This is a genomic window from Pseudosporangium ferrugineum (assembly GCF_003002065.1).
GTDB lineage: Bacteria > Actinomycetota > Actinomycetes > Mycobacteriales > Micromonosporaceae > Actinoplanes > Actinoplanes ferrugineus_A.
The window spans coordinates 1-112,818 of record NZ_PVZG01000003.1 but is presented as its reverse complement, the minus strand read 5'-3'; the positions used below and the strand labels follow the sequence as shown (position 1 = coordinate 112,818).

Annotated in this window: 108 protein-coding genes and 1 pseudogene (1 of these 109 only partly in view); 71 read left to right on the top strand and 38 right to left on the bottom strand. The window is 72.3% G+C overall.

Annotation, left to right across the window (positions count from 1 at the left end; all coding sequences use genetic code 11):
- The 3 genes in view from CLV70_RS07865 to cofC are tightly spaced (at most 45 nt apart) and all read right to left on the bottom strand, a layout consistent with a single transcriptional unit that may run on beyond the window.
- Window positions 1-1,883: the 5' portion of an RNA degradosome polyphosphate kinase gene (locus CLV70_RS07865; protein WP_106125733.1), read on the bottom strand. The gene continues 379 nt to the left of window position 1, outside the view; only the first 1,883 of its 2,262 coding nucleotides appear in the window; its start codon is at window positions 1,881-1,883; its stop codon lies off the left edge, out of view.
- 45 nt (window positions 1,884-1,928) lie between these two features.
- A complete protein-coding gene (locus tag CLV70_RS07860) occupies window positions 1,929-2,126 on the bottom strand; it encodes a cold-shock protein (protein ID WP_106125732.1) in 198 nt (65 codons plus the stop codon).
- Window positions 2,127-2,135: 9 nt separating this feature from the next.
- Entirely contained in the window at window positions 2,136-2,807 is a 672-nt protein-coding gene (cofC, locus tag CLV70_RS07855) for a 2-phospho-L-lactate guanylyltransferase (RefSeq protein ID WP_106125731.1), read from the bottom strand.
- A 237-nt stretch (window positions 2,808-3,044) separates the two neighbouring features.
- Between cofC and CLV70_RS07850 the strand changes: the two genes are divergently transcribed.
- The 7 genes from CLV70_RS07850 (at window position 3,045) to CLV70_RS07820 (ending at window position 8,257) form a co-directional block, all read left to right on the top strand.
- Complete coding sequence (locus CLV70_RS07850) at window positions 3,045-3,779, top strand: lysophospholipid acyltransferase family protein (RefSeq protein ID WP_106125730.1); 735 nt, start codon at window positions 3,045-3,047, stop codon at window positions 3,777-3,779.
- A complete protein-coding gene (locus CLV70_RS07845) occupies window positions 3,776-4,771 on the top strand; it encodes an NAD(P)H-dependent glycerol-3-phosphate dehydrogenase (protein ID WP_106125729.1) in 996 nt (331 codons plus the stop codon). Before CLV70_RS07850 ends, CLV70_RS07845 begins: the two co-directional genes overlap by 4 nt.
- Window positions 4,768-5,871, top strand: coding sequence for a cystathionine gamma-lyase (locus CLV70_RS07840; RefSeq protein ID WP_106125728.1), 1,104 nt, complete (start codon window positions 4,768-4,770; stop codon window positions 5,869-5,871). Before CLV70_RS07845 ends, CLV70_RS07840 begins: the two co-directional genes overlap by 4 nt.
- A 16-nt stretch (window positions 5,872-5,887) precedes the next feature.
- The gene (locus CLV70_RS07835) at window positions 5,888-6,247 is read left to right on the top strand and encodes a hypothetical protein (protein WP_106125727.1); all 360 of its coding nucleotides are present in this window, start codon (window positions 5,888-5,890) and stop codon (window positions 6,245-6,247) included.
- A gap of 83 nt (window positions 6,248-6,330) precedes the next feature.
- A complete protein-coding gene (locus tag CLV70_RS07830; RefSeq protein WP_106125726.1) occupies window positions 6,331-6,687 on the top strand; it encodes a GntR family transcriptional regulator in 357 nt (118 codons plus the stop codon).
- Window positions 6,684-7,574, top strand: a complete 891-nt coding sequence (locus CLV70_RS07825) for an ABC transporter ATP-binding protein (RefSeq protein WP_245908096.1) — start codon at window positions 6,684-6,686, stop codon at window positions 7,572-7,574. Before CLV70_RS07830 ends, CLV70_RS07825 begins: the two co-directional genes overlap by 4 nt.
- The gene (locus CLV70_RS07820; RefSeq protein ID WP_106125725.1) at window positions 7,571-8,257 is read left to right on the top strand and encodes a hypothetical protein; all 687 of its coding nucleotides are present in this window, start codon (window positions 7,571-7,573) and stop codon (window positions 8,255-8,257) included. The genes CLV70_RS07825 and CLV70_RS07820 overlap by 4 nt, the downstream gene beginning before the upstream one ends.
- 40 nt (window positions 8,258-8,297) lie before the next feature.
- On the opposite strand, the gene CLV70_RS07815 is transcribed toward CLV70_RS07820, so the two are convergent.
- Window positions 8,298-8,810: a protein-tyrosine phosphatase family protein gene (locus CLV70_RS07815; protein ID WP_211303680.1), complete on the bottom strand. Its 513-nt coding sequence runs from the start codon at window positions 8,808-8,810 to the stop codon at window positions 8,298-8,300.
- Window positions 8,811-8,954: 144 nt separating this feature from the next.
- Here CLV70_RS07815 and CLV70_RS07810 point away from each other — a divergent pair, with 144 nt between their 5' ends.
- Entirely contained in the window at window positions 8,955-10,058 is a 1,104-nt protein-coding gene (locus CLV70_RS07810; RefSeq protein WP_106125724.1) for a D-alanine--D-alanine ligase family protein, read from the top strand.
- A 103-nt stretch (window positions 10,059-10,161) separates the two neighbouring features.
- Here the strand turns inward: CLV70_RS07810 and CLV70_RS07805 are convergent, their stop codons facing one another.
- Window positions 10,162-10,806: a DUF3515 family protein gene (locus CLV70_RS07805; protein WP_106125723.1), complete on the bottom strand. Its 645-nt coding sequence runs from the start codon at window positions 10,804-10,806 to the stop codon at window positions 10,162-10,164.
- A 1-nt stretch (window position 10,807) separates the two neighbouring features.
- Window positions 10,808-11,041 (bottom strand): Lrp/AsnC ligand binding domain-containing protein, encoded by a 234-nt coding sequence (locus CLV70_RS07800; protein WP_071805731.1) that lies wholly within the window; start codon window positions 11,039-11,041, stop codon window positions 10,808-10,810.
- A 162-nt stretch (window positions 11,042-11,203) separates the two neighbouring features.
- Between CLV70_RS07800 and CLV70_RS07795 the strand changes: the two genes are divergently transcribed.
- A complete protein-coding gene (locus tag CLV70_RS07795) occupies window positions 11,204-12,142 on the top strand; it encodes a thiamine-phosphate kinase (protein WP_106126054.1) in 939 nt (312 codons plus the stop codon).
- Window positions 12,143-12,337: 195 nt separating this feature from the next.
- Complete coding sequence (locus tag CLV70_RS07790; protein WP_106125722.1) at window positions 12,338-12,799, top strand: GNAT family N-acetyltransferase; 462 nt, start codon at window positions 12,338-12,340, stop codon at window positions 12,797-12,799.
- A 452-nt stretch (window positions 12,800-13,251) separates the two neighbouring features.
- On the opposite strand, the gene rpmB is transcribed toward CLV70_RS07790, so the two are convergent.
- Window positions 13,252-13,443 carry a 50S ribosomal protein L28 gene (gene rpmB, locus CLV70_RS07785; protein WP_026207002.1) on the bottom strand — a complete coding sequence of 64 codons (192 nt, stop codon included), beginning with the start codon at window positions 13,441-13,443 and terminating at the stop codon, window positions 13,252-13,254.
- A 198-nt stretch (window positions 13,444-13,641) separates the two neighbouring features.
- Between rpmB and CLV70_RS07780 the strand changes: the two genes are divergently transcribed.
- From CLV70_RS07780 to CLV70_RS07770, 3 genes are read left to right on the top strand one after another with little or no spacing between them, the layout of a single operon-like run.
- Window positions 13,642-15,516, top strand: a complete 1,875-nt coding sequence (locus CLV70_RS07780) for a DAK2 domain-containing protein (protein WP_106125721.1) — start codon at window positions 13,642-13,644, stop codon at window positions 15,514-15,516.
- A complete protein-coding gene (gene recG / locus CLV70_RS07775) occupies window positions 15,513-17,717 on the top strand; it encodes an ATP-dependent DNA helicase RecG (RefSeq protein ID WP_106125720.1) in 2,205 nt (734 codons plus the stop codon). Before CLV70_RS07780 ends, recG begins: the two co-directional genes overlap by 4 nt.
- On the top strand, window positions 17,714-18,055 hold the full coding sequence (locus tag CLV70_RS07770; protein WP_106125719.1) for a DUF952 domain-containing protein: 342 nt from the start codon (window positions 17,714-17,716) through the stop codon (window positions 18,053-18,055). Before recG ends, CLV70_RS07770 begins: the two co-directional genes overlap by 4 nt.
- Before the next feature lie 52 nt (window positions 18,056-18,107).
- On the opposite strand, the gene CLV70_RS07765 is transcribed toward CLV70_RS07770, so the two are convergent.
- From CLV70_RS07765 to CLV70_RS07755, 3 genes are all read right to left on the bottom strand, one after another.
- Window positions 18,108-19,709 (bottom strand): cell wall anchor protein, encoded by a 1,602-nt coding sequence (locus tag CLV70_RS07765; protein WP_106125718.1) that lies wholly within the window; start codon window positions 19,707-19,709, stop codon window positions 18,108-18,110.
- Window positions 19,710-19,817: 108 nt separating this feature from the next.
- The gene (locus tag CLV70_RS07760) at window positions 19,818-21,314 is read right to left on the bottom strand and encodes a cell wall anchor protein (protein ID WP_106125717.1); all 1,497 of its coding nucleotides are present in this window, start codon (window positions 21,312-21,314) and stop codon (window positions 19,818-19,820) included.
- 334 nt (window positions 21,315-21,648) lie between these two features.
- Window positions 21,649-22,635 (bottom strand): LPXTG cell wall anchor domain-containing protein, encoded by a 987-nt coding sequence (locus CLV70_RS07755; RefSeq protein WP_106125716.1) that lies wholly within the window; start codon window positions 22,633-22,635, stop codon window positions 21,649-21,651.
- Window positions 22,636-22,990: 355 nt separating this feature from the next.
- On the opposite strand from CLV70_RS07755, the gene rsmD reads away from it, so the two are divergent.
- The 9 genes from rsmD to mutM all read left to right on the top strand — a co-directional run bounded on the left by rsmD (window position 22,991) and on the right by mutM (window position 29,556).
- On the top strand, window positions 22,991-23,566 hold the full coding sequence (gene rsmD / locus CLV70_RS07750; protein ID WP_106125715.1) for a 16S rRNA (guanine(966)-N(2))-methyltransferase RsmD: 576 nt from the start codon (window positions 22,991-22,993) through the stop codon (window positions 23,564-23,566).
- On the top strand, window positions 23,563-24,042 hold the full coding sequence (gene coaD, locus CLV70_RS07745) for a pantetheine-phosphate adenylyltransferase (RefSeq protein WP_106125714.1): 480 nt from the start codon (window positions 23,563-23,565) through the stop codon (window positions 24,040-24,042). The genes rsmD and coaD overlap by 4 nt, the downstream gene beginning before the upstream one ends.
- 91 nt (window positions 24,043-24,133) lie before the next feature.
- Window positions 24,134-24,631 (top strand): ATP synthase subunit B family protein, encoded by a 498-nt coding sequence (locus CLV70_RS07740; RefSeq protein ID WP_106125713.1) that lies wholly within the window; start codon window positions 24,134-24,136, stop codon window positions 24,629-24,631.
- 144 nt (window positions 24,632-24,775) lie between these two features.
- Window positions 24,776-25,384, top strand: a complete 609-nt coding sequence (locus CLV70_RS07735) for a YceD family protein (RefSeq protein ID WP_106125712.1) — start codon at window positions 24,776-24,778, stop codon at window positions 25,382-25,384.
- 5 nt (window positions 25,385-25,389) lie between these two features.
- Complete coding sequence (gene rpmF, locus CLV70_RS07730; protein ID WP_014694262.1) at window positions 25,390-25,563, top strand: 50S ribosomal protein L32; 174 nt, start codon at window positions 25,390-25,392, stop codon at window positions 25,561-25,563.
- Between the two features lie 127 nt (window positions 25,564-25,690).
- Entirely contained in the window at window positions 25,691-26,689 is a 999-nt protein-coding gene (locus tag CLV70_RS07725; protein WP_245908131.1) for a phosphate acyltransferase PlsX, read from the top strand.
- Complete coding sequence (rnc, locus tag CLV70_RS07720) at window positions 26,686-27,507, top strand: ribonuclease III (RefSeq protein WP_245908095.1); 822 nt, start codon at window positions 26,686-26,688, stop codon at window positions 27,505-27,507. Before CLV70_RS07725 ends, rnc begins: the two co-directional genes overlap by 4 nt.
- Complete coding sequence (locus CLV70_RS07715; RefSeq protein ID WP_245908094.1) at window positions 27,504-28,691, top strand: mannosyltransferase family protein; 1,188 nt, start codon at window positions 27,504-27,506, stop codon at window positions 28,689-28,691. The genes rnc and CLV70_RS07715 overlap by 4 nt, the downstream gene beginning before the upstream one ends.
- A 10-nt stretch (window positions 28,692-28,701) precedes the next feature.
- On the top strand, window positions 28,702-29,556 hold the full coding sequence (mutM, locus tag CLV70_RS07710; RefSeq protein WP_106125710.1) for a bifunctional DNA-formamidopyrimidine glycosylase/DNA-(apurinic or apyrimidinic site) lyase: 855 nt from the start codon (window positions 28,702-28,704) through the stop codon (window positions 29,554-29,556).
- Here mutM and CLV70_RS07705 read toward each other — a convergent pair.
- The 4 genes from CLV70_RS07705 to CLV70_RS07690 form a co-directional block, all read right to left on the bottom strand.
- The gene (locus CLV70_RS07705) at window positions 29,510-30,079 is read right to left on the bottom strand and encodes a Spherulin-4 (protein WP_106125709.1); all 570 of its coding nucleotides are present in this window, start codon (window positions 30,077-30,079) and stop codon (window positions 29,510-29,512) included. The genes mutM and CLV70_RS07705 overlap by 47 nt on opposite strands.
- Window positions 30,076-31,245 (bottom strand): hypothetical protein, encoded by a 1,170-nt coding sequence (locus CLV70_RS39620; RefSeq protein ID WP_106125708.1) that lies wholly within the window; start codon window positions 31,243-31,245, stop codon window positions 30,076-30,078. Before CLV70_RS39620 ends, CLV70_RS07705 begins: the two co-directional genes overlap by 4 nt.
- A complete protein-coding gene (locus CLV70_RS07695) occupies window positions 31,242-32,855 on the bottom strand; it encodes a DUF3492 domain-containing protein (protein ID WP_106125707.1) in 1,614 nt (537 codons plus the stop codon). The genes CLV70_RS39620 and CLV70_RS07695 overlap by 4 nt, the downstream gene beginning before the upstream one ends.
- A gap of 132 nt (window positions 32,856-32,987) precedes the next feature.
- Window positions 32,988-33,740, bottom strand: coding sequence for a CAP domain-containing protein (locus tag CLV70_RS07690; RefSeq protein WP_106125706.1), 753 nt, complete (start codon window positions 33,738-33,740; stop codon window positions 32,988-32,990).
- Window positions 33,741-33,965: 225 nt separating this feature from the next.
- Between CLV70_RS07690 and CLV70_RS07685 the strand changes: the two genes are divergently transcribed.
- From CLV70_RS07685 to CLV70_RS07670, 4 genes are all read left to right on the top strand, one after another.
- Window positions 33,966-34,184 (top strand): hypothetical protein, encoded by a 219-nt coding sequence (locus CLV70_RS07685; RefSeq protein ID WP_106125705.1) that lies wholly within the window; start codon window positions 33,966-33,968, stop codon window positions 34,182-34,184.
- A gap of 305 nt (window positions 34,185-34,489) precedes the next feature.
- Window positions 34,490-34,684 carry a hypothetical protein gene (locus tag CLV70_RS07680; RefSeq protein WP_106125704.1) on the top strand — a complete coding sequence of 65 codons (195 nt, stop codon included), beginning with the start codon at window positions 34,490-34,492 and terminating at the stop codon, window positions 34,682-34,684.
- 834 nt (window positions 34,685-35,518) lie between these two features.
- Window positions 35,519-39,100 carry a chromosome segregation protein SMC gene (gene smc / locus CLV70_RS07675; RefSeq protein ID WP_106125703.1) on the top strand — a complete coding sequence of 1,194 codons (3,582 nt, stop codon included), beginning with the start codon at window positions 35,519-35,521 and terminating at the stop codon, window positions 39,098-39,100.
- Between the two features lie 332 nt (window positions 39,101-39,432).
- Window positions 39,433-40,050: an HAD family hydrolase gene (locus tag CLV70_RS07670; RefSeq protein WP_106125702.1), complete on the top strand. Its 618-nt coding sequence runs from the start codon at window positions 39,433-39,435 to the stop codon at window positions 40,048-40,050.
- A 316-nt stretch (window positions 40,051-40,366) separates the two neighbouring features.
- On the opposite strand, the gene CLV70_RS07665 is transcribed toward CLV70_RS07670, so the two are convergent.
- From CLV70_RS07665 to CLV70_RS07655, 4 genes are all read right to left on the bottom strand, one after another.
- Window positions 40,367-40,888: a DinB family protein gene (locus CLV70_RS07665; RefSeq protein WP_425440124.1), complete on the bottom strand. Its 522-nt coding sequence runs from the start codon at window positions 40,886-40,888 to the stop codon at window positions 40,367-40,369.
- 40 nt (window positions 40,889-40,928) lie between these two features.
- Window positions 40,929-41,345: a hypothetical protein gene (locus CLV70_RS07660; protein WP_106125700.1), complete on the bottom strand. Its 417-nt coding sequence runs from the start codon at window positions 41,343-41,345 to the stop codon at window positions 40,929-40,931.
- A complete protein-coding gene (locus tag CLV70_RS39010) occupies window positions 41,342-41,617 on the bottom strand; it encodes a ribbon-helix-helix domain-containing protein (RefSeq protein WP_146163992.1) in 276 nt (91 codons plus the stop codon). Before CLV70_RS39010 ends, CLV70_RS07660 begins: the two co-directional genes overlap by 4 nt.
- 83 nt (window positions 41,618-41,700) lie before the next feature.
- Window positions 41,701-43,377 (bottom strand): alkaline phosphatase D family protein, encoded by a 1,677-nt coding sequence (locus tag CLV70_RS07655; protein WP_106125699.1) that lies wholly within the window; start codon window positions 43,375-43,377, stop codon window positions 41,701-41,703.
- 164 nt (window positions 43,378-43,541) lie between these two features.
- Here CLV70_RS07655 and ftsY point away from each other — a divergent pair, with 164 nt between their 5' ends.
- From ftsY to CLV70_RS07620, 7 genes are all read left to right on the top strand, one after another.
- The gene (ftsY, locus tag CLV70_RS07650; protein WP_106125698.1) at window positions 43,542-44,717 is read left to right on the top strand and encodes a signal recognition particle-docking protein FtsY; all 1,176 of its coding nucleotides are present in this window, start codon (window positions 43,542-43,544) and stop codon (window positions 44,715-44,717) included.
- A 51-nt stretch (window positions 44,718-44,768) separates the two neighbouring features.
- A complete protein-coding gene (locus CLV70_RS07645; RefSeq protein WP_106125697.1) occupies window positions 44,769-45,581 on the top strand; it encodes a phosphotransferase in 813 nt (270 codons plus the stop codon).
- Window positions 45,582-45,864: 283 nt separating this feature from the next.
- The gene (locus CLV70_RS07640; RefSeq protein ID WP_106125696.1) at window positions 45,865-47,253 is read left to right on the top strand and encodes an ammonium transporter; all 1,389 of its coding nucleotides are present in this window, start codon (window positions 45,865-45,867) and stop codon (window positions 47,251-47,253) included.
- Between the two features lie 25 nt (window positions 47,254-47,278).
- Entirely contained in the window at window positions 47,279-47,617 is a 339-nt protein-coding gene (locus tag CLV70_RS07635) for a P-II family nitrogen regulator (RefSeq protein WP_170148593.1), read from the top strand.
- Between the two features lie 5 nt (window positions 47,618-47,622).
- On the top strand, window positions 47,623-49,887 hold the full coding sequence (locus CLV70_RS07630) for a [protein-PII] uridylyltransferase (RefSeq protein ID WP_106125694.1): 2,265 nt from the start codon (window positions 47,623-47,625) through the stop codon (window positions 49,885-49,887).
- Between the two features lie 39 nt (window positions 49,888-49,926).
- The gene (locus CLV70_RS07625; protein WP_106125693.1) at window positions 49,927-52,437 is read left to right on the top strand and encodes a glycosyltransferase; all 2,511 of its coding nucleotides are present in this window, start codon (window positions 49,927-49,929) and stop codon (window positions 52,435-52,437) included.
- A 62-nt stretch (window positions 52,438-52,499) separates the two neighbouring features.
- Entirely contained in the window at window positions 52,500-53,546 is a 1,047-nt protein-coding gene (locus tag CLV70_RS07620; RefSeq protein WP_106125692.1) for an O-methyltransferase, read from the top strand.
- Between the two features lie 67 nt (window positions 53,547-53,613).
- Here CLV70_RS07620 and CLV70_RS07615 read toward each other — a convergent pair whose 3' ends face one another.
- From CLV70_RS07615 to CLV70_RS07600, 4 genes are all read right to left on the bottom strand, one after another.
- Complete coding sequence (locus tag CLV70_RS07615) at window positions 53,614-54,105, bottom strand: CAP domain-containing protein (RefSeq protein WP_170148587.1); 492 nt, start codon at window positions 54,103-54,105, stop codon at window positions 53,614-53,616.
- 230 nt (window positions 54,106-54,335) lie between these two features.
- Window positions 54,336-56,417 (bottom strand): acyltransferase family protein, encoded by a 2,082-nt coding sequence (locus CLV70_RS07610; protein WP_245908093.1) that lies wholly within the window; start codon window positions 56,415-56,417, stop codon window positions 54,336-54,338.
- Window positions 56,414-57,661: a nucleotide sugar dehydrogenase gene (locus tag CLV70_RS07605; protein WP_106125691.1), complete on the bottom strand. Its 1,248-nt coding sequence runs from the start codon at window positions 57,659-57,661 to the stop codon at window positions 56,414-56,416. The genes CLV70_RS07610 and CLV70_RS07605 overlap by 4 nt, the downstream gene beginning before the upstream one ends.
- 28 nt (window positions 57,662-57,689) lie before the next feature.
- Window positions 57,690-59,456 (bottom strand): stealth family protein, encoded by a 1,767-nt coding sequence (locus tag CLV70_RS07600; RefSeq protein ID WP_170148586.1) that lies wholly within the window; start codon window positions 59,454-59,456, stop codon window positions 57,690-57,692.
- 236 nt (window positions 59,457-59,692) lie between these two features.
- On the opposite strand from CLV70_RS07600, the gene CLV70_RS07595 reads away from it, so the two are divergent.
- A complete protein-coding gene (locus CLV70_RS07595; protein WP_245908092.1) occupies window positions 59,693-59,965 on the top strand; it encodes a hypothetical protein in 273 nt (90 codons plus the stop codon).
- 64 nt (window positions 59,966-60,029) lie between these two features.
- Window positions 60,030-61,583, top strand: a complete 1,554-nt coding sequence (gene ffh, locus CLV70_RS07590; RefSeq protein ID WP_106125690.1) for a signal recognition particle protein — start codon at window positions 60,030-60,032, stop codon at window positions 61,581-61,583.
- Window positions 61,584-61,655: 72 nt separating this feature from the next.
- On the opposite strand, the pseudogene CLV70_RS42075 reads toward ffh, so the two are convergent.
- Window positions 61,656-61,847, bottom strand: a pseudogene (locus CLV70_RS42075) (BP74-related protein); the annotation flags it as partial.
- Window positions 61,848-62,308: 461 nt separating this feature from the next.
- On the opposite strand from CLV70_RS42075, the gene CLV70_RS07585 reads away from it, so the two are divergent.
- The 15 genes from CLV70_RS07585 (at window position 62,309) to CLV70_RS07515 (ending at window position 72,925) form a co-directional block, all read left to right on the top strand.
- The gene (locus tag CLV70_RS07585) at window positions 62,309-63,394 is read left to right on the top strand and encodes an amidohydrolase family protein (RefSeq protein ID WP_106125689.1); all 1,086 of its coding nucleotides are present in this window, start codon (window positions 62,309-62,311) and stop codon (window positions 63,392-63,394) included.
- A gap of 11 nt (window positions 63,395-63,405) precedes the next feature.
- Window positions 63,406-64,812, top strand: coding sequence for a proline--tRNA ligase (gene proS / locus CLV70_RS07580; protein WP_106125688.1), 1,407 nt, complete (start codon window positions 63,406-63,408; stop codon window positions 64,810-64,812).
- Window positions 64,809-65,468 (top strand): ribonuclease FAU-1 family protein, encoded by a 660-nt coding sequence (locus CLV70_RS07575; protein ID WP_106126048.1) that lies wholly within the window; start codon window positions 64,809-64,811, stop codon window positions 65,466-65,468. The genes proS and CLV70_RS07575 overlap by 4 nt, the downstream gene beginning before the upstream one ends.
- 61 nt (window positions 65,469-65,529) lie before the next feature.
- Window positions 65,530-66,231, top strand: a complete 702-nt coding sequence (locus CLV70_RS07570; protein WP_106125687.1) for a hypothetical protein — start codon at window positions 65,530-65,532, stop codon at window positions 66,229-66,231.
- Window positions 66,232-66,411: 180 nt separating this feature from the next.
- On the top strand, window positions 66,412-66,930 hold the full coding sequence (rpsP, locus tag CLV70_RS07565) for a 30S ribosomal protein S16 (RefSeq protein WP_106125686.1): 519 nt from the start codon (window positions 66,412-66,414) through the stop codon (window positions 66,928-66,930).
- Window positions 66,908-67,165, top strand: coding sequence for an RNA-binding protein (locus CLV70_RS07560; protein ID WP_014447131.1), 258 nt, complete (start codon window positions 66,908-66,910; stop codon window positions 67,163-67,165). The genes rpsP and CLV70_RS07560 overlap by 23 nt, the downstream gene beginning before the upstream one ends.
- Window positions 67,166-67,181: 16 nt before the next feature.
- On the top strand, window positions 67,182-67,748 hold the full coding sequence (gene rimM, locus CLV70_RS07555; RefSeq protein WP_211303696.1) for a ribosome maturation factor RimM: 567 nt from the start codon (window positions 67,182-67,184) through the stop codon (window positions 67,746-67,748).
- 10 nt (window positions 67,749-67,758) lie between these two features.
- On the top strand, window positions 67,759-68,523 hold the full coding sequence (trmD, locus tag CLV70_RS07550) for a tRNA (guanosine(37)-N1)-methyltransferase TrmD (RefSeq protein WP_106125684.1): 765 nt from the start codon (window positions 67,759-67,761) through the stop codon (window positions 68,521-68,523).
- A 126-nt stretch (window positions 68,524-68,649) separates the two neighbouring features.
- Window positions 68,650-69,009, top strand: a complete 360-nt coding sequence (gene rplS / locus CLV70_RS07545) for a 50S ribosomal protein L19 (protein WP_106125683.1) — start codon at window positions 68,650-68,652, stop codon at window positions 69,007-69,009.
- A 207-nt stretch (window positions 69,010-69,216) separates the two neighbouring features.
- On the top strand, window positions 69,217-70,119 hold the full coding sequence (gene lepB / locus CLV70_RS07540; RefSeq protein ID WP_211303679.1) for a signal peptidase I: 903 nt from the start codon (window positions 69,217-69,219) through the stop codon (window positions 70,117-70,119).
- Window positions 70,116-70,766 carry a signal peptidase I gene (gene lepB, locus CLV70_RS07535; protein WP_106125682.1) on the top strand — a complete coding sequence of 217 codons (651 nt, stop codon included), beginning with the start codon at window positions 70,116-70,118 and terminating at the stop codon, window positions 70,764-70,766. The genes lepB (CLV70_RS07540) and lepB (CLV70_RS07535) overlap by 4 nt, the downstream gene beginning before the upstream one ends.
- Window positions 70,767-70,814: 48 nt before the next feature.
- On the top strand, window positions 70,815-71,276 hold the full coding sequence (locus CLV70_RS07530) for an NUDIX hydrolase (RefSeq protein WP_106126046.1): 462 nt from the start codon (window positions 70,815-70,817) through the stop codon (window positions 71,274-71,276).
- Complete coding sequence (locus CLV70_RS07525) at window positions 71,276-72,109, top strand: ribonuclease HII (RefSeq protein WP_106126045.1); 834 nt, start codon at window positions 71,276-71,278, stop codon at window positions 72,107-72,109. Before CLV70_RS07530 ends, CLV70_RS07525 begins: the two co-directional genes overlap by 1 nt.
- Window positions 72,106-72,429 (top strand): DUF2469 domain-containing protein, encoded by a 324-nt coding sequence (locus tag CLV70_RS07520; protein ID WP_043532656.1) that lies wholly within the window; start codon window positions 72,106-72,108, stop codon window positions 72,427-72,429. The genes CLV70_RS07525 and CLV70_RS07520 overlap by 4 nt, the downstream gene beginning before the upstream one ends.
- A gap of 49 nt (window positions 72,430-72,478) precedes the next feature.
- Complete coding sequence (locus CLV70_RS07515) at window positions 72,479-72,925, top strand: M23 family metallopeptidase (RefSeq protein WP_425440123.1); 447 nt, start codon at window positions 72,479-72,481, stop codon at window positions 72,923-72,925.
- A 314-nt stretch (window positions 72,926-73,239) separates the two neighbouring features.
- Here CLV70_RS07515 and CLV70_RS07510 read toward each other — a convergent pair whose 3' ends face one another.
- The 3 genes from CLV70_RS07510 to CLV70_RS07500 all read right to left on the bottom strand — a co-directional run bounded on the left by CLV70_RS07510 (window position 73,240) and on the right by CLV70_RS07500 (window position 76,361).
- Window positions 73,240-74,109, bottom strand: coding sequence for an AraC family transcriptional regulator (locus tag CLV70_RS07510; protein WP_106125681.1), 870 nt, complete (start codon window positions 74,107-74,109; stop codon window positions 73,240-73,242).
- An 89-nt stretch (window positions 74,110-74,198) separates the two neighbouring features.
- Window positions 74,199-75,386: an aminotransferase class V-fold PLP-dependent enzyme gene (locus CLV70_RS07505; protein WP_106126043.1), complete on the bottom strand. Its 1,188-nt coding sequence runs from the start codon at window positions 75,384-75,386 to the stop codon at window positions 74,199-74,201.
- Window positions 75,387-75,443: 57 nt separating this feature from the next.
- Window positions 75,444-76,361 (bottom strand): tyrosine recombinase XerC, encoded by a 918-nt coding sequence (locus tag CLV70_RS07500; protein ID WP_106125680.1) that lies wholly within the window; start codon window positions 76,359-76,361, stop codon window positions 75,444-75,446.
- 373 nt (window positions 76,362-76,734) lie between these two features.
- Between CLV70_RS07500 and CLV70_RS07495 the strand changes: the two genes are divergently transcribed.
- Both CLV70_RS07495 and CLV70_RS07490 read left to right on the top strand, forming a co-directional pair.
- Entirely contained in the window at window positions 76,735-77,076 is a 342-nt protein-coding gene (locus CLV70_RS07495; RefSeq protein ID WP_211303678.1) for a DUF6636 domain-containing protein, read from the top strand.
- Between the two features lie 138 nt (window positions 77,077-77,214).
- Complete coding sequence (locus tag CLV70_RS07490) at window positions 77,215-77,676, top strand: pyridoxamine 5'-phosphate oxidase family protein (protein ID WP_106125678.1); 462 nt, start codon at window positions 77,215-77,217, stop codon at window positions 77,674-77,676.
- 584 nt (window positions 77,677-78,260) lie between these two features.
- Here the strand turns inward: CLV70_RS07490 and CLV70_RS07485 are convergent.
- Complete coding sequence (locus CLV70_RS07485) at window positions 78,261-78,665, bottom strand: GntR family transcriptional regulator (protein ID WP_106125677.1); 405 nt, start codon at window positions 78,663-78,665, stop codon at window positions 78,261-78,263.
- A gap of 2,682 nt (window positions 78,666-81,347) precedes the next feature.
- Between CLV70_RS07485 and CLV70_RS07475 the strand changes: the two genes are divergently transcribed.
- Window positions 81,348-81,533 (top strand): DNA-binding protein, encoded by a 186-nt coding sequence (locus CLV70_RS07475; protein ID WP_106125676.1) that lies wholly within the window; start codon window positions 81,348-81,350, stop codon window positions 81,531-81,533.
- A 2-nt stretch (window positions 81,534-81,535) separates the two neighbouring features.
- On the opposite strand, the gene CLV70_RS07470 is transcribed toward CLV70_RS07475, so the two are convergent.
- From CLV70_RS07470 to CLV70_RS07460, 3 genes are all read right to left on the bottom strand, one after another.
- Window positions 81,536-82,714 (bottom strand): DNA-processing protein DprA, encoded by a 1,179-nt coding sequence (locus CLV70_RS07470; RefSeq protein WP_106125675.1) that lies wholly within the window; start codon window positions 82,712-82,714, stop codon window positions 81,536-81,538.
- A gap of 105 nt (window positions 82,715-82,819) precedes the next feature.
- Window positions 82,820-84,358: a YifB family Mg chelatase-like AAA ATPase gene (locus tag CLV70_RS07465; protein WP_106125674.1), complete on the bottom strand. Its 1,539-nt coding sequence runs from the start codon at window positions 84,356-84,358 to the stop codon at window positions 82,820-82,822.
- On the bottom strand, window positions 84,359-84,718 hold the full coding sequence (locus CLV70_RS07460) for a YraN family protein (RefSeq protein WP_106125673.1): 360 nt from the start codon (window positions 84,716-84,718) through the stop codon (window positions 84,359-84,361). It lies immediately after the preceding gene.
- Between the two features lie 145 nt (window positions 84,719-84,863).
- Between CLV70_RS07460 and CLV70_RS07455 the strand changes: the two genes are divergently transcribed.
- From CLV70_RS07455 to CLV70_RS07420, 8 genes are all read left to right on the top strand, one after another.
- On the top strand, window positions 84,864-85,586 hold the full coding sequence (locus CLV70_RS07455; protein ID WP_106125672.1) for a hypothetical protein: 723 nt from the start codon (window positions 84,864-84,866) through the stop codon (window positions 85,584-85,586).
- A gap of 269 nt (window positions 85,587-85,855) precedes the next feature.
- Complete coding sequence (rpsB, locus tag CLV70_RS07450; RefSeq protein WP_106125671.1) at window positions 85,856-86,767, top strand: 30S ribosomal protein S2; 912 nt, start codon at window positions 85,856-85,858, stop codon at window positions 86,765-86,767.
- A 76-nt stretch (window positions 86,768-86,843) separates the two neighbouring features.
- Window positions 86,844-87,674, top strand: a complete 831-nt coding sequence (gene tsf, locus CLV70_RS07445; protein WP_106125670.1) for a translation elongation factor Ts — start codon at window positions 86,844-86,846, stop codon at window positions 87,672-87,674.
- 101 nt (window positions 87,675-87,775) lie between these two features.
- Entirely contained in the window at window positions 87,776-88,540 is a 765-nt protein-coding gene (pyrH, locus tag CLV70_RS07440) for a UMP kinase (protein ID WP_106125669.1), read from the top strand.
- A 57-nt stretch (window positions 88,541-88,597) separates the two neighbouring features.
- On the top strand, window positions 88,598-89,155 hold the full coding sequence (gene frr / locus CLV70_RS07435) for a ribosome recycling factor (RefSeq protein WP_106125668.1): 558 nt from the start codon (window positions 88,598-88,600) through the stop codon (window positions 89,153-89,155).
- Entirely contained in the window at window positions 89,155-90,318 is a 1,164-nt protein-coding gene (locus tag CLV70_RS07430) for a phosphatidate cytidylyltransferase (RefSeq protein WP_106125667.1), read from the top strand. Before frr ends, CLV70_RS07430 begins: the two co-directional genes overlap by 1 nt.
- Window positions 90,319-90,352: 34 nt before the next feature.
- Window positions 90,353-91,531, top strand: a complete 1,179-nt coding sequence (gene rlmN / locus CLV70_RS07425; protein ID WP_106125666.1) for a dual-specificity RNA methyltransferase RlmN — start codon at window positions 90,353-90,355, stop codon at window positions 91,529-91,531.
- A gap of 40 nt (window positions 91,532-91,571) precedes the next feature.
- On the top strand, window positions 91,572-92,609 hold the full coding sequence (locus CLV70_RS07420; RefSeq protein WP_106125665.1) for a DivIVA domain-containing protein: 1,038 nt from the start codon (window positions 91,572-91,574) through the stop codon (window positions 92,607-92,609).
- Between the two features lie 67 nt (window positions 92,610-92,676).
- Here the strand turns inward: CLV70_RS07420 and CLV70_RS07415 are convergent, their stop codons facing one another.
- Complete coding sequence (locus CLV70_RS07415) at window positions 92,677-92,904, bottom strand: DUF2631 domain-containing protein (RefSeq protein WP_106125664.1); 228 nt, start codon at window positions 92,902-92,904, stop codon at window positions 92,677-92,679.
- Between the two features lie 133 nt (window positions 92,905-93,037).
- Here CLV70_RS07415 and CLV70_RS07410 point away from each other — a divergent pair, with 133 nt between their 5' ends.
- Entirely contained in the window at window positions 93,038-94,585 is a 1,548-nt protein-coding gene (locus CLV70_RS07410; protein ID WP_106125663.1) for a Rieske 2Fe-2S domain-containing protein, read from the top strand.
- Between the two features lie 114 nt (window positions 94,586-94,699).
- Here the strand turns inward: CLV70_RS07410 and CLV70_RS07405 are convergent, their stop codons facing one another.
- Together CLV70_RS07405 and CLV70_RS07400 are read right to left on the bottom strand one after the other, a co-directional pair.
- On the bottom strand, window positions 94,700-96,331 hold the full coding sequence (locus tag CLV70_RS07405; protein ID WP_106125662.1) for a phytoene desaturase family protein: 1,632 nt from the start codon (window positions 96,329-96,331) through the stop codon (window positions 94,700-94,702).
- An 11-nt stretch (window positions 96,332-96,342) separates the two neighbouring features.
- On the bottom strand, window positions 96,343-97,050 hold the full coding sequence (locus CLV70_RS07400; protein WP_158277728.1) for a TetR/AcrR family transcriptional regulator: 708 nt from the start codon (window positions 97,048-97,050) through the stop codon (window positions 96,343-96,345).
- A 118-nt stretch (window positions 97,051-97,168) separates the two neighbouring features.
- Between CLV70_RS07400 and CLV70_RS07395 the strand changes: the two genes are divergently transcribed.
- On the top strand, window positions 97,169-99,313 hold the full coding sequence (locus CLV70_RS07395) for an MMPL family transporter (protein ID WP_106125660.1): 2,145 nt from the start codon (window positions 97,169-97,171) through the stop codon (window positions 99,311-99,313).
- Here the strand turns inward: CLV70_RS07395 and CLV70_RS07390 are convergent.
- Window positions 99,247-100,227, bottom strand: a complete 981-nt coding sequence (locus tag CLV70_RS07390; RefSeq protein WP_106125659.1) for a YhjD/YihY/BrkB family envelope integrity protein — start codon at window positions 100,225-100,227, stop codon at window positions 99,247-99,249. The genes CLV70_RS07395 and CLV70_RS07390 overlap by 67 nt on opposite strands.
- Window positions 100,228-100,317: 90 nt before the next feature.
- Here CLV70_RS07390 and CLV70_RS07385 point away from each other — a divergent pair, with 90 nt between their 5' ends.
- From CLV70_RS07385 to ispG, 4 genes are read left to right on the top strand one after another with little or no spacing between them, the layout of a single operon-like run.
- A complete protein-coding gene (locus CLV70_RS07385; protein WP_106125658.1) occupies window positions 100,318-100,629 on the top strand; it encodes a hypothetical protein in 312 nt (103 codons plus the stop codon).
- 29 nt (window positions 100,630-100,658) lie between these two features.
- On the top strand, window positions 100,659-101,870 hold the full coding sequence (gene dxr, locus CLV70_RS07380; RefSeq protein ID WP_106125657.1) for a 1-deoxy-D-xylulose-5-phosphate reductoisomerase: 1,212 nt from the start codon (window positions 100,659-100,661) through the stop codon (window positions 101,868-101,870).
- On the top strand, window positions 101,870-103,120 hold the full coding sequence (locus CLV70_RS07375) for a M50 family metallopeptidase (RefSeq protein WP_106125656.1): 1,251 nt from the start codon (window positions 101,870-101,872) through the stop codon (window positions 103,118-103,120). The genes dxr and CLV70_RS07375 overlap by 1 nt, the downstream gene beginning before the upstream one ends.
- A 7-nt stretch (window positions 103,121-103,127) precedes the next feature.
- Complete coding sequence (ispG, locus tag CLV70_RS07370) at window positions 103,128-104,300, top strand: flavodoxin-dependent (E)-4-hydroxy-3-methylbut-2-enyl-diphosphate synthase (protein WP_106125655.1); 1,173 nt, start codon at window positions 103,128-103,130, stop codon at window positions 104,298-104,300.
- A 464-nt stretch (window positions 104,301-104,764) separates the two neighbouring features.
- Here the strand turns inward: ispG and CLV70_RS07365 are convergent, their stop codons facing one another.
- Entirely contained in the window at window positions 104,765-105,358 is a 594-nt protein-coding gene (locus CLV70_RS07365; protein WP_106125654.1) for a PadR family transcriptional regulator, read from the bottom strand.
- Between the two features lie 124 nt (window positions 105,359-105,482).
- Between CLV70_RS07365 and CLV70_RS07360 the strand changes: the two genes are divergently transcribed.
- Entirely contained in the window at window positions 105,483-106,322 is an 840-nt protein-coding gene (locus tag CLV70_RS07360; protein ID WP_106125653.1) for a GNAT family N-acetyltransferase, read from the top strand.
- Between the two features lie 201 nt (window positions 106,323-106,523).
- Here the strand turns inward: CLV70_RS07360 and CLV70_RS07355 are convergent, their stop codons facing one another.
- The gene (locus CLV70_RS07355) at window positions 106,524-107,492 is read right to left on the bottom strand and encodes an LLM class F420-dependent oxidoreductase (protein ID WP_106125652.1); all 969 of its coding nucleotides are present in this window, start codon (window positions 107,490-107,492) and stop codon (window positions 106,524-106,526) included.
- Window positions 107,493-107,675: 183 nt separating this feature from the next.
- Between CLV70_RS07355 and CLV70_RS07350 the strand changes: the two genes are divergently transcribed.
- The 3 genes from CLV70_RS07350 to CLV70_RS07340 are packed head-to-tail and all read left to right on the top strand — an operon-like array spanning window position 107,676 to window position 110,997.
- Window positions 107,676-108,269, top strand: coding sequence for an ABC transporter ATP-binding protein (locus tag CLV70_RS07350; RefSeq protein ID WP_106126042.1), 594 nt, complete (start codon window positions 107,676-107,678; stop codon window positions 108,267-108,269).
- The gene (locus CLV70_RS07345; protein ID WP_106125651.1) at window positions 108,266-110,407 is read left to right on the top strand and encodes a YhgE/Pip domain-containing protein; all 2,142 of its coding nucleotides are present in this window, start codon (window positions 108,266-108,268) and stop codon (window positions 110,405-110,407) included. The genes CLV70_RS07350 and CLV70_RS07345 overlap by 4 nt, the downstream gene beginning before the upstream one ends.
- Before the next feature lie 5 nt (window positions 110,408-110,412).
- A complete protein-coding gene (locus CLV70_RS07340) occupies window positions 110,413-110,997 on the top strand; it encodes a TetR/AcrR family transcriptional regulator (RefSeq protein ID WP_106125650.1) in 585 nt (194 codons plus the stop codon).
- Between the two features lie 298 nt (window positions 110,998-111,295).
- Here CLV70_RS07340 and CLV70_RS07335 read toward each other — a convergent pair whose 3' ends face one another.
- Both CLV70_RS07335 and CLV70_RS07330 read right to left on the bottom strand, forming a co-directional pair.
- Window positions 111,296-111,823, bottom strand: coding sequence for a helix-turn-helix domain-containing protein (locus CLV70_RS07335; RefSeq protein ID WP_106125649.1), 528 nt, complete (start codon window positions 111,821-111,823; stop codon window positions 111,296-111,298).
- Window positions 111,754-112,458 carry a DUF998 domain-containing protein gene (locus CLV70_RS07330; RefSeq protein WP_106125648.1) on the bottom strand — a complete coding sequence of 235 codons (705 nt, stop codon included), beginning with the start codon at window positions 112,456-112,458 and terminating at the stop codon, window positions 111,754-111,756. The genes CLV70_RS07335 and CLV70_RS07330 overlap by 70 nt, the downstream gene beginning before the upstream one ends.
- Window positions 112,459-112,818: the final 360 nt, after the last annotated feature.

Below are 112,818 nucleotides of genomic sequence, written 5' to 3'. Positions count from 1 at the left end.
ACCAGATCCACCTTCACGCCGTCCCGGGAGGCCCGGTAGAGCGCGTCGCACGTCTCCTCGTCGACGAGCGAGTTCACCTTGAACTGGACCAGGGCCTCGCCGCCCGCGCGGGCGATGCGGGCCTGCTCCTCGATCCGCTCGATCAGGCCCCGGCGCACCCCGTGCGGCGCGACGAGCAGGCGGCGGAACGCGGTCTGGCGGCTGTACCCGGTCAGCACGTTGAACAGGTCCGTGACGTCCGCCCCGATCTCCGGGTCGGCCGTGAGCATGCCGAAGTCCTCGTACAGGCGGGCGGTCTTGGGGTGGTAGTTGCCCGTGCCGATGTGGCAGTAGCGCCGGATCTGGTTGCCCTCCTGGCGCACGACGAGGGCGGTCTTGCAGTGCGTCTTGAGGCCGACGAGGCCGTAGACCACGTGGCAGCCGGCCCGCTCCAGGGTGCGCGCCCAGCCGATGTTCGCCACCTCGTCGAAGCGCGCCTTGACCTCGACCAGCACCACCACCTGCTTGCCGGCGGCGGCCGCGTCGACCAGCGCGTCCACGATCGGGGAGTCGCCGCTGGTGCGGTACAGCGTCTGCTTGATGGCCAGCACGTTCGGGTCGGCGGCGGCCTGCTCGATGAAGCGCTGCACGCTCGTCGAGAACGAGTGGTACGGGTGGTGGACCAGGATGTCGCACTCGCGCAGCCGGTTGAAGACGCTGCGCGGCACCTCGCCGTCGGCCAGCTGCGGGTGGGTCGCCGGCACGAACGGGCGGTCCTTGAGATCGTCGCGGTCGACCTCGCCGAAGACCTGCCACAGCGCCGACAGGTCGAGCAGGCCCGGCACCCGCAGCACGTCCTCGTCGTTCATGTCCAGCTCGCGGGCGAGCAGGTCCAGGACGTGGTCGCTGATCGAGGCGGCGACCTCCAGGCGCACCGGCGGGCCGAACCGGCGCTGCGCCAGCTCGCGCTCGAGGGCCTGGAGCAGGTCCTCGTCGCGGTCCTCGTCGACCTCCACCTCGGCATTGCGGGTGACCCGGAACAGGTGCCACTCCAAGATCTTCATCCCGGAGAAGAGCTGATCCAGGTGTACGGCGATGAGCTCCTCGACCGGCAGGAAGCGCACGCCCCGGCTGTCGTTCTGCACCGCCACGAAGCGCTGCACGTTGTTGGGCACCTTGATGCGCGCGAACAGCTCGCCGCTGCTGTCCTCGGGGTCGCGCAGCACCACGGCCAGGTTCAGCGACCGGCTGGAGATGTACGGGAACGGGTGCGCCGGATCCACCGCGAGCGGGGTGAGCACCGGGAAGACCTGCTCGCGGAAGAACGTGCGCAGCCGCTCCCGCTCCGGCGCGTCCAGCTCCGTCCAGCTGACCAGCTCGATGCCCTCGGCCTGCAGCTTGGGCCGGACCTCGTCGCCGAAGCAGGCCGAGTGCCGGGTCACCAGGTCGGCCGCCCGCTCGGTGATCATCTCGAGCTGGTTGCGCAGCGAGCTGCGGTCGCCGCCGCGCATCGGCAGCCCGGCCTTGAGCCGCCGCTTCAGGCCGGCGACCCGGACCATGTAGAACTCGTCGAGGTTGCTGGAGAAGATCGCCAGGAACTTGGCCCGCTCCAGCAGCGGGGTCTCCGGGTCCTCGGCGAGGGCGAGCACCCGCGCGTTGAAGTCGAGCCAGGACAGCTCCCGGTTGAGGAAGCGGTCGTCGGGCAGCTCGTCGGTCTCGTCCGGGTGGTCGGCGGGGCGCGGGGCGGTCATCGTCACGGCAGGCTCCGTCGGCTCGGCGGCGGTCGGCTGGGCTGCATCCGTCCCGGACCCGTTCGCGCGCCGGAGGAACCGGCCGTCGGGCCCGCGCCGGCGAGCTGAGGTCGCGGGCACGGTGGACTCGGGTGTCCGGGGCGGGGTGGTCATCGCTCCATCATTGCCCGTTCCGGGTGAACGGGAAATGAACAAGGCTCATGAGATTCCGGGAAATTGGACCTTGGTCACATGACCATCGGCGCCCGCCTCGACGGTCACCCGCTGACCGAGGCGGAGCAGCCGCAAGCCGGACGCGCGGAACGCCTCGGCGGGGAAGGGCAGCTCGCTGCCGTCGTCGAGCAGCAGCGTGCCGGTGTGGGTCTGAGGATCGAACGTCGCGATCGTGCCCTGCATAGCTGCACGCTACCGGGACGGGCCCGCCGGCACGCGGGTAGAGCCGCATCCGGTCGCCAGCCCGAGGTCGCGCAGCAGCGCGCAGGTGTGCTCCCCGGCGCCCAGGCCGAGGACGGTACGCAGGTCGGCCGGGGTGTCCACGTCCTGCCGCAGGCCGGGCCAGTCCCCGGTCAGCGCGGCGGCGCCCGACGCGGCGTGGGCGGCGGCGGAACCGGGGCCGAAGCGGGGGCCGAGCGGCGTACCCGGGCCGGCGGTCAGCAGCACCGTCCCGGTGCCGGCCGCGTCCGCGACGAAGCCCCGGCCGGCGGGGGCGCTCAGCAGGGCGGCGCCCAGCTCGTGCGGCCGCAGCGCCGGCAGATCCCCGGCGAGAACCGCCCGCCGCCGCCCGGCACCCACGGCGACGTCGGCACCGAAGCTCATCGCCTCGTTCAGCCCGGCCGCCGGCGAATCGGCCACCACCCGCGCACCCAGCCCGCTCGCCGCGGCGGCGGCGGCCGGATCGTCCGTGACGACGACGACCCCGCCGACCTGCTCGCACGCGCCGACGGCGGTGACCGTGTCCCGCACCATGGCCAGGGCGAGCGCCTCGTGCCACGCGTCGGGCACGGCGCCCCGCAGCCGGCTCTTGGCCGCGCTGAGCCGCTTGACGGGAATGACCGCCGTCCAGTCCGCACCTGACACGCCGCCAATCCTGCCACCGGCATCCGCCCCCCGCCCCGCCCGTGCCGCGCCCGCCGCCCGCCACCCCGCGCTGCGCCGACCTCCGTGCCGCGCCAGCCGCCCGAGTCGCGCCGTCGAGAGGGCGCCGTGCGGGTCGTGTCGTGGGGGCCGGGGTGGGCCGGGACGGACCCGGCCTGGCTCCGGCGACCGGGAGCAGGCATGATTTCGTCCCAGGGTGTGGGGGACGGAGGAGGAACCGTGGGGCAGCGCAAGCTGGGGTTCTGGCAGTGGCTGGCGGTGGCCATCGTGCTGCCCGCCCTCAAAGTCTTGACCAAGCGCCGCTGGTACGGCCTCGAGAACCTGCCACCCGGCGGCGGTGTCATCGTCACCCCGAACCACATGTCGCAGTTCGACCCGTTGCTGGTGGCGCACCCGATCTACGCGGCCGGGCGGTGGCCGCGCTTCCTGGCCAAGGCGAGCATCTGGAAGATCCCGTTCGTGGGGTTCATGCTCCGCAAGACCGAGCAGATCCCGGTGGAACGCGGCAGTGTGGAGGCGGTGAAGTCGCTCGACTCGCTCATCGAGGCCATCCGCGAGGGTGGCGTGGTGGTGATCTACCCGGAGGGCACGACGACCCGCGACCCGCAGCTGTGGCCGATGCGCGGCAAGACCGGCGCCGCCCGGCTCGCGCTGGTCACGGGGGCTCCGGTCGTACCCATGGCGACCTGGGGGGCGCAGCAGGTGCACGACGTACGGACCAAGAAGATCTCGCTGAAGCCGCGCCGGCCGGTCAGCGTCAGCATCGGCGAGCCGGTCGACCTGAGCCGCTGGCGGGGCGAGGCGCCGAACCGGGCGGTGCTGGAGCGGATGACCGAGCAGATCCAGCTGGCCACCCGCGACCTGCTCGCCGAGCTGCGCCAGGAGCCGCCGCCCCCGGCGCTGTACGAGGCGCCCGCCCGCCGTACCCCCGGCCCGAGGGAGCAGTCGGCATGACGCGCTCCGCGGTGCTGGGCGCCGGCGCGTGGGGCACGGCGTTCGCCAAGATCCTCGCCGAGGCCGGTTCGCACGTGACCATCTGGGCGCGGCGGGAGTCGGTCGCCGCCACCATCCGCGAGCGCCGGATCAACGAGGGTTCGCTGCCCGGGGTCAAGCTGCCCGAACGGGTCACGGCCACCAGCGACCTGGCCGCCGCCGTCGCGGAGACCGACTTCGTGTTCCTGGCCGTGCCGTCGCAGACGCTGCGCGGCAACCTCGCCGACTGGGCCGGGCACCTGCCGCCCGACGCCACGCTCGTGTCCCTGATGAAGGGCATCGAGCTCGGCACGACCAAGCGGATGAGCCAGGTCATCGTCGAGACCGCGCGGGTGGCGCCGGAGCGGGTGGTGGTCGTCTCGGGCCCCAACCTCGCCCCGGAGATCGCCGCCGAGCAGCCCGCCGCGACCGTGGTGGCCGGCCTCGACGCGGCCCGGGCCCAGCTCGTGCAGCAGGCCATCGCGCTGCCGTACATCCGGCCTTACACCAGCGACGACGTGATCGGCTGCGAGCTCGGCGGCGCGGTGAAGAACGTCATCGCGCTCGCGTACGGCATGGCGACGGCGATGGGCATGGGCGACAACACCAAGGCGTCGCTGATCACCCGGGGCCTCGCGGAGACCGCGCGGCTGGGCGTCGCGCTCGGCGCCGACCCGATGACCTTCGCCGGGCTGGCGGGGCTGGGCGACCTGGTCGCGACGTGTTCGTCGCCGCTGTCGCGCAACCGTACGTTCGGCGAGCACCTGGGCCGCGGCGAGTCGCTGGAGGCGGCGCAGGCCTCGACGAAGCAGACCGCCGAGGGCGTGAAGAGCTGCCTGGCGATCCGCGACCTGGCCCGGGCGCACGGCGTGGAGATGCCGATCACCGAGCAGGTCGAGCGGGTCTGCCACGAGGGCGTCGACCCCCGGGTGGCCGTCAAGCTGCTGATGGGGCGGGAGATGAAGCCCGAGTGACCGGCCGGGGCGACGGCACCCGGGTCGTGCACGCGGGCCTTCCCGCGCCGGTGCCGGGGGAGCCGTTCCTGCCCGGGCCGGTGTTCGCGGCGCCGTACCACCTGGACCCGGTCGAGGGGCCGGGGGAGAACGGGTACGGGCGCCCGGACAATCCGACCCGGCGCGCGCTGGAGTCCGCGATCGGCGAGCTCGAGGGCGGGACGGTGCGCGCCTTCGCCAGCGGGCAGGCCGCCGTCACGGCGCTGCTGCTGTCGGTGCTGCGCTCGGGTGACACCGTGGCGTTGCCGTCCGACGGCTACTTCACCATCCGCGCGTTCGCCGAGGGCACGCTGCGGGGCCTGGGCGTGCGGACCGTGCTCGTGCCGACCGCGGGGCCGTATCCGTCGTTCGAGGGCGTACGCCTGGTCCTGCTGGAGACGCCGGCCAACCCGGGCCTGGACGTGTGCGACGTGCGCGCCGTCTCGGCCGCCGCGCACGCCGCGGGCGCCCTGGTGGCGGTGGACAACACCACGTCGACGCCGCTGGGCCAGCGCCCGCTCGAGCTCGGGGCCGACGTGGTGGTGGCGTCCGGCAGCAAGGCCCTGACCGGGCACTCCGACGTGCTGCTCGGGTACGTGGCCTCCGCCGACGAGGACCTGATCGCCCGCGTGACCACCTGGCGGGCGCAGACCGGTGGCGTGCCCGGCGCCTTCGACTGCTGGCTGGCCCACCGGTCGATGGCCACGCTGGACCTGCGGCTGGCCCGGCAGAACGCCAACGCGGCGGCCGTGGCTGAGCTGCTGGCCGGCCGCGGCGACGTGACCGGCCTGCGCTGGCCGGGCCGGGAGACCGACCCGTCGTACCCGGTCGCGTCCGGCCAGATGCGCCGCATCCCCGGCATCGTGTCGTTCGATCTGGGCAGCGCCGAGCGGGTGGGCCGTTTCCTGACCGCCGCGGAGCTGGTCTTCGCCGCGACGTCGTTCGGTGGCCTGCACACCACGGCCGACCGGCGTGCGCAGTGGGGCGACGACACCGCGCCGGGCTTCGTCCGGCTCTCCTGCGGCATCGAGGACACGGCGGACCTGATCGCGGATCTGGCCGCGGCCCTGGACCGCGCCTGATCTACGGTTCTCTCCCATGGAGTGGAGCAGTTTCAGCGGAGCCGAGGTCACCGCGCTGGCGCAGGGCGAGAGCTTCTTCGCCGCTCCTGACGAACGGGAGTGTCCCGCCTGCGGTCGGCGCAGCGTGCGGGCGTACGTGAATGCTCCGGAGAACGCCCGCCGGCCCACCCTGGTGAGCTACGTCTGGTGTTCGTCCTGTCATCGGTTCGTCGGCACCCGGGCGAAGCATCCCGAGGGCCTGGTCTTCTCCGATCCGCTGGCCACGCTCGACGCCGATCAGCGCCGTGAGCTGGAGCGCAGCCTCGTCGGCTTCCTCGCGCACCTCGACCGCCTGTGGGACGAGGGCGTGCTGCCGCAGACCTTCGCCGCCGCCTGATCCCCGCCGCCCCTTGCTCCCGGGGCCGCCGCGGCTCTATGGTTCGTTACATGAGTAATGAACCGCAGAACTAGGGAGGCTCGGTGTTCGACGAGCGGAGCCCCATCTACGTGCAGATCGCCGACGGCATCAAGAACGACATCCTGAGCGGGGCACTCGAGGAGGACGGGCAGGTCATGTCCACCAATCAGTACGCGGCCTTCTACCGCATCAACCCGGCCACCGCGGCGAAGGGCTTCGCGCAGCTCGTCGACGAGGGCGTCCTCTACAAGAAGCGGGGCATCGGCATGTTCGTCACCCCCGACGCCCGCGCCAAGCTGCGCGACGAGCGGCGCAAGCGGTTCTTCGCCGACGTGGTCGGCCCGATGCTTGAGGAGGCCGCGCGGATCGGCGTCTCGGTCGACGAGATCAGGAAGCACCTCGACGGAGCGACCCGATGATCCCGATGATCTCGGTGCGCGACCTGACCGTCCGGTACGGCGCCACGACCGCCGTCGACGGCCTCACCATGGAGCTGGCCCCCGGCCGGATCTACGGGCTGCTCGGGCGCAACGGGTCCGGGAAGACCAGCCTGCTCAGCGTGCTGGCGGCGTACCGCAGGGCCGACGGCGGCTCGGTGGAGATCGACGGGGTGGACCCGTTCGAGAACGCACGGATCATGCGGGACACCGTCTTCGTCCGCGACACCCTGGACGTGCCCGAAGGCGACCGGGTCGGCAAGGTGCTCGACTTCCACGCCCGGCTGCGGCCACGCTGGGACGCCGGGCTCGCGGAACGCCTGACGGAGGCGTTCGGCCTGGACCGGCGCAAGCGGGTGTCGGCGCTGTCGCGGGGGCAACGGTCGGGCCTCGGCGTGGTCCTCGGGCTCGCCAGCCGCGCCTCGCTCACCCTGCTCGACGAGGTCTACCTGGGCATGGACGCCGCGGCGCGCAGCACGTTCTACCGCGAGCTGCTCGACGACTACCTCGCCCACCCGCGCACGATCATCCTCTCCACCCACCTCATCCAGGAGGTCGCCGACCTCTTCGAGGAGGTCGTGATCATCGACCGCGGGCGGCTGGTCGTCCAGGAGGAGACCGACACCTTCCGGGCGCGCGGCGTCGCCGTGACCGGTCCGGCGGAGGCGGTCGAGACGTTCGTGTCCGGGCGTACGGTGCTGGGCCGGCAGAGCCTCGGCGGCGTCCGCCAGGCGACCCTCTACGGCGGGCTGGGCGACGAGGAGGAACGCAGGGCCGAACAGGCCGGCCTCAGCCTCGCCCCGGTCGGCATCCAGGACCTCTTCGTCCACCTCACCTCGGGCGAGCACACCCCGGAGGCAGTCCGATGAACGCGCACACCGTCCTGCTCACCCTCCTGCGCATGTACCGGCCGATCTTCCTGTGGTTCGGCGCCACCCTGGTGATCGGCGCCGGAATCGCCGACCTGGTGCTCGGCGCCGTCACGGAACCGGCCTTCAGCCTGTGGATGTTCGTGGCCGCCTCGGCGGTCAAATACTGGGTCCTCGTCATCGGCGTCATCCTGGTCAGCACCCACCTGCGCCAGTTCGTGGCGGCCGGGGTGACCCGGCGCGCCCTGGTCACCGGCGGCCTGATCTTCGGCGTCCTGACGTCGCTGGCCGTGGCCGTGCTGGTCCCGCTCGGGCACGGCCTCGAGGACGCGCTCCTCGGCGAGGTCGCCGCCGGCTATCCGGCCTGGTCGCCCCGGCTCGGCCTCGGCGAGTTCGGCCACGTCCTGCCGAGCTGCCTGGCATTCTTCGTCTCCGGCGCCGCGGTGGTCGCGGCCTTCTATCGGTACGGCGCCTGGCGGGGGCTGCCCCTGCTGGTGCCCGCGCTGCTGCCGGCCCTCGTGACGGAGGGACTGCTCGGCCTCGGCGGCAACGGGGAACTGCTCACCCGCTTCCTGCCGTACGCGGCGGCCGTGACCGTGTCGGTGGGGTTGAGCCTGGTCGGAGCGATGCTCTACCGGCGGGTGATGCGGGACGTGACGATCCGGCGCTCGACCACGAGCTGACCGCGCGGTGGCCGGCTCGGTGGGGGTAGGCGGTGGTGGCTCAGTGGGGGTGGGTTGCGGTGGCGAAGCCGCCGTGCTGGAGGGCGAAGTCGTGCAGCCAGCGGCGCTGGGTCTCGTTGTCCGGGACCGGCAGGCCGCGGGCCTCCGCCACCATCGCCAGGGCGCGTTCCGGCTCGACGCCCAGCATGACCAGCGTCACGCCGGCCAGGAGGGTGGAGCGGCCGATGCCCGCGAAGCACTGGGTCACCACGAAGCGGCCCGCGCGGACGTGGGCGGCCAGCCGTACGCCCAGCGCCACCGCGTCGTCCGGCACCCCGCGGTCGGGGACCGGGTGCGGGACGTACCGGATGCCCGCTGCCCGGGCCGCCGCGGGCGCCTCGGTCAGGCCCAGCCGCCGCTGCTCGCCGGGCGTGAGCGCCGACACCAGCACGTCCACGCCGGCGGTCGCCAGGCCGGCCAGATCCGCGGCCAGCCGGTCGCCGCCGCGGGGGTGCGCCATGGTCGCGAGCCGCCCCGGACCGTGCCAGGCGATCACGTGCAGTGCTGGTCTCATCAACTCCGTGTCCCCATCTGCCGTGCCAGCGCCCGCCGTCTTAGGAAAGTGGTCTACGCAGAGTAGGGTCACCCCGGGCATGCCCGCAGCCCGGACCGCGCGGCAGGCAAGCCTAGCGATGTCCGGCAACGAGAGGCCATTGTCATGACGACCCCTCGCAAAACCCGTGTGGCGATCGTGTTCGGCGGGCGCAGCACCGAGCACGCCATCTCCTGCGTGAGCGCGGGCAGCATCCTGGCCGCCCTCGACCCGGGCGAGTACGAGGTGGTGCCCGTCGGCATCACCCGGGACGGCGCCTGGGTGCTGGCCGGCGACGACCCGGGACAGCTCGCCATCGAGGGCAGCCGGCTGCCGGAGGTCACCCTCGAATCGGGCCGGGCCGTCGTGCTGCCCGCCGACCCCACCTCCTCCGGGCTGATGGTCGTCGACCCGGCCGACGGGGTCGCGGTGCTGTCCGGCGTGGACGTCGTCTTCCCGGCCCTGCACGGCGCGTACGGCGAGGACGGGACCATCCAGGGCATGCTGGAGATGGCCGGGATCCCGTACGTGGGGGCCAACGTGTTCGCCTCCGCGGCCGGCATGGACAAGGAGTTCACCAAGAAGCTCGCCGCCGCCGAGGGCATCCCGGTCGGGGCGTACGCGGTGCTCCGGGCCGGCCAGTCGCTCTCCGAGGCGGACAAGGAGCGGCTCGGCCTCCCGGTGTTCGTGAAGCCGTCGCGCGCGGGTTCGTCGTACGGAATCAGCAAGGTCGTCGATTGGTCCGGCCTGGAGGAGGCCGTCGCCAAGGCCCGCGCGATCGACCCGAAGGTGCTGGTCGAGGCGGCCGTCGTGGGGCGCGAGATCGAGTGTGGCGTGCTCGAGGGCGAGGCGGGCGGGGTGCCCGAGGCCTCCCTGCTCGCCGAGATCATGGTCGAGACCGCGGGCGACGAGTTCTACGACTTCGAGGCGAAGTACCTGGGCGACGGCACGCCGTACCAGATCCCCGCGGACCTCAAGCCGGACGTCGCCCGCCAGGTCCAGGAGTACGCCTGCCGCACCTTCACGGCCCTGGACTGCGCCGGACTGGCCCGCGTGGACTTCTTCGTGACCGCCGACGACCAGATCTACCTCAACGAGATCAACACGATGCCGGGCTTCACGCCGACGTCGATGTTCCCGCTGATGTGGGCCGCGACGGGCCTCGACTACCCGAAGATGGTCGACCGCCTGATCCGCACCGCCATCCACCGCGGCACCGGCCTGCACTGACGCGCCTGCCTGCACTGACGCGCCTGCCTGCACTGACGCGCCGGCCCGCGCTGGGGCACCGGCCTGCATCGACGCGGCGGCCCGCGCTGGGGCATCGGGTCGGTCAGGCGCAGCCGGACGGCACGCCCTCGGTGATCGACTTGTCGGTCTCCACGACCACGTCCGAGAACTCGTTCGCCCACTGGGCCGACTGCTCGTACTGCTGCGGCACGGTGACCTGCACCGGCACCTCGCGGTCCATCGTGGTGAAGACGGTGGCGGCGGGCTGCTTGTCGGCGTACCAGCAGACCCGGTTCATGGTCAGCAGCTCGGTGTCCATCGGCACGCAGCCCGACCCGCTCTCGTCGAGCGACTGGCACATCCGCGGCCGGGTCACGCCGCACGCGACCGTGATCGGCGGCTCGCCGTAGGCGGCATTCTGCTCGGGGCCGGCGCTGACCTTGCGGCCCACCAGGTCGCGGACCTGCACCGGCAGCTGCGACGTCACGGCCAGGCACACCTGGGCCGCACGGGCGGGCAGCTTCGGCGCGGCCATCTGCACCGGTGCGCTCGGCACCGCCGCGGGCGGCGTGGCGGCGGCGCTCGGGGCCGGGCCGGCGTCGCCGTCGGGCAGCACCTGGAAGAAGATCACGAGTCCGACGAGGAGGGCCACCGGCACCGCCACGACGGTCGCCCACAGGGCGGCGCTGCGGACCGCCGGGTCCTTCGGGGGCGGCTGCTGCTCGGTCCGGGTCTCCACGTCCACCATGTCAGAGATTTACCACGGAGCAGGTCACGGTCCGCGTGATGCCCGGTACGTACTGGATTTTGCTCACAATCATCCGACCGAGTTCATCGACGCTGTGCCCCTCGGCCAGCACCACCACGTCGTACGGCCCGGTCACCGCGTCGACCCGGACGACTCCCTGAATTTTGTCGATCGCGGCGGCCACGTCACGGGCCTTTCCGACCTCCGTCTGGATGAGGATGTATGCCTGGACCACGATCCGACTCCTATCCGCCGCCGCCGGCGACCCGAACGTGAAACTACAGTACGGAGCGCGGTCCTTGCGCCACGCATCGCTGGCTCCGGCCCGGCGGGCTTCAACATAACGGTGTGGTCCGGCCGGGCGCACCGCGACGGGGAAATCGAGGGAACGGTGGACGTGAGCATCGCGGAGGCGGGGGAGTTCGGGCTGATCGCCCGGATCGTCGCGCGGCTCGGCAGCGGCCCGGCGAGCCTGCTCGGCCCGGGCGACGACGCCGCGCTGGTGGCGGCGCCGGACGGCCGTACGGTGGCATCGACGGACGTCCTGGTCGAGGGCCGGCACTTCCGCCGGGACTGGTCGAGCGCGGCGGACGTGGGTCACCGGGCGGCAGCCGCCAACCTGGCCGACATCGCGGCCATGGGCGCCGGTCCGACGGCGTTGCTGGTCGCTCTGTGCGTACCCCAGGATCTGGACGTGGCCTGGGCCGAGGACCTGGCCGGCGGCCTCTCCGCCGAGGCCGGCCTGGTCGGCGCCGCCGTGGTCGGCGGCGACATGTCGTCGAGCCCGACCCTGACCATCGCGGTCACGGCCCTGGGAGACCTGGGCGGCCGGCCCCCGGTCCTGCGCAGCGGCGCCCAACCGGGCGACATCGTCGCGCTTGCCGGGCGTACGGGCTACGCCGCGGCGGGCTACACCGTGCTGTCCAGAGGCTTCCGTACGCCGAAAGTCCTGGTCGAGGCGTACCGGCGGCCGGCGGTCCCGTACGCGCAGGGCCCCGCGGCGGCCCGGGCCGGCGCGACGTCCCTGATCGACGTCTCGGACGGCCTGCTCCAGGACCTCGGCCACGTCGCCACCGCCAGCGTGGTCGGCATCGACGTGCGCCGCGACGCCTTCGACGTCCCGGACCAGATGCGCGACGCGGCGTCGGCGCTGGGCGTGGACCCGCACCTCTGGCTCCTGGCGGGCGGCGACGATCACGCCCTGGCCGCGACGTTCCCGCCGGGGGCCGCGCTTCCGGAGGGGTGGCGCGAGATCGGGAGCGTGCACGAGGGCACCGGGGTGACGGTCGACCGGAAGCCGTGGCAGGGCGGGGCGGGCTGGGACCACTTCCGCTGAGCCGGCCGGGCCTGCCGTGCGGGCTGGGCCTGCTGTGCCGGGCTGGGCTCGTTATGCGGTCGGTCCTGGTGCGCGGGCTGGGCTTGCTTTCCGGGGCTCGGCTTGCTTGCCGGGCGGGTTCTTTGCGGGTGACGGGGCTCGCCTGGTCGCGGGCTGGGGGATGCCGGTGGCGGGGCGCGGGTTAGCTTTGCTCGCGTGGAGCAGATCACCATTCGCGAATCCCGCTTCGACGACCCGGCGGTGCAGGCCCTCATCGCCCTGACGATGGCCGAACTGAGCGCCCGGTACGGCGGCTCGGGCGACGACACCCCGGTCGCCGCCGCGGACTTCGCCCCGCCCACCGGCGCCTTCCTGGTCGCCGAGGGCCCGGACGGCCGCCTGATCGGCTGCGCGGGCTGGCGCGCGCACGGCAGCGACGCGGAACTCAAGCGCATGTTCACCATCGAAGCGGCCCGGGGTAAAGGGGTGGCCCGCCGGGTGCTGGCGGCCATCGAGGATTCGGCCCGGGAACGCGGCTACAAGCGGGTGATCCTCGAGACGGGAGACAAACAGCCGGAGGCGATCGCGCTGTACGAGAAGTGCGGCTACGAGCGGATCGAGGACTTCGGCTATTACAAGGGGCAGCCGGGAGTCCTCTCCTACGCCCGGGTCCTGTAGCAGCCCACGGCCGCGGTCGCCGGGCTGTGCCGCCCGGCGCTCGCGGTCCGAACCCGCCCCACCGGCCGGTGACAGCGCGGCCGGTTCGTGACAGCGCGGCGGGGCCGATGACAGCGCGGCCGGTTCGTGACAGCGCGGCGGGGCCGATGACAGCGCGGCCGGTTCGTGACAGCGCGGCGGGGCCGGTGACAGCGCGGCCGGGTCAGTATCAGCGCGGCCAGTGTCGGTGCACCGCGGCCGCTCCGACACAGCTCAGCCGGGCGCGGTCGGGCCGACCCGCTCGCCCAGCGGACAGGCGTTCAACCGGCCGGTGGCCACTCAGCCGATCGGTACCACTCAGCGGATCGGTACCACTCAGCCGGGTGGTACACGCGTAGCCGCCGGGTCACGGGGACCCGGCGGCTACGGGAAGTGCTGCGGTCAGCCGGACGCGGAGGCCCGGCGCACCGGTGTCAGGCGCGGACGACCTTGCCGGCCTTGATGCACGAGGTGCAGACCTTGAGCTTCTTGGTGGTGCCGCCACCGGCCGGAGTGCGCACCGACTGGATGTTCGGGTTCCAGCGGCGGTTGGTCCGCCGGTGCGAGTGGGACACGTTGTGGCCGAAGCCCGGTCCCTTGCCACAGACGTCGCACACGCTAGCCACGGGGTACTCCTGGGATTGATACGCCGGGCGGGACTGACCGAGACCCGGCTGCGAACTGAGGGTGCCCCGGACAGACTGCGCCCGGGCAACCTGGCCAGGTTACCCGATGCCCGCCCCGGACAGCGAATCGCCCCGGACGAGGTGGATCCGTCGCCGCGCGGCCCCGCATTTGTCAGAGGTGGTTAGTACGCTTTTCGCGTGCTGAAGACCCTGGACGCTGCCGCGGTACGCCGATGGTGCGGCGCCGGGCTGGCCGCCCTGCGGGCCCACCAGCACGAGATCGACGAGCTGAACGTCTATCCGGTGCCGGACGGTGACACCGGCACCAACCTCGTTCTCACGCTGACGTCGGCGCAGGAGGCCCTCGACGAGGAGCCCGATCCGGTCGGCGGCTCCGATGCCCGGGGCGCCGGGGACGGAGCCGGCGAGGGCGAGGGCGAGGGCGAGGGCGAGGGCGAGGGCGAGGGCGACGGCACCGCGAGCGGCGGGCGCGGCGCAAGCGCTGGGGTCCCGGGGGACGGCGGCGAGCCGTCGCCGAGCCAGCTGGGGCTGGTGATGCGGCGGATGGCTCGTGGGGCGTTGCTCGGGGCGCGGGGAAACTCCGGGGTGATCGTTTCCCAGATTCTGCGGGGCATGGCCGACACGTTCGCCACCGCGGTGGCGGTGCGCGGCGGGGAGTTGGCCAAGGCGTTGCGCCGGGCGAGCGAGGCCGCGTATGCCGCGGTGGCCCGGCCGGTCGAGGGGACCGTGCTGTCGGTGGCGGCGGCCGCCGCGGAGGGCGCGGGGCGGATCAAGTCGGACGACGTGGTGGTGGTGGCCCGGGAGGCTGCCCGGTCGGCCGCGGAGGCGCTGGCCCGTACCCCGCAGCAGTTGCCGATTCTCGCCCGCGCCGGAGTGGTCGACGCCGGCGGCCGGGGCCTGGTGGTGCTGCTCGACGCCCTGGTCGAGGCACTGAGCGACGCCCCGGAGGGCCACGACGCCCCGGAGGGCCACGGCACCCCGGAGGGCCACGGCGCCCCGGAGGAGCGCGACGCCCCGAAAGAGCAGGAGCAGCCGCCCGGCGACTGCGGACCTTCGGGGGCGTATGGATATGAGGTGCAGTATCTGCTCGACGCCGAGCCGCCCGCGGTCGAGACCCTGCGGGGCGTGCTCGACCGGATGGGGGACTCCCTGGTCGTCGTCGGCACCGGTGAGGGGCATCCGCCCACGTGGAACGTGCACGTGCACGTCGGGATGGCGGACGTCGGGGGCGCTCTCGAGGCGGGGGTCGTCGCCGGGCGGCCGTACCGGATCTCGGTGAGCCGGCTCGAGGACCGGGTCCATGAGCATGCACCGCACCTGGTCGAGGGCCTCGGGCAGCCGGATGCCGAGCCGGCGGGGGAGTCCTGGGAGGGCGGCGGCCGGGGCGCCGTTGTCGTCGCCGCCGGGGACGGCCTGACCTCGTTGTTCGCGCGGGAGGGCGCGGTGGTGGTCGGGCGCAACCCGTCGATCGCCGAGATGCTCGCGGCCGTCGAGCAGACCGGGGCGCGGCGGGTGGTGCTGTTGCCCAACGATGCGAACACCCACGCGGTCGCCATGTCCGCCGCGCGGGAGGCCGCCGCCGGGGGTGTGCGGGTGAGCGTGGTGCCGACCCGGTCGCCGGTGCAGGCGCTGGCCGCGCTCGCCGTGCGGGATTCCCAGCGCCGGTTCGACGACGATGTGATCGCGATGGCCGAGGCCGCCGGCGCCTGCCGCTACGGCGAGGTGACCACGGCGGCGCGCGAGGCGCTCACGGTCGCCGGGCGCTGCCATCCGGGCGACCTCCTCGGCCTGGTCGACGGCGAGGTCCACGTCATCGGCCCGGCCCCGAGCCCGCGGGAGAGCGAGGACGCCCTCGCCGACGTCTGCCGGCGCCTGCTCGACCGGCTCCTCGGCGGCGGCGGTGAGCTCGTCACCCTCGTGCTCGGCAACGACGCGCCGCCGGGCCTGGAAGACCTCCTCCGCGCCCACGCCGCACAGACCTGGCCGTTCGTCGAGGTGCAGTGCTACGCCGGCGGCCAGCCCCGGTATCACCTCCTGGTAGGAGTCGAATGAGCGACACGACCACCGCGACGACGACCGCGACCCCGCTGAGCAAGGTGCTCGGGGAGCGGGCCGCCAAGGCGCTGGCCACGCACCTGGAGCTGCACACCGCCGGGGATCTGATCTACCACTTCCCGCGCCGCTACGACGAGCGCGGGGAGCACACCGATCTGCGGCAGCTCCAGGTCGGCGAGCAGGTCACCCTGCTCGCCCAGGTCAAGAGCGCCACGGTACGCCCGATGCGCCAGCGCCGCGGCACCATGCTGGAGATCACCGTCGGGGACGGTTCGGGGGCGACGCTGACCTGCACCTTCTTCAACCAGGCGTGGCGGGAGCGGGAGCTGCGTACCGGGCGGTGGGGGCTGTTCGCCGGGAAGGTCACCGATTTCCGGGGCAAGCGGCAGCTCAACGGGCCCGCGTACCAGCTGCTGCGGGCCGATGCGACGCAGGACGAGGCCGCCGAGGAGATCGAGGAGTTCGCCGGGGCGCTGATCCCCGTGTATCCGGCCGCGGCCGCCGTGCCGACCTGGACGATCGCCCGGTACGTGCGGACCCTGCTGGAGACCTTCGAGCCGCCCGCCGATCCGCTGCCGGGGACGGTGCGCGCGAACCGCAACCTGGTCGGGATCGGGACCGCCCTGCGGGAGATCCACCGGCCGAGCTCCAAGGAGGAGCTGTACAAGGCGAAGTACCGGTTGAAGTGGGACGAGGCTTTCGCCGTACAGCTGACGCTCGTGCAGCGGAAGGCCCGCGCGGCCGCCGCCCCCGGACGGTCCCGGCCACGACGCGACGACGGGATCCTGGCCGCGTTCGACGCGGCCCTGCCCTACGAGCTGACCGAGGGGCAGGCGCGGGTCGGCGAGGAGATCGCCGCGGACCTGGCGCGGGCGCACCCCATGCACCGGTTGCTCCAGGGCGAGGTCGGTTCCGGCAAGACCCTCGTCGCCGTACGCGCGATGCTCCAGGTCGTCGACGCCGGCGGGCAGGCCGCGCTGCTCGCCCCCACCGAGGTGCTCGCCACCCAGCATCATCGCAGCATCAGCGCGCAGCTCGGCGCGCTCGGGCGGGCCGGCGAGCTGGACGGTGATCCGGCCGGCACCCGGCTGACCCTGGTCACCGGGTCGCTCGGCGCGGCCGCCCGGCGGGCCGCGCTGGCGACGGTCGCGGACGGCAGCGCCGGCATCGTCGTGGGCACCCACGCGCTGCTGTACGAGGGGGTCGACTTCCACGATCTGGGGCTGGTGGTCGTCGACGAGCAGCACCGGTTCGGCGTCGAGCAGCGGGACGCGTTGCGCGCCAAGGCCGCCCGGCCGCCGCACGTGCTGGTCATGACGGCCACGCCGATCCCGCGGACGGTCGCGATGACCGTGTACGGCGACCTGGAGACGTCCACGCTCTCCCAGCTGCCGCGGGGCCGGTCGCCGATCGCCTCGCACGTGGTGCCGCCCGAGCGGCCGGCGTTCCTGGAGCGGGCCTGGCAGCGGGTGCGTGAGGAGGTCAAGGCCGGGCATCAGGCGTACGTGGTGTGCCCGCGGATCGGGGACGCGGCCGGTGCGGAGGACGACGGGGAGCCGCCCAGCGACAACGAACCCGCTCGCCGGCCACCGCTGGCCGTCACCGAGGTCACGCCGCTCCTGGAGGAGGGGCCGCTGCGCGGGCTGCGGATCGGGACGCTGCACGGGCGGCTGCCGGCCGACGAGAAGGACGCGGTCATGCGCCGGTTCGCCGCCGGGGAGCTCGACGTGCTGGTGGCGACCACGGTCATCGAGGTCGGCGTGGACGTGCCCAACTCCACCGTCATGATCATCATGGACGCGGACCGGTTCGGCGTCTCCCAGCTGCACCAGCTCCGGGGCCGGGTGGGCCGGGGCTCGGCGCCGGGCATCTGCCTGCTGGTGACCGAGGCGGCGGAGGGCACCCCGGCCCGGGAACGCCTCGACGCCGTCGCGTCCACCACGGACGGCTTCAAGCTGGCCGAGCTCGACCTGGAGCAGCGCCGCGAGGGCGACGTGCTGGGCGCGTCGCAGTCGGGCCGGCACAGCCACCTGCGGCTGCTCTCCCTGCTGCGGGACAGCAAGCTGATCACCGATGCGCGCGCCGAGGCGGCCGAGCTGGTCGGGGACGATCCGACCCTTGCCCGGCACCCGGCGCTCGCGGCCTCGGTCGCCGCCCTGGTGGACGAGGAACGCGCCGAGTACCTGGAGAAGGGATGATCCTGCACTTCTGCCCCCGCGCCGAGTGGGACGCGGCCCGGTCGTCGGGCACCTATCGCGCCGCCTCCCTGGAGACGCAGGGCTTCATCCACTGTTCCACCCCGGAGCAGGTGCACGTGCCGGCGACGCTGCTGGCCCGGGGGCGTACGGATCTCGTGCTGCTGGTGCTGGACGAGGCGCTGCTGCCCGTATCCGTGGTGTGGGAGGACGGTGACCCGCCCGATCCGGGCGGGATGCAGTTTCCGCACCTGTACGCCCCGATCCCGGTGGCGGCCGTGACGGCGGTGCATCCGTGGCCGCCGGAACCCGACGGGACGTTCCGGCCGCCGACGCTGTGACGCGCGAAGGGGGCGAGCCGTCCGGCTCGCCCCCTTCGTCCTAGGTGCTGGGTTACGGGGTGAAGGTCACCCGGCGGCGCCGCGCCACGAAGTAGAGCACGCCACCCGCGACGAGCAGAAGCAGCGCACCACCCGCGATGGCCCCGGCCGCGACGCCGGTGACCGGAAGGCCGCCCTCGTCGCCGTTGTCACCGCCGCCGCCGTTGTCACCGCCGCCGTTGTCGCCACCGCCGTTGTCACCGTCGCCGTTGTCACCGCCGCCGTTGTTGCCGCAGTCGGCCTTCTCGACGGTGGTGACGATCGGGGAGAGGCCGTCGATCGTGACCGTCGCCTCGGTGGCGTCGCGGGCCGGGAAGGTGGCCTTCGCCGACGTGCCGGGCGCGACCGTGATCTGCTTCGCGTCGCCGGCGTACGTCACCGTGGCCCGGGCGGGCGTGACGCCCTCGGGGTTGGTGACGATGACGGTGACCGTGTAGCAGTCGCTCTCGACGACGACGGTCGGCAGCGGGCAGTCCTCGGGCCGCTGCCAGTCGTACGTGACGTCGGCCATCCCGTCCGCGCTGACCGTGATGGTGCCGGCGCCGGCGGGCACCTCGACCGTCTCGCCCTTGCCGGGAGCCACGGTCACGGTCTTGGTGAACTCGCCCGCCTTGACGGTGAAGTCGACGGCGTACTTGCTGATCTTGCCGGTGTTGCTGAGGTTCAGCGTGACGCTGCCGTCGCAGTGGGACACCGGTTCGACCGCCGGGGTCTGGCAGCCCTTGCCGCCGCCGTTGTACCAGCCCTGCGGGCCCGCGGAGCGACCACCGGAGCCGTTCTTGCTGCCCAGCTTCTTGTCGCCGTACCGGGGGCCGTTCTCGGTGATCTCCGGGATGATGTCGTCCTCGCCGCCGAAGAACAGGTCCACCTGGGCGTTGCAACCCGGCAGCCCCGCGGAGAGCGTCACCGAGCGGTTGTCGTTGCTGATGGTCGCGCTCTGGTGCTCGAAGACGTACTGCGGCACCGAGAACTCCGGCTTGGGCGCGTAGTACGTGACCAGGGTGACCGGCTCGTCGCCGCAGAGCTTGAGGCCCTCGTCGACGGTGACGGTCGCCGTCGCCTTGTCCGCGCCGACGGCGAACTGGTGGTGGAACCTCAGGTCGGCGGCCTCGACACAGGGCGTCTCGGCGGGCTTGCACTCGCCGAGCGTCACGGTCGCGGTGTTGTCGGTGTCCTTGTCCCGCTCCCAGATGCCGATGAACGACACCGAGGCGGACGCGGTGCCGCCGGGCAGGGTCTGCGGGAAGACCTGCTTGCCGATGGTGCCGCTGGGCGAGCGGCGCGGGATCAGGAAGCCGTTGGTCAGCCCCGGTACGGGAGCCGGGTCGGTCCGCAGCCGGTCGACCCGGGCGAACGTGTCACCGGTGTTGGTGAGCGTCCACGTGATGAGCCACTCGCCCTTGTCGGGGTTGCAGGTTGCCGAGCCGGTGACGTTGGTCTCCGCTCCGGCAGCCGCCGGAGCGAGAGCGGGGGCGCGCAGTGCCGGTGCGGAGGCGGGCCGTGCGGCTGCGAGGGCCGGGGCTGCCGCCGAGGCGGCGCCGGCCGGGGCAACGAGGGTCACGCCGGCGAGTGCCAGTGCGGCGACCGCGGCGATGCGGTGGAGCAGGGGTCTCAACGGGGCCGCCTTCGCGGGAGGGGAGTGGGCAGGGATCGGGAGCGGGCAGTGCAAGGGCGCGCCGACCGGAAGATCGGCGCGCCCCGGAACAACTTCGTGGTGGTGCGGTTACGCGGTGAAGGTGATCTTGCGACGGCGGGCGATCACGAAGAGCACGCCGCCGGCGATCAGGAGCAGGGCCGCGCCGCCCGCGATGCCGCCGGCGACCGGGCCGGTGACGGGCAGGCTGGGCTCGTCCTTGTCGCCGCCGCCGGTGCCGCCTCCGCCACCGTTCTCGCAGTCGAGCTTCTCGAGGGTGGCCTTGATCGGCTCGACGTCCAGGCCCGGGAACTCGACCGTCGCGTACGTCGCCTTGCCGGCCTTGAAGGTGACCTTTTCGGACTTGCCGGCCGCCACGGTCACGGTCTCGGTCTTGTCGCCGTACGTGATCTTCGCGGTCGCCGGGGTGACGCCCTCGGGGTTCTCGACGGTGATCGCCACGGTGTCGCAGTCGTTCTCGACGATGACGGTGGGCAGCGCGCAGTCCTCGGGAGCGGCCCAGTCGTACGTGACGTTCTCCATGCCCTCGGCGCTGACCGTGATGGTGCCGGCGCCGGCCGGGACGGTGACCGTCTCGCCCTTGCCGGGAGCCACGGTGACGGTCTTGCTGAACTCGCCGGCCTTGACGGTGAAGTCGATGGCGTACTTGCTGATCTTGCCGTTGTTGCTGAGGTTCAGCGTCACCGTGCCGTCGCACTGGGACAGCGGCTCGACGGCCGGGGTCTGGCAGCCCTTGGTGCCGCCGTTGTACCAGCCCTGCGGGCCCTTCGAGCGGCCGCCGAGGCCGTTCTTGCTGCCCAGCTTCTTGTCGCCGTAGCGGGAACCGTTCTCGGTGATCTCCGAGATGATGTCGTCCTCGCCGCCGAAGAACAGGTCGACCTGGGTGTTGCAGTCCGGCACGTCGACGTTCAGCGTGACCGAGCGGTGCTCGTTGTCGATGGTGCCGCTGTCGTGGTCGTACTCGTACTGCGGCACCGCGAACTGCGGCTTGGGCGCGAAGTAGGAGACCAGCGTGACGGGCTCGCCCTCGCACAGCTTGACGCCGTCGTTGAGGGTCACCGTGGCGGTGGAACCGTTGCCGGTCACGCCGAAGGTGTGGTGGAACCCGGCCTGACCGGCCTCGACGCACGGGGTCTCGGCGGGCGCGCAGGGCTTGCTGAGGTCGACCCGGGCCGAGTTCTTCCCGTCCGTGAAGCCGTCCGTGGACCAGAGGGACGCGAAGGAGATGGTGGCTTCCTTGGCGTCGCCGCCGGTGACCTTCTGCGTGAGGACGAGCTCCCCGTTACGGCCGCCCGTCTTGCCCGGAATGACGAAGTTGCCCTCGCCCGCCTTCTCGACGTCGGTGGGGGTCGTCTTGAGGTCGGTGACGGTCGCGTCGGCGGGCCAGTCGTTGGTGAGGGTCCAGGTGACGATCCGCGTGCCGGTCGCGGTGTCGCAGATGGCCTCGCCGCGGACGGTGGAGTCGTGGGCGGCGGCGGGCGACGTGACGACCGCGGCTCCGCCCAGGCCGATGAGGGCGCCGGCGAGGACTGTCGCGGCGCGACGGAGAGGGGAGTTCAACTTCACTCGTACTCCAGGGGGCGTGGAAAAACGGGGGGCACGACCCGGGGAGACGGCGGCGCCCGCCGGTGAAGGGGCGGGTGCCGGGACGACGCCTCCCCAACGTCGTCGAGCCGATAGCGTTTCGTCGGCGCGCCTGACCTTAGCGATTGAGCAGAATCTGGGAAGACGCTCAGGACGGCTTAAGGACCTTGTTGCAGATCCGAGACGATCGTTGAACCGAAAGCGTCGTCATCAATGCGGTGAGTATCGATCGATCCCGCGAAGTATTACCCAAACGAGCGAAGGGCGCGCCGACCGTGATAGCCGGCGCGCCCCTCGATCAGCGCGGAACGCCTGGTCAGGCGGTGAACTTGACCTTGCGGCGGCGGGCCACGAAGAACAGCGCGACGCCCGCGGCGAGCAGGACGCCCGCACCGGCGGCGATGCTGCCGGCGGCGGCGCCCGTCAGCGGCAGGGACGGCTCGTCGCCGCCGCCACCACCGGCGGAGTCACAGTTGGCCGGCTCCTTGTAGGTGATGGTCGCGGCCTCGTCCTCGTAGCCCTTGGGGGTCGCGGTAACCTTCAGGCCCTTGGACGCGGGGAACTCCACAGTGGTGGTCTTGCCGCGCTTGCCGACGACGGTCTTGGCCTCGCCCTTGGTCGGCTTGAAGGTGACGGTGACGTCCTCGTTCCAGTCGGCCGGAACGGTGATGCCCACGGTCAGGCTGTCGCAGTCCTGGTCGTAGACGAACTCCGGCTCCTTGGTCGGGGCCGGCGGCTCGCTGCTCGGGGTGCTGGGCTCCTCGACCGGGGTGCTCGGCTCCTCGACGGGGGTGCTGGGCTCCTCGACCGGAGTGCTCGGCTCCTCCGTGGGGGTGCTGGGCTTCTCGGTCGGCGTCGTCGGAGGCGTCTCCGGCTTGCACTTCTCGGTCGGCTTCTGCACCGGGCGCTCGGCCCCGCGGGTCGCCGTGATCAGCTGGCTGCGCTGCCACTCGGCGGTGACCGAGAGGCTGGCCGACTCGGCCGAGGCCGGGAGGCTCTGCACGCCCTCGAGGGTGCCGTTGCCGGACGTGGGCAGCGACGCCTCGACGGTGATGCCGGTGATGGTGCTGTCGGCCGGGGTCAGCACGACGTTGGTGATCTTGCCGACCAGGTCGCGCTCGCTGTTGGCAACCTTCCAGGTCACCTGCCAGCTGCCGTCCTCGTTCACGCAGGAGGCCGAGCCGGAGACGATCGGGTGGTGGGCGCTGGCGGGCGCGGCGAAGGCCACGACTCCGGCCAGGCCGATGAGCGCGCCGGCGGCGACAGCCGTCGTGCGGCGCAGCGGGGACTTAAGCAGGTTCACGCCTACTCCTGTAATGAGGACCGGGTGTACGGCACAGGAAGGCGGAAGGCGGCCCAGCGCGTGGATGTCGCATCCGCGGAGGGCCCGCGACGACGCCTCCCCGCATCGTCGAGCCGACAGCGTTTCGTCGGCGGCTGCCCGACCATAGCGACTGAGACGAATATGAAGAACACCGTAGGCCGGGCTAACGGGGTTGATACTCATTCGTGATCTTCGCTGTACGCAACGCGTTGATCTCGATGCGTTGCGTTCCCCACCGGGTGTCCGCGGAGGGGAAAAGTTCACTCCGCAGTGGCCGGTGCTTTGTGGTGGCGTAGCGTCACAGCGTGCTACCCGAAGACCCGCGAGGGGCCGTATGACCAGGATCATCGCCGGCGCCCACGGTGGCCGCCGGCTGGCTGCCCCGCCCGGCGCGCTGACCAGGCCGACCGCCGATCGCGTACGGGAGGCGTACTTCAGCGCCCTCGGCACGATGACCGATCTGGACGGGGCCCGCTTCGCCGACCTGTACGCGGGCTCCGGCGCGGTGGGCCTCGAGGCGCTGTCCCGCGGGGCCGCGTACGCGCTGCTCGTCGAGGCCGACGCGAAGGCGGCCCGGGCGATCCGCGACAACATCGTCACGCTGCGCGTCGGCAACTCGGCGCGGCTGGTCACCGGCAAGGTCGCCCAGCTGCTCGCCGGCCCGCCCGAGGGTGGCCCGTACGACGTGGTGTTCGCCGACCCGCCCTACGCGGTGAGCGACGACGAGATCGCCGAGGTCCAGCAGGCGCTCGTGGACAACGGATGGCTCGCCGCCGACGCGGTGGTGACCTTCGAGCGCTCATCCCGTACGGCGGTCCGCGGCGAGCCGTTGAGCTGGGTGGACGGCATCACCGCGGAGCGCAGCCGGCGCTACGGCGAGACCACCCTTTGGTACGGTCGCCGATCATGAGACGAGCGGTCTGTCCCGGTTCCTTCGATCCGGTCACCAACGGTCACCTCGACATCGTCGGGCGGGCCGGCCGGCTCTTCGACGAGGTCATCGTCGGTGTGCTGATCAACCACTCGAAGACCGGCCTGTTCACCATCGACGAGCGGATCGACATGCTCCGGCAGGCGACGGCCGGCTACGGCAACGTCCGGGTCGAGTCGTTCCACGGCCTGCTGGTCGACTTCTGCCGGGCGCAGGGCGCCGCCGTGGTGATCAAGGGCCTGCGGGCGGTCAGCGACTTCGACTACGAATTGCAGATGGCGCAGATGAACATCGGGCTCTCCGGCGTGGAGACACTGTTCATGCCGACGAACCCGCTGTATTCCTTCCTCTCTTCCAGTCTGGTCAAGGACGTGGTCAAGTGGGGCGGGGACGCGTCGTCGTACGTGCCGGACTTCGTCGGGGAACGACTCGTGACGAGGCTGCGGCAAAACTGACGGCGTGGCCTTCGCGGGCTCGTCGCCGGGTTCGGCAGTAACGTGATCGCACCACTCAGCGTGAGTGCGAGCTGACAGGAGTGAGGCGCCGGTGGATCCGCTCGACCGCATCGACGAGATCATCTCCATGGTGGAGCAGGCACGGTCGGTCCCGATGTCGCGGACCAACTTCATGTTCGACCGGGCCGAGATGGTGGCGCTCCTCGACGAGCTGCGTTCCGAACTGCCGGGCGACCTGCGCCGGGCCGTCGCCCTCCTGGAGGAGCGCGACAAGATCATCGATGCCGGCAAGCGGGAGGCCGACCGGATCATCAGCGAGGGCGAGACGGAACACGCCCGCCTGGTGTCGGTGAACGAGATCACCGTCTCGGCCGAGCACGAGGGCGCCCGGATCATCGCCGAGGCCCGCGCCGAGGCCCAGCGCCTGCGCGAGGAGGTCGACGACTACGTCGACACCGCGCTGGCGAACTTCGAGCAGTTCCTCACCCGGGCCCTGTCGTCGATAGAGCGTGGCCGCGACAAGATGCACGCGCTGCGCGAGATCGGCACCTTCCAGGGCGAGGACGCCGAGCGCCCACTGCCCTTCTGACCCGGCCGGGCCGGGACCTGCCCGCACCCGCGGCGGGTTCGCCCGCCCGGTGCGGGACCCGCCCCCGGCCCGGGGGCGATTCGACGCTACGGCCGCTGCTCAGGTAACCTTTCCTGTCGGCCTTCCCAAGGCTGAGGAATCACGATGCCCAAGTCTCCGCAGAGCCACCTCGATCCCAGGCAGCCGCTGGTCGTCGACACGACGAAGCTCCCGCGCCAGCCTGGGGCGACGCGTGCCCTCAAGCGGGTCGTCCCGGCACCGGCGGACCTCGGTCTTGAGCTGATCTCGGTGCCCGAGGGCTCCGACCTCGAGCTCGATCTGAGCATGACGTCGGTCTCCGAGGGCGTGTACGTCAGCGGCAACGTGCGCGGCTCACTCTCGGGTGAGTGCGGGCGCTGCCTCAACGAGATCTCGGAGCCGTTCGACGTTCCCATCGCGGAGCTGTACGCGTACGCGGACAGCACCACGGAGGAGACGACGGACGAGGACGAGGTGGGCCGGATGCAGGGCGACCTGCTGGACCTGGAACCGGCGGTCCGTGACGCGGTGGTGCTCACGTTGCCGACCAACCCGGTCTGCCGGCCCGACTGCCCAGGGTTGTGCCCCGAGTGCGGGGTGCACTTCGACGACCTCCCGGCCGATCACAGCCACGAGGAGATCGACGCGCGCTGGGCCGCCCTGCGCAACCTGTCAAACGCGGAGTCGCCTACGGTGGCTTCGCCGCAAGACCCGCAAAATCGGATCGAGGAGTAGGTACCGTGGCCGTCCCGAAGCGCAAGATGTCGCGCAGCAACACCCGGTCCCGCCGGGCGAACTGGAAGGCGACCGCGGTCTCGACCGTCGCGTGCCCCCAGTGCAAGTCGCCGAAGCTGCCGCACACCGCCTGCTCGGTCTGCGGCACCTACAACGGCCGTCAGGTCCTCGAGGTCTGAGCCTCGAGGAGTGACACGCCCGATCATCGGGCGGGTCGAGCCTGAGCAGCGGCGAACGTCCGGTGCCCCGAACCCGACGCAGTCCGGCCGCGAGGCCGGGGCTGCGCGGGAGCCGGGCACCGCGCGGATCGCCGTCGACCTCCTCGGCGGGGACCAAGCTCCCGCCGTCGTGGTTGACGGCGCTCTGCGCGCCTGCCAGGCCGATCCGACCCTTCAGCTGCTGCTCGTCGGCCCGGTGGAAGCGGCCGACGCGGTTCTGGCCGCCCTGGGCCCGGGCGACCGTACGCGGGTCCGGGCCGTCGCCGCCCCCACCGGCCCGTACGTCGACGAACGCGACGTGAGCAGCGTCGAGTCCGGTGTCCGTACGGCCGTGCTGGCCGTCGCGCAGGGGCTCGCCGACGCCGTCCTGTCCGCCGGCAACACCGGCGCCACGGTCACCTCCGCCGCGCTCGGCCTCGGCCGCTGGCCCGGCGTACGCCGTCCCGCCCTCACCGCCGTGCTGCCCAGCGCCGCCGGCCGGCTCGTCCTGCTCGACGTGGGTTCGTCCGTCGACCCCGACGAAGCCACCCTCGCCATGCATGCCCGCCTCGGGGCCGCGTACGCCTCGACCGTGCACGGGATCGCGGCCCCGCGCGTTGGCCTGCTCACCATCGGCACCGAGCGTGGGAAGGGCGACCGCCTGCGCCGCGCCGCCCCCGCCGTCCTCGCGGGCCTCGAGCTGCCGGGCGCCGGCCGCTACGTCGGCCTCGTCGAGGGCAACGACGTGGTGACCGGCGGCGCCGCCGACGTGATCGTGACCGACGGCTTCACCGGCAACGTCCTGCTCAAGGGCCTCGAAACGGCCTACGCCCTCCTCGGCACCCCCACCCCGGAACCCGCCCGGCAAGACGCCCGGCCAGATGGCCGGCGGGACGCCGGGCATGGGAACGGTGGCGCTGACGAGGCGCGGGCCGCCGTGCTGCTCGGGGTCGGCGGGACCGTGGTCGTCTGTCACGGCGCCGCGTCCGGTGCCGACATCGCCGCGGGCATCGGGCTCGCCGCCTCCCTGCATCGCCGGGCCGCCGTCCCGGCCATAGCCGACTTGATCACGGATCCCGATCCGCAGAGCCCAAGAGGTGGTTCATGAGCAGTAACGACAGGCGGCGGCCGCGGCCCTCGACCGAGCCGCTCGAGGAGGCCTTCGGCGTGCCGCTGGAGCCCGACCTGCTCGAGCGGGCCCTCACGCACCGCTCGTACGCGTACGAGAACGGCGGGCTGCCCACCAACGAGCGCCTGGAGTTCCTGGGCGACTCGGTGCTGGGCGTGGTCATCACCTCGGCGCTGTTCCACAACCACCCCGACCTGCCCGAGGGCCAGCTCGCCAAGCTGCGCGCCAGCGTGGTCAACATGCACGCGCTCGCCGACGTCGCCCGTACGCTCGGCCCGCAGGGTCTCGGCCCGCACCTGCTGCTCGGCAAGGGCGAGGAGACGACCGGCGGCCGGGACAAGGCGAGCATCCTGGCCGACACCCTGGAGGCGCTGCTCGGGGCGATCTACCTCGAGCACGGGCTGGACACCGCGGGCGAGGTCATCCACCGCCTGTTCGACCCGCTGATGGCCGAGTCGGCCGGCCGGGGCGCGGCGCTGGACTGGAAGACCAGCCTGCAGGAGCTGACGGCGGCGCTCGGGCTGGGCGTACCCGATTATGTGATCGACGACGCCGGGCCGGACCATGCCAAGACCTTCACCGCCTGGGTGGTCGTGGCCGGGGAGCGCTACGGCGGTTCCGACGGGCGCAGCAAGAAGCAGGCGGAGCAGCGCGCCGCCGCGGCGGCGTGGCGGACCCTGACCGAGCGCGCCGAGGCCGAGACCCCGCCGCCCGCGGTCGCCGGCGGCGGCCACGTCGAAGACGAGGAAGCCGGCAACAGCGAGAGCACCGACGACAGAAGCGCCGCCGGCCGGTGAGCGTGGCGGCTCCCGACCCGGACGTGGCAGCACCGCCCGCCGACCGGCCCGCCGAGGGCCTGTGGGAGCGGGCCGGAGGCTGGAACGGCATCGTCACGGCGGCCGGCATCCTCGCGGTGTCCCGCATCGTCCAGCTCCTCCTGCTCGTCGGCCTCGACCGGGCCACCGAGCAGCCGGCCGGCCTGCGCAGCAACCTGCTGATCTGGGACGGCGGCTGGTTCCTGCGGGCCGCCGCCGGCTATCCGCAGGGTTACACGTACGGCCAGGGCGGCGAGCTCGAAGGCAACGAGCTGGCGTTCTTCCCCCTCTACCCGCTGCTGATCCGCGGCCTGTCCCACCTCGGCCTCGACCCGGGCAGCGCCGCCCTGGCGGTGAGCTGGCTGGCGTCGCTGGGCGCGGCGGTCGCCCTGCACCTGCTCGGCACCACCCTGTACGGGCGCCGCTCCGGATACGCCCTCGTGGTGATCTGCTGCACCGCCCCGATGTCGGTGGTGCTGTCGATGGCGTACTCGGAGAGCCTGTTCATCGCGCTGGTCGCCGGCATGCTGGTGGCCGCCCACCGCCGGGTGTGGTGGGCGGCGGGCCTGCTCGGCCTGGCCTGCGCGCTGACCCGGCCGACCGGCGCCGCGGCCGCGGTGGCGCTCGCCGTCGCCGCGATCCTGGCCGTCCGGGAGGATCCGGCGAAGAAGTGGCAGCCGCTGACCGCCGCCGCCGTCGCGCTGGCCGGCGTGCCGGCGTTCCTCGGCTGGGTCGGGTGGCGGGTCGGCGAGGCGGACGCCTGGTTCAAGATCCAGGCGGCGGAGTGGGGCACGGCCTTCGACTTCGGCAGCAGCATCCTGACCTTCCTCGGCGACACCCTGACCACCGGCGACGGCTGGGTGCCGATGAGCGTGGCGCTGATCCTGGTCGCCGCCGCGGTCGCCGCGGGGGTCGCGCTGGCCGGCCGGCCGTGGCTGCCGCTGGCCGTCTACGGGGTGGTCGCGATGGTGCTCGTGTACGGCCAGGCCGGCTACTACCACTCGAAGCCGCGGCTGCTGCTGCCCGTACTGTTGACGCTCCTGCCGGCGGTCGTCGCCGCCGGCCGCGCCCGTCCCCGCGTCGCAATCCTGGCGATCGCCGCCTGGGCCGCCTTCGGCCTCTGGTACGGCGCGTACATGGTCGCGGTGTGGCCCTACACCATCTGAGGAACGCCCGATGCCTGAGCTGCCCGAGGTCGAGACCGTCCGCCAGGGCCTGGCCAAGTGGGTGGCCGGCCGGCGCATCGACGCGGTGGAGGTGCGCCACCCCCGCGCCATCCGCCGGCACCTGCCCGGCGACGGGCACTTCGCGGCCGTGCTCGCCGGGCGTACGGTCACCGGCGTCTCCCGCCGCGGCAAATACCTGTGGCTGCCGCTCGACTCCGGGGACGCGATCATCGCCCACCTCGGCATGAGCGGGCAGCTGCTGATGCAGCCCGCGGACGCGCCGGACGAGGTGCACCTGAGGGTCCGGATCGGGTTCGACGACGACGGGCCGGAGCTGCGCTTCGTCGACCAGCGCACGTTCGGCGGCCTGTCCGTCAGCGAGAGCGGGGCGGAGCTGCCGGCCGAGATCGCGCACATCGCCCGCGACCCGATGGATCCGGCCTTCGACGACGAGGGCTTCGTCGCGGCGCTGCGGCGCAAGCACACCGAGGTCAAGCGCGCGCTGCTGGACCAGACGCTGATCTCCGGGGTGGGCAACATCTACGCCGACGAGGCCCTGTGGCGGGTGCGGCTGCACGGCACCCGGGCGACGGACGCCCTGACCAGGCCGGTGGTCCGCCGGCTTCTGGCGGACGTACGCGACGTGCTGGGCGAGGCGATCGTGGCGGGCGGCACGAGCTTCGACGCCCTCTACGTCAACGTCAACGGGGAGAGCGGGTACTTCGACCGGGCGCTGAACGCGTACGGGCGGGAGGGCGAGCCGTGCCACCGCTGCGGCACGCCCATCCGCCGGGAGCAGTTCATGAACCGCTCGTCGTTCAGCTGTCCGCGCTGTCAGCCGCGCCCCCGGAAGCCACTGCGCTGACGTACGGGCCGGCGTCGGTGGCCAGCCCGAACCCGGCGCCGCGGCGGCCCATCAGGCGCCGGGCGGCGGTGAGCAGCGTGGACGGGACGCCGTGCACCAGGTGGCCGTCGCCGGGGCGTACCCCGTCGCCGTCCCAGCCCTGGTACGCCGACCACGGCCCGTCGAACGTGCAGATCCGCACGCCCAGGTCCCGGTAGAGCGGATGGGTGGGCACGCCCGGGTTGAGCACCACCCGGTGGAGCCCGCGCCGGGCGGCCAGCCGTACGGTCAGCGCCACCGGCCCGACGCCGCCCGACCCGGCCGGCGCCCGGTCCAGGAACAGGCCCTCGACCCCGTCCGCCCGCCACTCGTCCACGTCGGCGAGCACGTCGGCCAGCGAACGCCCGCCCCAGTCGAGATCGATCCGGCCGAGCCGCTGGTGTGCCGAGCGGCGCGGGCCCGGCCGTTCCTGCACGATCCAGGTGTCGGCGTCGACGGGGAGCTCCGGCGACGGGTGCGCGTACGGGGGGAACAGGGTCTTCACGACATCCTCCGGGGGTCTGCGGCGGTGCGGGCGACGAGGAGCAGGCCGGCCAGGTGGGTCGCCGCCAGGATGACGACGACGGTGGGCAGCGGGTCCGGCGGCAGCGCCGGCACGAGCGGCACGGCGAGGGCGGCGGCCGGCGGCGCGGCGGCGAGCAGGGTGGCCACCCCGGTACGCCCGCGCCAGCCGAGCAGCAGGGTGATCGCGAGGACGCCGCTGAGCAGGATCCCGCCGGCGAACTCGAGCACCCCGGCCGTGCCGACGGGGAGCCGGTACGCGGCCACGGCCACGGCGATCCCGGCGGCGAGGGGCGGCACCAGGGCGGCGACGGTCACCACGGTCACGCCGCCGAGGTGCGTACGGAATTCCTCGTCGCTCTCGGCCGCGTCGAGCCCCGCGTCGACCTGCCGCCGGTGCCAGCCGATCAGCGCCTCCAGCACCGGACCGGCGGCCAGCAGCGGCAGCACGGCGGGGGAGGTGGCGGTCGGCGGCCCGGCGCGCCACAGCAGCGCCACGCAGGTCGCCTGGGCGGCACCGAGCAGCAGCCGCACGGCGCCGTGACGCAGGTCCCCGGGGCGCAGCCGGCCCACCGGCGAGGCGCCGAACGCGGGCCGGAACGCGCGGGCGGCGGCGATGCCCACGACGATCGGCAGCAGCAGGGTCACCGGCACCCGCTGCGCGAGCGTGTCGCCGACCGTGCCGGCGATGCTCACCGCCGCGAGCAGCCAGCACGGCAGGCTCCATCGGACCACTGCGGCTTCCGTGCGGGTGACCAGCGCGGCTGTGACCGTACCGAGGGAAAGAAGGCCGCAGAGACCCACCGCGACGGCCGGCAGCCGCCCGGGTCCGACCAGGCCGGCGGGGGCGACCCCGACGACCGCGACCCAGACGGCGGCCGCGGCGGCGAAGGCGAGCGCGACCAGCCGGGCGGCCGGGCCGCGGCCGGACCGGCGGGCGACGAGGGCGCCGACGCCGGCGACGGCGTGGGCGACGCTCCAGCCGAGCAGCAGCGTGCCGATGGGCACCGGCCAGGCGACCCTGCTCAGCGGCCGGGCCGCCGCGACGGCGACGCTCAGCGGGCCCAGGTAGAGCGCGCATCGCAGCAGCGTGGAGCCCAGGGCGGGGGCGCGCAGGGTGCCGCCCCGGAGGGCGAGATCGACGGTCATCGTTCCTCCCCGGCTCCGGCGAGCCAGCGCAGGGTGGCCGGTCGCGCCTCGCGCGGCGCGGGAACGGCCAGGGTCAGTTCGTAGGACGGCGCGGGCGGCGGCCCGGCGAGGTCCGTGTAGAGCGCGCCGTAGACCCGCACGACCCGGTCGGCGGTGAAGCACGCGAGGGCGCGGCGGCGGGCGGCGTCGCCCAGGGCGCGGCGCCGGGCCGGCGCGGTGAGCAGGCCGGCGCAGGCCTCGGCGAGCGCGGCCGGGTCCTGCGCCGGGACCACCACGCCGGCGTCGCCGAGCGTCTCCGCGACCGGTCCGACGTCGACCCCGACGACCGCCCGGCCGGACATCATGGCCTCGATCAACCGGTACGGCGGGTCCGACGGCCCGGGTACGTGCACGACGACGTGGCCGGCGGCGTACCGGTCCCGGGGGTCGGCGGGCAGCGGGTGCAGGCGGATCGCGCGGCCCAGCCCGGTACGTTCGACCTGCTCGGCGCAGTGGTCCTCGTGGGCGGCGGTCACCCCGACCAGGTGCAGGACGGCGCCGGGGACCGCCACCGCCAGCCGGGTGAAGGCCTCGAGCAGCAGGCGCAGGCCGCTCTCCGGGCCGCCGGTGCCCGCCCACACGATCGCCGGCGGGGTGCGGGCCTCGGGCGCGCACGGGAAGTCCCGCGGGTCGACCCCGGCCGGCACCGGGACCAGCCGTCGCGGTTCCGCGCCGTGCCGCAGCGCCCAGGCGTGGTGGTACTCGCTGAGCGGGGCGATCAGGCCGGCTTCGGCGTACCCGGTGCGTGCCACGGCCCGGCGGAACCGGCGCAGCACGGTCTGCACGGCGGGCGACAGCCGTTCCTCGTTGGCGCGCAGCTTGGCGACGGGCGCCCGGGCCTCGGTCAGCAGCAGCGCGGTGCCGGTCCGCCACCGCCCGGCCAGCGCCGCCAGCAGCGGGGTCGTGCCACCGACGCAATGCACAAGATCAACTTCCGGCAACGGTACGGCCAGAGCCCGCGCCGCGTGCCGCAGCAGGGTGGCCGCCGTCCGCGCGTCACGCAGGCTCAGCCGCGGCAGCCGCTCGCCGGCGCCGGACGATCGCCCCGAACGCCACGCCTCCAGCAGCACCTCCGCCAGCGGTACGGCATTCAGCGGCGAACCCGCCCCGGCGGGTGTCTGGTCCGGCCGCGTCGCGGACCACCCGCCGGCCCGGGCGGCCCCGGTTGTCCCTATTGCTCCGGCTGCCCCGGCTGCTCCGGCTGCTCCGGCTGCCCCGGCTGCCCCTGGGGTCAGGGTTCCGCTGTCGGCCAGGGCGGCCAGGGTCATGAGCCCTCGGGCGAACACGTCGTCCTGCTCGGTGACCAGGCCCGCGCACACGAGCGAGGCGGCGGCGGTGGCGTGCTCGTCGCGCCCCTCCCGCCGCGGCGTCTCCCGGGACAGCGCGACCGTACGCGCGGACGCCACGTGCCCCGGCAGCGCGTACGCCGGTCCGCCGGGCGGTTCGCGGTCGGTGACGGTGACGAGGTCGAAGCGGAACCGGGGGAGGCCGTCGACGAGCGTCCGGCACCAGCCGCCGAGTGCGTCCCGGCGGAACGGATAGCCGCCCCCGGTGAGCAGACAGATGCGCATGCGGTCAGCACCGCGGGCGCGTCGGGGGCGATATCACGTTGGCTGCAACGATGCAGCGGCGAAAAGTAACGGGAGCCTGTCACCTAGGCGACAGTTCTTCGCACTATTTGTCTGTTTTATCGCATGGATTGGTCACGAACGCCCGAAAAGTTGCCCCCACACGATCGTGCCGTCGACCCCCTTCACGGCGCCCGCACCGATCGCCTTGAAGTCACAGTTGAGGATGTTGGCGCGGTGCCCCTCGCTGTTCATCCACGACGTCATGACGTCCTCCGCGTCGCGCTGCCCACGGGCCACGTTCTCGCCGCCCGGGGCGTCGTAGCCCTGCTCCCTCGCCCGCTGCGCGAAGTCCCTGCCGTCGTCGCTCACGTGGCTGATGTAGAGGTCGCCGTGCGTGCCGAGCTCCTGGACGTGCAGGCGGATGGCCGTACGCAACCTGGTGTCGAGCTTGACCGGCCCGCACCCGGACCTGCCGCGCTCGACATTGACCAGCCGGACGACCTCGGTCTCCTGGCCCGCCAGCCCGGCCGGGACCTGCCGCACCGGCTCCTTCGCGGTCTTCTCGGCCGCCGTCTTCCGGGGTGCGGGCGTCGCCTTCTTCGGCGCTTTCTCCGGTGCCTTCGCGGGTGCCTTCACCGGGCCCTTCGAGGGGGTGGCCGCCGGGCCTTTCGCCGGCGCTCCCGGCGGCGTCGTCGCCGGGGTGGTGCCCGTCCCGGCGCCGGGTGCCCCGCCACCGGCACCCGGCGCCAGGGCGGCGACGACGGCCTCGGGTCGCTCCGCGGCGGTACCCGGGCCGGTGAGACTCGACGGCAGCAGGGCCGCGCCCGCGCCGAAGGCGGCCAGCAACCCGGCCACCGGCACCGCGAGGAGGGCCGGCGACGGCATCGACTGCCGTCCGCGGTGCCGCCTGGTGGCGCCCGCCCGCTGGTCCCGATCGCTTCGCTCGCCCGACCCCTGCACGTCCTGCCTCCGCGGTCCCCTGGATCGAGAGGTTTCGACCCGGGTGACGGTAAGCAGCGGGCCGGATACCCGGCAAACCAGCTAAGCAAGACATAAGACTCCCTTCAGGTGCGGGCGTTTGAGACCGGCTTTTCCCGGTACGCAGCCGGAATGTTCCGCGCGGATTACCTGGACCTGCTGCGCGACTGCGACCGGTACCTCGAACGCCAACAGGTGCTGCTCGACCGCCTCGCCGCGGAGGAGAGCGCCGCCGCCGTCCTCCCCGCCATGGATTCCGCGTACGACCAACTCCTGCACGCGGTGACCCTCGGCTGGCGCAGCGTCGAGACCCAGGCCGGCCGAGGTCACCCGGACGAAGAAACCGCTTGATCAAACCGGGGCGGCGTGCCAGGGTGGCGTGATTCACTGGTCGACGAGGGTCGGCGCGATGCCCATCGGCTTGACGGAGCGTGGACATCGGCGCACCATAGAAGTGTCGCCAGTCGCGCCCATCTGTGCTCAGTCGAGTCCTGAGCGCAGGTAAATCTGCACCTCAGCAACTTCCCGGGTGCAGATCTCTGTGCCCACGCGTGTCCGAGGGTGCAGGTGTGCGGTACCACTGGGCGCGCGTTTGGCCGGCCTTTCCGGCAGCGCTTACAAAGAGACTGCACTGCGGTGTCTCACAAGGAGAAGTCATGGCGAAGGCCCTCTATGGCCACGTAGGTGCGGCGCCCGACCGGCGCCTGCTCGACGAGGTCACCCGGCTGCGTTCCAGGGTGCAAGCTCTGGAGTTCGAGGTCACCCGCCTCCGGGCGGAGAACGATCGTCTCGCGGCGGCCGCCGCGGAGGCAGACGATCTGATGCGGCTCACCGAACCCGCTCTGACCTGAGCCCCACGGGAGCGCCGCGACCGGGGCGCTCACATCCCCTCGCACCACGCGACGCACACAGAAAAGCGCGCCTCCACACCCGTGGCGGCGCGCGTTTTTTTTGCCCGGCCCGACTCGCTTCCTGCCCCCGTGCTGCGATGCCCCGATGCCCCGGTGCTGCGGTGTCCCGATGCCCCGATGCCCCGATGCCCCGATGCCCCGATGCCCCGATGCCCCGGTGTCCCGGTGCTGCGGTGTCCCCCGGTGTCCCGGTGTCCCGGTGTCCCGGTGTCCCGGTCAACCGGTGTCCCGGTGAACCGACGATCCAGACTCCGCCCGGTCCGGCTTTCGACCCAGCCGGCGATCCGCTTGGCCGGCCACGCCGGTCACGTCCGCCACGTCAACCGAGCTGGCCGGGCTCGCTGAGCTGGCCGGGCTCGCTGAGCTGGCCGGGCTCGCTGAGTTCGCCCGCCTAGTTGGGCGAGTCCCCGTTCGCTTGTCCTCGCACTGCACGCTGCATGCTGCAACCGGCTGTCGCTGGCCGCGGCCGGCGACAGCCTTCACCGCGGGCGGACACGGCGGGCTTGCCGTGCCGCCCGCGTGACAGTCTCTCCGGCGCGGCGGCGCTGCGGTTTTGCGTCGCCTGTGTGCCAACTTCGTATCGGTCGCGTCGCGTAGGGCGTCTGTCCTGTCGCGCAGTGCGTGCGTGGCCGGACCTCTTGCGGTGCGCGAACCGGATGAAAGGGCAGCAACAGTTCGAGATGGGCACGGAGCGGGACGCGCGGCGTGCGCGGACATGGCCCGCACCTGCGGGTAACCTGCTGGCCGAGAGTAAATCGCGACCCTCGGAGATCCGTGCACCTCAAGAGCCTGACGGTCAAGGGCTTCAAGTCCTTCGCCTCCGCTACGACGCTGCGGCTGGAGCCGGGCATCACCTGCGTGGTGGGCCCCAACGGCTCCGGCAAGTCCAACGTCGTCGACGCCATCGCGTGGGTGCTCGGCGAGCAGGGGGCCAAGGCCCTGCGCGGCGGGAAGATGGAGGACGTCATCTTCGCCGGCACCGCCGGGCGGGCCCCGCTGGGCCGGGCCGAGGTGACGCTCACGATCGACAACGGTGACGGCGCCCTGCCCATCGACTACACCGAAGTTTCGATCACGCGCCGGATGTTCCGGTCGGGCGAGAGCGAGTACGAGATCAACGGCAGCTCCTGCCGCCTCCTCGACATCCAGGAGTTGCTCAGCGACTCCGGCATCGGCCGCGAGATGCACATCATCGTCGGGCAGGGCCGGCTCGACGCCATGCTGCACGCCAAGCCCGAGGACCGGCGCGCCTTCATCGAGGAGGCTGCCGGCGTACTGAAGCATCGCAAGCGTAAAGAGAAAGCGATCCGCAAGCTCGACGCGATGCAGACCAACCTCAACCGGCTCAACGACCTCACCGCCGAGCTGCGCCGCCAGCTGAAGCCGCTCGGCAAGCAGGCGGAGGTCGCCCGGCGCGCCGCCGGCATCCAGGCCGACCTGCGCGACGCCCGGCTGCGGCTGCTCGCCGACGACCTGCACACGCTCCGGACCACGTTGGACAAGGAGATCGCCGACGAGTCGGCGATGCGGGAGCGCCGGCAGCAGGTCGAGGACGAGAACCGCGAGGTGCAGCGCTGGCTTGCCGACCTCGAGGCCCAGCACGCCGAGGACGCGCCGCTGCTGCAGGCCGCCCAGGACACCTGGTACAAGCTGTCCACGCTGCAGGAACGCTTCCGCTCCACCGAGCAGCTGGCCTCCGAGCGGCTGCGCCACCTCGCCGCCACGCCGGACGATGAGCGTACCGGCCGCGACCCCGACCAGCTCGCCGCCGAGGCGGAGCGGGTCCGCGAGCAGGAGGAGGAGCTGCGCGAGGCGCTGACCGAGGACCAGATGCGGCTGGCCGAGGCGGTCGAGCACCGTCAGGAGCTGGAACGGCAGCTGGCCGGGGCGGAGGGCGCCCTGCGTACGGCCGCGAAAGCGATCGCCGACCGGCGTGAGGGCCTCGCGAAGCTGACCGGGCAGGTGAACGCGGCCCGGGCCCGTACGGGAAGCGCCGCCGAGGAGATCGAGCGACTCGCGGCCGCGCACACCGACGCGCTGATGCGGGCCGAGGCCGCCCAGGCCGAGGTCAACGCGGTCTCCGCGGAATCCACCGAGGCCGACCGCGACAACGCGGAGCTGGACGCCCGGCACGCGGAGGCGGTCGCCGCGCACGACCGGGCCGCCGCCGTGGTCAAGGAGCTCTCCGACGCCGAACGCACCGCCGAGAGGGACGCCGCGAGCTGGAAGGCCCGCGAGGAGGCGCTCGCCCTCGGCCTCAAGCGCAAGGACGGGGCCGGCGCCCTGCTCGGCAAGGCGGATCAGGTTCCCGGCCTGCTCGGCAGCCTCGCCTCGATGCTGACCGTCCGGCCGGGACACGAGGCGGCGCTCGCCGCGGCGCTGGGTGCGCTCGCCGACGCGGTCGCCCTCACCGGGATCGACGAGGCCGTCGAGGCCATGCGTACGCTCAAGATCGCCGACGCGGGCCGCGCCGCCCTCGTCGTCGCGGGTCCCGCCGCGCCGGGCATGCAGGGCCCGCTCGACACCCTGCGGCCGGCCCTGCCGGACGGCGCCACCTGGGCGCCCGACGTCATCGACTGCCCCGACACGATCCGGCCGGCGCTCAACCGGGCCCTGCGTGACGTGGTCCTGGTGCCCGACCTGGCCGCCGCCGCCCGCCTCGTCGCGCAGAACGCGGAACTGCGCGCGGTCACCCCGGACGGCGACGTCCTCGGTGCGCACGCCGCGGCGGGTGGGTCCGGCAAGGCCACCAGCTACATCGAGGTGCAGGCCGCGGTCGACGAGGCGCGCGCCAAACGGGAGGCCGCCGAGCACGCCATCGGCGACCTCAAGGCCCAGCTCGCCGAGGCCCGCGCCGAGGTCGCCGAGCACAAGGAAGCGGTCAACGTCGCGGCTGCCGCCAAGCGAGCCGCCGAGGGCGAACGGAACGCCGCCGCCCGCCGGCTCGCCGAGCTGGGTGCCGCCGCCCGCTCCGCGAAGGCCGAGTCGGAGCGGCTGGGCGCCTCCCGGCAGAAGGCCGAGGGGAACCGCGACCGTGACCTCGCCGGACTCGCCGAGCTGGAGGAGCGGCTGCGCCTCGCCGAGGCCACCCCGATCGACGAGGAGCCGTCCACCGAGGAGCGCGACCGGCTCGCGGCGCTCGTACCGCAGGCCCGGCAGAACGAGATGGAGGTGCGGCTCGCCGTCCGTACGGCGGAGGAGCGGGTCTCCTCGATCGCCGGCCGCGCCGACTCGCTGCTGCGCCAGGCCGCCGCCGAACGCCAGGCCCGCGAACGGGCCGCGGCGCGCCGGGCCGCCCGCGCCCGAGGAGCCGAGATCGCCAAGGCCGTCGCGCTCGGTGCGGCGGCGGCGCTGTCCCGGGTCGCGGTCTCGCTGGCCGCGGCGGTCGAGGTCCGCGACGAGCTGGCCCGCGCGCGTACGGCCCGGGAGGCGGAGCTCTCCGAGGTACGGGCGACAGCGAAGCGCCTGGTGGCCGAGCTGGAACGCCTCACCAGCGAGGTCCACCGCGACGAGGTGGCCCGCGCGGAACAGCGCATGCGCATCGAACAGCTCGAGGCGAAGGCGGCCGAGGACTTCTCCCTCGACGTCGACACGCTCGTCGCCGAGTACGGGCCGGACCAGCTCGTACCCCCGACGCAGGCGGAGGTCGCCCAGGCCGAGAAGGACGGCAAGCCGGTCCCCGAGCCGGTCCCGTTCCACCGCCCCACCCAGGAGAAGCGCAGCAACAAGGCGGAACGCGACCTGGCCCTGCTCGGCAAGGTCAACCCGCTGGCGCTGGAGGAGTTCGCCGCGCTGGAGGAACGCTTCAAGTTCCTGTCCGACCAGCTCGAGGACCTGAAGGCCACCCGCAAGGACCTGCTCACCGTGGTCAAGGACGTCGACGACCGCATCCTCGAGGTGTTCGCCTCGGCGTTCGAGGACACGGCCCGCGAGTTCCAGACCGTGTTCCAGGTCCTCTTCCCGGGCGGCGAGGGCCGGCTGGTGCTGACCGACCCGGAGGACATGCTCACCACGGGCGTCGAGGTCGAGGCCCGCCCGCCGGGCAAGAAGATCAAGCGGCTGTCGCTGCTGTCGGGCGGCGAACGCTCCCTGACGGCGGTCGCGATGCTGTGCGCGATCTTCCGGGCGCGCCCCAGCCCCTTCTACATCATGGACGAGGTCGAGGCGGCCCTCGACGACGTCAACCTGGGCCGGTTGATCACGCTCTTCCAGCAGCTCCGCGAGAAGAGCCAGCTCCTGATCATCACCCACCAGAAGCGCACCATGGAGGTCGCAGACGCCCTGTACGGCGTGACGATGCGCTCCGGGGTGACGCAGGTCATCAGCCAGCGCCTCAACCGCGAGCTGGAGGACTGAGCCGGTCGGGTGGGCGAGCTGGGCGCGGCTGGTTGAGCGCGGTGCTTGGGTGCGGTGCTTGGGTGCGGTGCTTGGGCGCGGCTCTTGGGCGCGGTGCTTGGGTGCGGCGGCGGGCGGGTTGGGTGCGGCGTTTGGGCGTGGCTCTTGGGTGTTGAGCGCCCGGGCGCGCGTTGCTCGGGGCGGCTGAGCGGCGGCGTAATCTTGGGGGTTGTTGCCCGTCGTTGCCGGCCGTTGCCGGCCGTTCCCGGCCGTTGCCGGCCGTTCCCGGCCGTTGCCGGCCGTCTCCGGCCGTTCCCGGCCGTCGGCGCCGTCGAGAGAGGACGTCTCACCGCATGCATCGCCAACCCGCCCAGGCCATGCTCATCGACCTGGACGGCGTGGTTCGCCGCTGGGATCCGGCGGTTCCGGCAGCCGTCGAGGCGGCCCGGGGCCTTCCCGCGGGCGCGCTGACGCGGACGGCCTTCTCGTGGGACCTTCTCCGCCCGGCCGTCGCAGGCGAGATCACCGACGCCGAGTGGATGCACCTTGTCGCCACCCGCCTGCCGCTGCCTGCCGACGAGGCCGCCGCGGCCGTGGCCGAATGGCAGGAGCACCGGGGCTCGGTCGACCCCGATGCTCTCGCGCTGGTCCGTGCGGCCCGCGCCGCCGGCCGCCCGGTCGGCCTGGCCACGAACGCGACCGACCGCCTCGCCGGCGACCTGGCGGCGCTGGGCCTCACCGGCGAGTTCGACGCGGTGATCAGCTCGTCGGAGCTGAAGATCCACAAGCCGGCCCCGGAGTTCTTCGCCCGCGCCTGCGAGGCCCTGAAGGTCGAAGCGCCCTGGATCCTGTTCGTCGACGACGACGACCGGGTGATCCGCGGGGCGCGGGCGTCGAAGCTCCTCGGCTTCCGCTGGACGGGCGCACAGGACCTGTCCTACCTGCGGAAGGCCCTCGCCCTGCCGTCCTGACACCCGGCACCGGAGCACACCGGGCGCTGCCCACAGCCGGCTGCGCGGGCCGGCTCGCCGATGCGCGGGCCCGGGGCGACTGAGCGACCAGGCGGGGCGCGAACGGGTGGACCTGCGGTGGCGGGCCGCCCGGCTGCGAGGTCCGCTCGTCGGCGGTGAGGAACCGCAGCGCGGCGTTGATCAGGCGGCGCCGAATCGCGCGGCACCGGGTCGCGGCGTCGGGCCGCGTTGGCCGCGGCCCCGGGGTGGCCTGGTGGGTCGGCCGGCCCCGGGGTGGCCTGGTGGGTCGGCCGGCCGCGGGGTGGGCGGGGGCGGGTCAGTCGCCGGTGCGGCCGTCGATGCGTTCGCGGAGGAGGTCCGCGTGGCCGTTGTGGCGGGCGTACTCCTCGATCATGTGGATGTAGACCCAGCGCAGGCTTGTTGTCGGGCGGCCCTCCTCGGTGAACTCGTGCTCGAGCGGCAGGCCGGCCGCGGCGGCCCGGGCCTCGTCGAGTTCGGTGAGGAAGGCGGCGTAGTTCTGCTCGGCGTCGGCTTCCGCTACGTCGTCGAAGTCGCCGTCCGTGTTCTGGTCGTCGCAGTAGATGTGGGGGAGTTGCTGGCCGGCGGAGTGGATGCGGAACCAGCCGCGCTCCACCTCGGACATGTGGCGGATCAGGCCCAGCAGGGTCAGGTTGGACGGCTCGACCGCCGCCGTCTTCAGCTGCTCGGGCGTCAGCTCGGCGCACTTCCGCAGGAGGGTCTGCCGGTGCCACTCCAGCCAGCCCTCGAGCATGGCTCGCTCATCACCGGTACGCGGTTCGTCCACTCGTTGCGCCGCAGGCGCGGTCCAGGAAGTCACGCACCCATCCTGGACCGCCCCTCCGACAATTTCCGCCCGTTTACGCGTCCCGGCCGGGGATGGGGTGGATCTGGCCGGGCGGGAGGAGGCCCTGCACCGCGGTGGGTTCCGTGGTCAGGTAGTACGCCTCGTGTTCCTTCGCCGCCCACACCGCGTGGGACCGGGGGATGTCGCCCTTGGCGGCCGGCATGACGTCGGCCGCGGGAGGCGCTGTGCGGGCGTCGAGGTCGAGGACCTTGATGCCGGGCAACGTCACCAGGAGACGCAGGAGGGCACGCGCGTGCTCGTCGCCCACGGACGCCGCGTGGGCGTCGAGGAGGGCGGCCGCCGGGATGCCCATGGCCGCCCCCTCGTCGGCGATGTCGACCAGGAGCTCGCCGACGTGGAGGTGGCCGCGGGCGTAGGAGCGCAGCGCCGAGCGGTCGAGGACGGCGCGGATGACGGGGTTCTCACTCATCGGTCGCCTCCGGGCTTCTCCGCGGCCTTCGAGGCGTGCCAGGCGCGGAACCCGGCGCGCTGCTCGTCGGTGAACGGGGGGAGCGCGCCGCGGGCGGCGTCGATGCCCGCGTCGGTGATGTCCACTCCGGCCGCGCGGAGGGCCGCGGCAACGGCTGCTCCGCGCTCCATCCGGGCACGGACAGCGTCGGCCACCACGGCCGAGCTGTTGGGGTGTTTGTCGAGGTATTGGGCTACGTCGTCGGGGAGACTCACGGTGATCCGCCTTGTCATACTCGAATCATACTTGATGTCCTGAGGTAGGACTGTAGAGACAATATGACGGCGGGACGTATCGATCAAATTGATCATGGGGGTCAGCGGAGGGGGACCTGGGCGACCGGGAAGAGTTCGCCTTCCTTGGTGGTGCCTTCGATCAGGACTTCCGCCTCGGTGCCCCGGTGGCGGAGCGTGCCGACCGCGTTGCCGAAGTACGGGCCCGCGAGTCTTCTCCAGGTCAGCGGGGGCTTCTTCACCCCGGCCGACCTCGCCAGGCCGCGCATGCCCCGGGCCGCCGCGCGGGACCAGCTCAGGCGCATCAGGGGGCGCAGCGGGGCCGGCACCTGGTTGTGGATCGGGGAGCAGGTCAGCTGGTGCACGGGGGTGCGTACGCCCGGTCCGAGGTCCGCCTCGGCCACGTACGAGTGGTGGACGTCGCCGGAGAGCACGCTGATCGTGGCCGGGGCCGCGTACGCGCCGCCCGCGCCGACGCGGTGGCTGGGTGCGCCCTCGCCGCCCTCGCCCAGGCGGCGGAACAGCTCCGTCAGGGCCTGGAACGAGCGCCGGAAGGCCGCCCAGTGTTCGAGGTCGAAGGCCCGGCGTACCTTTTCCGCCAGGCCCGTGGCCGACGCGTCCGCGGCCTTCTCGTTCCAGGATTCGATGTGGTGGATGGCCGGGGGCATCAGCCAGGGCAGGGACGAGCCCACCACCAGGTGGTCGTAGTCGCCGTGGGCCTGGTCGACGAACCAGGCCCATTCCGGGGCCGGCAGCATCTCGCGGGCGCCCGGGGTCAGGACGCGGTTGCAGCGGTTGTCCAGCATGACGAGCCGGGTGCGGCCGACGTCGAGGGCGAAGCTCCATTGGTACGGCCGGTCCGTGTTCTCCGCCGACGACGGGGAGTCCACCGACAGGCCGAAGGCGTGCAGCAGGTCCGTGCCGTCCTCGGTCGCGGTGAGCTTGGCGAGCAGCGGGTCGGCGGCCAGTTGGTCCGGGCCGAGGTTGCCCAGGTGCTGGTAGATCCAGTACGAGGCCAGGCCGCTGGAGATGCGGTCCGCCCACCAGGGCTGCGCCGACATGTCCGCGCGCCACGGGGCCGAGGTGTTCCAGTCGTCAATGATCTCGTGGTCGTCGAAGATCATCACCGACGGCACGGTGGCCAGGAGCCAGCGCACCTCGGGGTCGCGCCACGACTCGAGGTAGAGCTTCGTGTACTCGTCGTAGGAGACGACCTCGTCGGCCGGGCCGTGGTGGCCGGCCGCGCGGCGGCGGCGCAGGAAGCGGCGCACCTTCGCGGAGGTCTTGTCCGCGTACACCTGGTCGCCCAGGAGCACGATCAGGTCGGGGCGCAGGTCCGGGTCGCGGGGGGCGGTCATCAGCCGCCTGGCGTACGCGTCCAGCGCGTCCGGCGGGAGCTTGCGGCCGGTGGCGTGCGGGGTGGCCTCCCGGCAGGAGCCGAAGATCATGCTGACCGGGTGCGCGGCGTCGTCCGCCGGGCGGGTCACGATCACGCTCGGCGGGTACGGCGAGTCGGGCTGCGGCCACACCTGCCGGTCGTCGAGCCACATCCGGTATTCGCCGGCCGCGCCGCGGGGCAGCCCCTCGACGACCACGATCGCGTAGTGGTGCCCGTACACGGAAAAGGTGGGGGTGGAGCCGGCGCCGCCGCCGGTGACCTCGACCCGCACCTCGGCCGGGCTGGTGGTCTCGACCCAGATCGTCGCCTTGTCGCCCACGACTCGCCGGAGCACCGGCCCGATGAGCAGGTGCGCGGTCACCGAGCCGCCGTGGGTGCCACCGGGAGGAGAGCCATGATTCCATCCTCCCCAGCCGTTCCGGTTTCCGCCACCACGCTTTCAGCCACCAGGGCGTCACCCGACGTGGCCGACGACACCGACGGGTGGCACCACGGGGCCTCGGCTCATCTGTCAGGATTTCGGGCATGGAATACGTGGTCGCCTCTCTGATCCTGCTGGCGGTGCTGCTCGTCGGGGCCGTCGGCCTCGTCGTGCCGCGCCTGCGCCGGCGCGAGCTGCCGCCGCCGGCGGGGAGCGTGCCGGGGGACGACCGGGCGGGCACGACCACGCTCGAACGCCCGCCGGCGGTGCCGGAGGCGGAGACGCTGCCGCCGCTGATCGAGCGGCCCGCCGAGCCGGCCGCCCCCACGGCGCCGGCCGTCGAGACGCCCGAGCCGACCGCCGGGCGCCTGGTGCGGCTGCGGGCCCGGCTGAGCCGGTCGCAGAACGTCTTCGGCCGGGGCCTGCTCAGCGTGCTGTCCCGCGATCACCTCGACGACGACGCGTGGGAGGAGATCGAGGACAGCCTGATCTCCGCCGACGTCGGCGTCGAGGCCACCCAGGTGCTCGTCGAGCGGCTGCGGGAGCGGGTCCGGGTGCTGGGCACGCGTACGGTCGCCGAGGTGCGCGCGCAGCTGGCCGAGGAGCTGACCGCCGCGCTGGAGCCGGAGCTGGACCGCAGCCTGCACACAGCCCCGCACGAGGGCCGCCCCGCGGTCGTCCTGGTCGTCGGGGTCAACGGCGCCGGCAAGACCACCACCTGCGGCAAGATCGCCCGGGTGCTGGTCGCGGACGGGCGGACGGTGCTGCTGGGCGCCGCCGACACGTTCCGGGCCGCCGCCGCCGAGCAGCTGGCCACCTGGGGCGAGCGGGTCGGTGCCGAGACCGTCCGAGGTCCGGAGGGCGGCGACCCGGCCAGCGTCGCGTTCGACGCCGTCAAGCGCGGCATCGACGTGGGCGTGGACACCGTGCTGGTGGACACCGCGGGCCGGTTGCAGAACAAGGTCGGCCTGATGGACGAGCTGGGCAAGGTCAAGCGGGTCGTGGAGAAGCACGGGCCGGTCGACGAGACGCTGCTCATCCTGGACGCGACCACCGGGCAGAACGGGCTGGAGCAGGCCCGCGTCTTCACCGAGGTGGTGGACGTCACGGGCGTCGTCCTGACCAAGCTCGACGGCACCGCCAAGGGCGGCATCGTGATTGCCGTGCAGAACAAGCTGGGTATTCCGGTGAAGCTGGTCGGTCTGGGCGAGGGTCCGGACGATCTGGCGCCGTTCGAACCCGCCGCCTTCGTCGAGGCCCTGCTTGGCACCGACGCGTAGGCTCGGGGGTGGCAGACCCGTGCTGACGGGTGGTTTCAGAGGGGGTCGTGGGTGACGCAGGAGCGCAGTGCTCCGGATTCCAGCCGCGAGATCCCGCTGCACGGCGGGAACGTCAGCACGGTATCGCGGATCGGTGACACGGTCCGCCGCAACGCCGGGCCGTGGACGCCCGCGGTGCACTCGCTGCTCAATCATCTCCAGCGGGTCGGCTTCACCGGGTCGCCGCACGCCCTCGGCATGGACGAGAAGGGCCGCGAGGTCCTGTCGTATCTCGACGGCGAGTGCGGTGAGTACCCGTTGGCCCCGCACTGGACGACCGAGGAGGCCCTGGTCACGGTCGCCACGATGCTGCGCATGTTCCACGACGCGCAGTACGGCTTCCAGCCCCCGCCGGGCGCGGTGTGGCGCAGTTTCGGCCCGCCCCCGCCGGACACCGAGGTGATCTGCCACCACGACGCCGCGCCGCACAACGTGGTCTGGCGGCCGGACGGCACCCTCGCGCTGATCGACTTCGACCTGGCCTCGCCGGGCGCCCGCATCTACGACGTGGCGTACGCGGCGTGGACCTGGGTGCCGCTGTTCAGCGACCGGGACTCGTACACGCTGGGCTGGAAGCGGCCCAACCGGCCGCGGCGGCTGCGGCTCTTCGCGGACGCGTACGGTCTCATCCCGCGCGACCGGCACCGCCTGGTCCGGACCATCCGCAAGCGGATCGTCGACCATGTCGAGGGCATCCGGCGGATGGCCGCCGCCGGCGATCCGGCATTCGTCCGGATCGTGCACAAGGGCCACCTGCGCCGGCCGATGCGTGATCTCCGGCTGCTCGATTACGAGCGGCACACCCTGGAGTACGCCCTCCGGTGACACGCCGTTGACACCGCGATGATCGTCCTCGTGGTGTCGGATAGGCCTATTGTCCCTGTTCAGTGGGCTATGTCCGGGCGCCTGTGAGAGTTTCTTCACACGTACGAAACAACCGGTGACGTGTTGGAAATCGCGCGTAGACCGTGCGCGAAACAGCGGACCGGAAGGCTTCCGCCACACACCGGTCAACTGGCGCGACGCTGCCCTGGGGGCCGACCCCGCTTCGCCCGACGGTAACCCGCGCGGGCAAGCGCTGAAGGACACCTATCCGAGAGGAGGCAGCGTGGAGATCAACACCGGCAATACGGCCTGGTTGCTCCTGTCGTCTGCGCTCGTTTTGCTCATGACTCCGGGCCTGGCGCTGTTCTACGGTGGCCTGAACCGGTCCAAGGGCGTACTGAACATGATGATGATGAGCTTCTCGTGCATCGGGCTCGTCTCCATCCTGTGGGTTCTGTACGGCTTCACGCTGGCGTTCGGTGTCAACGGCTCCGCCGGCCTGAACAACATCATCGGTAACTTCTCGACCTACTTCGGCACGGGCACCAGCGCGATCACCGAGGAATGGCTCTTCTTCGGCGCGAACACCGGCATCCCGACGTACGCGTTCATGGCCTTCCAGATGATGTTCGCCATCATCACCGTCGCGCTGATCAGCGGCGCGGTGTCCGACCGCATGAAGTTCGGCGGCTGGGTCGTCTTCGCCATCGCCTGGTTCACCCTGGTCTACGTGCCCGTGGCCCACTGGGTCTGGGGCGGCGGCTTCATCGGCTCGAAGATCCGCGCGCTCGACTTCGCCGGTGGTACGGCGGTGCACATCAACGCCGGTGCCGCCGCGCTGGCCCTCTGCCTCATCCTGGGCAAGCGGGTCGGCTGGCCGCGGGACAACATGCGGCCGCACAACGTGCCGTTCGTCGCGCTCGGCGCCGGCCTGCTGTGGTTCGGCTGGTTCGGCTTCAACGCCGGCTCCGAGCTCACCGTCGACGGCACCACGGTCTTCGCCTTCCTCAACACCCAGGTCGCCACCGGCGCGGCCCTGGTCGGCTGGGTCGTCGTGGAGTGGCTCCGGGACGGCAAGCCCACCCTGGTCGGCGCGTCCTCCGGCGCGGTCGCCGGCCTGGTCGCGATCACCCCGGCCTGCGGCTTCGTCGCGCCGCTGCCGGCCGTGCTCATCGGCCTCATCGCCGGTGCGGTCTGCGCCCTGGCGGTCGGCCTGAAGTACCGGTTCGGCTACGACGACTCGCTCGACGTCGTCGGCGTCCACTTCGTCGGCGGCTGGATCGGCTCGCTGTCGATCGGTTTCTTCGCCACCACGCAGGTCAACGCCGGCATCACCGACAGCGCCATCCTCAACGCGAGCGAGGGCCTGTTCTACGGCGGCGGGGTCACCCAGCTCGGCCGGCAGGCCCTGGGCAGCCTGGTCGTGACGCTCTACTCCTTCGCCATCGCCGCGGTGATCGCCCTGATCATCAAGGCCGCCAAGGGTCTGCGGGTCTCCGAGGAGGCCGAGATCTCGGGCATCGACATCGCCGACCACGGCGAGACGGGCTACGACCTCACCCCCGCCGGTGGCGGCGCCGGCACCGGCGCGTTCGCGATGGCCGGGCTGACCAACTCCGGACCCGTGGACGCTGACGGCAAGGCCGACGTCAGCCAGAAGGTCGCCGGTTAAGTTCTCTGACATGGAGGGACTGAGCATGAAGCTGGTGACCGCGGTCATCAAGCCGTACCAGCTCGACGCGGTGAAGGAGGCTCTGCACGCCCTGGGCGTCGCCGGGCTCACCGTGAGCGAGGTACAGGGCTACGGACGACAGAAGGGGCACACCGAGGTCTACCGGGGTGCCGAGTACACGGTGGAGTTCCTGCCGAAGATCAAGGTCGAGGTCGTCACCGACGAGATCGACGTGGAGAAGGTCGTGGACGCGGTCGTCACGTCGGCGCGTACCGGCAAGATCGGCGACGGCAAGGTCTGGGTGACGTCGGTCGACGACGTGGTCCGGGTCCGTACCGGCGAGCGCGGGCTCGACGCGCTCTGAACAACATGGATGCGGTCGTCAGCGAGCCGTCGGCGGCACCCCGGGTGCCGGCCGGCGGCTCGCCTGCCGACCTGTCGCAGCACCTCGGCGCCGCCGCCCGCGCACAGCGGGCGGCGGCGCTCGACGCGTGGCTGACCGCCATGTTCCCGGCCCACCTGCCCGGCATCAGCCTGGTCGCGGTGGGCGGGCTCGGCCGGCGCGACGTCGCGCCGTACAGCGATCTCGATCTGGTGCTGCTGCACAACGGCACCGCCGGCATCGACCGGATCGCCTCCGCGCTGTGGTACCCGATCTGGGACGCCCGGCTCGGCCTGGACCATTCCGTACGGACGCTGCCCGAGGCCCTCTCCGTGGCCCACGACGACGTCAAGGTCTCGCTGGGCCTGCTCGACGCCCGGCACGTCGCCGGGGACGCGGCCCTGTCCGCCGAGCTGATCGCCGCGGCCGGGGACCAGTGGCGGCGCACGGCCGTACGCCTGCTCCCGCAGCTCAAGGAGATCACCGCGGCCCGCTGGGCGACCCACGGCGAGCTCGCGTTCCTGCTCGAGGGCGATCTCAAGGAGGCCGCCGGGGGCCTGCGCGACCTGACCATCCTGCGCGGCATCGGCCGGGCCGGGGTCGCCGACACGATGCGTCCCGCGGTGCGCGCCGCCGACCTGCGCCTGCTCGACACCCGCGACGCCCTGCACCTGTCGGTCGGGCGGCGGGTGGACCGCCTCGTCGCCCAGGAACGCGCCGCCGTGGCGGAGCTGCTCGACGTCGAGGACGGCGACGCGCTGCTGCGCCGCGTGGCCGGGGACGCCCGGACCGTCGCCCACGCGCTCGACGACGCCTGGCGGGCGGCCGACCGGCTGCGCACCGGGCGCCGGCGGGGCGGCGTGCCGGGTGCGCCCGTCCGGCGTCCGGTCGCCCGGGACGTGGTCGAGCAGGACGGGGAGCTGGTGCTCGCGCGTACCGCGATCGGGCCGGTGCCGGATCCGACGCTCTCGCTGCGGGTCGCCGCGGCCGCCGCCACCGTACGGTTGCCGATCGCGCGCGCCACCTGCGAGTGGCTCGCCTCGTTCTGCCCGCCGCTGCCGACGCCCTGGCCGCCCGCCGCCCGCGCCGCGCTGGTGTCGCTGCTGGGCTCGGGCCCCGGCCTGCTGCCGACGTGGGAGGCCTGCGACCGGTACGGCCTGATCGACGCCTGGCTCCCCGAGTGGGCCCGGATGCGCAGCCTCCCGCAGCACCACCCGGTGCACCGCTACACGCTGGACCGGCACCTGGTGCAGGCGGCGTACGAGGCGACCGCGTACGCCCGCGAGGTGGACCGCCCCGACCTGCTGCTCCTCGGCGCGTTCCTGCACGACGTCGGCAAGGGGCTGCCCGGCGACCACAGCACCGTCGGCGCGCCCGTCGCCGCCGACATCGCGACCCGGATCGGCCTGCCGCCGGCCGACGTGGCGACCATCGAGAAGCTGGTCCGCCTGCACCTGCTGCTGCCGGACGTGGCGACCCGCCGCGACCTCAGCGACCCGGTGACCATCTCGTCGGTCGCCGAGGCGGTGGGGGACGCGACGACCCTGGACCTGCTGCACGCGCTGGCCCGCGCCGACTCGCACGCCACCGGCCCGGCCGCCTGGTCCGACTGGAAGTCCCGGCTGATCGCCGAGCTGGTCCGGCGGGTGCGCACGGCGCTCGACACCGGTGCCCTGCCGGAGCCGCCCGAACCCGACCCGGAGCTGCTGGTGGGCGACCTGCCCGCGGTGCACCTGGACGGCGACCGGGTCGCGGTGGCCACGGCCGACCGCCGCGGGCTGCTCGGCTCGGTGGCGGCGTGCCTGGCCATGCACCGCCTCGACGTCGTCGCCGCCGACGCCGCCACGGTCGACGGCCGGGCGATCGTCGAGTTCCGCACCCAGCCGCGCTACGGCTCCCCGGCCGATCCCGTGGCGCTCGCCGCGGACCTGCGCCGGGTCGCGGCCGGGGACGTCTCGGTGACCCAGCGGCTGCGGGCCCGGGCGGGGACGGCCCGCGACGGTGCCGCGCCGCGGGTGGTGTGGCTGCGGGCCGCCGCGACCGACGCGGTGGTGCTGGAGCTGCGGGCCGCGGACTCGGCGGGCCTGCTCTACCGGGTCGCCTCCGCGCTGGACGAGGCCGGCGCCGAGGTGCGCGCCGCCCGGATCTCCACCCTCGGCGGCGACGTGGTGGACGCGTTCTACCTGGTCGGGTCCTGGGCGGACGCGGCGGAACGGGAACGCGTGGAGGCCGCGGTCCTGGCCGTCGTCTGAGCCCGTCACCAACGCCCCGGCGGCAGCGTTGCGTTCAACATGGGGGAATCCGCCGGTCTGCTCGACGACTACCTGAGGATCGCCCGGTACCACGTGGGGCGGGCCGTGCCTCCGACGGCGATCCGGCTGCGTTCGCTGGAGATGCGGCGGCTGCTGGCGTACATCGCGCTGCGGGACACCGGGACGACGTACGACGGGCTGCTCGCCGCCGCGCGGGCCGGCGACGCCGCCTGGCTGCGGCGGATCCGCGCGCAGGTGCGCCCGTCGGTGCTGGCGGGGCTGGCGCAGACCATCGCGCTGCAGGACATGCTGCCGGAGGACCGCTCCGACGCGCTCGCCCTCTACGACCTGATCCCCGCGGCGCTGGGCGTGGAGGCGCTGTCGCCCGCGCATCAGGGACTGCACGCGCAGCTGACCTTCACGTGGCGGGGCCCGGCGGCGGCTCGGGCGTTGCTGCGGGCGTACCCGGAAATGAGCGAGGCCGTGCGCACGGACCTCGAGATCGACGTGGCGAATCCGTTCGCCGGCGACGGCGGGCAGCCGGTGGCGCCGTGGCTGGCCGCGTTCCAGCGGCTCATGCCGAAGCCGTACCCGGCGTTGGAGGCGGCCAACGGGCTGCCGCCGTTCGACCGGCTCACCGCCACCGCCGAGGCGGCTCCGGTCGAGGGGCCGCAGCGGATCTCCGTCATCGTCACCGCGTTCCACCCCGACGAGGGGCTGATCACCGCGGTGCGCTCGATCCTGAGCCAGTCGTGGCGCAACGTCGAGGTGCTGATCGTCGACGACGCGTCGCCGCCGGAATACGACGAGGTGCTCCACCGGGCGGTCGCGCTCGGGCCCGGCGTGCGGCTGGTGCGGCAGCCCTACAACCAGGGCACGTATGCGGCCCGCAACGCCGGGCTGAACGCGGCCGAGGGTGAATTCATCGCGTTCCAGGACTCCGACGACTGGTCGCACCCGCGCCGGCTGGAATTGCAGGTGCGGCCGATGCTGGAGAACTCCCGCATCGTCGCGACCACCACGGACGGGCTGGCGGTGACCGAGCAACTGCTGCTCACCCGGCCCGCGGTGCGGCGCGGCCGGTTCAACCCGTCGTCGCTGATGTTCCGTCGCCAGGTCGTCATGGACCGGATCGGCTACTTCGATCCCGTCCGCAAGGCGGCCGACTCCGAGTACATCGGACGGATGCGCGCGGTCTACGGCGAACGGGCGGTGCGCCACGTCGAGTCGGCGCCGCTCGCGCTGATCCGGCTGTCGCTGGGGTCGCTGTCGCGGTCGGAGATCCGGGCCTACTGGATGCATCCGGCGCGGGTGGCGTACTCGTCGGCGTACCAGCACTGGCACAACCGGATCGCGGCGCGGGTCGCCAAGCCGTACCGGCCGCGGGACGGCGCCGACCGGCCGTTCGCCGTCCCCGACCACCTCCGGTACGCCCGCGGCGAGGCCCCGCCCCGCCCCGAGTACGACGTGGTGCTCGCCGGCGACTGGCGGTTCCTCCAGGGCCCGCAGCTGTCCGCGATCGACGAGATGCAGGCGCTGGCCGACCGGGGGCTGCGGGTGGCGGTGCTGCACGTCGAGTCGCTGCGGCCGATGGCGCGGCGCCGGTACGCCCTGGCCAACCCGATCCAGAAGCTCGTGAACGCCGGCCGGATCGGTCAGGTGCTGCCGGGCGACGCGGTCGAGGCGGCGCTGCTGGTCGTGCGGCACGCGGCCGTGCTGCAGTTCGCGTCCGACGACGAGTGCCTGCTGCGGCCCCGCCAGGTGCTCATCGTCGCCGACCAGGCCCCGGTGCGCCGGGACGGGCTCGACCACCGCTACGAGCCGGGGGCGTGCGCGCGTACGGCGGCGCGGATGTTCGGGGCGCAAGCCGTGTGGTGCCCGCAGGACCCGGAGGTGCGGGGGGCGCTGCGGGCGTACCCGTCGATCGAGCTGACGCCGTACGACCTGCCGACCGTGGTGGCCGGCGGGCGGTGGGTGGCGACGCGGGACGGGGCGGGGCCGGGCGTACCCGTGGTCGGCACCGACCTGTGCGACCAGGGGGTGTGGCCGCGGGACACGCGCGAGCCGCTGGTCGTCTACGACGGGTTGCGCAAGGTGGACGTGCGGCTGCGGCTGCCGGACTGGCCGCTCACCGACGTCAACCTCGGCGGGCCGCGCTCGCACCTGGTCTACGAGGCCGCCGACCTGGACCTGCGCACGTTCCTCCACCAGTTGGACTTCTACCTGCACTTCCCCGCTCCGGAGGCGGTGGAGACGTTCTCCCGGCCGGCGCTCGAGGCGGCCGCGCAGGGCTGCGTGGTGGTGACTCCCGAGCGGCACGCGGCGGTCTTCGGCGACGCGGCCGTCTACTGCGCGCCGGCCGAGGTGGCCGGGCTGATCAAGCGCTACGCGTCGGACCGGGTGCTCTTCGCCGAGCAGAGCCGCCGGGCCCGGGCCGTCGTGGCCAACGCCCACGACCCGCAGGAGTACGTCGACCGCATCGCCGCTCTGGTCCACGCACCCCGGACGACCGCCCCCGCACAACGGACACCCGAGGTCGCACCGGCGTAACGGGCGGGGGAGCCGTGCCGTTAGGGGTCGTGTCGGAAGCGCACATCGGAGGTTCCAGGAAAATGAGCAGCCTGACCCGGTTCGGTGGTCGGCTGGCGGTACGGCTGCAGAGCCTGACCCGTCCGCAGGTGATCGTCCTCATCGCGGTGCTGGCGGTCGTCGCCGGCATCTGGACGGCCGCCGCCACGGGGCACCAGGGCCTCGCCACGTCGCTCGTCGCGGTGCTGATGCTCGCGGTGCTGCTCGGCATCCTGCACCTGTCGCGCTGGATGGGCGGCCTGCACCGGGCGAACCAGGCGGCCCACCGGGACCTGCGGACCGTGGTGGAGCAGATGCAGCGCCGCGTCGTCGCGACGGTGGAGAAGGAACGGCTCACCGCCGGGGACCGCCACCAGGAGCTCCACCGCACCATCACCAAGGGTCTGCGGCAGTACGGGCACGGCACCGATCTGCTGCTGCGGGCGCAGAGCCGGGAGATCGAGGCGATGTTCCAGCTCTTCGCCGAGTTCACGCCGCGCGCGCCGATGCCCTCGTCGGGCGACTTCGCGCTCAACCCCACCGAGCTGCTGGACCTGCTGCACCTCGTCCGGCTGCGCTCGCCGCGGCTGGTGGTCGAGCTGGGCAGCGGGACGTCGACGGTGTGGCTCGCGTACGCCCTGGAGAAGACCGGCGGCCGGCTCGTGTCGCTGGACCACGACGAGGAGTACGCGTCCCGGACCCGGGACATGCTCGACGCGCACGGGCTGACGGCCGTGGCCGAGGTGCGGACCGCGCCGCTGAGCGACCTCTCCGTCGACGGCAAGACCTACCGCTGGTACGACGTGGAGAAGCTCTCCGACGTCCGCGGCATCGACCTGCTGCTGATCGACGGCCCGCCCGCGGCCACCGGGCCGGACGCGCGGTTCCCTGCCATGCACGCCCTGGAGAGCCGCCTGGCGCCGATCGCGACGGTGGTGCTCGACGACGCGAACCGCCCCGACGAGCAGGACGCGGTCCGGCGCTGGCTCGAGAACGTCGCCGGCCTGAGCGCCGAGCCGCGGCTGCTGGGCCGGCATGCGGTGCTGTCCTACTCGCGCAGCGGCTCGCGCGCGTCCGCCGTACCCGCGTAAAAGAGGACCGGCCGGCATGCGGGGGCATGCCGGCCGGTCACGGGGGAGAGGAAGGACCAGGCAGGGGTCAGCGGGAGCCGAACTCCTGGGTGTAGTACGGGGTGCCGTTGGCCGAGTAGACGACGCCGACGGCGAACGTCTTGGCGCCGCAGTCGAGCAGGTTGCGGCGGTGACCCGGCGACTTCAGCCAGGCGTTGACGGTCTCGCGGGCGCTGCGGTAGCCCCAGGCGATGTTCTCGCTGCGCGGCGCGCTGTAGCCGGCGGCCTTGGCGCGGGCGATGAACGTGGAGTTGCGGGCGCCGGTGTGGCTGAAGTTGCCGGTCGTCGCCATGTACTTGCTGTGGCCGCGGGCGGCCCAGAGCAGCGCCGCGTTGACCTTCAGCGCCTTGCAGCCCGCGTTGACCCGGGCCTGATTGGACAGCGTCACGACCTGCGTCTGCAGCGTGGTGGCGGAGACGACGGCCGCCTCGGCCGGCGCCGCGACGGTGACCAGGCCGATCAGGGCGGCGGCCGGGACCAGGGCGAGGGTGGCGAGGCGACGGACCAGGTTCTTCGACATGGGACACGACCTTTCGGAGAACTCCGTCCCGGCGCTTGTTCGCCAGGTACGCCATTCCCTTCGGAAGCCCGCGGGACATCGCTGATGCCTGTTCAGGTGCCTTGCCGTGAGTGCTGAGTTGCCGCCCGGGTGCCTGCCGTACGACCGTTGCGAGGCGGTTACCGGGCCGGTTGCCGTACGGGTGCACGAAGGCCCGGCGGAGCGTTCCGCCGGGCCTTCGCAGGGGAGGATCAGGAGGCGGCCAGCGCCGCCCCGAACTGAGGTGCCAGCAGCCGGCTGTACGCCGTGGTGATGTGGTGCTGGTCGCGATAGACGAGCAGGTCGCCGACCGTCGCCGGGCAGGTGGTCTCGGTGCAGAACCACGGGACCGGGTCGATGACGGTGGCGCCGGCCGCGCGCATCGTGGCGTTGACGAGCCGGCGCCGGCCGGGCAGGGCCAGCGCGCTCTTGCGGCTGCGCCCGCACGCGGCGGGGTCGTCGAGGTGGGCGGAGAGGCATTCCGGCGCCGGCCCGGCCAGCCACGGGGTGTCGCTGACGAAGTAGACCTCGGTGCCCGGTCCCGACACCGCGCGGTAGGACCGCTGCCAGGCCGCGACGTAGGCGTCGTCCTGCGAGCCGCTCACGCCGAGCAGTTCCAGGGCCGGATAGGTCGAGGCCATCACGACCTTGTCCGGGCGCAGCGACCGGATGTAGCGCCACGCCTGCTTGCGCCACTGGACGCACTCGGTGAACTCGCGCTTGAGCTGCGGCAGGTAGATCAGGCCGTCGGCCGCCGTGCAGGCGCTCTTGGTCACCACGGCGAGCTTCCAGTGCCGCCGCAGCGAGGCCGCCTCCAGCGCCGGGAACCAGTGCCCGGCGTGCGAGTCGCCGAAGAGCACGACCGTGGTGTCCGAGGACAGGTCGCCGTACAGGCAGGGCTTCTTCAGCCCCGGGTCGTCGAAGTCACCGGAGCAGCCCTCGCGGTAGTAGCGGGGCTTGTCCTTCATGGCCCTGGTGAGCTTGGGGGTGAGGTTCGCCGGCACCGCGGGCGCGTGCACGCCGGCGGCGATCTGGCTCGACAGGTCCCGCGGGTCGAACGTCGCCGGGTCCAGGACGGTGGCGTGGTAGTTCGTCGTCCCGCCGAAGTGGGTGGCGGTGAACGTGACGGTCACGCACAGCCCGGCGGCGACCAGCGAGATGGCGGCGCCCAGCCCGATGCCGCGCCACGGGCGGTCCCGCAGGGCGCGCAGGTGCCGGACCGGGTTCTCGACGAGCGCGAACGTGAGGGCGGCCAGGACCAGCGCCACGAGCGCGACGAGGACGTTCTCCCAGAGCACGAGCGGACGGCCGATCGCGTACGGCGCCAGCATCAGCGCCGGCCAGTGCCACAGGTACCACGAGTACGACAGCCGCCCGACGGCCTGTAGCGCCGGGAGGCCGAGCACCCCCGCCGTACGCCCGGTGCCTCCGGCGATGACCGCGGCGGTGCCGAGGACGGGCAGGAGGGCGGCGTACCCGGGGAACGGGGTGTCCGCGGTGTAGACGACGGCGGAGGCGGCGATCGCCGCGAGGCCGGCCGGCACGCACCAGCGGGGCAGCTTCAGGGCGGTCACCGCGAGCAGGGCGCCGACGCCGAGCTCCCACGCCCGGGTGTGCGCACCGAAGTACGCCCACCCCGCGTTCTCCCGCGTCTGCCACAGCGCGAAGGCGAGGGAACCGGCGGTCAGCAGCGACAGCACCGCGCCCAGCCCGCGCCGCCTGGCGAACAGGATGATGAGCAGCGGCCAGACGAGGTAGAACTGCTCCTCCACCGCCAGCGACCAGAAATGCTGCAACGGCGACGGTTCCGCGTCCGCCTGCAGATAGTCGGTCCCGACCGCGGCGAGCCGGTAGTTCATCGCGTAGACCATCGTGTGCAGCGCGTCCGACAGGATCGCGCTCAGCCGCAGCGGGGGCAGCCACAGCGCGGCACCCACGACGGTCGCCACCACCACGACGGTCGAGGCGGGCAGCAGCCGCAGGGCCCGGCGGGCGTAGAACCGCGGGATCGACACCGTGCCGGTGCCGCGCGCCTCGCGCAGCAGCAGGCCGGTGATGAGGAAGCCGGAGATGACGAAGAAGACGTCGACGCCCACGTAGCCGCCGGTGACCACGGGCAGGCCGCAGTGGTACGCGACCACGAGCAGCACCGCGACCGCCCGCAGCCCCTCGATGTCGCGGCGGTGCCGTCCCGGTACGGCGGACGGCGCGGGCGGCGCGCCGGGGACGCAATGCCCCGGCCGCGCGGTGTGGCGGGGAGAGGGCGCGACGGGCGCGGTGCTGATCTCGGTCACAGCCGGTGCGCCTCCCGGCTGGTGGTGACGCCCCGGGTGTCGAAGAAGCGCTTGGCGATGCCCGCCAGGTGGTCGGCGTCGTACTCGCGGTGCTGCTGCACGAGGATGACCAGGTCGGCGGCCGCGGCGGCGCCCTCGAGGTCGTCGGTGCGCGGCACCTGCCAGTCCGTGACGTACGGGTCGTGGAAGGTGAGGACGGCGCCCAGCGAGGTGAGGTGGCGGGCCAGCGGGGTGGCCGGCGACTCGCGCTGGTCGGCGATGTTCGGCTTGTACGTGACGCCGAGCAGCAGGATCTTCGCGCCGTGCACGGCCACGCCGTCGGCGTTGAGCAGGTTCTGCGCGCGGCGGGCCACGTACGCGGGCATCGTGGCGTTGATCTCCTGGGCGAGCTCGACGAAGCGGAACGGATATCCGAGCTTGCTGCGGACGTTGTGGCTCAGGTAGTTCGGGTCGATCGGGATGCAGTGGCCGCCGACGCCGGGGCCCGGGTAGAACGCCTGGAAGCCGAACGGCTTGGTGGACGCGGCGCGGATGACGTCCCAGAGGTCGATGTCCAGCTCGTGGCAGAACCGGGCCATCTCGTTGACCAGCGCGATGTTCACGTGCCGGTACGTGTTCTCCAGCAGCTTCGCGGTCTCCGCCTCGCGGGTGCCGCGGGTGCGCACCACGGTCTGGATGAACCGGCCGTAGAACTGCGCGACCCGGTCGGTGCAGCCGGGGGTGTACCCGCCGACGACCTTCGGGGTGTTGTGCGCGCCGAACCGCTCGTTGCCCGGGTCGATGCGCTCGGGCGAGAACGCGACGTGGAAGTCGATGCCCGCGGTGAGCCCGGACAGCTTCTCCAGCAGCGGGCGGACCACGTCGTCGGTCGTACCCGGATAGGTCGTGGACTCCAGGACGACCAGCATGCCGGGCCGCAGATTGCGGCCCACCGCCCCGGTCGCGCCGGTCACCGCGCGCAGGTCGGGGCCGTCACCCTCGGACAGCGGCGTCGGTACGCAGATGACCGCGGTGCCCGCCTCGGCGATCCGCGTCTCGTCGGCGGTGGTGCGGAAGCCGCCGGCGATCATCTCCGCCACGTCGGCGTCGGACAGGTCGTCCACGTGCGAGCGGCCCGCGCCGAGCGCGGCGACCACCGCCGGGTTGACGTCGAAGCCGAGCACGGACATGCCGGCCCGGATGGCCTGCTGGGCGAGGGGGAGTCCCACGTACCCCAGGCCGAGGATGACGACGTCGAAGCTCACGAGAGGTATCTCCTTTGTGCGGGATGCGTCAGGCGACGGGCGAGTTGGTGGGCACGGCGGCCAGCTCCCGGCCGCGGTCCACCTGCGCCACGACGGCGGCCGTGGGCCGCGGGCCGGTCAGTTCGTACGGCGAGGGGAACGGCAGGTACGCCGGCAGGAACTCGGCGAGCAGCGCCTCCTGCTCGGCGGCGACCACCTCGTCCGAGTCGGTGTCGTTGAGGCAGAACGCGTCGAGGTGGCGGTGCCGCAGCAGGCCCGCGAGCTTCAGCGGGGTGGTGGGGTTGGCCAGGTCGGCGTACGCGTACGCGATGGTCCCCGGCGCCGCCCGCCCGGTCAGGTACGCGTAGTACTGCTGCAGCGACGACAGCAGCGAGATGTCGTCCGGGTGGCGGAACTGGTGGCCGGCCGTGGCCTCGACGTACTCGGCGAAGCGCTCCTCGATCTCGGCGATGACGCTGCGCCGCGACGGGTGCGGGGTGTGCATCATCTTGCGGGTCAGCACCCGGCCGAACGCCACCCGGATGAGCTCCCGGTTGTTCTTGCCGGCCGAGTCCGCCGGCGGGTCGTCGGGGCGCCGCGGCGCCGAGTCGACCTGGGCGTTCGACGGGAAGAACCGGGTCAGCCCGCCGGGCGTGAAGAACAGGTCCGGCGCGACCGGACGGCCCAGGAAGACGTCGTCGTTGAGGTAGAGGAAGTGTTCGCTGAGGCCGGGGATGCGGTGCAGCCGCGACTCGATGGCCTGCGAGTTGAAGGTGGGCAGCCGGCCGGTGTCGCCGAAGATCTCCCGGTGGCTCACCACGGTCAGGCCCGGGTGCGAGGTGTCCAGCCACTGCGGCACCTGATCGTCGGTGACCAGGTAGATGTGGTTCACCCAGGGCGCGAAGCAGTGCAGCGACCGCAGCGAGTACCGCAGCTCGTCGCGCGAGGCGTAGCGGGAGTTGTTGGTGGCCAGCCGGCTCGCCGCGTCCAGCCAGGCGTTCTCGCCGAGGGCGGCGGCCTTGCGGGCCTGCCACTGCGGGTCGCCGCCGTCGACCCAGGTGTAGACCACGTCGATCGGGAAGCTGATCCGGTCCGGGCTGGGCAGCGTGAAGATCTCCCGGGTCCGGTACGCGGTCCGGTCGGCGGGCGAGCTGAACGGGCCGAACGCCGGCTCGGGCGCGGACACCACCGGCTCGTCCAGCGGGATGACGTCCGCGATCGGGTTGCCGCGCGGGCCCGCCAGGACGCCGTCGCGCTCGGTCCAGAACTCGACCTCGCAGCCCAGCTCGGGGCCGAGCACCAGGCTGCCCCGGGGGTCCGCGACGGGCCAGCTCACCTTCACGATGTCGGCGGTGGCCGGTTTGCCGCCCCGGCGCGGCTTCACCACGTCGAGCAGGCCGTGGCTGCCGGCGGTCAGCTCGCGCAGAAGGCGGATCACGGCCGGGCGGTCGGTACGGCGTACCGCCACGGCGGTGGTCCGCAGCAGCTTGGTGGGGATCCGGAACCACTCGATGCCCGCCTCGTCGAGGGCGGCGATCACGCGGTCGAGGTTCTGCCGGCGGACGACCGCGGGCCCGGCGGCCGGGTCGCGGCGGGCGGTGACCCAGCCGCGGGCCGTGCGTACCCGGATCGTCTCGGCCCGGGCGGCGGCACGCCGGAACGACAGCCGCGGCGGCGGCTCGAGCGACACCAGCCGGCGGGCCATGCCGAGCCGCTGGTCCTCCGCCATCCGCGGCAGTACGCGATGCTGGACCGTCTTGAGGATGCGTGACCGGACGTCCCAGGGCGCCAGTCGCAGGATCCGCCGTAGGGGCACGAGCTCGTCCTTCCGCCGGATGTCGTTCGGGCTCGACCGGTGGCCACCCGGTTCCTGTGCCTCAACGGCGGGATATACCGGTTGGTTGCGGTCGATGACCGTTTCACGGACATCGGTGTTATGCCGAGTAACGCCTGATATCAGCGGTATACGCGATTTATTGGGGTGCCGTGGGAGAACGGCGGGCCGCCACCCCTACGGGGCCGCCCTGATGCGCCGGCTTGCGCGATGGGCGCATGGTGGACAACGGGCTCTCCGAGGAGGACGACATGGGCAAGGCAGTGGCATACCTGGTGGCGACGATCGCCGGCGTGATCGTGGTGGGATGGATCGCGATCTCGCTGTTGCACGTGCTGGTCGGCGCGCTCTCGTACCTGATCGTGGGCGCGATCGTGGTCGGCGGCGGCGTCTACCTGTACGGCAAGGCGAAGAAGGGGCTGGCGCCCGGCACGCGCACCCAGCGCCGGATCGAGGCGGCCGCGAAGACGTACCGGATGCGCAACCGGTGAGCCTTCCGGCGGGCGGCTAGGCTTGCGGACATCTCCGCCCTACTGAGCAACGGGAAGTTGTGCCGTGTTTGACAGCCTGAGCGACCGCCTCTCCGGGATCTTCACCAAGCTCCGGGGCAAGGGGCGGCTCACCGACGCCGACATCGACGCCACCGCGCGGGAGATCCGCCTGGCGCTGCTGGAGGCGGACGTCGCGCTGCCGGTGGTGAAGACGTTCATCGCCAACCTCAAGGAACGGGCCCGCGGCGCCGAGGTGTCGCAGGCGCTCAACCCGGCCCAGCAGATCATCAAGATCGTCCACGAGGAGCTCGTCAACGTCCTCGGCGGCGAGGGGCGGCGGCTGCAGTTCGCCAAGCAGCCGCCGACCGTGATCATGCTGGCCGGCCTCCAGGGCTCCGGCAAGACGACGCTGGCCGGCAAGCTGTCGCGCTGGCTCAAGGCCCAGGGCCACCAGCCGATGCTGGTCGCGGCCGACCTTCAGCGGCCCAACGCGGTCAACCAGCTGCAGGTCCTCGCGGGCCGGGCCGGTGTCGACGTGTACGCCCCGCAGCCGGGCAACGGCGTCGGCGACCCGGTGCAGGTCGCCAAGGAGTCGATCGAGCACGCCCGGCGTACGGCCAAGGACATCGTGATCGTCGACACCGCCGGCCGCCTCGGCATCGACGCCGAGATGATGCAGCAGGCCCGCGACATCCGCGACGCGGTCGACCCGGACGAGGTCATCTTCGTCATCGACGCCATGGTCGGCCAGGACGCGGTCACCACCGCCGAGGCCTTCCGCGACGGCGTCGGCATCACCGGCGTGGTCCTGTCGAAGCTCGACGGCGACGCCCGCGGCGGTGCGGCGCTCTCGGTCCGCCACGTCACCGGCGAGCCCATCCTCTTCGCGTCCACGGGCGAGAAGCTCGAGGACTTCGACGTCTTCCACCCCGACCGGATGGCCAGCCGCATCCTCGGCATGGGCGACGTGCTGACCCTCATCGAGCAGGCCGAGCAGGCCTTCGACGAGGATCAGAAGGAGAAGATGACCTCCAAGCTGCTCGGTGGCGAGCAGTTCACCCTGGAGGACTTCCTCGACCAGCTCATCGCCGTGCGCCGGATGGGCCCGATCGCCAACATCCTGGGCATGATGCCGGGCATGGGCCAGATGAAGGACCAGCTGGCCGAGCTCGACGACAAGCACTTCGACCGGGTCACGGCGATCATCCGCTCGATGACCCCGGGCGAGCGCACCAACCCGAAGATCATCAACGGTTCCCGCCGCGCCCGCATCGCCAACGGCTCCGGCGTGACGGTCATGGACGTCAACCAGCTGCTCAACCGCTTCACCGACGCGCAGAAGATGATGAAGCAGATGGGCGGCATGATGGGCCTGCCCGGCAGCCGCCGGAAGGCGACGAAGAGCCCGAAGAACAAGCGCAAGGGCACCAAGGGCGGCAACCGTCCCCGCACCATGGGCGGCGGCATGCCGGGCGGCTTCCCGGGCGGCATGCCCCAGCTGCCGCCCGGCCTCGACCCGAACGCGCTGGGCGGCCAGGGGCTGCCGCCGGGCTTCAAGCTGCCGAAGATCGACTTCAACAAGCTCAACAAGCCCAAGAACCCGGACGACAAGGGCTGACCCGGGTCCGACGCGGACAACGAGCGGCGCCGGCGATCGCGAAGATCGCCGGCGCCGCTTTCCGTACGGGGATCAGACGTTCTGGATCGCGATCACCTCGGCGCCCCACGGGCAGAAGTACGGCACGGTGATGGCGTGCTTCTCCACGTCCGAGGGCAGCCCGTCGCAGACCTCGGCCGAGATGTCGGCCATGAACGTGTCCTCGAGGTGCCACGACCAGCCGACGTTCTCCCGCGCCGAGCCGTAGACGATCGTGCCGTTCGGGTGGGCGGGGTACTGGGCGTGCCGGCGAGCAGCTCCCGCGCGACCTGGATCGACGCCGCGTCGTCGAGCCGGGCGCGGAAGATCTCCCCCTTGGCGTCGAAGGTCACGATCACGGAGGCCGCGGCCGGAGCGGCCGGCGCCGCCGACGCCGGGGAACCCGAGACCGCGGAGACGGCCACGGTGATCGCTGCGAGGGCCGCCAGGGCGAACTTGCGCATGAAGATCCTTTCACGGGGCAGACGGGTGCCTTGTGGGCGAACCGCCCGAGAGGTGGATGATGCCGCAGAACCTAACAGAGCAAGATCCACACCGCGCGGCCGGGGCAGTAAATTCTTCTGCGTAACGCGGACTTAACCGGGGATGCTCCGTCTTAACGGCCATCTAGACAGGATTTCTTCCTGGCTGCGCGGCGGATCGGGCCTGCTCAGGCTCCGCGTCCCGGCATCGGGTAGGAACTAGGGATGACGTTGCACGTGCGCGGGACGGTGCTGCCCGAGGGCGAGGTCCGCGATCTCTACCTGGTCGGCGACCGGATCACGACCGAGCCGGTGGCGGGGGCGCAGACGGTCAGCGACGGCGGGTTCATCCTGCCCGGCCTGGTCGACGCCCACTGCCACCTCGGCATCCGGTACGGCGGCAAGCCGATCGAGTCGCTCGGCGAGGCCCGCGAGGCCGCCGGGCGGGACCGGGACACCGGCGTGCTCGCGCTGCGCGACGCCGGTTCGCCGTACCCCTACCCGGAGCTGGACGACGAGCCGGAGATCCCGCGCCTGGTACGGGCCGGGCGGCACGTGGCCCCGCCGAAGCGCTACCTGCGGGACATCGGCGTCGAGGTGGCCGCCGAGGAGGTGGCCGGCGCTGTGACCGCCCAGGCCGCGGCGGGCACCGGCTGGGTCAAGCTCGTCGGCGACTGGATCGACCGTACGGCCGGGGACCTGGCACCGAGCTGGGACCCGCGGACCATGGCCGCCGCCGTCGCCGCGGCGCACGCGGCCGGCGCCCGGGCCGCGGTGCACACGTTCTCCGAGGAGGGCGTGGAGATCATGGTCAGGGCCGGGGTGGACTCGGTCGAGCACGGCACCGGGCTCTCCCTCGACCTCCTCGACGAGATGGCCCGGCGCGGCACGGCGCTGGTCCCCACGATGATCCAGATCGAGACCTTCGGCGGCATCGCCGATCAGGCCCAGGCCAAATTCCCCGGGTACGCCGCCCACATGCGCGACCTGCAGCGCCGCTTCCCGGACGTCGTCCGCGCCGCGCACGAGGCCGGGGTGCCCATCTACCTCGGCACCGACGCTGGCGGCAGCATCCGGCACGGCATGGCGGCCGAGGAGATGATGCTGTTGCACCGCACCGGCCTGAGCGCCGTCGACGTCCTCGCCGCCGCGTCCTGGCGCGCCCGGGAATGGCTCGGCTTCCCCGGCCTGGTCGAGGGCGGGCTCGCGGACCTGGTCATCTACCCCGAGGATCCGCGTACGGACCTGGCGGTCGTCCGCGCGCCGCGATACATCGTGCTCAAGGGAAGGGTGATCCGCGGGCCCCGCTAGGATGCTGCCTCATGGCTCGCGTGCTCACTCCCCGTGCGGAGGACTTTCCCCGCTGGTACCAGGACCTCATCGGCAAGGCCCGGATGGCCGACAACGGCCCGGTGCGCGGGACGATGGTGATCCGGCCGGCCGCGTATGCGATCTGGGAGCGCATGCAGGCCGGGATGGACGCGCGGATCAAGGACGCCGAGGCGCAGAACGCGTACTTCCCGCTCTTCATCCCGGAGAGCTACCTGAGCCGTGAGGCGCAGCACGTCGAGGGCTTCTCGCCGGAGCTCGCCGTCGTCACCCACGCCGGCGGCAAGGAGCTGGCCGAGCCCATCGTGGTGCGGCCCACCAGCGAGACGATCTTCGGCGAGTTCATGGCCAAGTGGATCGACTCGTACCGCGACCTGCCGCTGCTGCTCAACCAGTGGGCCAACGTGGTGCGGTGGGAGCTGCGGCCGCGCACGTTCCTGCGTACCACCGAGTTCCTCTGGCAGGAGGGGCACACCGCGCACGCCACCGAGGCCGACGCCCGCGACTACGCGCGCCGGATCCTGCACTCGGTCTACGAGGACTTCATGGTCAACCTGCTGGCCATCCCGGTCGTCCCCGGCCGCAAGACCAAGCGGGAGCGGTTCGCCGGCGCCACCAACACCATGACGCTCGAGGCCATGATGGGCGACGGCAAGGCCCTGCAGATGGGCACGTCGCACGAGCTCGGGCAGAATTTCGCCAAGGCGTTCGACATCACGTACACGTCGCAGGCCGGGTCGGTGGAGCACGCTTGGACCACGTCGTGGGGCAGCACCACCCGCATGATCGGCGGCCTGATCATGGTGCACGGCGACGACAGCGGCCTGCGGCTCCCGCCGCGGCTCGCCCCGATCCAGGCCCAGATCATGGTGGTCAAGGCCGGCGAGGGCGTCACCGAGGCGGCGGTCAAGCTGCGTGACGAGCTCAAGGCCGCCGGCGTACGGGTGAAGCTCGACGACCGCGCCGACGTGCCGTTCGGGCGCCGGGCGGTCGACGCCGAGCTGCAGGGCATCCCGGTGCGCGTCGAGGTCGGCCCGCGGGACCTCGCCGCCGGCAACGCGGTGGTGGCCCGGCGCATCGACGGCACCAAGACCCCGATGGCCCTCGGCGAGGTCGCCGGCGCCGTGGCCGACGCGCTCAAGACCGACCAGCAGCGGCTCCTCGACGACGCCCGCACGTTCCGCGAGGGCCGGACCGTCGACGTGAAGACGCTCGGCGAGGCGATCGAGGCGGCGCAGGACGGCTGGGCCCGGCTGCCGTGGTCGGCGGTGGGCCCCGACGGCGAGGCCGAGGCGAACGGCAAGGCGGTCACCGTGCGCTGCCTGGTGAACCCCGACGGGTCGGTGCCCGAATCCGACGACGAACCCGGCGTCCTGGCGATCCTGGCGCGCGCGTACTGATGTTCGCCCCGGGCCGTCAGGTCCTCTACCGCAACATCGACGGGCCGCGGCTGGCCTCCGTACGCCCGTGCCGGGTCGTCTCCGACGACGGGCGCGGCCTGCTGCTGTGGCTGGCCCGCGGCTCGGCCGTGCTCGTCGAGGAGGCCACCGACGGGCGCGGCATCCGCGACATGCCGTTCGCCGAGTGGATCGGGCTGGACTACCGCGTGGTGCCGGGCGTCTGGCAGGGCCCGGGGCTGCTCAAGTTCATCCCGCCGGACGCCGACCACTCGGTCTGGTTCTTCCGCGACGACCACGGCACCTTCACCAACTGGTACGTCAACCTCGAGGAGCGCGCCCTGCGCTGGGACGACGGCGAGGTGGCCGGCGTCGACGTGATCGACCAGGACCTCGACGTCGTGGCCCGCCCGGACCGCACCTGGGAGTGGAAGGACGAGGACGAGTTCGCCGAGCGTCTCGCCTTCCCGGAGCACTACTGGGTGCGCGACGAGGCCGCGGTCCGCGCGGAGGGCCTGCGCGTGATCAAACAGATCGAGGCGGGCGACTTCCCCTTCGACGGCACCTGGACCGACTTCGTCCCGGACCCGGCCTGGCCCGTCCCGGCCACGGTGCCGCCCGGCTGGGACCGCCCGCCCGTCCCGCGCCTGCGCTCCTGACCATCTCACGTGAGGAGGGTCACGGGCGGCGGGACGGGATCGAAGTCCGTAGCCTGCCCCGGTGACCGCTGCCTCCTCCATCGTCGTCTCCGCGCCGGCCGCTCCCGGGTGGGATCCGGGTCCGCGACCGCCGCGCTGGTTCGCCGCCCTGGCCGCCCTGCTGCTCGCCGCCGCCGGCACCGCCTTCGCCGCGTACCGGATCGACGGCCTGATCGGCACGCCCCGTTCGGTCGGCCCGGGCATCTGCCCCGCCCTCGACCTGGGCCCGCTCACCGCAGCGATCGGCCACGCCGAGCTGTGGGACAGCAAGGACGTCTCGGAGCCGGCGGTGCGCGGCGTGCCCGAGCGCCGCGACGGCTACTCGCGCGCCGCGTGCACCTTCCTCGTCAAGAGCGACAAGGCGATGCCCCGGGCCATCGGCTCGCTCGTGGTGGAGTGGTACGACTACCAGCTGCTGGCCGAGGTGGCCTACGCCGGCGCGGAGGGTGGGCACGCGCGGAGTCTCTCCTCGGCGCCGTTCCTGAGACGGCTTCCCGGCCTGGGGGACAGCGCGTTCGCGGGCCTCGACGCCGAGGTCTTCCAGCCCGAGGAGGAGCGCATGCGCACGTTCCTCGTCGCGGTCCGGGACGGCACTGTGCTGCTGACCGTCCAGGTCACCGTCCCCGAGGCCTCCGGGGACGTGCCGTGGCGCGAGGAGCAGGCCGGCGAGGCGTACGCGGCGCTGACCCGGACGGCGCGGACGGCCCTGGAGCGGGTGCGCTGAGGTGTTTCCCGGCCCGATTGGGAGGGACGGCCGACCGTCTGGCAGAATGGTCAGCTGGTATCCGGCATGCGAGAGGCGCCCTCTAACCCTTCTCGCATCGCCAGTCCACGAGACATCGGTCCCGCATCCCCACGTGGGTTCCGTCGGCTCACCCACGTAATCATCAGGAGCGAAACAACCGTGGCCGTTAAGATCCGGCTCCTGCGGATGGGCAAGATCCGCAACCCGCAGTACCGCATCGTCGTCGCCGACTCGCGCACCAAGCGTGACGGCCGTGCGATCGAGTACGTCGGCATCTACCAGCCCAAGCACGACCCGTCGCTGATCGAGGTCAAGAGCGAGCGCGTGCAGTACTGGCTCTCGGTCGGCGCGCAGCCGAGCGAGGCCGTGCAGCGCATCCTCGAGAAGACCGGCGACTGGCAGCAGTTCAAGGGCCTGCCGGCCCCGCCGCCGCTGCTCGTCGCGCCGGAGAAGGCCAACCGCCAGGCCGCGTACGAGGCCGAGGCCAAGGCCGCCGCCGGCATCGCCGACGCCCCGGCCGCGAAGCCCGCCAAGAAGGCCACCAAGGTCGCCGCCGCTCCGGAGGCCGCCGAGGCCAAGCCGGCGCAGACCAAGGCCGCCGACCGGGCGGAGCCCAACCGCGAGGCCGTCGCCGAGACCGCAGAGGACCCGGCCGGTGCCGGCGCCGACGCGAGCTGACGGGGCGCTCCGGCCCGCGCTGGAGCACCTCGTCAAGGGCATCGTCGACAACCCGGACGACGTCCGGGTGCGGCTGGTCGACTCGCGCCGCGGCAAGCGGCTCGAGGTCCGCGTCCACCCCGAGGACCTGGGAACGGTCATCGGGCGGGGCGGGCGCACGGCCAAGGCGCTGCGTCAGGTCATCGGGTCGATCGGTGGGCGCGGTATCCGCGTCGACATCGTCGACGCGTACTGAAGCAACCGTCGCGATGCTGCTGGTAGTCGGCCAGATCGGTAAGCCCCACGGCATCCGTGGGGAGGTCCTGGTGACCGTCCGGACCGATGAGCCAGAGGCGAGATTCGTCGCCGGGTCGGTGTTCACGACCGAGGTCCCCCGGGACCGCCGGGTGAACACCGGTCCGGCGACCGCCGCCGCTCCGGGCGTGCCCTACCGGGTGCCGGAGAAGCTGACCCTGGAGTCGCTGCGCTGGCACCAGGGCCGGATCATCGCCCAGTTCGACGGCGTGCCCGACCGCAACGTCGCCGAGGCCCTGCGCGGCGTGCTGCTGCAGGTCGACAGCGCCGACGTGCCGCTGCCGGACGACCCGGACGAGTTCCACGACCACCAGCTCATCGGGCTGACGGTGGTCGACCTCGGCGGCGCCGAGCTGGGCACGGTCGATCGCATCGACCACGCGGCCGCCTCCGACCTGATCGTGCTCCGCAAGGCCCAGGGCGGCACCGCGCTCATCCCGTTCGTCGGCTCGATCGTGCCGACCGTCGACCTGGCCGCCGGACGCGTCGTCGTCGACCCGCCCGAGGGCCTGCTCGACCTCTAGAAGGTTTCCCGTGCGCGTCGACGTCATCTCGATCTTCCCGGACTACTTCTCGCCGCTCGACCTGTCGCTGATCGGCAAGGCCCGGGGCGCCGGGATCCTCGACCTCTCCGTGCACGACCTGCGCACCTGGACCTCCGACGTGCACCGGACGGTCGACGACACCCCGTACGGTGGCGGGCCGGGCATGGTCATGCGCCCCGAGCCGTGGGCCGCCGCTCTCGACGCCGTCGCGTCCCCGGCCGCGACCCTCGTGGTGCCGTCCCCGGTGGGCAAGCCGTTCACCCAGGCGGACGCCGTCTCCCTCGCCGCGCTGCCACATCTGATCTTCGCCTGCGGCCGGTACGAGGGCATCGACCAGCGGGTCATCGACGATGCCGCGACCCGGATGCCGGTGCGCGAGGTGTCGCTGGGGGACTACGTCCTCTTCGGCGGCGAGGTCGCCGTCATCGTGATCATGGAGGCGGTCACCCGGCTGCTGCCGGGCGTGCTGGGCAACGCCGACTCGCTGACCGAGGAGTCGCACGCGGCCGGCCTGCTCGAGGCGCCGGTCTACACCAAGCCGGCGTCGTGGCGCGGGCTGGACGTGCCCGAGGTGCTCCGCTCCGGCGACCACGGCCGGATCGCCCGCTGGCGGCGCGAGCAGTCCCTGCTCCGGACCGCTTCCCGGCGGCCCGACCTGTTCGAGGCCTACCCGGCGGAGCGCCTCGACAAGCGGGACCGGGCGGCCATCGAGGACGGCGGATTTCGGATCCCGGGGCCGGGTGTGGCAAAGTAGTGAGGTTGCCGTTCGTCCCCACGCCGTGGCGGGCGGGCGAGGAACCTCCCGCAGGCCGGGCGGTTCAGAATTACCCATTCGCGCATCGAACTCCCGGTGCGCTTTGAGTTACCCGAGGATGCAGCGATGAACACGCTGGACGCTCTCGACCTCCAGTCGCAGCGCACCGACATTCCCGACTTCCGCGCCGGCGACACGCTGCGGGTGCACGCCCGGGTCGTCGAAGGTAACCGTTCCCGCGTCCAGGTCTTCCAGGGCGTCGTGATCAGCCGCCAGGGCGGCGGCCTGCGGGAGACCTTCAAGATCCGCAAGATCAGCTTCGGCGTCGGGGTGGAGCGTACGTACCCGATCAACAGCCCGCAGATCGACCGCATCGAGGTCGTGACCCGCGGTGACGTCCGCCGCGCCAAGCTGTACTACCTGCGCGAGCTCCGCGGCAAGAAGGCCAAGATCAAGGAGCTGCGCGAGAAGCAGACCGTCAGCTGAACCCCGTGCCGGTCCGGGCCGTATTCACCTGGACTGACGTTTGCTGCGCACGCGAACTACGCTTGCGCCAGTGACGGATGGGAATCAGTGCCATTGCGGCGTCCGCCGCGCTGGTAGGCCATTCGCACTACCGCCCGACCTGTTCCCCGCGGGGCACTCCGGGCGGTAGTGCTGTATCCGGGGCGGTCACCGGATCGGCGGCGGGAGATGCGAAGCGTGGAACCGATGCAGGGGTACCGGGGCGCCTCGTCCGGGCGGCGCCGCGGCCGGGTGATCCGGCGCAAGGAGATGCCGCTCTGGCAGGAGCTTCCGCTGCTGCTGGTCGTCGCCTTCTGCCTCGCCGTGCTCATCCGCACCTTCCTCGTGCAGGCGTTCTTCATCCCCTCCGGCTCGATGGAGAACACCCTCCTCGTCGGCGACCGGGTGCTGGTCAACAAGGTCGTCTACGACATGCGTGACCCGCTCCGCGGCGAGATCGTGGTCTTCCGCGGCACCGACAACTGGGCCCCCGAGCAGCCCGCCGAGCCCATCAGCAACACGTTCGGCGCGAAGCTCGGCCGCACCATCGGCGACCTGGTCGGTGCCGGTCGCCCCGGCGAGCGCGACTTCATCAAACGGGTGATCGGGCTCCCCGGCGACAAGGTGGCCTGCTGCGACGACCAGGGCCGGATCACGGTCAACGGCGAACCCATCGACGAACCGTACGTCCAGGAGAACTCCCCGCTGGACGCCCCGCCGAACCCGCGTCAGTGCACCAGCCGGCGCTTCGCCGAGGTGACCGTTCCGGCCGGCCAGATGTTCGTCATGGGCGACCACCGCCTGGTGTCCCAGGACGCCCGCTGCCAGGGTCCGGTGCCGATCGACAACGTGATCGGGCGCGCCTTCGTCGTCGTGTGGCCGACAAGCCGCTTCACGGGCCTCTCCGTGCCGGACAACTGGAAGGCGTACGGAACCGCCCATCCGGTCGCAGCCGCACCGATGGGCGCCCGCCCGGAGCGCGCCCCCGATCCGGCCACCACGGCGGTTACGTTGCCGTTCCTGCTAAGTGTCGGCGTATCCGCGCGTTCCGGACTGTGGTTCAGCCCGCGGCGACGTAGGCTCCGTTCGTGATTGACGAGCAGACCGGCGAGAAGCGCCGTGGATCCTTCTGGCGCGAGCTGCCCATCCTGCTGGGCGTGGCGATTCTCGTGGCCGTCCTGGTCCGGGCCTTCGTCCTGCAGACCTTCTACATCCCGTCGCCGTCGATGGAGCACACGCTCAACGTCTGGGACCGGGTGCTGGTCAACAAGCTCGTCTACGACTTCCGCGACCCCCGCCGCGGCGAGATCGTCGTCTTCAAGGCGCCCACCGACTGGCAGAGCGGCACCGAGGGCGAGGACTTCATCAAGCGCATCATCGGCGTCGGTGGCGACCACCTGGTCTGCTGCGACGCCCAGCAGCGCCTGATCATCAACGGCCACTCCCTCGACGAGCCGTACATCTACAAGGACGCCGACGGCAACCAGGACCCGGCGGCCGACGAGCCGTTCGACATCACCGTGCCCGCCGGCCGGCTCTGGGTGATGGGCGACCACCGGTCGGCGTCCGGCGACTCCCTCGAGCACTGGGAGCAGAGCGAGAACATCGAGGAGGCCACCATCGAGGCCGACTCGATCGTGGGCCGCGCCTTCACCATCTTCTGGCCGGTCGGGCGCGCCACCTGGCTGCCGGTGCCCGGGCAGTTCGACGACATCCCGGACCCGGCCCCCGCCAAGTAGCGCGGACCCCGGCTCAAGATCGATGTCCGGCGCAATAGGCTGGTGGGCGTGACCCACATCGACCGGCGCGCCGCCCGGGTGCTCCTCACCGACGCGGACGGGCGCGTGCTGCTGCTGCACGGCACCGATCCGGCCCGTCCGGGCAAGCGGTGGTGGATGACCCCCGGCGGCGGTGTGGACGACGGCGAGACGCCCGCTCAGGCGGCCGCCCGGGAGCTGTTCGAGGAGACCGGGCTGCGGGTCGAGCCGGTCGCGCTGGGGGAGCCCGTGCATCACGAGGTGGCCGAGTTCAGCTACGACGCGCGGCAATACCGGCAGACCCAGGACTTCTTCGCGTACGGGGTGACCGCCTGGGACGTCGACGGGGCGGGCCTCGACGCGGAGGAACGCCGCACCATCATCGGGCACCGCTGGTGGTCCGCGGCCGAGGTCGAGGCGTCCGCCGAGGAGATCTATCCGCCCGGCCTCGCCGAGCTGCTGCGGCGGTGCGTACCCTCGCGGGGCTTCTGATGCTGGCACCACCGCGGACCGTGGTCCGCCGCGAGGGCGGCCTCTACGCCCTGGAACGCGCGCTGCAACGCCGGGGCTTCACCCACGTCGCCGGCGCCGACGAGGCCGGTCGTGGCGCCTGCGCCGGGCCGCTGGTGGCCGGTGCCGCGATCCTGCCCGAGGGCAAGCGCGGCGAGATCGAGGAGCTGGCCGACTCCAAGCTGCTGACGCCGGCCGCCCGCGAGCGCGTCTACGAGCAGGTCGTCAAGCGCGCCCTGGCCTGGTCGGTGGTGATCGTCCCGCCCGCCGAGGTGGACGCCCGCGGCCTGCACGTCTGCAACCTCGCGGCGATGCGCCGGGCGCTGGCGTCCCTGTCCACGAGGCCCGACTACGTGCTCACCGACGGCTTCCCGGTCGACGGCCTCGGCGCCCCCGGCCTGGCGGTCTGGAAGGGCGACCGGGTCGCGGCCTGCGTGGCGGCGGCCAGCGTGCTGGCGAAGGTCACCCGGGACAGGCTGATGGTGGAGCTCGACGGGCACTACCCCCACTACGGGTTCGCCGTGCACAAGGGGTACATCACCGACGAGCACAGCGCGGCGTTGACGGCTCATGGGCCGTGTGTGGAGCATCGGTTCTCGTACGTGAACGTGGCGGCGGCCTCCGGCCGGGGCAACCGGCCACCCCGGGCCCGGCGCCCCGCGAGCGGCGTCACCCCAGGTTCGAGCGCGGGTTCCGCCGAGCCGCTGATGCTGTGGCCGGAGCTGGAGGGTACCGTCGGCGTGGCGTCGGGCGAGCAGCCTCGGCCGCCGGTGCCGGTGGGGGAAGATGAGGCCATGGAGGGCGAGAAGCGATGAGCGCAGAGGATCTCGAGAAGTACGAGACCGAGATGGAGCTGCAGCTCTACCGGGAGTACCGCGACATCGTCCGCCAATTCTCGTACGTGGTGGAGACGGAACGCCGCTTCTACCTGGCGAACCAGGTCGACCTGCACGTCCGCAACTCCGACGGCGAGGTGTATTTCGAGGTCGAGATGCACGACGCGTGGGTGTGGGACATGTACCGCCCGGCGAGGTTCGTGAAGAACGTTCGCGTCATGACCTTCAAGGACGTGAACGTGGAGGAGCTCGAGAAGCCGGACATCTCCCTGCCCGACGACGCCAACTTCGGCGGCTGAACCGGGTTTTCCACAGGGCGTCCGCGGGGCGGGGTGCTGATCGGGCAGCATGCCCGGCATGGTTCCGCTTCTGTCGCTCCTGCTGTCCGTCGTCTTCCACTGGCCGGTCCCTGATCCGCAGGTGACCCGCCGCTTCGACCCGCCACCCCGGCCCTGGCTCTCCGGCCACCGCGGTGTCGACCTGTCGGCGAGCCCGGACGCCCCCGTCCGAGCCCCGGCCGCCGGCACCATCGTCTTCACCGGCACGGTCGCGGGCCGCGGCGTGGTGAGCCTCGCCCACCCCGGCGGCCTGCGCACCACCTACGAGCCCGTGAGCCGGACGACCCTGAGGGTGGGGGACGAGGTGGCGGCGGGGCAGGAACTCGGCAGACTCGCGGCGGGGCACCCGGGCTGCCCCGCGGCGGCCTGCCTGCACTGGGGACTCCGCCGCGGCAGCGAGTACCTCGACCCGCTGGTGCTGCTGGGGTTCGGCAGGGTTCGCCTCCTGCCACTGTGACGGCTCGTCCCGCGGCCCCTTTTCCCGCAGTCCCGCGGTTGCGCGGTCCCTGGTCCCGCGGTTGCGCGGTCCCTGGTCGCGCGGTTGCGCGGTTGCGCGGTCCCGCGGTCGCGGGTTGCGGGTTGCGTGGCTACTTGGCTCGGGTCACCGTGGTCTTGTCGGTGCCGTCCAGAGTGGCGATCCGGGGGCGGCACGGTCCTCACCGCTTCCGCTGTGCCGTCCCGGATCGCCGACACCTGGTGCGGGCCGCCGGCCGCTGCCGCGTGTGCCGACCAGGCCGCAGCCGGCGAGACCCAGCCTGGTCGCGGCCGTGCTTACGCGGGTTCGACCGGCAGCCAGAGCTCGCACGTCGCCGTGCTGAAGTCGGCCGCCCGGTCCAGGACCGCGACGATCTCCGGGCCGGGGCGCAGCCGCCACGGATTGGCGGGGAACCACTCGCTCGCCGTCGCGGCCCAGGTCCGCTGCAGGGCCTGCGGGTGCGGCCCGGACGTCCGGAAGACCGCCCACCGGCCCGCCGCGACCTCGATGGTGTCGAGGTCGCCGGGGACCGGGGTGGCCGGGGAGACGGCCACGCCGTGCAGGTAGGTCAGCTCGCAGCCCTCGGCGCGGTCCGGGTCGAGGTCGGCGCTGACTGCGAGCAGGCCGGCCGGTTCGGTGTCGCCGAGGGCCTTCAGGCGCTGGTGCTCCTCGGGCGGCAGGGCGGTGATGTGCCGCTGGATGTGCGGGTTGGCGCCCCAGTGGACCAGCGGTACGCGGGCGGCGTGCCCCACGAGCCGGAACGCGGGGTGGTCGGCGATGCGGGTGTCCATGCGTTCGCTCCCTTCGACGGTCAGGCGGAACCTGAGCTGTGGTTGTGCGCGAAGGGGGCCTCCGTCGCGGCGTACGTCACCGGGGGCGGCGCCGTGGACCGCCCGGAACGCCCGCCCGAACGCCTCCGCCGAGCCGTAGCCGTGCCGGACGGCGATGCCCAGCAGGTCCCGCTCGGCGCGGACGACGTCGGCGGCGGCCACGGTCATCCGCCGGCGGCGCACGTACTCCGACAGCGGCATGCCGGCCAGCGACGAGAACATCCGCCGCAGGTGGTGTTCGGTCGTGCCGAGCTCCCGGGCCGCGTCCTCGACGTCGAAGTCGCCGGCCAGGTGCTCCTCGACGAGGTCGACCAGCCGGTTCAGTGCCGCGATCATGAGGCCTCCTCCGGCTACCACCCTGGCCGGGGACGCGCCGGTCGCGCCCGATCGCAGCGGACCGATCCGATCGGCCGCAGGCCGGGTGCTCAGCGCAGGTCGTTCAGCAGGGCCGGGAGGTGCTGCGCCAGGCTCTCGTACTCCTCCGCCTGGTTGTAGACCTGGGCGCTCAGCCGCAGCCAGCCGCGCCCGCCCCACGCGTTCACGGCCACCTCGGTGGCCAGCTTGTCGGCGATGCGCTGCCGCACCGCGTGGGCCTCCGCATAGGTGGTCCCGATGCCCGACGGCAAGGGCAGCACGCGCATCGAGGCCTCGGCCGCGCCCGGGTCCGGCAGGTCGGCCGGCGCCAGGCCGAGGGCGGCACCGACAACCCGCTGACCGTACGCCGCCAGCGCCGCATTGTGCCGTCGCACGGCCTCCACCCCGAGCGTACGCAGGGTGAACAGTCCCGTGGGCGCGGCCAGCCACGACGTGTAGTCGAGCGTGCCCTGGAACTCGACGTTCAGCGGGAAGCCGGCGTCCTGTTCCCACGACACGACGAGCGGTTCCATCCGGCGCCGCCACGGCGGGGCGACGACGAGCAGCGCCGTGCCGCGCGGCGCGTACCCCCACTTGTGCAGGTTCCCCACCCAGAAGTCGGCGCCGATGCGGTCCACGTCGACGGGCAGCATGCCGGGCACGTGGGCGGCGTCGACCAGCACCGGAATGTCATGCGCGCGGGCGGCCGTGGCGATCTCGCGTACCGGAAGGACCTTGGCCGTGGGGGAGGTGATCTGGTCGACGACGAGCAGCCTGGTCCGGCCGGGCCGCAGCGCACCCCGGATGCGGGCCACCACCTCGTCGTCCCCCGCGTCGACGGGCAGCGCCACCGTGCGGGCTGTGGCGCCGTCGCGCCGGCACTGCCTGCGGGTGGCGAGCGCGTTAGCGCCGTACCCATGATCGGTGAGCAGGACCTCGTCGCCGGGCCGCAGCCGCACCGATTGCAGGACCAGCGAGACGCCGGCGGTGGTGTTCGGCACGAGCGCGCTGCCCTCCGGGTCGGCGCCGAGGAACTGCGCCAGATGCCGTCGGGTATGGACGATCCGGTCGGTGAGCGCGGGCGCCCGGAAGAACGCCATCGGGTTACGCTCGGCCTCGTCGCGCAGGCGCCGCTGGGCCCGCTGCACGCCGATCGGCACCGCACCGAACGCGCCGTGGTTGAGGTAGGCGATGGCGGCGTCCAGGGAGAAAAGGAGGCGCGCTCCCGGGATGGGCGGGGGCGGGTCTCCGGCGCTCACGCTGCGATCGTACGTCACGGCCCGCGATCGGGGGCGTGATCGAGCCCCGCCTGTGGATCAGGCGCGCGGATGGGCCTGTTTGAAGGCCTCCCGGAGCCGCTCGGTCGATACGTGCGTGTAGATCTGCGTGCTCGACAGCGACGCGTGACCCAGCAGATCCTGCACCGCCCGCAGGTCCGCACCCCCGTCCAGCAGGTGCGTGGCCGCCGAGTGGCGCAGATCGTGCGGACTCGTGTGCGGCAGCCCGGCGGCGCGCGCCGCGGCGTCAACGATCCGGCGCACCACGGTCTGCTGCAGGCGCCCGCCGCGCGCCCCGAGGAACAGGGCGTCGCCGCTGCCGGCGTGCGCCAGCTTCGGCCTCCCGTGGCGCAACCATTCGTCGAGCGCGCGCTGCGCCGGCAGCCCGTAGGGAACCGCACGCTCCTTGGCGCCCTTGCCGAAGACGCGGATCACCCGCCGCCCCTCGTCGAGGTCGGCGACGTCCAGGCCGCAGAGCTCACTGACGCGTACGCCGGTCGCGTACAGCAGCTCCAGCACTGCTCTGTCCCGTACGGAATGCGGGTCGTCCGTGGCAACGACCAGCTCGGCCGCCTGCTCGGCGCGCAACACCGACGGAAGATCGCGATGCGCCTTCGGGCTGGCCAGCGGCGCCCCCACATCGGCCGCGCACAGCCCGCCCCGATGCGCCCACGCCGTGAACGCACGCGCCGCCGCCGCCCGCCGAGCCTGAGAACTCCGCGCGGCCCCATCGGCCATCCGCCGGGCCAACCACCCCCGGAGCACCCTGATATCGAGATCGGCGGGCGTGGCGCACCCGGCCCGCGCGGCATGCCCGAGCAAAGAGACAACATCACCGACATACGCCCGTACGGTGTGAGCGGAGCGATTCTCGACCCGCGCGAGATGCAGCCCGAAGTCGTCGACGGCCTGTCGCATGGCAGCGGGCAGGGCTTCGTGCTCGGCGCGGGTACTCATCGGTCTTGCTCCACGGCCCTATCATTCCGTGTTTGGAGGCGGCGTGCCCGCTGCACTGTGGGGAGGTCGCATGCGCCTTGTCGCCGCCGGTCCGTCCCGCCCCGCCTCGTCCTGGCCGGCGCGTGTCTCGGCCTGGCGGCCTGGTGCCCTGCCCCGCCGCGGGTTCGTTCCGCGGACGTCGCGCCGTGCCACCGTCCTTCTCGCGGTGGTGCTCACTCTGGCAGCCTGTTCCACTCCTTCCGGAACGCGAACCGGCCCGCCCACCACAGCACCGACGGCGGCGGCGAACGCCGGGCTGGGCAACGCCCCGACGTCCTCCGCCCCGCCTTCCTCCGCCTTGCCGTCCTCCGGTCCTGCCGCCTCACCGCAGGTGGTGACCGAGGCTGCCTTCGCGTCGCCGTCAGGCAACATCGGCTGCTATCTGACCGAGGAGGCGGCCCGCTGCGACATCGCCAAGAAGTCCTGGTCGCCCGGCGCGGCGCCGGCGGACTGCCAACTCGACTGGGGCTCCGGCATCGCGGTAGCCGGAACAGGCGAGGCCACCTTCACCTGCGCCGGCGACACGGTCCTCGGCGCGAAGGACAAGCTCGAGTACGGCCGGTCGCTCAAGGCGGGCGACTTCCGCTGCGACAGCGAGCCGCAAGCGATGCGCTGCGAGAACGAGGCGTCGGGCCACGGCTTCACCCTCGCCAAGGAGCAATACAACATCTTCTGAGCCGGGGTGCTCGTGGATTTTCTGAGCCGGGCGCTCGTGGATTTTCTTAGCCGGGGTGGCCGTGGATCTTGTGAGCCGGCGTGGCCGTGGTTCCATCGGCCGGCCGGTTTTGTCGGACCCTCGTTCTAGGGTCGGACCATGGCGAGTTGGCAGCAGATCGAGAAGGACAATCCGGAGTTCGCCACCAAGGTGAGAGCTCTCTTCGACGCCGGCACCAACAAGACGATCGCAACGCTCCGCAGGGACGGCTCCCCGCGCATCAGCGGCACCGAGCTCAAGTTCCACGGCGGCGAGGCCACCTTCGGCTCGATGAGCGACTCGAGGAAGCTCCACGACATCCGCCGCGACCCCCGCGTCGCCATCCACAGTCCCACCCTGGAACCCCCACCCGACCACCCCGAACAATGGCCCGGCGACGCCAAACTCACGGGCACGGCCCTGGAGATCCCCCCACCCGAAGAACACGCCGGCGACGGCTCCGGCCACTTCCGCGTCGACATACGCGAGGTCTCGGTCACGTACGTGGGCGACCCCGCCGACCACCTGGTCATCGAATCCTGGGACGAGAAACACGGCTACCGCCGCCGCACCCGGAAGTAATAACCGAGCCCAAGGGAGCGGCAAGAGACGAGAAACACGGCTACGGCCGCCGCATCCGGAAGTAACCACCGAGCCCGGGGGAGCGGCAAGACCCGCTGCCCAGCCCGGCAACGGCCCCGCATCACGGCACGAATCAGCCGACCGGGTGATGCTCCGGTGGGCCGCACGCGTGGGCTCGAAGCCTCGCCGCGGGGTGCCGAGGTGTTGCCGCGGGGTGCCGAGGTGTTGCTGCGGGGTGCCGAGGTGTTGCTGCGAGGCCGAGGTTTTGCTGCGGGGCGCCGAGGTGTTTCCGCTGTCGACCCGAGGCGTCGGCCGATGTGCGACGTCCCGTGGGCCGGCTCGCTTGTCGCACCGCTTGCTCTGAGTTCGCTGCCGTGGTGCGACGTCTGCCGTCTGCTGCCGAGCCTGGCCGTGCTCCGTGGCACCGATTGCCCGGCGCGCGTCGTTGCCGTGTGGTGTGGTGGCGGCGCCTGGCGTGCGCCGTTGTGCTGCGGGGTGATTCGGGCGCCGTTGGGTCACGGTGGATGTGTCCGGCGCGCGGCTGGGGCCGGAGCCCGCCAGTGGCCCAAAGGCGTCGCAGGTGGTCAGGGGCGGGCCAGCTGCACGCGGTCAGCGGGGTGCACCGTTACTGTGCCGTCGGCGGCTGTGACGACCAGGACCGGAACGCCTTCGCCGAGGCGGTGGGTGCGGCGCTCGGCGTCGGTGGGCATGCGGGCGCCGGCCTTTTCGCCGCGGGCGAGGGTCACGATTTCCATCGGCTCAGGCACGCGTACGAAGGTGCCCCGTGGACGGTCCACCGTGACCAGGCCCTCGGTGCGGAGCTGGCCGATCGCCTGCCGGACGGTGGTACGACTGATGCCGTGCTCCTGGGCGAGGCGCCGTTCGCTCGGCAGCGGTTCGCCCGGTGCGAGGTCGCCGGTCTCGATCTGGCTGCGCAGCAGATCGGCGAGCTGGCGGAAGACCGCGCGGTCGGCCGAGGGATCGATCATGACAGACACCGTACGTGGTCACGATGCTCCATAATATTGTACGTACGAACGTACATCGGTATGATCGTACTGCCACGCTGAGAAGGCCGAGCTTGATCGCGTGGCGAGCGGCGGTCGGCAGTCCCCCAAGGCCCCGGCCGCCGTCTACCCGTCACTGTCGGGTCATCCGGGGCTGTCCGGGTCTTCCGCCCACAACTCCGCCTCGCGGGCGTCGCCGTCGTCGTTCTGACCCTGCGACCGGTTCCCCGACTGCTCCGGCACCACAACCGAACCCGGCGCGCGCGTCGGGGACCTGCCCGTGGTTCCCGCCTCGTCGGCCGATGCCTCCGACCCGCACGACGAATCCGAGAACGCAGCCAACTCCGTTGCCTCGGCCGGTTTCTCCAGCGCGTGCGGGCGATCCGTGTCCGCGGCCGACTCCATTGCTTCGGCCGGTGTGTCCGGTGTGTCCGGCGCGTGCGGTCGATCCGTGTTCGTGGCTGGCTCCGTCGCTCCGGCCGGTGTCCGCGGGGTTCGCTGCTGGGGTGGTTCCGCAGCGGTGGGCGGTGCGTCGGCTAGTGGCGCGGGTGCGGGTGTGGGTGGTGGGGGTGAGCCGGTGGCTTGGGTGGCTGTGGCCGGTGTCCGCGGGGTGTGCTGCTGGGGTGGTTTCGCAGCGGTGGGCGGTGCGTCGGCTGGTAGCTCGGGCCTGGGTGGCTGTGGTGAGAGTGTAGCCGGTTCGGCCGGTGTCCGCGGCGTGTGCTGCTGGGGTAATTCCGCAGCTGTGCGCGGTGCGTCGGCCGGTGGTTCCGGCGCGTGCGGTTCTGGTGGGAGTGCGGCCGTATCCGGTGAGTCCGGTGAGGTCTCGTCCGTCAGCTCTCCGGGGCGTATCCAGCCCAGGAAGCGGAGCCACAGGTCGGGCGGCGGCATCCCGGTGCTGTTCGCCAGGTCCCGGGCCGCTTCCGGCAGGAACGAGGACATGTAGATCGTCAGGCTCGACGGGAACTGGGCGTACTCCACGGCCAACTCTTCCTTCGCCTCGGGGCACGGCCACGGCTGCGAACAGGTCCCGCATTCCCACCGGGGTGGCACTGCCGGGTGCTTGATGACGGGCCACTTCTTCGCGTACGGAAGCTTCACCATGGGCGGCCCCGGCGCTTCTCCCGCCGATCGTCCTCATCGCCGAAGTCGGCGTGCCACGGTGTCGTCTCCGGCGCGAGCCGTCGGCCGAGTAGGTCGCCGAAGTCGCAGATCTCAGGTACGCGGGGACGATCACCGTCACCTCCTCCGAAAGCCGTGGTACATCCTGTGCCGGTCATGTGTGTCCCAGCCCTGCCCGGAAGGCCTGCGCCGGCGTCAACCCGCCGGCCCGACCGATCTGCGACAACGGCATCGTCGGCGCCGCCCAAGCCGGTCTCGCGTGGCGGTACACCGTGGACGGTTCGGGTGCGGGCTGTTCCTTGGCCGGGTGGTTCTCGACGGGTGGGGAGGGCTGAACGGCATCAAGCGGACGCGAGAGTGCGTCCGCCGAAGGGATTGCTGTGGTCTTCCACCATCCGGTGCCTGTCGCCGAGGTGCCACCTCGTGCGCTCGGTGCATCGGGGAAATCTGGTCGCGGGCCTTCGCTTGCCGGATGTGCCTCGTCATCCGTACTGGTGCGGGTTGCCTCGTGCGGTTGGTCGGGCTCGTCCGGTTCCCGCGGCTGGGGGATGTGCCCTCTCGGTGCTCGGCATTCGGCGTTCGCGTGAATGTGGCGGGCGACGGGAGGCTTGGGTGCCGGCATGGCGGCGGGAGGGAAGGTCCTGGGCGCGGAGGCGCATCGCGGCTGCCGGTCCTGGCTCGCGCCGAGCCGGCTGTAGGACCGCTCTCCAGCCCGCCCTGTCGGCGGCGCGACCGACCAGAGCCGGCCTGACGGCGCGGAGGCCGACGAAAGCCGACCAGGCGGCGGGTAGACCGACGCGGGTCGGCCCGGTGATTGAGCCGTCGTGGGCCGGCCCGGTGATTGAGCCGTCGTGGGCCGGCCCGGTGATTGAGCCGTCGTGGGCCGGCCCGGTGATTGAGCCGTCACGGGCCGGCCCGGTGAAAGAGACGTGGCGGGCCGGCCCGGTGGTTGGGACCTCGCCGGCTGGGCCGGTGGGCGGGACCTCGCCGGCTGGCCCGGTAGGTAGGGCGTCGCGGGGTGGGGCGGGAGGGACGGATGGAGGTGGCGGGCCGGGAAGGGCTGGGGGTGGCGGCGGGGCGGGAAGAATGGTGTTCCGGCTCGGAGGCGGGGGTCTCTCGTCGTCGGCTCGTACGGTTCGTCGTGGGCGGGGGAGAACGTCGGCAGGGCCCCGTGCGGGAACGGCGTCGGACGGGGGTGGGCCGGCGGCGCCCAGCCGTGGGGAGTGGGGGTGCCCGTTCCGCCGGGTGGCGGAACGGGGCGGGGATCCGGCACGGTGAAGCCTCCGAGCGGCGGCTGGTCGCTGTCGCCCGGTCGGATGGCGGTGAGGGCACAGGGCACCGGGCGGCCGCAGGTGCAGCGGCGCCACAGGCTGCGCCAATGGCGTCTGTGGGCGGTTGCCGGCGGGACCTGATCGGGGTCCCGCCTGGGTGGGCTAGTCATGGGACCACCATAGTTGACGGGTAACTAGCTGTCTTTTACCAAGTTGACCCATGACTAATAGTCATACGCCTACGGTCGATCATGTGGCTAAGTCGATCCGACTCATGGGTGCGCATGAGATCCGCGTCCGCCTGGGCGGGGTGAGCCGGCAGCGGGCGTACCAGATCACCAGCAGGGCGGACTTCCCCGCGCCGCTGGCGGATCTCGCGCAGGGCAAGGTGTGGCTGGCCGAGGACGTCGAGGCCTGGATGAAGGTGCACCGCAAGGACATCGACGACTCCGAGGCGTAGCCTCAGCCCGGCGGGACATCTGTGCGGGCCACGGCCGCCCGGGCCAGCGCCGCGAGGGCTATGCCGTCCTCCCGGCGTACGATCAGGCCCTTGAGCTCCAGAAGCGACAGACGCCGCAGGACCGTGCGCAGGCCCAGCCCCGACCTCGCGGCCAGCTGTTCCGGCCCCGCGGTGCCGTGGTGCGGCACCGCCTCCAGGACCAGCGCCGACTCCTCGTCGAGACCGTCCCGGGCGTGATCGCCGCCCCGGGCCGGCTCCGCCAGGTATTCGCCGATCCGGCCGACCTCGTCCAGCACGTGCGCCACGTTCGTCACGAGGCGGGTCTCGGGGAAGCGGCGCAGCAGTTCGTGACAGCCGACGGACATCGCCGAGGTGACCGGCCCGGGCACGACCATCGCACGCCGGTTGAGGGCCACCACCCGGCTCATCGTCTGCACGGCGCCGCTGCGGGCCGCCGCCTCGACCACCACGGTTCCCGCCGTCGCGGCGGCGATGACCCGGTTACGGATCAGGAAACGGTGCCGGAGCGGCTCGGCGCCCGGCAGCCACTCGCTCATCAACAGCCCGCTCTCCGCGATCTGCTCGAACAATCCGGAATTGCCCATCGGGTACGGCCGGTCCACCCCGCAAGCCAGCACGGCGACCGTGAACCCGCCCGCCGCCAGCGCCGAGCGATGCGCCGCCGCGTCGATCCCGAACGCCCCGCCGGACACCACGGTCCACTCCTGCTCGGCCAGCCCGTACGCGAGGTCGGTGGTGACGTGCTGGCCGTACGGTGTGGCCGCCCGCGCCCCGACGACCGCGACGGACCGCTCGAAGGCGTCGCCCAACGGCCGTGAGCCGCGCACCCAGAGGCACAACGGCGGCCGCACGTCCCGGTTGATCCGCCCGCCGGCGTCCAGTTCCAGCATGGCCAGCGCCTCGACCCCACCGGGCCACTCCGCGTCGGCCGGCACGACCACCCGCGCCCCGAGGCGCTCGGCGCGGCGCAGGGCCACCTCGGCCACCCGCCGCGGATCCCCCGGACCGGACCGCACCGCCACCGCCGTACGCAGAGCCGCCTCCGCGATGTCACCACCCATCAGCCGTTCCAGGGTCTGCTCGGCCCCATAGGCCCGCACGAGCTGCCAGACGACGCGATTGCCGGGCTCGGCGAGATAGGTGAGCGCCACCCGCGCCATCCGATCGGCGTCGCTTCCCGGCCCCGAGCTACTCACGCGGGCACCTTCCTACTGTCCGTCGTCCGGAAGCGGTCGCCGGTCACCGGGGTGAACCCGCCGCGCGGTTCAGTCCGCGGCTTGTCGAGCATGTGCGTCTCCCATCCTGAGCTGAGCGGCTTCGTCCACGTCGGAGCCTCCGGGTCTGTCCCGCCCGTCGAGGTCCGAGATCGACCACGCCAGGCGCAGGATGCGGTCGAAGCCGCGGGCGGACAGCGAGCCTCGTTCCAGTCCCGCCCGCAGGGCTCGGGTGTCGCGCGGTGGCAGGCGCCACGGCGGGCGGCGCAGCTGAGGACCGGGCACGTCGGCGTTGACCCGCCATCCCTGCGGTTTCCAGCGCGCGGCGGCCGCGGCGCGGGCGGCCGCGACCCGGGCCGCCACCTTCTCGGACGACTCCGCCGGCGTCTCCGTCGTCATCAGCTGGGCCACGCTCAGCGGCTTGAGCTTGATGTGGATGTCGATCCGGTCCATCAGCGGGCCGGACAGCTTGCCGAGGTAGCGGCGCCGGGCGACCGCGGAGCACTGGCAGTGCTGGTCGCCGGCCGGGTTGGCGCAGGGGCACGGGTTCGCGGCGATGATCATCTGAACCCGCGCGGGGTATTCCGTCGTGCCACGGGCGCGGGCGAGCACCACGTGGCCGCTCTCCAGCGGTTGGCGGAGGGCCTGCAACGTCAGGTGGGCGAATTCCGGTGCCTCGTCCAGGAACAGGACACCGCGATGGGCCAGCGACAGCGCGCCGGGCCGGGCGAGCCCGGATCCGCCGCCGACGAGCGCCGCCAGGCTGGCGCTGTGGTGCGGGGCCTGGAACGGGGGGCGCCGGATCAGCTCCCCGTCGGGCGGGAGGACGCCCGCGATGGACTGCAGGGCGGTCACTTCGAGGGCCGAGGCGTCGTCCAGCTCCGGCAGGATCGAGGGCAGGCGCTCGGCCAGCATGGTCTTGCCCGCGCCGGGCGGTCCGATCAGGGCGAGGTGGTGTCCGCCCGCCGCGGCGACCTCCAGGGCGTAGCGGCCGAACTCCTGTCCGGCGATGTCCGCCAGATCCGGGCCGCTCGCGCCGGCCGGCGCCCGGGGAGGGGGCGGATCGAGCAGCCGCCCCTCGCCGCGGATGAAGGACACGAACCGGTGCAGCGAGTCGACCGCGCCGACGGTGATCCCCGGCACGACGGCCGCCTCGCGGGCGTTGCCCTGCGGGACGACGACGCGGGTGATCCCGGCCTCCGCCGCGGCCGCGACCATGGGCAGCACCCCGCGGACGGGACGCACCGCGCCGTCCAGACCCAGCTCGCCGAGGACGACGACGCGCTCCATCGGCGCGATCGGCAGCTCGCCGGCGCTGGCGAGAAGGGCGCAGGCGATCGCGAGGTCGAAGCTGCTGCCGTGCTTGGGCAGCATGGCGGGCAGCAGGTTGACGGTGATCCGCCGGTTGGGCCAGACCTGCCCGGAGTTGACCAGGGCCGCGCGCACCCGGTCGCGGGCCTCGCTCAGCGCGGTGTCGGGCAGGCCGGTCAGCACGACCGCGGGCAGGCCGGGGGACAGGTCCGCCTCGACCTCGACGAGGTGGCCGCGCACCCCGACCAGGCCGACGCAGAGGACTCTTGCGTAGCTCATTCAGAACGCCGCGCGGATGTGTTCGATGCGGCTTGCGCCCTTGGGCTGGGCGGTCACCGCCACCACGTCGAAGCGGACCTCGCGGGGGTGGATGCGGCTCTCCGAGAGCCAGCGGGCCGCGAGTCTGCGCAGGCGGTGGACCTTGGTGCGGGTGATGGCTTCCGCCGGGGTGCCGTACGTGTCGCTGCGGCGGGTCTTCACCTCGCAGAAGACCAGGTCGTTGCCGTCGCGGAGGATGAGGTCGATCTCTCCCTCGGCGCAGCGCCAGTTGCGGGCCAGGACGACGAGGCCCCGCTCGGTCAGGTGGCGTTCCGCGAGGCGTTCGCCGTACTCGCCGATCGCCCGTCTCTGGTTCGTCATGGGCGACACCCTGGCCTGATCGGGGGTGCTCGCGGGCTGCGGTTGTGGACGGAGCGCAACTGTGGATAACCGTACCGTCATCACTCGGAGGTGATACGGGCTCACCGGTGGCATACCGGGGCCGCGTCACCTACGGTGCGAAATCGTGGACGGACATCGCCGGTACGCCGAAGAGCCGGAGCCCAGCTGGTACACCGGGCAGCGCGCCCCTGCCGGGCCGGGCTCGGACCCCTACGAGTCGGGGGTGCACGAGCGCCCCAGCGGTGCGTTCCGGCTGCCGGAGCAGCGCCCCGCCGACCCGTACGCGGCGCCCGCCGGTTACTCGCCGCCGGATCCGGTCACCACGTCCGGTAGTCACTCGCTGTCGCCGACCGAATCCGGTTCGATGCGGATCCCGGTGTGCGGCCCGGAGTATCCGACCATCCGGCCGACCGGGGTGCCCGAGCCCGCCGCCGCGCCTGCCGTGTCGACGGTCACCACCACCACGACGTACGGGGCGAACGCCGCGCCGGGCCCGGCGCCGCTGGACGAGCCGACCAGCGTGGTGCCGCGGCTCGGGCGGCCGCCGGAGAGCGTGTACAACTCCCGCCGCCCGGTTTCCGCCGTGATCTTCGCCGTCGTCACCGCCGTCCTGCTCGTCCCGGCCGTCCTGTTGCTCGTGCAGGCGGCGTTCGTGGACGATCCGGCCGCCCGCGGGGTGGTCCCGGCGGTGCTGCTCGTGCTCGGGCTGCCGTTGACCGGGACGGGGCTCTACTCCCTGGCGACCGCGGGACGGGTGACCGGCCACGAAGCGTGGTTGCGTCCGCCGCTGGCGTACCTTCCGGTGGGTCTGGTCCTGTTGATCGCCGCCGGCCTGGGCGTCGCCTGACGGTCCGCACCCGCCCGGAGGCGGACCCCCGGGGGCACGGCGTATGCTTGTCGACGGCGACCGCCCCGTGCGGTCGACCTCGCGCGCCCTCTGCAACGTGCTTTGTCGATCAGTGCCGTGCTCGATCAGTGCCGTGTTCGATGATCAGCCGTCAGCGACGGCCCTCCCTGGTCCCGACCCCGTCGGGTCCATCCCGGGCCGGCGACCGGGCGCCAGGACGCCCACCGCCGGTGAGCGTGACAACCAGGGAAAACAGGGAGCAATTCACCATGGCCGTCGTGACCATGCGCCAGCTGCTGGAGAGCGGTGTCCACTTCGGGCACCAGACCCGGCGCTGGAACCCGAAGATGAAGCGCTTCATCTTCACCGAGCGCAACGGTATCTACATCATCGACCTGCGCCAGACCCTCGACTACATCGAGAAGGCCTACGCGTACGTGCGCGACACCGTCGCCGAGGGTGGCCACATCCTCTTCGTCGGCACCAAGAAGCAGGCCCAGGAGGCGATCGCCGAGCAGGCGACCCGCGTCGGCCAGCCGTACGTCAACCACCGCTGGCTGGGTGGCATGCTCACCAACTTCCAGACGGTGTACAAGCGCCTGCAGCGCATGAAGGAGCTCGAGGCTCTGGGTGACCTGACCGGCACCGCCGCCGGGTACACCAAGAAGGAGACCCTCCAGCTGTTCCGTGAGAAGACCAAGCTCACCAAGACCCTCGGTGGTCTGCGGGACATGACGAAGGTGCCGTCGGCGATCTGGGTCGTCGACACCAAGAAGGAGCACATCGCCGTCGACGAGGCCCGCAAGCTGGGCATCCCGGTCATCGCGGTGCTGGACACCAACTGTGACCCGGACGAGGTCGACTTCCCGATCCCGGGCAACGACGACGCGATCCGCTCCGCCGAGCTGCTGACCAAGGTCGTCGCCGCCGCCGTGGCCGACGGCCTGATCGCCCGCTCCGGCCGGGGCCGGGGTGCCGCTGACGAGAAGCCCGAGGCGACCACCGTCGCCGCCGGTGAGCCGCTGCCCGAGTGGGAGCGCGACCTCTACGAGGGCGCCGAGAAGAAGGCCGCGGACGCCGAGCCCGCCGCTGCCGAGCCCGCCGCTGCCGAGCCCGCCGCTGCCGAGCCGGCCGCCGCCGAGCCCGCCGTCGCCCAGCCCGCCGCGGCCGCCGCGGAGTAAGTCCTGCAGGAAGCCGGCCGCCTTCGGAGGCGGCCGGCCCCGCCAGATCTAGACTTCGACAGGATCAGAGAGAGTCATGGCCAACTACACCGCCGCGGACGTGAAGAAGCTCCGCGACCTCACCGGCGCCGGCATGATGGACTGCAAGAAGGCGCTCGACGAGTCGGACGGTGACTTCGACAAGGCCGTCGAGTTCCTGCGCATCAAGGGTGCTAAGGACGTCGGCAAGCGCGCCGGCCGCACCGCGGCCAACGGCATCGTGAGCCACTCCGGCACGGCGCTGCTCGAGCTCAACTGCGAGACCGACTTCGTCGCCAAGACCCCCGACTTCGTCGCGCTGGGCCAGACGCTGGTCGAGCACGGCTCGAAGATCAAGGCGGCCGACGCCGCCGCGCTGCTCGACTCGAAGCTCGAGGACGGCCGCGCCGTCGCCGACGTGATCCAGGAGTTCTCCGCCAAGATCGGCGAGAAGATCGTGGTCAACCGGTTCGCCGAGCTCGACGGCACCGTCGCGGTCTACCTGCACCGCAAGGCCCAGGATCTGCCGCCGCAGGTGGGCGTCCTGGTGCAGTATGCCGGCAAGGACGACGAGGCCGGCGCCGACGACGCCCGCGCGGTGGGCATGCAGATCGCCGCCATGCGGCCGAAGTTCCTCACCCGCGACGAGGTTCCGGCCGAGACGGTCGCCAACGAGCGCCGCATCGCCGAGGAGACCGCGCGCGAGGAGGGCAAGCCCGAGCAGGCGCTGCCCAAGATCGTCGAGGGCCGGGTGAACTCCTTCTTCAAGGACTTCGTCCTGCTCGAGCAGGCGTCGGTCACCGACAACAAGAAGACCGTCAAGCAGGTCGCCGCCGAGGCCGGCATCGAAGTCACGCGCTTCGTCCGGTTCGAGGTCGGCCAGGAGTAGGCGAACCGCCAGCGCACTGCGCGGGAGGCCGGGACGCGAGACAGCGCCCGGCCTCCCCGTCACATAAGGTCTCGGGTTAGCGAACGAAGGGCGGGGTCGGCATGACGATGGTGACCGAGCAGACTGTCGCGGTGGGCGAGGTTCCGGTTCCGCGGCCCGAACGGCCCCGGCGGGTCGTCCTCAAGCTCTCCGGCGAGGTCTTCGGCGGTGGCGCGGTCGGGGTCGACCCCGACGTCGTGCAGGGCATCGCCCGGCAGATCGCCACCGTGACGCGTCGCGGCGTGCAGATCGCCGTGGTGGTCGGCGGCGGCAACTTCTTCCGCGGCGCCGAGCTGCAGAAGCGCGGCATGGACCGCAACCGGGCCGACTACATGGGCATGCTCGGCACGGTCATGAACTGCCTGGCCCTCCAGGACTTCCTGGAGAAGGAGGGCATCGAGACGCGCGTGCAGACGGCGATCACGATGGCGCAGGTGGCGGAGCCGTACATTCCGCTGCGCGCGATCCGGCACCTGGAGAAGGGCCGGGTCGTCATCTTCGGCGCCGGTGCGGGCATGCCGTACTTCTCCACCGACACGGTCACGGCCCAGCGCGCGCTCGAGATCCACGCGGACCTGGTGCTGATGAGCAAGAACGGCGTGGACGGCGTCTATACCGCCGACCCGCGTACCGACCCCGGGGCCCGCAAGATCGAGCACATCACCTTCGCCGGCGTGCTCCAGCAGGGCCTGCGCGTCGCCGACCAGGCCGCGTTCAGCCTCTGCGAGGAGAACGGCCTGCCGATGCTCGTCTTCGGGGCGCAGGGCGACGACACCATCGTCCGCGCGGTCAGCGGCGAGAAGATCGGTACCTTGATCACCACGTGATCCCGCGGCACGACCACCATCGGAGAAGTTGAGTAGAAGCGAGGAGGCGACGGAGCGGTGATCGACGAGATCCTCTTCGAGGCCGAAGAGAAGATGGAGAGCGCGGTCGAGCACGCCAAGGAGGAGTTCGCCGCGATCCGTACGGGCCGTGCCACGCCGGCGATGTTCTCCAAGATCGTTGTCGACTACTACGGCGCGCCGACCCCGGTGACCCAGATGGCGTCCGTCGGGGTGCCCGAGCCGCGCATGGTGATCGTCAAGCCGTACGACCAGAGTCAGCTCGGCCCGATCGAGCGGGCGATCCGCGACTCCGACCTCGGGGTGAACCCCAACAACGAGGGCACCCAGCTGCGCATCCACCTGCCGCAGATGACCGAGGAGCGGCGCCGCGAGATGATCAAGGTGGCGCGGCACAAGTCCGAGGAGGGCCGGGTGGCGATCCGCAACGTGCGCCGCAAGGCCAAGGAGCAGCTCGACCGCCTGGTCAAGGACGGCGACGCCGGCGAGGACGACGGCCGCCGCGCCGAGAAGGAGCTCGACGACGTCACCCACCGGTACGTCTCGATCGTCGACGAGCTGGTCAAGCACAAGGAAGCCGAGCTGCTCGAGGTCTGATGTCGTCGTACCCCGAGCCCCGCGGCGGGCATCCCGGCAGCCGGGCGTCTGATCCCTCCGACGCCCCGGCGCCGTACGCCGGACCTCGATCGCCCGCCGCCGGGTTCCCGGACGGCGCGCCCCGCCCCGGAGGCATCTGGGGCGCCGCGCCCCCGGACCCGTCCTGGTTGCAGGGCCCGGGGACCGCCGCCGAGAACCGGGAGGCGGTTCCGGAGCCGGCGTGGGCGGCGCCCACCGCCGCGACCTCCACCTCGCAGGCCGAGTGGGAAGTGACCGCGGCGGAGACGACGCGGCGTGGCCCCGGCAAGCGCCGGGCGGGACGGGACGGTAAGCCGGTGCCGGCGAAGCAGAGCGGCAGGGCGGGCCGGAACCTGCCGGCGGCGATCGCGGTGGGCGTCGGGCTGATCCTCGCGGTGCTCGTCTCCATGGTCGTGTGGAAGCCGGCCTTCCTGGGCATCATCGGGCTCGCCGTCAGCGTCGGCATCTGGGAGATGGTCCGCGCCCTCAAGGTCACCGGCGCCCGGCCCCCGCTGGTCCCGCTGATCGGCGGCGGCCTGCTGATGACCGGCCTGGCCTGGTACGCCGGCTCCGACGCGCTGGAGCTGGGCCTGGCCGCGACCCTGCTCGCCGCGCTGGTGTGGCGCTTCAGCGAGCACAAGGCGGGCTTCCGGCGCGACCTCGTCGCCGCCGCGCTGGTCGCCGTGTACGTGCCCTTCCTGCTGAGCTTCGGCGTGCTGCTCGTGAAGCCGGACGACGGCGTCTCGCGCGTCCTGTGCACCCTGCTCGCGGTGGTGCTCTCCGACACCGGCGGGTACGCGGCCGGCGTCTTCTTCGGCAAGCACCCGATGGCCCCCACGATCAGCCCCAAGAAGTCCTGGGAGGGCTTCGCCGGTTCGGTCACCGCGGCCGCCGTGGGCAGTTCCCTGCTGCTCTACTTCATGCTCGATATCCCGTTCGGGTGGGGTCTGCTCTTCGGCGCCGTGATCTCGGTCTCCGCGGTCGTCGGTGACCTGGCCGAGTCGATGCTCAAGCGCGACATCGGGATCAAGGACATGAGCAACCTGCTGCCCGGCCACGGCGGGGTGATGGACCGGCTCGATTCGATCCTCTTCGCCGTACCCGCGGCGTATCTGCTGCTCTCGCTCATCGCGCCGCCGGGGTAGGCATGCGTTCCCGACGTGGGAGACTGGATACGCCATGACGATTCTTCCGGTCATTCCGACCAGCCCCGACACCCCGGACGCGGTGCCCACGCGCCGCCGCCCGACCATGCCACCGCGGCACCTCGCCGACCTCGACCTGGCCGGGCGCCGGGCCGCCGTCGCCGACCTGGGCGAGCCCGCGTTCCGGGCCAAGCAGCTCTCCACCCACTACTTCGGCCGGCTCGTGCGCGACCCCGAGGCGATGACCGATCTGCCCGCCGCGGCCCGCGCGCGGCTCGCCGGGGAGCTGCTGCCCACCCTGCTGACCCCGCAGCGGGAGCTCGCCTGCGACGACGGCGCCACCCGCAAGACGCTGTGGAAGCTGCACGACGGCGCGATGGTCGAGAGCGTGCTGATGGGCTACCCGGACCGGATCACCGCCTGCGTCTCCAGCCAGGCGGGCTGCGGCATGGCGTGCCCCTTCTGCGCCACCGGTCAGGCCGGGCTCACCCGCAACCTTTCGATCGCCGAGATCGTCGATCAGGTCGTGTATCTCGCGGGGGTCGCCGCCTCGGGCGCCGTCACCGGGTCGCCGCCGCGGCTGTCCCGGGTCGTGTTCATGGGGATGGGCGAGCCGCTGGCCAATTATCCGCGGGTGATCGAGGCCGTGCGCCGCCTCACCGCGCCCGCTCCGGAGGGGCTGGGACTGTCACAACGGCACATCACCGTCTCCACCGTGGGGCTGGTGCCCGCAATGCGGCGGTTGATCGCCGAAGAGCTGTCGGTGACCCTTGCGCTGTCCCTGCACGCCCCCGATGATGATCTGCGCGATGAGCTAGTGCCCGTCAACCAGCGTTGGAAGGTGGCCGAGGTGCTCGATGCCGCGTTCGACTACGCGGCGCAGACCGGGCGTCGGATCTCCATCGAATACGCCCTGATCAGGGACGTAAACGATCAGCCCTGGCGTGCCGACCTGCTTGGCAGGCTGCTGCACGGCAAGCTGGCGCATGTGAACCTGATCCCGCTCAACCCGACGCCGGGCAGCAAGTGGGACGCCAGCCCGAAGCCGGTCGAGCGCGAGTTCGTCCGCCGGCTGCGGGAGGCGGGTGTGGCGACCACGGTGCGCGACACCCGGGGGCGCGAGATCGACGGTGCGTGCGGCCAGCTGGCCGCAAGTGAGCTGACGGTGGTGGACGCTGGGGGCGCCGCCGCCGACGCGGAGGTGGCACGATGACTGGGCTCTGTTCCCAGCGGACGCGAATTTGGGAGACGTTGTGACGAGTCAGGGGCAGCGTTTCCGCCGTCGCGCACTGCGCCGCGGCTACAAGGTGGACGAGGTGGACAGCTTCCTCGACCGGGTGGAGGCCACCCTGGCCGGCGAGCAGGTCGGTGCGCCCGTCGGTGCCCAGGAGGTGCACGACGTCGTCTTCCGCGTACGGTTCGGCGGCTATGACGAGTGGCAGGTCGACCTGCACCTCGACCGGGTCGAGCGGCAGCTCGCCGAGTTCGAGGACCGTGGCGGCGGTCGCGCCCCCGACCCCCGGATGCAGCCCGAGCCGATGCGCGGCGGTCCGATGCCCCCCGAGCGGATGGGCGGCGGCGACCCCCGGATGAGCCAGGCGCTGGGCCGCTCCGCCCCGCCGACCGAGCGCCTCCCCGCCCCGGTCCGCGACGACCGCCAGTTCGCCCGGGACGACTACGCGCGCGACGACCAGTACGCCCGCGACCCGTACGCGCAGGAAGACCGCATGCAGCCGCAGCAGATGCCCCAGCGGCAGATGCCGGCGCCGGACCCGTACGGCGGCCGTTACGAGGAGCCCAGCTACGGCGGCCAGCAGATGCCGCAGCGCCCCCAGGCCCCGCAGGGCTACGACACGGGCGGCTACGAGCAGTTCGAGCCGGGCCGGCACGGCAAGGCGGACATGACCGCCGAGATCCGCATGCCGGAGCGGGACAGGGGCGGCTTCGGAGGCCCCGCCCCGATGAGCGCGCCCCCGATGAGCGGCCCGCCCATGGGTGGCCCGCCGATGGGTGGCCCGCCGCCGGGCGCGGGCGGCAACCCGGAGCTCTACCGCGTCGACCAGCTGCGCCGCACGTTCCAGCCCCGGCGCTTCGGCAGCGGCTACGACCCGGTGCAGGTGGACCGGCTGTTCGAGAGCATCCTGCAGGCGATGACCGGCCGCGGCCCGATGCCGGTGCCGGAGAACGAGCTCGACACGCTGCAGTTCGGGCTGGTCCCGGGCGGCTACTTCGAGGCCGAGGTCGACGCCGCGCTGCGCGAGGTGAAGGACATCCTGCTGCGCCGCCGCTGAGAAGAGCCAGGAACGGAAACGGCCCGCGCCCCGGAGGGGAGAGCGGGCCGTTGCGTTTGCGTGGCGGCTACTGGTCGTTCGGCTTGAGGCCGTTGCGGCGCAGGACGACGTCGACGAAGACGGCTCCGACGAGCAGCAGGGCCGTACCGATGATCCAGATGTTCTCGGTGTTGCCCTCGTGGTTGCCCCACAGGTAGAGCAACAAGACCGCGGCCGAACCCAGCGCGCCGATGCGGGCCCACTTGCGGTTGCCCGGCTTGAGCTGGTCAGGCGCGTAAACCGGCTCTTCTGCCACGACTCGGTCCTCCCGGAAAGAGCGATCACCTAACGGCCCCCAGTGTCGCACGGTGCCTCCGCGCGCGGCTCACCAACCCGTACCCGGTACCTTCGATGCCGTCGGAAACGTCGAAGGCCGAGGGAGTGACACGGTGCGGATCACGGGCACTGGGCATGCCAGCATGCGGATCGACACGGGCGCGGGAAGCATCCTGTGCGACCCGTGGGTCAACCCGGCGTACTTCGCGTCGTGGTTCCCGTTCCCGGACAACTCCCTGCTGGACTGGGAGACGCTCGGCGACGTCGACTACCTCTACGTGTCGCACCTGCACCGCGACCACTTCGACGCCGAGCACCTCAAGCGGTTCGTCAGCAAGAAGGCGACCGTGCTGCTGCCGGAATACCCGACCAGCCAGCTCGAGGACGAGCTGCGTGAGCTGGGCTTCACCAGCTTCTTCCGGACGAAGAGCAACGAGGTGCACGAGCTCGACGGCGGCCTCAAGGTCATGATCCAGGCGCTGATCAGCCCCACCGACGGGCCGATCGGCGACTCCTCCCTCTGGATCGAGCACGACGGCGTGCGCGTGCTCAACCAGAACGACGCCCGCCCCACCGACCTGCAGGTCTTCGCCGACCTCGGCCACGTGCACGCGCACATGCTGCAGTTCTCCGGCGCGATCTGGTATCCGATGGTCTACGAGCTGCCGCAGTCCGCGAAGACCGCGTTCGGCAAGCAGAAGCGCGAACGCCAGTTCGACCGCACGTGGCGCTACATCGACGACCTGAAGGCCGACCACGTCTTCCCGATCGCCGGCCCGCCGTGCTTCCTCGACGACGAGCTGTGGCAGTTCAACGACATCCACGGCGACGAGGGCAACATCTTCCCCGACCAGTCGGTCTTCCTCAGCGAGTACGCGAAGGTCGGCGGCACCAACGGCATCGTCCTGCTGCCCGGCAGCGTGACCGAGCTCTCCGCGCAGGACGCCGTCACCACCCACCCGGTGCCGGTCGACGAGTTCTTCGCGAACAAGAAGGCGCACCTCGAGGAGATGCGCGAGCGCAAGGCGCCGATCATCGCCGCCGAGAAGGCGTCGTGGCGGCACCCGGAGATCGACGTGCTGGGCGAGCTGAAGAAGCGCATCGAGCCGCTGCTGGAGGAGTCGATCTACCTCGCCAAGGGCGTCGGCGGCCCGGTCCGCTTCGACCTGGTCAGCTACGACGGCGACGCCGTGGAGTCGATCGTGGTGGACTTCCCCGGCAAGCAGGTGCGTCCGTACGCCGACGAGAAGGTCCGCTACCGTTTCCGCACCCAGCGCGAGCTGATCGAGCACCTCATCTTCATCGACGAGGGCGACTGGGTGAACTCGCTCTTCCTCTCCTGCCGCTTCTCCGCGGCCCGCATCGGGCAGTACAACGAGTTCGTCTACGCCTTCTTCAAGTGCCTCAGCGAGGAGCGCCTCCAGTACGCCGAGGGCTGGTACGACGAGCACGAGAAGGCGGTGGAGGCCGAGGACACCCAGTTCGGCGACTGGACCGTGCAGCGCCGCTGCCCGCACCTCAAGGCCGACCTGAGCCGCTTCGGCATCGTCGACGGCAACGTCCTGACCTGCCAGCTGCACGGCTGGAAGTTCGACCTCCCCAGCGGGCGCTGCCTGACCAGCGTCGGCCACAAGATCCGGGCGGAGAAGACAACTGCCTAGGAGCTTCAGGTCGTAGCTCGGTGGGTGGTGCTGACCGCAACTCCCGTCGAGGCCGGGCCGGGGCCCAGCATTCGCTGGCCCTGGCCCTTCATTCTGCGTGGGTGGGGAAAGTCCCTAGCGGAGGTCGCTGAGGATGCGCTTGGCGGCGTTGTGGCCGGCGGCGCCGATCACGCTGCCCGCCGGGTGGGCGCCCGCCGAGCCGGCGTACAGGCCGTCGAGGCCGGTGAAGTACGGCATGCGCTCGTCGAACGCCACGGTGTTGTCGACGTGGTGGATGTGCCCGCCGGTGATGCCGAAGTGCCGCTCGATGCCCGGCGGGGTGAGCGGCATCAGGTCGGCCACCAGCGCCGACGTGCCCGGGGCGTACCGGTCGCAGAGCTCCAGCAGGCGGTCGACGTAGCCGGGCAGCGCCTCGTCCCACGTGGTGCCGGCCAGCTCGTACGGCACCGACTGCACGAACAGGGCCGACGAGTGGTGCCCGTCCTCGTCCCGCAGCGACGGGTCGACGGTGGTGTGCAGATACCACTCGATGGTCGGCTCCGCGGGCAGGCGCCCGGCCTGCACGTCCGCCCACATCGCGCGCAGGGCGGCCATCGGGGAGTCCGTCTCGGAGAGCCCTCCCGTTACGGTGTTGCCCCGGTTTTCCGCCGCGGTCAGGCTCAGCCCGGCGGAGCCCGGCAGGAGGTGGATCGTCGAGCCGAACGGGGACGGGGCGTCCTCGGGCAGGCAGGAGAAGCGCGGCAGCCCGGAGAGCGCGAGGTTCAGCTTCAGCGTGGTGCCGGTGCGCTTGACCGACGCCATGCGCGAGGTCAGGGCCGCCGGCAGCGCGCCCTCGGGCACCAGGGACATCAGCTCGTACGGGTCACAGGCGCCGAGGACCACCCGGGCCGCCACGGTCCGGCCGTCGGCGAGGGCCACGCCGGTCGCCGCGCCCTGGGAGACGGTCACGGCGCTCACCGGCGTACCCGTGAAGATCTGGGCCCCGGCGGACCGTGCGGCGGACGCGAAGGTCCGGGAGACGCTGCCCATGCCGCCCGCCGCCACCATCCACGTGCCGTCCGATCCGGGCAGCCGGCACATGTTGTGGACCAGGAAGTTGTGGCCGGTGCCGGGGTCGTCCGGGCCCGCGTTGAGGCCGGAGAGGCCGTCGGTCACCGCGTACATGCTCATCAGCAGTTCGCTCTTGAACTGGAAGCGCTGGAGGTAGTCGGCGACCGAGCCGCGGACGAGGTCGATGAAGGTGCTCTGCAGCTGCGGCCGGATGTGGCGGTCGGCGATCTCCTCGACGGAGGCCGGCTCCTGGAGCCAGGCGGGGGCGAGGTCGGCGCGCAACGCGGCGATCTCGACCTGCATGGCCTCGTCCGCGGCGATGTCGCGCGGTGAGAAGAACCGCTCCATCTGGGCGCGGGTGGCGTCGCGGTCGGTGCCGAAGAGCAGGTACGGCGAGCCGGCACCGCCCGGCGTGGGCAGGAAGTAGTGCGGATCGCGGCGCAGCACGGGGATGTCGACGTCGAGCGTGGCCAGCAGCTCCGGCGGCATGAGGCCGAGCAGATAGGAGCCGGTGGACTGGCCCAGGCCCGGGACCTTGCCGAACGGATGCTCGGTGCGGGTGGCGCCGCCCAGCACGCCGGCGGCCTCCAGCACCACGACGTCGAGGCCGGCGCGGGCCAGCAGCACGGCGGAGACCAGGCCGTTGTGGCCCGATCCGATGATCACCACATCGGCACGTTCCGGCAGAGTGCTCATGGCCGCGAAGCTTAGCGCGCCAACTGGCGGACAGTTCGGGCCAATTCCACTTCGAAGAGCGGTTCCACGTCCGTCGTCGCCCAGGCCAGGTGGCCGAAGACCTCCATCGCCACGATGCCGTAGAGGCGGGTCCAGGCCGCCACGAAGAGGTAGACGACCGGCAGCGGGAAGCGGTCGCCGAAGGTCTCGGTGTACGGCCGGAGCAGCTCGCGCAGCGCGGCGTCGGGCAGGTCGTGCGGTTCCCCGACGTACGGGTGGTGCTCGTAGTGCTCGCCGAGCACCGCGAAGAACGTCTCGCCGAAGCGCGCGCCGGCGTCGACGATCGGCCCGCAGAGCCCGCTGAACGGGGTGACGCCGGGCACGGGGCTGCCGAACATCAGCGCGAATTCGGCGGGGTGGGCCAGCGCCCACCGCCGGAAGCCGCGTGCCATGTGCGCGATGCGGGTGAGAGCCTCCTCGCCGGCGTGGTCGGCCGCGATGTCCTGCACGGTGGTGCGCAGGTCCTCGAAGAGGTCTGAGACGATCGCGAGGACCAGGGCGTCCAGCCCGTCGAAGTAGCGGTACAGCGCCGGCGCGGTCAGGCCCACGTCGCGGGCGATGGCGCGCAGGGAGATCGCGGTGGGGCCGCCGGTGACCAGCAGGCGCCGGGCGGCGTCCTTGATGTCCGCGATGGTCTCCGCGCGCAACCGCTCCCGGCGACTGGGCGTGGCAGTCGTCATAGCGGGCGTCATAGCGCCTCCATTGACGTCGGTGAACGATGTTTGCAAGGGTAAACGCCGTTCACCGATTCGCGGATGATCTGTGGCGACTCTAGCGGCTCGCGGGGAGGCAGGCGAAATGTTCGGCTGGTGGGGCGGGGCCGTCGTACGGCTGCGCTGGTGGGTGGTCGCGGCGACGCTCGCCCTGGTCGTGGCCGGCGCCACCTGGGGAGCCGGCGTGTTCGGCGCGCTCACCGGCGGCGGCTACGACGACCCGGACAGCGAGTCGAACCGGGCGGCGGCCGCCATCGCCCAGCAGCTCGGCACGCGCGACCCCGACCTCGTCGTGCTCTGGTCCAGCGACACCGCCACGGTCGAGGACGACACCTACCGCACGGCCGTCGCCGACGCGGTGGCCCGCATCCGCGCCCGGCCCGAGGTGGCGCAGGTCGCCGCGTACACCGACCCGCAGGCGCCGCCGGTCCTGGTCAGCACCGACAAGCGGGCCACGTACGCCGCCGTGCACCTGAGGGCCGCGGACGAGGACGGCAAGATGGCCGCCTACCACCGCATCGAGGGGGACTTCGCCGCGCCCGGGCTGCGCACCCAGGTCGGCGGGCTCGTCGCCTTCACCGACCAGGCGAACACGCAGACCGAGGAGGACATCACCCGCGCCGAGATCTTCTCCCTGCCGGTGCTGTTCATCCTGCTCGTCCTCATCTTCCGCGGCCTCGTCGCGGCCCTGTCACCGCTGGTCATCGGCGGCGTCGCGATCCTCGGCGCGTTCCTGGCCGTGCGGGCGCTGACGTATCTCACCGACATCTCGGTCTTCGCGATCAACGTCATCACGCTGCTCGGGCTCGGCATGGCCGTCGACTACTCGCTCTTCGTGGTCAGCCGCTTCCGCGAGGAGCTGGCGCACGGCCGTGACGTGCCGGCCGCGATCCGGATCACGGTCGCCACCGCCGGGCGTACGGTCATGGTCTCGGGCCTGACCATCGTCCTGGCGCTCTCCAGTCTGCTGATCTTCCCCCAGCCGTTCCTCGGCGGCCTGGCGATCGGCGGCATGGCCGCCGTGCTGGTCGCCATGCTCGCCGCGCTCACCGTGCTGCCGGCGGCGCTGTCCCTGCTCGGGCACCGCATCGACAAGCTGCGCATCCCGCTCCCGTCGCGCAAGCGCGCCGGCGCCGGCGGGGGATGGGCCAGGCTCGCGCACAGCGTCATGCAACGCCCCATCCTGTACGTCGTGGGCGTGCTCGCCGTGCTCGTGGTGTTCGCCGGGCCCTTCCTGCGCGTCCAGTTCGGCGGCTTCGACGAGCGGGTCCTGCCGCCCGGCTCCGCGGCCCGCGTCGTCGGGGAACGGCTCGACGCGGACTTCCCCGGCGGCGGCGAGGACCCGATCACCGTGCTGGTCACCGGCCCCGCCGCCGGCCTGCCCGAGCGGATCGGCGCCCTGCCCGAGGTCACCGCCGCCACCGTGACCGCCGCCCGGGGCGACGCCACGCTGATCACGGTCACCTACCCGGCCACCCTCTCCGGCGCGGAGTCCCGGGAGATCGTCTCCGGCATCCGTGACCTGTCCCCGCCGGCCGGCGCCGAGATGCTCGTCGGCGGGCGCCCGGCGATCGACCTGGACCTGCTGGAGAGCCTCGCGGACCGGCTGCCCTGGATGGCGCTGATCATGGCGACGGCCACCATGGTGCTGCTGTTCCTCGCGTTCGGCTCGATCCTGCTGCCGGTCAAGGCGGTGCTGATGAACCTGGTCTCGATCGGCGCCTCCTTCGGCGTGGTGGTCTTCATCTTCCAGGAGGGCCACTTCGAGAGCCTGCTGCGCTTCGAGTCGACCGGCTACATCGAACCCAGCAACATGATCCTGGTCCTGGCGGTCCTGTTCGGCCTGGCCACCGACTACGAGGTGTTCCTGCTGTCGCGCGTCCGCGAGGAATGGGATGCCCGGCAGGACAACACCGCCGCGGTGGCCACCGGCCTGCAGCACACCGGCGGCATCATCACGGCCGCCGCGCTGCTGCTGATCACCGTCGTGGCCGGCTTCGCCACCGGCGGCGTCACCGTCATCAAGACCATCGGCGTCGGCATGATCGTGGCCATTGTGGTCGACGCGACCCTGGTCCGGGCTTTGCTGGTCCCGGCGACGATGCGCCTGCTGGGCCGATGGAACTGGTGGGCGCCGGGGGTGCTGGGCCGCTTCTACGCCCGCTACGGCATCCACGAGACGCCGCCCGCCCCGGACGCCCCGGCGCGGCCCGAGTCGGTGTCCGCCTGAGGGCACCCTGCGGCGACTGCTGACACCTCCGGATTCGCGGCGGCGGCGTTCTGCTCGCCGTTGCCGTCGCCGCGGGACCGCTGGTACGCACTCGCGCTCTCCGTAGCGGCGAACCCGGCCAGCAGGATCACGTGGAACAGGTACAGCCACAGCCCGACGGCCACCACCCCGCCGATCTCGGTGAACCCGCCGAACGGCGCTCCCAGATCCAGGGGCAGCGAGCAGAACAGCACGAACCCGTGCAGGAAGCCGGACAGGTTCGCGGCGGTGAACGAACCCACGAGCACCGTCGCGAGCCACTCCCGCCGGCCGGGCGCCACCCCGCGGTACACCCAGATGACCACCGGGGTCAGGACCAGCCAGGCGGCCAGGAAGGACAGGACGACGCCGGCCACCGAGTACCAGCCGCCGCGTACCCACAGGCCGCTGGTCACCGGCAGGGCCAGGAACAGGGCGAGCAGCAGGGCGGGGGAGGCGGCGAGCAACGGCAGCCAGAGCACCCGGCCACGCCAGCCCACCAGGGACTCCTCCCGCGGCTGCCGCTGCTTCACTTCGAGCCGGCCGGCCGGCCGGGTGCGCAGGCTCACGAACGCGCGGCGCAGGCCCTCGCCGTAGAGCGTGGCGGGCAGCAGGCTGGCCAGGGCCAGCACCGGCGTCAGCTGCAGGCCGGCCTCGATCAGCCGGGCCAGCGCGTCCGGCGCCCCGATCGCGTCCGGAAGGGCGGCGACCGCCTGCCCGGTGAGCTGCCGCACCCGCTCCGGCCCGGCCACCAACCCGGTGATCCACACCGCCAGCAACGCCACCGGCACGACGGCGATCCCGGCGTAGAACGTGATCGCGGCGGCATGCAGAGCAAGATCCCGTCCCCGCAACGGGCGGAACGTGACGGCCACCAGCCGGCGCAGGTTTCGCATCCCCTACCCATACCCACCCACCCGGCTTGTCCACAGGCCCGAGCCGTGACGACCCCGACTCTGGCACGATTCCCGCAGGAGGTGAGTTCCATGGCATCGACCCTCGCAGCGCCGTCCTTCGGCCATCTCGGCGTGCTCACCCGGCCGTGGACCGCGCAGCAAGCCCTCGACCTGCTGCCCGAGAACAACGGCCCGCGGGTCGAGGTGGTCGGCGGAAGCGTCGTGGTGAGTCCCGGCGCGGATTTCGACCTTCGTGACCGGGGCCCGTCGCTGGTGCTGCACGAGCTGGCCGACGGCGAGTATGTCCCCGTCGTGGCGGCGGCCGGAGGCGGGACGTTCGCGATGCGGGAGCCGTTCGCGTTCGAGATCGATCCGGCCGACCTGCTCGACGAGGAAGGCTGAGCGGAGGGGCCGTGGGGGCGTCCGGGAAGATGGCTGTCATGCGTGAGCTCGTGCTGCTCGGTTCCACCGGTTCCATCGGGACCCAGGCCATCGACATCGTCCGGCGCAATCCGGACAGGTTCCGGGTGGTCGCGCTCGGTGCCGGCGGCGGCAACGTCGAGCTTCTTGCCGCGCAGGCGCTGGAGCTGGGCGTGGACGTCGTCGGCGTGGCCCGGTCGAGTGTCGTGCAGGATCTGCAGCTCGCGTTCTACGCCGAGGCGCAGAAGCGGGGCTGGGCCACCGGCGACTTCAAGCTTCCCAAGATCGTGGCCGGGCCGGATGCGATGACCGAGCTCGCGCAGTGGCCGTGCGACGTGGTGCTCAACGGGGTGGTCGGCAGCCTCGGGCTCGCGCCGACGCTGGCGGCGCTGCGTTCCGGGCGTACGCTCGCGCTCGCCAACAAGGAGTCGCTCGTGGCCGGCGGCCCGCTGGTCAAGGCCGCGGCGACGCGGCCGGGGCAGATCGTTCCCGTCGACTCCGAGCATTCCGCGCTCGCCCAGTGCCTGCGTGGCGGCGCCGAGCGGGAGGTGCGCCGGCTGGTCCTCACGGCCAGCGGCGGCGCGTTCCGGGACCGGCGGCGCAGCGAGCTGGCGAACGTCACCCCGGACGAGGCGCTCAAGCATCCGACGTGGGACATGGGCCCGGTCGTCACGATCAACTCGGCGACGATGGTGAACAAGGGGCTCGAGGTGATCGAGGCGCACGAGTTGTTCGGTGTGCCGTACGACGACATCGAGGTGATGGTGCACCCGCAGTCGGTGCTGCACTCGCTGGTCGAGTTCACCGACGGGTCGACGCTGGCCCAGGCGAGCCCGCCCGACATGCGGCTGCCGATCGCGCTGGCGCTGGCCTGGCCGGAAAGGGTGCCGGAGGCAGCCGCCGCGGTGGACTGGACCCTCGCGCACACCTGGGAGCTGCGCCCTCTCGACGCCGAGGCGTTCCCCGCGGTGGAGCTCGCCAAGGAGGCCGGCCGCACGGGCCGCTGCCGTCCGGCGATCTTCAACGCCGCCAACGAGGAGTGTGTGGCCGCCTTCGTGTCCGGTCGGCTACCTTTTCTGGGCATCGTCGACACCCTGGCGGCGGTGCTCGCGGCGGCGCCCGGGCTGGACGAGCCGGGTACCGTCGATGAGGTGCTTGCCGCGGAGACCTGGGCGCGGTCCCAGGCACAGCGGATGATCGCGACTGCGGCTGAAGGAGCCTGATGCTGTATTGGTTGGGGACGGCGGCGTTCGCGCTCGCGATCCTGATCTCGGTGAGCCTGCACGAGCTGGGCCACATGATCACGGCCAAGCGGTTCGGCATGAAGGTGACGAAGTATTTCGTGGGCTTCGGGCCGACGATCTTCTCCTTCCACCGCGGCGAGACCGAGTACGGCCTCAAGGCGATCCCGCTCGGCGGCTTCTGCAAGATCGTCGGCATGACGCCGCAGGACGACGACGTCGCCCCGGAGGACCAGCCGCGGGCCATGTGGCGGTTCCCGGTGTGGAAACGCACGATCGTCATGTCCGCCGGCTCGATCACCCATTTCGTGCTGGCGATCGTGGCGACGTGGTTCGCGGCGGTCTTCGTCGGACTGCCCAACCCCGACCTGCCGCAGACCGCCGCGGAGGAGCGCGCGATCCCGGCGCGGATCTCGGTCGGCGAGTGCGTGCAACTGGTCGTCACCGACCAGCAGGGCTGCGCGCCGACCGACCCGAAGGCTCCCGCGGCGGTGGCCGGCCTCAAGAGCGGCGACATCATCACCAGCGTCGGCGGCAAGCCGATCCAGAACTACGGGGAGCTGACCGACGCCATCCGCGCGCTGCCCCCGGGCGAGGTCCCGTTCGGCTACACCCGTGACGGCGTGGCCGGCACCACGAAGGTCAACCTGATCTCCGCCCAGCGTGCGCCGCTCGACGACCCCGACGGCGAGGTCAAGCAGGTGGCCGTCGCCGGCGTGGGCCCGCGGCTCGACATGCCGGGGCTGGTCACGTACGGCCCGATCGACGGCGTGGGCGCCAGCTTCGACTACGGCTGGACCCTGGTGAAGGCGTCCTTCGCGGCGATGAAGCGCATCCCGGAGAAGGTGCCCGCGCTCTGGAATTCCATCACCGGCGACGAACGCGACCCCGACACCCCGATCAGCGTGGTGGGCGCGAGCCGGCTCGGCGGTGAGGCGATCGAGCGCGGCGTGCCCGAGATCTTCCTGATGATCTTCATCTCGCTGAACGTCTTCATCGGCCTCTTCAACCTGTTGCCGCTGCTGCCGGTGGACGGCGGTCACATCGCGATCGCCTGGTACGAGCGCGTCCGCTCGTGGATCTACGCTCGACTGAAGAAGCCCGACCCCGGGCGCGTCGACTACTACAAGCTCATGCCGTTGACCTACGCCGTCATCCTGATCGGTGGCGCGTTCACGCTGCTGACGATCACCGCCGACGTCGTCAACCCGATCTCGATCTTCTCCAGGTGAGTGTGAAATGACCGCAATCAGTCTCGGTATGCCCGCCGTACCCCCGCCCCCGCTGGCGTCCCGGCGCCCCAGCCGGCAGATCAACGTCGGTGGGGTGCTGGTCGGCGGCGGTGCCCCGGTCAGCGTCCAGTCGATGACCACCACGCTCACCGCGGACGTCAACGCCACGCTGCAGCAGATCGCCGAGCTCACCGCCTCCGGCTGCCAGATCGTCCGGGTCGCGGTCCCGTCGCAGGACGACGTGGAGGCGCTCCCCGCGATCGCCAAGAAGTCGCAGATCCCGGTGATCGCCGACATCCACTTCCAGCCCAAGTACGTCTTCGCGGCGATCGACGCCGGCTGCGCGGCGGTCCGGGTCAACCCCGGCAACATCCGCCAGTTCGACGACAAGGTCAAGGAGATCGCCAGGGCGGCCTCCGACGCCGGCACCCCGATCCGCATCGGCGTCAACGCGGGCTCCCTCGACAAGCGCCTGCTGGAGAAGTACGGCAAGGCGACGGCCGAGGCCCTCGTCGAGTCGGCGCTCTGGGAATGCTCGCTGTTCGAGGAGCACGGCTTCCGCGACATCAAGATCTCGGTCAAGCACAACGACCCGGTCGTGATGATCCGCGCCTACCGCCAGCTCGCCGAGCAGTGCGACTACCCGCTCCACCTCGGCGTGACCGAGGCGGGCCCGGCCTTCCAGGGCACGATCAAGAGCGCGGTCGCGTTCGGCGCCCTCCTCGCGGAAGGCATCGGCGACACCATCCGCGTCTCGCTCTCCGCCCCGCCGGTCGAGGAGATCAAGGTCGGCCAGGCCATCCTCGAGTCCCTCGGCCTGCGCGAACGCGGCCTCGAGATCGTCTCCTGCCCCTCCTGCGGCCGAGCCCAGGTCGACGTCTACACCCTCGCCGAGCAGGTCACAGCCGCCCTCGAAGGCTTCCCGGTCCCGCTCCGCGTCGCCGTCATGGGCTGCGTCGTCAACGGCCCCGGCGAGGCCCGCGAAGCCGACCTCGGCGTCGCGTCGGGCAACGGCAAGGGCCAGATCTTCGTCAAGGGCAAGGTCATCAAGACGGTCCCGGAATCGATCATCGTCGAGACCCTCGTCGAGGAAGCCCTCCGCCTGGCCGACGACATGGGCGCCGACCTCCCGGACGAACTCCGCGAACTCCTCCCCGGCCCCCAGGTCACGGTCCACTGAGGCTCGCGCAAGAAACAGACAAACCTTTTCCGGTACGGCGCGACAAGCCCGACAACCGCAGCACCGGCCCGAGCCCGCACACGGCTCCTGACGAAATCCGCCTGGCGTGCCCCGGTCCCGCCCGGGGCCGCTCCGGCCTCCCGTCCCTGCTTGCCCGCCGTCTCTGCTCGCCCGCCGTCTCTGCTTGCCCGCTGTCTCTGCCTGGCCGGGTGTTCTGCTTGGCGGGGCGTTCTGCTTAACCGGGCGTTTCGCCGCCCGGCGTCTTTGCCTCGTCTGTTGGCTCTGCCGGCCTGTTGGCTCTGGGCCGGCTCGGTTTGCTTCTCGCGTGGCCTCTCTCTTGGCCGCCGCCCTGCGCGTTCTGCCGGGTCCGCTGCTGACCGGTGGAGACGCTTGGCCGCTTCTCCGAGCACGTCGGCAAACGCAGAATGGGCGCACCGGATCGGTGCGCCCATTCGTCAGGCGGGTTACTCGCCGTCGGCGAGGATCGCGTAGAGCTTCCGCTTCGTCTCGTTGAGGATCTCGAGGGCGCGCTGGCGCTGCTCCGGCGTGCCGTTGAAGCCGACCTGGCGCAGGGCGCTCATGATCCCGACTGCCGCGTCGCGGAAGTCCTGGACCTGCGACATCGTGTCGTCGCTGAACTGGGCCCACGGCGGGTTCTCCGCGGCGGTCTGCGCCTCGGCGCGGCCGGCCTCGGTGAGCGTGAAGCGCTTGCGGCCGCCGGTGGCCTCGGCCTCGATCAGGCCCTCGTCCTCCAGCAGTTGGAGGGTCGGGTAGACGGAGCCGGGGCTGGGACGCCAGATGCCGCCGGTGCGGCTCTCCAACTCCTGGATCATCTCGTACCCGTGCATCGGACGCTCCAGCAGGAGCGCGAGCAGGGCGGGCCGGACGTTGGGCCGGCTTCCTCGCCCGCCGCGACGATGGCCGCGACCGCCGGGGCCCTCATGTCCCCAGCCCGGACCGCCGAAGCCGGCACCGCCCTGGCCGAAGGGGAACCCGGGCGGGAACCCGAAGTTCCGCATCCGAGCCTCGTGCAGGTGACGCAGGTGTTCGTGCCTCATGACTATCTCCGATCTGTTGTCGATAGTTAGACGATATATCGGCAACGTGTCGACGACAAGGGTTTCTTCAAACAGGCGGGGCGCGGAGGGCATGCGGGGGCCACCATCTGGCAATCTGATACCTGTGCTGACGGTGCCCATTCGCCAACTCGGGGAGCCCGAGCGCGCCACGGTCGAGCGGATCCTCGACCAAGACCCGTACGCCGGCGCCCAGATCGCCGAGCGCGTAGCCGCCCACGGCCTGAACTGGTGGCGCTCGGACGGCCGCATCTACGGGTACGGCCCCGGTCGCCGCGTCGAATCCCTGTGCTGGTCGGGCGCCCACCTGGTGCCGGTCTGCGCCACCCCGGCCGCCGTCGCGGCGTTCGCCGACCTGCTGGGCGCCGACCCCCGCATCTGCTCGTCGATCATCGGCCGCGCCGACGCTGTCCTCGACCTCTGGGACCGCCTCGGCGGCCACTGGGGCCCGGCCCGCGACGTGCGCCCCCATCAGCCCCTGCTCGTGGCGGACCGCGAGGCCCCGATCGCCCCGGACCCCGAGGTGCGCCTGGTCAACACCAAAGAGGTGGACCAGCTCTTCCCTGCCGCGGTAGCCATGTACACCGAGGAAGTCGGAGTCTCCCCCCTGCTCGACGACGGTGGCCGGGGCTACCGCCGCCGCATCGCCGAGCTGGTCCGCGGCAAGCGCGCCTACGCACGCTTCGTCGGCGACCGGGTGATCTTCAAGGCGGAGCTGGCCATCGTGACCCGGCGAACCACCCAGGTGCAGGGAGTCTGGGTGGACCCGGAATACCGCGGCCGCGGCCTGGCGGCGGGAGCGATGGCAGCGGTCCTCCGTGATGCACTGCGCCGGGTCGCTCCCACGGTGAGCCTGTACGTGAACGACTACAACGCCGCCGCCCGCCGGGTCTACGCGCGGTGCGGCTTCGTGCAGCAGGGCAACTTCGCGACGGTGTTGTTCTAGCGGTCGCTCACCGCGGCGGCCTCAAGGGTTGCTCACGGCGAGGGCTTCAAGGTTGCTCACCGCGAGGGCTTGAAGGTTGCTCACCGCTGGGCCTCAAGGGTTGCTCACCGCGGGGGCCTTAGGGGTCGCTCACCGCGGGGGCCTTAGGGGTCGCTCACTGCGGGCCTCAACGTTGCTTACCGCGGGGGCCTCGAGGGTTGCTCACTGCGGCGGCCTCAAGGCGGTGATCAGGGCTTTGAGCGCCGCGGGGCCTCCCTTCTCGAGCTCCGGCGTGGGAAGCAGGGCCATCACCGGCACCTTGACCCCGGCTTCGGCGTAGCGCGCGACGTGGAGGCCGCACTCCTCCGGGGTGCCGTGCACGATCAGCTGGTCGACCGCCTCGTCCGGGATGGCGGCGAGTGCGGCCTTGCGGTCACCGGCCGCCCACGCCTTCCACATCGGAGCGAGGACCGGTTCGCGGCCGAGCCAGCGGTGAAATTCCAGGTAGGCCGGCACGGTCAGGTAGGCGGCGATCATGCGACGGCCCACGGTGCGGGCATGCGCAGCGTCGGCCGTCGGGCACACGAAGATGCGAGCGACGACGTCGAAGCCCGGGTCGTCGGTCTTGGCCTCGGCGAGCACTCGGGGGAAGTCGGTCGCGGCGAGCCAGTTGAGGATCACCCCGTCGGCCTCGGCCGCCGCCAGCCTCAACATGCCGGGACGCAGCGCGGCAAGCAGGAGCTGCGGCGGAACGGCCGGCGGGCGTTCGAGGCGGAAGCGGCGGACCCGGAACGTCTCGTACGACTGGTCGACCGTCTCGCCGGCCAGCGCCGCCCGGAGGAAGCGAAGCATGTCTCTGCTCCGGGCGTAGGGCTGAGTGAACTCCGCGGCGTTCCAGTCACCCGCGACGACCGGTGAGGAGGCGCCGATCCCCAGCTGGAAGCGACCCGGCGCGGCCTCGGCGAGGGCAGCCGCGGTCATCGCCAGCAGACCCGGCCCCCGGGTGAAGACCGGGGCGATGGCGGTGCCCAGTCGGGCGCCGGGCTGCCAGGCGGAGGCGAGGGTGAGCGGTGTGAACGCGTCGGTGCCGTTCACCTCGCTCGACCACAGGTCGGTGAAGCCCGCATCGGTCAGCGCCCCGAACACCGCGGCGTGATCGACGAGCGGAACTCCGGCCAGCGGAACGGTCATGCCCCATCGCTTCAGCATGCTTCGATCCTGCCCGCCGGCCGCGGCTCGGTCCACCGTGCTCTCCTCGCGTTCGAGGTGGGAAAAATCCGAGGTGCCGTGAGGTCTGCCACCCCACCGTTCCACCGAGGACCATCGGGGGTAGGTTTTTGCACTGACCAGTCAGTGTAAAAGTGGGTGTTCGTTATGACGGTTCTCCGTGCCCGGGGCGCGGGCGTGCGCCACCGGCGCCGATGGCTCTTCCAGGACCTCGACCTCGACGTTTCGCCCGGCGAGGTCGCCGCGGTCGTCGGGCCGCCGGGAAGTGGCCGCACGACCATGCTGCTCGCGCTCGCCCAGCGGTTCCGGTTGTCGGCCGGCCGGGTCGACATCACGGGTACGGCCGAACTCGGCCACGTCCCGGGCGTCTCCGAACCGGAGTCCGTCCTGACCGTCGCTGAGCACGTCCGGGAGAGGATGCTGCTCACCGGGCGACGGCCGGGCGGGGAGACGGCTCTGCACGGCCTCGATCCCGCGGCGCGGGGCTTCGAGCTCAGCCCGTACGAGAGACAGGTGTGGGGTCTGGTTCTGGCCCGGATCTCGGATCCACAGGTGGTGGCGCTGGACGGCGTGGACGAGGGGCTCGACGCGGGGGAGCGGGAGGCGCTCTGGCGGCTGATCGGCGAGACGACGGCCGAGGGCGTCGCAGTGCTGATCACCGCCAGAGAGGTGGACGAGAAGCGGGTGTCCACTGTGGTTCGGCTCCACGGCCGCGACGATCGGGAAGGAGACGAGAAATGACCGCCAGCAGCCTTCGCCTCGCCGGCTTCGAGCTTCGCCGATTCTTCCGCGGTCGCCTTCCCGCCGCGGCTCTCGTCGTGGTCTGCGTGATTCCCCTGCTGTACGGCGCGCTCTATCTCGCCGCCTTCTGGAATCCCTACGGCCGTCTCAGCCACATTCCGGCTGCTCTCGTCGTGGAGGACGCGGCGGTCACCGCCACGGACGGCACCAGGGTGCATGCCGGCAAGGACCTCGCCGACGAACTGGTGGAGCGGGAGATCTTCGACTGGCAGGTCACCGACGAGCGGGGTGCGGAGCGCGGGCTGACCGACGGCCGTTATCAGCTGGCACTGCGAATTCCGCGCGACTTCTCCGCGAATCTCACCACCGGTCCGGACGCCGACGCGAAGCCACGCGCCGCCGAACTCCTCGTCATCAACGACGACGCCACGAACTACCTTTCCGGAGTCTTCTCGCGCACCGTCTTCGAGGAGGTCCGCGCCGCCGCCGCGCAGACCGCCCAGGCCGGCTACTTCGACAAGATGCTCATCGGATTCACGGATCTGAAGCAGGAGACCGAAAAGGCGGCCGACGGCGCGCATCAGCTCGATGACGGCCTGAGCGACGCCCATGAGGGCGCCGATCAGCTGGAAGGAGGCCTGACCGACGCGGAGCGGGGCGCGGGACAGCTCTCCTCCGGTCTCGGGTCGGCCGCACAGGGCGCGGACGACCTCGCGGACGGGCTCGCGGCGCTGCGGGCCGGCGCGGCTCAACTCGCCACGGGCACGCAGCAGGCAGCCGCGGGCGGACGCCGGCTCGCCACCGCGGTCGACTCCGCCGCTGACCGGGTGGAACCGGTGCTGCGGGACAACGCCCGGCTCATCGAGGACGCCGCCGACCAGGTCGCGCGCGGTGCCGACCTGCTGTCCCGCAACGTCGGCAGACTCGACGCCGCCGCCGACGACGCCGTGCGGAACGCGACGCGGCTGCGGGCGTACGTGGACGGCCTTCCCGGCGATACCCCGGGTGTCGACCAGGCTCGCGCGTACGCGGATGAGTTGGTCGATGCCGCGAAGCGGATGCAGTCCGCCGTCGACGACTCGGACCTGTCCGCGCTGAGCAAGCGCCTGCAGAACGTGGCAGAGACCGCGCGCAAGGTGGCGGAGGCCGCGCCGCACCTGGCCGACGACGTGGCTGCGGCGAGGGCGCGGGTCGACGACCTGGCCGACGGACTCGGCGACCTGGCGACCGGCGCGCAGCAACTGGACAAGGGCGCGGCCGACGCGCAGGCAGGCGCGGCCGACCTGCGAGGCGGCATTTTCCAGCTCGCGTCGGGGGCGCGCCGGCTGGACAACGGGCTGGACACGCTGTCCTCGGGTGGCCGCCGGCTCACCGCCGGGCTCGGCGACCTGCAGGGCGGCGCCTCCCGGCTCGCGTCGGGGCTGAGCGACGGCGCGAACCGGATCCCCGGGTACGGCGACGACCCCGCGGCCCGTGCAGACCTGCTCAGCGACCCCGTGCGGCTGGACCGGAACGTGCGCCACGCGGCCGCCACCTACGGCGTGGGGTTCGCGCCCTACTTCCTGGCCCTCGCGCTCTGGGTCGGTGCGATGATCACCTACATGGTCATGCGGCCGCTGAACCGCCGGTACGTGGTCTCGGGGGCGCCCGCGCGCCGGGTGGCCCTGGCCGGCTTCCTGCCCGCGCTCGCGGTCGGGCTGGTGCAGGCCGTGGTGTTGTTCCTGGTGGTGGTGTTCGGGCTCGGGCTGGGACCGGCCTCCCCGGTGGCGACCCTCGGGCTGCTGATGCTGACCGCAGCAGCGTTCGCCGCCGTCATGCAATTGCTTGGCGCGGCGCTCGGCCCGGCCGGCCGGATCGTGGCGCTCGCCCTGCTGATGCTGCAGCTCACCTCGTCGGGTGGGACCTATCCGGTGCAGACCACGCCGTGGTTCTTCCAGGCGATCCATCCCCTGCTCCCCATGACGTACGTCGTGGAGGCGTTGCGCCACACCATCGACGGAGGCCCGGCGGGTACGGTGGTCACCGGCGTCCTGGCCCTCCTCGGGTACGGGCTGGCCGCCCTGGCGCTGACCGTCGCGGTGGCCGGCCGCAAACGCCGCCTCACACACGGGGACCTGCATCCGGAGCTGGTGATCTGACAACTGTGGACGGACGTACCCGCCGGCGCGAGGACACCCGCCAACGCCTGTTCGAGGCGGCCGTGGAACTGATCGCCGAACAAGGCTTCTCGGCGACGACGGTGGACGACATCGCACTGCGCGCCAAGGTCGCCAAGGGCACGGTCTACTACAACTTCGCCTCCAAGACCGCGCTGTTCGAGGAGTTGCTGCGGCACGGCATCGGCCTGCTGACCGACGAGTTCCGTACGGCGGTCGCCGGCCTGCCTCCCCGCGAGGCAGTGGGCGCGCTCGTACGCGCCCAGCTCGAGTACATCCGGCGCTACCGGGCCTTCGCACAGCTGCTCCTCTCAGAGATGTGGCGGACGAACCGGGAATGGCAGCAGACGCTGATCCTGCTGCGCGAGCAGGCGATCGGCGTCATCGCGGAGACGGTCCAGGCAGGGGTGGACTCCGGCGACCTGCCCGAGGACCTCGACGTACGGGTGGCGTCGTCGGCACTGTTCGGCGTCGGCCTGGTCGTCGCGGTGGACTGGCTGGTCTTCCAGCCGGACCGTGCGATCGAGGACGTCGAGCAGTCCCTGCTGTCCATCGTCCGCCGCGTCGCCTGACGGGCCGTCGCTGCTCAGAGCAGGTGGGGTCGCGAGGACTCGTCGTCGGTGTGTCGCGCTCATGCCGCCTGGGCGGGCTCTGTAGGCGGGCTCTGTAGGCAGGCGGTGGCAGCCGACGGGTGCGGTCCGCTTGCTGCATGCGGTCGGTCGTTGTGCTGAGGGTGTCGCGCCGGCCACAAGTGCGTGATGGCCGCGTGATTCCGGTAGCACGACGGCGGAGCCGCAGCAGTTGCGAACCCGATCCGGGACGCCGACGAGAGCCTTCGAGCGGGCGTCATTGTTGAGTTGCGCGGTCAGGTCATTGTTTTGCTCCGGAGAGGATGACCAGGAGCGGCACCACTCGCTCGTCGGGCACGGTGTATTGCCCTCGGACGGAGGAGCGGAGCCAGCCGGCCGACACGAGCTGGCGCAGGTGGTGGTAGAGCTGGCCGGTGGTCCCGAGGGCTTCGTCGGCGGCCAGCTCGGTCGCGGAGCGGGCGCCCGCCAGCACGCGGCGCAGCAGCAGGAGGCGGATCGGGTGCCCGAGGGCGCCGAGTGTGCCGGCCCAGTCCGACCAGTCAGCCTCGAGCATGTCGTCCACCGCGGTGTCGTGCTGCCACTCGAGATGCTCGCCGGTCGGCAGGTTGACCATGCCGGTGAACAGCACCGCTCCGGCGTTGTCTTCGCCGACCACGTCGCGGAGGCCGTTCAGCGCCCAGAAGGTGTCAGGTGGCCGGGAGGGGGTGGGCGCCGGCTTCTCGTCCGCGGACCTGCCGATCAGCTCGGCGAAGCGACGTTCGAGCTCGGTGACCCGGCGCTCGATCGATGAGGTTGTGTCGTCTTCCATGACTCCACTATGATGGACTTACGTAAAATCGTCAATGTGGAGGTGCCGATGAGCCAGGCGACCGCAACAGCGAGCACCGCCCGTTCCAGGGTCGCCCCGAGCTGCGCCCGGCCGACGAAGAGCATGGTCAAGCCCAAGGCCCCACCGAGCGGCACGGTCAGGACCACGGCCACCGCCGCGAGTCGCCGGGCGGCCACGCGGAAGGCCGGCGAGAACGCCATGGTGGCCATGGCCGCCGCCAGGAGCACCATTCCCAGAATGCTCGCGGCGGCGTGCATGACGTCGCCAACGGTGGTGGGCTCGAACGGTGGCAAGGGGCAGCGATCCGTGCAGGGCACCGTCCCCGACGTGGCCGCGAAGACGGCGGCGCCGCCCAGCAGTGCCGCGAGCGGCCGGGAGAGCGGTCGCACCGTCAGCCCGAGCAGCGCAACTCCGACGGCCAGCACGATCAGCCCCCATCTGTACGCCGTAGCCCAGGGCGCGCTGGAGGTGCCCGCCTCGCTCACGTAGCCCTCCAGCCATGAACCCGGCGCCGCGATGAGCGTGAGCAGCATGATGAGCGCCCCTGAGAGCACCGTGAGGCCTGCGGCCGTTCCGCTGGCGCGAGTCGCGGCGGGATTCATGATCCGGACCATGGGCTCCAAGCTATCCCTGGAAGGAGGCGTCAATGCCGCCGCTCCTCGCCAGTTCGGACCCGCCTTCAGGTGGCGCTGCGGCTCACGTCGCGCCCAGGTCTCCACCCGTGCGGCCGGTGGCTCTGCCCGCCAGGCCTGCGGCTTGGCGGTCGCGCGTTATGTCGTGGCTGGGGGTGCAGGGCCGGTCTCCGGGCTGGGGTCGCGCGCTAAGTGGCACAGCCTGCGGGGTGGCTGGGTCTGCGGCGTGGCCGGCCTGTGGCGTGTCTGGTCTGCGGACGTGGCTGAGTCTGCGGGCGTGGCTGGGTCTGCGGGCGTGGCTGGGTCTGCGGGCGTGGCTGGGTCTGCGGGCGTGGCTGGGTC

Excerpts from the sequence above, each read along its gene's own strand:
- CLV70_RS07625 (WP_106125693.1), top strand. The coding sequence starts at position 49,927 with ATGGGGGAATCCGCCGGTCTGCTCGACGACTACCTGAGGATCGCCCGG.
- CLV70_RS07515 (WP_425440123.1), top strand. The coding sequence starts at position 72,479 with ATGCCCGGCATGGTTCCGCTTCTGTCGCTCCTGCTGTCCGTCGTCTTC.
- CLV70_RS39010 (WP_146163992.1), bottom strand. The coding sequence starts at position 41,617 with ATGACAAGGCGGATCACCGTGAGTCTCCCCGACGACGTAGCCCAATAC.
- rlmN (WP_106125666.1), top strand. The coding sequence starts at position 90,353 with ATGACGATTCTTCCGGTCATTCCGACCAGCCCCGACACCCCGGACGCG.
- CLV70_RS07770 (WP_106125719.1), top strand. The coding sequence starts at position 17,714 with ATGATCCTGCACTTCTGCCCCCGCGCCGAGTGGGACGCGGCCCGGTCG.
- CLV70_RS07520 (WP_043532656.1), top strand. The coding sequence starts at position 72,106 with ATGAGCGCAGAGGATCTCGAGAAGTACGAGACCGAGATGGAGCTGCAG.
- CLV70_RS07620 (WP_106125692.1), top strand. The coding sequence starts at position 52,500 with ATGAGCAGCCTGACCCGGTTCGGTGGTCGGCTGGCGGTACGGCTGCAG.
- CLV70_RS07375 (WP_106125656.1), top strand. The coding sequence starts at position 101,870 with ATGCTGTATTGGTTGGGGACGGCGGCGTTCGCGCTCGCGATCCTGATC.
- CLV70_RS07345 (WP_106125651.1), top strand. The coding sequence starts at position 108,266 with ATGACCGCCAGCAGCCTTCGCCTCGCCGGCTTCGAGCTTCGCCGATTC.
- CLV70_RS07335 (WP_106125649.1), bottom strand. The coding sequence starts at position 111,823 with ATGGAAGACGACACAACCTCATCGATCGAGCGCCGGGTCACCGAGCTC.
- CLV70_RS07465 (WP_106125674.1), bottom strand. The coding sequence starts at position 84,358 with ATGAGCTACGCAAGAGTCCTCTGCGTCGGCCTGGTCGGGGTGCGCGGC.
- proS (WP_106125688.1), top strand. The coding sequence starts at position 63,406 with ATGGCTCGCGTGCTCACTCCCCGTGCGGAGGACTTTCCCCGCTGGTAC.
- CLV70_RS07365 (WP_106125654.1), bottom strand. The coding sequence starts at position 105,358 with ATGAGGCACGAACACCTGCGTCACCTGCACGAGGCTCGGATGCGGAAC.
- recG (WP_106125720.1), top strand. The coding sequence starts at position 15,513 with ATGAGCGACACGACCACCGCGACGACGACCGCGACCCCGCTGAGCAAG.
- CLV70_RS07490 (WP_106125678.1), top strand. The coding sequence starts at position 77,215 with ATGGCGAGTTGGCAGCAGATCGAGAAGGACAATCCGGAGTTCGCCACC.
- CLV70_RS07820 (WP_106125725.1), top strand. The coding sequence starts at position 7,571 with ATGAACGCGCACACCGTCCTGCTCACCCTCCTGCGCATGTACCGGCCG.
- rsmD (WP_106125715.1), top strand. The coding sequence starts at position 22,991 with ATGACCAGGATCATCGCCGGCGCCCACGGTGGCCGCCGGCTGGCTGCC.
- CLV70_RS07815 (WP_211303680.1), bottom strand. The coding sequence starts at position 8,810 with ATGAGACCAGCACTGCACGTGATCGCCTGGCACGGTCCGGGGCGGCTC.
- mutM (WP_106125710.1), top strand. The coding sequence starts at position 28,702 with ATGCCTGAGCTGCCCGAGGTCGAGACCGTCCGCCAGGGCCTGGCCAAG.
- CLV70_RS07460 (WP_106125673.1), bottom strand. The coding sequence starts at position 84,718 with ATGACGAACCAGAGACGGGCGATCGGCGAGTACGGCGAACGCCTCGCG.
- ispG (WP_106125655.1), top strand. The coding sequence starts at position 103,128 with ATGACCGCAATCAGTCTCGGTATGCCCGCCGTACCCCCGCCCCCGCTG.
- CLV70_RS39620 (WP_106125708.1), bottom strand. The coding sequence starts at position 31,245 with ATGACCGTCGATCTCGCCCTCCGGGGCGGCACCCTGCGCGCCCCCGCC.
- CLV70_RS07500 (WP_106125680.1), bottom strand. The coding sequence starts at position 76,361 with ATGAGTACCCGCGCCGAGCACGAAGCCCTGCCCGCTGCCATGCGACAG.
- CLV70_RS07695 (WP_106125707.1), bottom strand. The coding sequence starts at position 32,855 with ATGCGCATCTGTCTGCTCACCGGGGGCGGCTATCCGTTCCGCCGGGAC.
- CLV70_RS07690 (WP_106125706.1), bottom strand. The coding sequence starts at position 33,740 with ATGCCGTCGCCGGCCCTCCTCGCGGTGCCGGTGGCCGGGTTGCTGGCC.
- CLV70_RS07680 (WP_106125704.1), top strand. The coding sequence starts at position 34,490 with ATGGCGAAGGCCCTCTATGGCCACGTAGGTGCGGCGCCCGACCGGCGC.
- CLV70_RS07825 (WP_245908096.1), top strand. The coding sequence starts at position 6,684 with ATGATCCCGATGATCTCGGTGCGCGACCTGACCGTCCGGTACGGCGCC.
- ftsY (WP_106125698.1), top strand. The coding sequence starts at position 43,542 with ATGGAATACGTGGTCGCCTCTCTGATCCTGCTGGCGGTGCTGCTCGTC.
- CLV70_RS07845 (WP_106125729.1), top strand. The coding sequence starts at position 3,776 with ATGACGCGCTCCGCGGTGCTGGGCGCCGGCGCGTGGGGCACGGCGTTC.
- CLV70_RS07390 (WP_106125659.1), bottom strand. The coding sequence starts at position 100,227 with ATGCGAAACCTGCGCCGGCTGGTGGCCGTCACGTTCCGCCCGTTGCGG.
- CLV70_RS07630 (WP_106125694.1), top strand. The coding sequence starts at position 47,623 with ATGGATGCGGTCGTCAGCGAGCCGTCGGCGGCACCCCGGGTGCCGGCC.
- CLV70_RS07685 (WP_106125705.1), top strand. The coding sequence starts at position 33,966 with ATGTTCCGCGCGGATTACCTGGACCTGCTGCGCGACTGCGACCGGTAC.
- CLV70_RS07835 (WP_106125727.1), top strand. The coding sequence starts at position 5,888 with ATGGAGTGGAGCAGTTTCAGCGGAGCCGAGGTCACCGCGCTGGCGCAG.
- CLV70_RS07635 (WP_170148593.1), top strand. The coding sequence starts at position 47,279 with ATGAAGCTGGTGACCGCGGTCATCAAGCCGTACCAGCTCGACGCGGTG.
- CLV70_RS07430 (WP_106125667.1), top strand. The coding sequence starts at position 89,155 with ATGTCGTCGTACCCCGAGCCCCGCGGCGGGCATCCCGGCAGCCGGGCG.
- CLV70_RS07585 (WP_106125689.1), top strand. The coding sequence starts at position 62,309 with ATGACGTTGCACGTGCGCGGGACGGTGCTGCCCGAGGGCGAGGTCCGC.
- CLV70_RS07615 (WP_170148587.1), bottom strand. The coding sequence starts at position 54,105 with ATGTCGAAGAACCTGGTCCGTCGCCTCGCCACCCTCGCCCTGGTCCCG.
- CLV70_RS07470 (WP_106125675.1), bottom strand. The coding sequence starts at position 82,714 with ATGGCGCGGGTGGCGCTCACCTATCTCGCCGAGCCCGGCAATCGCGTC.
- CLV70_RS07355 (WP_106125652.1), bottom strand. The coding sequence starts at position 107,492 with ATGACCGTTCCGCTGGCCGGAGTTCCGCTCGTCGATCACGCCGCGGTG.
- CLV70_RS07510 (WP_106125681.1), bottom strand. The coding sequence starts at position 74,109 with ATGATCGCGGCACTGAACCGGCTGGTCGACCTCGTCGAGGAGCACCTG.
- rpsB (WP_106125671.1), top strand. The coding sequence starts at position 85,856 with ATGGCCGTCGTGACCATGCGCCAGCTGCTGGAGAGCGGTGTCCACTTC.
- CLV70_RS07395 (WP_106125660.1), top strand. The coding sequence starts at position 97,169 with ATGTTCGGCTGGTGGGGCGGGGCCGTCGTACGGCTGCGCTGGTGGGTG.
- CLV70_RS07670 (WP_106125702.1), top strand. The coding sequence starts at position 39,433 with ATGCATCGCCAACCCGCCCAGGCCATGCTCATCGACCTGGACGGCGTG.
- CLV70_RS07525 (WP_106126045.1), top strand. The coding sequence starts at position 71,276 with ATGCTGGCACCACCGCGGACCGTGGTCCGCCGCGAGGGCGGCCTCTAC.
- CLV70_RS07485 (WP_106125677.1), bottom strand. The coding sequence starts at position 78,665 with ATGATCGATCCCTCGGCCGACCGCGCGGTCTTCCGCCAGCTCGCCGAT.
- lepB (WP_211303679.1), top strand. The coding sequence starts at position 69,217 with ATGCGAAGCGTGGAACCGATGCAGGGGTACCGGGGCGCCTCGTCCGGG.
- CLV70_RS07400 (WP_158277728.1), bottom strand. The coding sequence starts at position 97,050 with ATGACGACTGCCACGCCCAGTCGCCGGGAGCGGTTGCGCGCGGAGACC.
- CLV70_RS07660 (WP_106125700.1), bottom strand. The coding sequence starts at position 41,345 with ATGAGTGAGAACCCCGTCATCCGCGCCGTCCTCGACCGCTCGGCGCTG.
- pyrH (WP_106125669.1), top strand. The coding sequence starts at position 87,776 with ATGACGATGGTGACCGAGCAGACTGTCGCGGTGGGCGAGGTTCCGGTT.
- rnc (WP_245908095.1), top strand. The coding sequence starts at position 26,686 with ATGAGCAGTAACGACAGGCGGCGGCCGCGGCCCTCGACCGAGCCGCTC.
- tsf (WP_106125670.1), top strand. The coding sequence starts at position 86,844 with ATGGCCAACTACACCGCCGCGGACGTGAAGAAGCTCCGCGACCTCACC.
- CLV70_RS07860 (WP_106125732.1), bottom strand. The coding sequence starts at position 2,126 with ATGCAGGGCACGATCGCGACGTTCGATCCTCAGACCCACACCGGCACG.
- dxr (WP_106125657.1), top strand. The coding sequence starts at position 100,659 with ATGGCTGTCATGCGTGAGCTCGTGCTGCTCGGTTCCACCGGTTCCATC.
- CLV70_RS07595 (WP_245908092.1), top strand. The coding sequence starts at position 59,693 with ATGGTGGACAACGGGCTCTCCGAGGAGGACGACATGGGCAAGGCAGTG.
- CLV70_RS07385 (WP_106125658.1), top strand. The coding sequence starts at position 100,318 with ATGGCATCGACCCTCGCAGCGCCGTCCTTCGGCCATCTCGGCGTGCTC.
- CLV70_RS07805 (WP_106125723.1), bottom strand. The coding sequence starts at position 10,806 with ATGGTGGACGTGGAGACCCGGACCGAGCAGCAGCCGCCCCCGAAGGAC.
- rplS (WP_106125683.1), top strand. The coding sequence starts at position 68,650 with ATGAACACGCTGGACGCTCTCGACCTCCAGTCGCAGCGCACCGACATT.
- CLV70_RS07475 (WP_106125676.1), top strand. The coding sequence starts at position 81,348 with ATGGGTGCGCATGAGATCCGCGTCCGCCTGGGCGGGGTGAGCCGGCAG.
- coaD (WP_106125714.1), top strand. The coding sequence starts at position 23,563 with ATGAGACGAGCGGTCTGTCCCGGTTCCTTCGATCCGGTCACCAACGGT.
- CLV70_RS07330 (WP_106125648.1), bottom strand. The coding sequence starts at position 112,458 with ATGGTCCGGATCATGAATCCCGCCGCGACTCGCGCCAGCGGAACGGCC.
- CLV70_RS07350 (WP_106126042.1), top strand. The coding sequence starts at position 107,676 with ATGACGGTTCTCCGTGCCCGGGGCGCGGGCGTGCGCCACCGGCGCCGA.
- CLV70_RS07405 (WP_106125662.1), bottom strand. The coding sequence starts at position 96,331 with ATGAGCACTCTGCCGGAACGTGCCGATGTGGTGATCATCGGATCGGGC.
- CLV70_RS07810 (WP_106125724.1), top strand. The coding sequence starts at position 8,955 with ATGACGACCCCTCGCAAAACCCGTGTGGCGATCGTGTTCGGCGGGCGC.
- CLV70_RS07735 (WP_106125712.1), top strand. The coding sequence starts at position 24,776 with ATGCCCAAGTCTCCGCAGAGCCACCTCGATCCCAGGCAGCCGCTGGTC.